Here is a 115,343-nt window from a genome sequence, read left to right as displayed (position 1 = left end):
AATGCTTATTGTGTATTCGCCGACGTTGACCGCCGTATTTTCACCGTTGTATTTAACGGTGTAGTTTGACGGGTCGAAAATTCTGCCGTTTGCCATTGCCGATACGTCAACTGTCTGTGCCGTTCCGTCAAATGTGCGCGTGGTAACCTTTGCGCAGATAACCGTAACAACCGCTTTTTCGATTGTGCCGTCCAGCGTGCCTTTCAAATCGTCTGCATTGTCCGACAAAACGTATTTGTCGGCATTTTTGCCGGAAATATCCGTAATTTCGTAACTTACCGTTCTGCCGCCTGCATTGGGTTGGTCAAATTTCGCAGTGATTTCCGCTTTTACAACGTCTGTCGGGTCAACTTTAAATTCGTCTTTCAAAGTTGCCGTAACGGTTGCATATTTTGAGCCGTCGTAAGACTTTGTTTCAGCTTTTAATTCAAAACTGTCTTTTGCAAGTTCTTTTTTAACGTTAACCGTACAGCTTGCGTAAACGGGAGTTGTGCCCTCCATTGTGCTTGTTGCGGTGATTGTCGCCGTACCGCTCTTTTTAGCGGTGATTTCGCCGTTTTGGTCAATTTCCGCAACGTCCGTGTCGGAGGAATGGAAAGTTACCGTTGACGCGTTTTCGTTTGCAAGCGTGTTTGTGAATTTTTCGCCCGATTTAACGTTTACAATACCCTTTGCAAACGAAATGGGTTTCTGCGAAAAGTCGCTCGACGCTTTGATGTCCATAAAACCAATGTTTGTATAGGTATTCATATCGGGAATATCCGTGCTGTTTACCGTGTATTCGTTTGCAAGGTAGTAGCATTTTGCGCTTTCGCTGTTAAGCGAAACAACATATAAATATCTGCTTGCCGAAACGGTTTTTCTTACGGGTTCTGCAGACGCAAGTTTGCCCGAGTTTTCGTCAACGAGATAGTATTTAACGTCAAAATCGTCGTTTGTAAGCTTTTTTGAGTCGGGTGTAGATACCGTTATTTTTCTTTCAACACCGGGCGAATATCTGTGTTCGGTGTCTGAAACGTTCAAACTGTTAAGCTGTGACTTGGTGATGATGACCGTGTGGCAGGCATCTGATTTATCTTCGTAGTTGACGTTGCCCGAATAATATACTGTAAAATTGTGAGCTGTATTTGCGGTAAGCGTATTCGGCAGATCAAATTCAAAACTTCCGTCATCTTTGAGATCTACGCTTTCGTTGTGTTCAGAGGATATGCCGGATGCAACATATTTTACCGTTATCTGTCCCGTCGGCGCTTTTGCGTTTGCTGCAATGCTGTTTGCGTGCAAAACTCTTCCGGCGATTTTTTTGTCTTCCTCATAGCCGTATGTTTCTTCAAACGGTATTGAATATTCATACTTAACGTCCGCTTTTTCTATTGTAAATTCCGCCGCACAGTCGTTATATGCATTGTAGGTGGGTGTTGAATTGATTATTACATAAACCTTGTATGTTCCGGGTTCTGTCGGCGCTTCTGCCGTGGGAAGGTCAAAACTTCCGTCCGGCAGTTTTTTTGCATATCCTATTTCGCTTGCTTTAAGTCCCACAGCGGAACCGAAAGTTACACTTTTCGGTGTTCCGTCGTAAACAAGCGATGAGGGCAGTGTAACAACAAAATCTCTGCCGGCTGCGGGTGTAGCTTTTACCAAAGTAAAATTAACGGTTCTTTCTCCCGAATAACTGCCGTCGGCTTTTGCTGTAACTGTGACATTGTAAGCCGTGTTGGGGAAGAGTACCGTTTTCGGAACGGTGATGTCAAAAAAGCTTGTAACGTCAACACCGTTGTCAAACACCTGAACATCGCTTTCTTTAACCTGTATGCCCGGAGCGTACGTGAGTTCGTAAGGTGCGTCTTTTCCCTTTATCTTAATCGTTATGTCGTTGTTATTTTCGATAGATTTTTTCCCTACCGTGACGGATACATATTTTCCGATTCTATATCCGTCGTTTCCTACTGCATAAACGATGATATTATCGTATGTTCCTGCCGGAACTTTGCTTAAAGTGAGTTTGGAGTTTTTGCTGCTTTGTTTGCTCTCAGTCCAATCGCACGTCAAATTTCTCGGCAAGTCTACCGTATATGTCGCGTTTCCGCTTTTAACACTTGCGTTGATTATAACGTCGTCGGGATAAACCGCGTTTTTACTCGCCTCGTCAAGCTTGACGGTGAATTTTTGTATAGGCGCCTCCGCTATGACAACGTTATCTATATATTTCTGGTATGTTTCGTTATAAAAGTAATCAAATGCGTACTCATTACGGGAATCAATATAGGAATATCCGCGGTAACCAAGCGTTATATCATCATATTCAAGAAAGTCTGCCAATGTGCAGTCCGGCGCAGTAACGCTCAATTTTTTAATTTTGACCATAGGTTCGCCATAATTGGGGTCTTTCAATCCGCTGATATCGGCGGATTCGTCCGCCAATGTCAGCTTGTCAATGGTAGGACCCGGATGGGATTTGAGATATCCGTTCTTTCCGAGCGTAATGTTTCCTATACTATTATTAAACTGGTAGAGGCACACGTTGTTTTTAGGGTCTATTGTATCTCTTGATATTATCATAGAGTAACCGTTTGTAAATGAAAGCTGGTATTTATAGTTAGAAGCGTGAAGGCTCGTATCGCCCGAAGCAAAGTAGAAAGTTTTGTCCTTCACTTCAAGGTTGTGATCAAGCACAATATCTTCATATATACGCACTTCGTACTGATAGCGCGGACTGCCGTCATCAAGTCTTGCAATATCGTCGAAAGCAGGTATGGCATTTATCGCCTCGTCTATGGTTTCAAAGTATTGGTTAGTCCACGACCAATCTGACAAATCGGTTGCGGAAAGCTTAACCATATTTATACCGCAGATTGTGCATCGGCAGGTTGTTGCATCGCTTTCGTCATCTTCTATTTTGTCCTTGGGGTGACTGCATTTAACAACGGTAAACTCCGTTTTAGCTTGGCGCAATGCGTCACCGACAACGTGAACGTAGAGCGTAAATGTTTCGCCTATGTCGATTTTATCGGGATCTTTCGGCACATAATCTTTTGAAACAGATACTGTAACGGTTTTCTGATCCTCCGAAAGAGTTGCCGTTATATCGTCAAGTCCGTTTTTTTGCACGTAAGCCTCAAGCTTTTCATCACTGTCAAAGGTTATATTAAATGTTCCCTCTTGACCTGTGTAAATTTTTACACCTTCGGGCGAAACGGTCGGCGAAGGCTTTGCAGGCTCGTCGCCCGCCTCTTCGATTTTTATTTGTTTTGCAGGTGTATCGCCCACCATATATGTACCGTAGCCGTATTCATCGGGTGTATATTGCACGTCGGACAGTGTTCCGCCGATTTCGGCTGCACCGACAATTTTGTTGGAACTGTTGCCGCCGAGAAGTGTGATTTCTTCGGCAAGGTCAACTGCCCTTATTGTTCCCGATATGTCAATGTCGGGAGAAGAGGTTTTAAATGTGCCGTTTATGCCGACTCTTGCACCGCTTATTTTTAAGCTTGCCGATTCGTCATCAACATACACCGTTCCGTTAACGGCGAAATCCTCGCCGTCAGGTGCGGTGATTGTTGTGTCGGCGTCGGTAACTGACAAATTGACGTTTAATACGCCGTTTTTAAAGACAACCTTATCTCCGGGAGAAGTCGCAATATCTATTAAGATATCGTCGTTCACTGCGGAAATGGAGTGCCCCTGCATATCTATTGTCAAGGCAGTGTATATATCTACACCGGCTTGCAATACGGCATTGTTGAGCAGTTTGATTGTAACCGCTTCACCAAATGCGGCCTCAAACGCATCTTCGAGGGTTTCGTATTCTGTACTGCCTATTTTTGCGACAGGATTGTCGGCGGCAAATATCGCTTGCGGAAACAGCGAAACAAGCATTATCACCGACAACAGAATACTGATTAGTCTGTTTGGTTTTGTCATTGTGTGTTTTTCCTCCTATAATATTTTTAAATTTATATATAATAATACTACAATATAGAGATATTATATCATACTTTTTTCGGTTTGTCATCATACCAAAGTGTGATATATGCAATTCTTACAAAAATTTTTCATATTTTTTTCTGTATCCGCTAGGCGGTGTGCCGAATTTTTTGCGGAAAAGACGGCTGAAATAAAGCGGGTCGGCAAAACCCGTCATATCACTGATTTCCGAAACGTTGAGATTTGTGTTCGACAACAGATAGCACGCCTTGTCGAGCCGAATTTTTGTCAGATACCCGTGCGGTGTGAGGTTTGTCACCTCCTTGAACAAATGCTCAAACCGCGAACGGCTCAATCCGCAAAGCTTTGCGTACTCCTCAATTTGTATGTTTTGCGCAAAGTCACCGCGCATTTTTTCGATTATGCCGTAAATAAGCTTTTGCGGCGGCTTTTCCGCGTTTGTGCCGGACGTTGCAAACCGCGAAATTTCCGCGATTATTTCAATGAGTTTTGCCTCGCAAATCATTTCGTACCGGCGGTTTTTGAGCGTTTTCTCTTTTATCATTTCGTCAAAAAGCTCGGTTATTCTGTGTCCGCCTGTAAGTGTATACACCGATTTTATCCATAAATCCGCGCGCTTTAAAATTTCCTCCGCGCCTATGCCCGAAAAGTGCACCCAATATGTTTCAATATCGGGCATATCAAAGGTGTAGCACTGCTTTTCGTGCGGTTTGTAAATTATAACGTCGCCTTTTTTTGCGAGTATGTTTTTGCCGTCCGCCTCTGCCTTTAAAACGCCCGAATTAACGTAAATAATCTGAAAATCCACGCGTCCGCGGCTTCTCAGCACGGTGTACGGATTGCCTGTAAGGTGCGACCGCTCACAGCTGTTTATACTCAAAAATTTTGCCGATGAAAAATTTGTTTTATCCTGCCTTTCGGTATAATATTTTTGCATAATTTTATCTCCTTTTACATAATTTTAACACGTTTTTGATAATGTGTCAACAGCATAATTGTCCATATAAAATTTAAAAAAATCCATTGTAAAATTTTTAGGCACATATTAAAATGAAGAAAAAAATACAAGGAGCGGTGAAAAATGAAATTTGCTTTTATCGGCGCCGGAAGCTTGCAGTTTACCACAAGCTGTATGCGCGACCTTTTGACGTTTGAGGCGTTTAAGGACGCGGAATTTGCGCTTATGGACACAAACGCGGAAAATCTTAAAAACATCACGCACGTCTGCGAAAAAATCGCGGAGGTTATGGAGTGCCCGAGGGTTAAAATCACCCCGACAACTGACAGGATTGAGGCGCTCAAAGGCGCGGACGGCGTTTTGTGCACGGTTTTCAACGGCGATGTTGACATTTGGCGCCACGAAATTGAAATTCCCAAAAAATACGGCGTTGACATAAACGTGGGCGACACAAGGAGCGTTTCGGGAATTTTCCGCGCTCTGCGAAACATTCCGCTTATGCTGTATATTTGCGCCGACATTGAAAAATACTGCCCCAATGCGGTGTTTTTAAATTACACAAATCCTATGGCTATGCTTTGCGGAGCTATGCAAAAGCACTCAAACGTTGAAGTTACGGGACTTTGCCACAGCGTACAGGGCACGGTTAAAATGCTTGCCGAGTGGCTGGAAATTCCGAAAGAGGAAATTGTTTATAAATGTATGGGCGTAAACCACCAGGCGTTTTACACAGTGCTGAAGCACAAGGGAAAAGACCTTTATCCTCTTTTGCGCGAAAAACTCAAAGACGAGGAATTTTACAATAAAGAAATTGTACGAAACGAGATGTTTTTAAAGCTTGGATATTACGTCACCGAGTCGAGCGGACACAATTCCGAATATAACCAGTGGTTCAGAAAACGTCCCGATTTGATTGAAAAATACTGCACGCACGGCACAAACTGGAATCCGGGCGAATATGCGTTTTCGTTAAATCTCCGCCTTGACAGAAAGGCAAATACCAAAAAGCAGTATGACGAATTTTTGGAAAAAGGCATAGATAAGGAAAAAAGCATTGAATACGCGGCGAACATTTTCAATGCGCGCCTCGGCGACGGCAAGCCGTTTGTGTTTAACGGAAATGTGCTCAACCACGGTTCAATTCCCAATCTTCCGTACGACGCGTGCGTTGAAGTTCCGGTTGTTGCCGATTTTATGGGATTTAAAACCACGATAGCGGGAAATCTGCCCGAACATCTTGCAATTTTGGTCAACACAACCGCGAGAATAGAAAACCTTGTTGTCGAGGCAGCTATGAAAAAAAGCAAGGAAATGGTTTACGAAGCTGTTTATATGGACCCTCTTTCGTCGGCAGTGCTGAGCCTTGACGAAATACGGAATATGTGTGACGAAATATTTGAAAAGAATGTTGATTATCTCGGCGATTACAAGTAAAAATTAAACATTTTCTGTGACCGTACTTTTTTAAAAAGTACGGTCTTTTTGTCGTTTTAAGGCATATTTATCCCCGTAAACAGGGCGTTTTTTAAAAAATGGCACATAATAAGAAAAAGGGTCACTTGTTTATTTGCACGGCGGTTTGATATAATTAAATCATAAAATATCATATCGCGGAGGAAATGAATATGAAAAAAGCAAAAACAAAAATTTTAAGATGCGTCAGCGGTGCGGCGGCCGGCATAATGCTCATTTCGTCACTTGCAGGGTGCGGAAAAAACAAGCAGACGGGCAAAGAGGGCGGCGGAGAAATTTCGTGCTGGATGCCTCTTACAAGCAATATGGCGCTTTATACATCAAACTACGGCGAAACAGAGCTTGCAAAAGAGCTTGAAAAACGCACGGGGGTAAAGGTTAACTACATTCATCCGCCCCAGGGACAGGAAAGTGAAAAATTCAGCATACTTGTTGCATCGACCGACCTTCCCGATATTATCGAATATAACTGGGTTACATATCCCGGCGGTCCGGCAAAGGCAATAAAAGAGGGAGTTATTACCGACATAGGCAAATACCGTGACAAGGCGGTTAACCTTTTTAAATATCTCGACGCGAACGAAGAAATATATAAAATGGTTACAACCGATAATAAGGAAGTATTTTCTTTCCCGTTTATCCGCGGTGACAAGAGCCTCGGATACTCGACGGGACTTATTTTAAGGGGCGACTGGCTCAAAGAGCTTGGTCTTGAAATTCCCCGAAATATAGACGAGTGGGAAACGGTGCTCACCGCGTTTAAAGACAAAAAAGGCGCAAAATCCCCGTTTTCGGCTTTGACGGTTGATTATTTTGCAAGCGGATTTGACGCGACGAGCGACTATTATGCCGAGGACGGCAAGGTGAAATTCGGTCCGCTCGACCCGCAGTTTAAAGAATTTATAGTAAAAATGCGCGACTGGTATAAAAAAGGTCTTATCGACCAGAGTTTTACCACACTTGACGGAAAAGCGAAAGAAACAAACATTTTGAACGGTTTCAGCGGTGCAACGTCCGGCTCGGTCGGCTCGGGCATAGGCAAATGGATGGCGGCGGCAAAAACGGAGGGCTTTTCGCTTGAGGGTGCGCCTTTCCCGACGTCGGATTTAAGCAAACCGGCAAAATTCGGCGTGTATCAAATTCAGGTTACGCCCACCGCAAGGTCGTTTGACGCGATTTCCACCTCGTGCAAAGATATGGATTCGGCGATTAAATTCCTCGACTACGGCTACAGCGACGAGGGCAGAATGTTATACAATTTCGGCATTGAGGGCGTAAGCTACAAAATGGAGAACGGCTATCCCAAATATACCGACCTTATTTTGAAAAATCCCGAAAACAAGTCTATGACTGTTGCGCTCTCGAATTACGCGCGTTCATACGACGCAGGCCCGTTTATTCAGGACGTAAGATATATGGAACAGTATGCGGCGCTCGACGAGCAGAAAAGCGCGCTGAAAACTTGGTCGAATACCGAGGCGTACGAACACACGCTTCCCAATCTTTATGTAAAAACCGAAGAGCTTAACGAATTTGCACAGCTCAACAACGATATTGACACGTATTTTGATGAAATGATGATGAAATTTATCATCGGCGCAGAACCGCTTGAAAATTACGACAAAATGATTGAACAGCTTCACAAAAGAGGCATAGACAGACTTCTTGAAATGCGCCAGTCTGCCTATGACAGATATTTAAACAAATAAAATAAGGGGTAACGGTATGCAAAGCATTGAAAGAAAAATTTCGGGCACATTGGATAAAGACCGCGGAATTTCGGGAATGAAAAGAGAATTTAAGAAAAACGGAATTTTGTATCTTATCGTTCTGCCCGTGATTGTTTACTATTTTATATTTCACTATATGCCGCTTTACGGTTTGCTTATGGCGTTTCAGGATTTCTCGCCGAGGCGCGGAATTTCGGGAAGCGACTGGGTGGGACTTACACATTTTATAAACTTTTTTAAGTCGCCCGATTTTGCAAGAGTTGTGACAAACACACTTCGCATAAGCCTTTCCTGCCTTGTGTTTGAGTTTCCTGCGCCGATTATTATGGCAATTTTAATAAACGAGCTTAACGGAAAATATTTCAAGCGCACAATTCAGACAATATCCTATCTACCGCACTTTATTTCGCTTGTCGTAATATGCGGTATGATAAAAACGTTTGTCGAGCCGGACGGAATTATCGGCAGTGTTTTTGCGAAAATCACGGGTAACGGCTCGAGTATGCTTTCGCAGAGCAAAATGTTTCTGCCGATTTACGTTGTGTCAAACATCTGGCAGAGCATAGGCTGGGAGAGCATTATATACCTTGCCGCGCTTATGAATATCGACCCCCAGCTTTACGAGGCGGCGGATATCGACGGCGCGGGAAAAATTGCAAAAATTATGAAAATCACTCTGCCCTCCATTGCAATGACTGTTGTAACAATGTTTATTTTGAGAGTCGGAAGAATAATGAGCGTGGGATACGAAAAAATTATTCTTCTTTACAATCCCGCAATTTACGACAGGAGCGACGTTATATCCTCGCTCGTTTACAGAATGGGTTTTTCAAACCAAAACTGGAGCTACAGTGCGGCGGTGGGACTTATCAATTCGGCGGTTAATATGATTTTGCTGATTACGACAAACACCGTCAGCAGAAAAATGACCGACACAGGGTTGTGGTAGAGCCGGAAGAAAGGGGTAAAAAGAATGAACAAAATTAAAAAAAGCGTCGGCGACAGAGCGTTTGACGCATTTAACATAGTTTTGCAGACGCTCGTTGCGGTTGTTATGATTTATCCTATGCTTTACGTGCTGTTCGCGTCGCTGAGCGACCCTGTGGAATTTGTGTCGCACAAGGGCGTTTTGTGGCACAGTATCGGGTTTACATTCGGCTCGTACAAGTCGGCATTTCAAAATCCTATGCTTTTAAAGGGATATTCAAACACGCTTTTTGTGCTGATTTTCGGCGTTGCGGTAAATATAATTATGACAATATGCGGTGCGTATTTTTTATCGCGAAAAAACGTTAAATATCAAAAAATCATTTCTATATACATAATAATCACAATGTTTCTAAACGGCGGTATGATACCGTTTTACTTCGTTGTAAAGTCGGTGGGACTGGAAAACAGTCTGTGGTCGCTGATACTGCCCACGGCGGTTAACACGTTTAACCTGATGATACTGCGCGTCGCGTTTGCGTCTGTTCCCGACAGTTTGGAGGAGTCGGCAAAGCTTGACGGCGCAAACCATCTTACCATTATGCTCAAAATCGTTCTTCCCGTAAGCAAGGCGAGCATTGCGGTTATCATTTTGTACTATGCGGTTGCAAACTGGAACGCGTGGTTTAACGCTATGCTGTTCTTGATAGACCGTCCGAAATATCCGCTCCAGCTGGTTTTGAGGGAAATTCTTATCAACAACGACACCTCTGCAATGACGGGCGGTGCGGACGTGGGCGAGCTTGAATTTGTGGGCGAAACTATAAAATATGCGATTATCATAATTTCGACACTGCCCATTTTGTGCCTGTATCCGTTTATACAGAAATATTTCACAAAAGGTGTTATGATTGGTGCGGTAAAGGGATAAGGGAGGTTTTTAAGTGAAAAAGAGTTTGGCTTTGTGCGTTGGACTTTTGTTTGTCTTTTCGTCATATTCGGCGTCCGCGCAGATAACGGTAAACAAAATTTCGGGCAAAACAGTGTCGGCGGACATAAGCGTATCGCCCGATTACGAGAGGAATTTTGCAGCCGCCGTGATTATGCCGTACGGCGCGGAAAAAGATAATATCAAGATTGAGGACGGCACAATAAAAAACACGTTTTACATATCAAAAGAAACGGACGAGGACGGGAATGCGGCTTTGGAATTTACGCTCCCCGACGGTTTTGAAAACGGGCAGTATATGCTTGTTTCGTATGACAACGGCAAAAAATGCGTCAGCCGTATCGGCATTGCGGACGACAGCTTTGACACCGATTTGGCATTGATAAACAGCGCAAAATCCGCGTCGGAACTAAAAGATGCGGTTGAAAATTTTACGAATTTTAACATTGATAATGAAATTTTTTCAACTCACGGCGAAAAAATATGCGGATATGTTTTCGGCGAAAAAACAAATTACACAAAAGATGAATTTATAAAAGCATATTTCACTGCCGAGGCGCTTTCGCGTTACAACGCAAAAGAAGTTCCGTTTTATGAGTTTTTGACCGAATACACGGCATATCTCGGTGTTGATTATAAAAACACGTTCGGCACTCTTCCCGAGAACGGTTTTGACGCGGCGGATAAGCTTTTTTCGGCAAAATCGCAGAATATCGGTTTGGATTTGAGCGAAACGCTTTTAAATATTTTTGAAATCGCCGAAATAAAGGGGTGCAAAACCGCGGAGGAAATTTCAAAGGTTTATCTTGCAAACGCGGTATCGCGCAAGGTCGATATGACCGATTTCAACAAGCTTGACAGCTACAAAAAAGAAAGTCTTTTTCTTGAAATGATTTCAAAAATATCGGACTCCGACACGCTTTCCGAAATTGACGGTGTATTTTTGAGCCTTGCAAACGGCTTGGCAAATCCGGCCGACGGAAAACCGTCCTCGGGCGGAGGTTCGTCAAACAGGGTATCGTCGGGAGTGAGTGCAAACGTTCAGCCGATTTTGCCCGACAGCACAAAGAGCGATTTTTCGGATATTTCGGAGCACTGGGCGAAAGATTACATCAAAGCTCTTGCCGGCGACGGCATAATAAACGGATTTTCCGACAACACGTTTAAGCCCGACAACAGCATAACGCGTGCGGAATTTACAAAAATCGCGTGCAAGGCGTTCGGCATAAACGGCGGTGCGGACTGCGGATTTTCCGATGTTTCGGCATCTGACTGGTTTTATGAGAGCGTATGCTCGGCAAAGAGCGCCGGCATTATAACGGGTTACGACGGTATATTCAACCCGAACGGATTTATCACGCGCGAGGACGCGTCGGTGATGATTAACAGAATTTTAAACCTTTCCGCGGATAAAAACGCCTTATTTTCCGACGCGGACGAAATTTCGGATTATGCCGTGCAGGCTGTAAATGCACTTTACGAAAACAAAATTTTGAGCGGATATTCCGACAGTACATTTAAGCCCAAAGGAAACATCACAAGGGCAGAGGCCGCGGCGGTAGTCGCGCGGACGAAAAAATAAACATTACGGGGGATATTAAAATGACAAGACCGATAGATTATGCAAAAACGGCGTGCGATACAATTATGCAAAAATACAAGGCGCCCGACCTTCCCACAATGAACACGTTTTTCTACATAGGCGGTGTGTTTTTGTCGGGTATGCAGAGGGTGTATTTTCAAACGGGCGAGAAAAAATATTTTGACTATATTAAAGAATGGGTTGACAGCTATATTTTTCCCGACGGCACAATTCTGGGATACAACCGTCCGTATGACACAGACGAGGTTACGCGCGTTATGACGCTTGTACCCAAAACGTTCGACCACAAACAGCCGGGAATACTTTTGTTTGATTTATATAAGGAAACAGGCGACGAAAGATACAGAAAAGCGATTGATTATATATATGAAAAAGTGCCGGACTGGGGAAGAAATTCCAAAGGCGGTTTTTGGCATATGAGCGTCACGCCGAACCAAATGTGGCTGGACAGTTTGTATATGATCGGGCCGTTTCTTGCGATGTATTCAAAGTTCAAAAATGAAAAATCCGCTCTTTGCGAAGCGGTTAATCAGGCAATTTTGATGTATGAAAATATGCGCGACGAAAGAGGACTTCTGCATCACGGCTGGGACGACAGCGGTGAGGCTGAATGGGCAGGCGAAAACGGACTTTCCCCGACGGTGTGGGGGCGCGCGATGGGCTGGTTTACCGTTGCGGTGCCGGATATTATGGATTATTTAAATCCCGGGTCGGAGGAATATAAAAAGCTTGCCGAAATGGAGGCAAACGCGCTTAAAGCGGTGCTTAAATACAGAAATAACTTGGGTTTGTGGTGTCAGGTGCTCGACCGTCCCGACGCTGAGGACAACTGGTGCGAAACGTCGTGTTCCTGCCTTTTTACATATGCTTTGTTCAAATCGGTGCGCCTCGGCATAATTTCAAAAGATTATCTTGACGACGCAAAAAAAGCGTATGACGCGCTTATAGGCAGATTAAAATACGACGGCGAACAAATGCTTATTGAAAACGTTTCGGTCGGCACGTGCATTGATGAGGGCGACTACAGGCATTATATCGAAAGACGCACCGTGACCAACGATTTGCACGGAACGGGCGCGTTTGTGCTTATGTGCACCGAGGCTGAAAAGATGTTGTAAACTTGAGGAAAGGAATGGCTATGATAATGAATATCAGAAAATACATTTCGCTTATCACCGCCGTATTTTTGATTTGCACGTCGGTATCTTTCACATCCTTTGCGTTTGATGCGGACGACAGCGACGATTTTTATGAGGCAAGCGCGGTGATTAAAAACCTTTCGGGCGAGTATTTTGAAAGCGGTGACGTTACAAGGGCGCAGTTTACAAAAGCGCTTGTAAACGTTATGCGCATAGCACAGGGCGCGGATTTGACCGACAAAAGCGCGTTTCCGTTTAAGGACGTAAGCGAAAACGACGGGTATTACGGCGAAATATATCAGGCATATAAGGCAGGCATTATCGCATCGGGCGAAAATTTTAACCCGAACGAAAACATAACGTTTGCACAGGCGGTTAAAATGTGCATTTGCGCCGTTGGCTATGCCGATGCTGCGGAATATAAGGGCGGTTATCCCGCGGGATATTTAAAATGCGCCTCCGAGTTAAAGCTTATCGGCAGACAAAACGGTGAAACGTTTTCGGACAGGGACGCGGTTGTGCTTTTATACAATCTTCTTTGCTCGTCGTTTATGCTGACGGAATATAAAAACGGTTTTGCGCATTTTGAGGACACCGACGAAACGTATCTTGAAAGGCTGTATTCGGTTTTGTGCGCGGAGGGAATTGTCATCTCGACAAACATTTCGCCGTCGGACAGTGCAGACGCGGAGGAGGACGGATATATCACCGTTGACGGAAAAATGTATAATTACGACGGCGGAACAAGCGGTCTTTTGGGCAAAAACGTGCGCGTGTTTTACAAAAAAGGCACGTCCGACGCGCTCTTTACGGTTGAGAGGGAAAACGCTGTTTTGGAATTTGATGCGGACGGTATAACAGAATTTTCACTCGGCAAAATAACGGTTGAAACGGAAAATTCCGGCAAAGAGAAAAGTTACAAAACCGTCGGCGCAAGATATGTGTATAACGGCAGAACGGTCGGCACGTTTTCGCTTGACGATATAAACGGCGACTATGCGCGCGTTTTGCTCCTCGACAATGATGACGACAACAATTACGAATATGTTTTTGTATACGATTACAAATATCTGACGGTTGACAGCGTGCAGAAAAATCCCGTTGTCATTTCGGACATAAACAACGGTGAGAAAAACATTTTCAGAACTGAAGACAACGGCGCTGTGCTTGAAATATACGGCGCGGACGGTGAACCGGAGGAAATCGACGACTTGGAAAAGGGCGGAATTATCGCCGCCGCGCAGTCGAAGGATTTAAGCTTTGCGCTGATTAAAAAGGTGTCGGGCACACTTGACGGCACGCTTGAGGCAAAGGACGCGGACGGCAAAATTTACATAAACGGCGAAAAATACACCCTTACCGATTACGCAAAAAGAAACTGTTCCGACATTATGAAGTTAAACGAAAATTATTCGTTTGCACTGGGGTTAAATAACGATATTGTCGCGTTAAGCGGTTTTTCGTCACAGATGCAGTACGGGTATTTAACCGAAGTTACCGAGCCGGAAAACAAGGCGGACGACGAGGTGAAGTTTGAGGTTTACACCCTCGGCGGTGTGCTTAAAACGTTAAGCGTCAAAAGGGCAAAGGTAGACGGTGTATCAAGCAGAAAAAAGGCAGACATTCTGCCTGTTTTGAACGCGAACGTGTCAAAGCTTATCAAATTTAAGCTTGGCAAAGACGGCACGGTGAGTGTTATCGACACCGCGGAAACGGTTTATGAATACAAAGAGCCGTCGGACATTGAAAACTGCCTTATGCAGTATAAATTTACGTCGGGCGGAAAAGAAGTGACCGAGTTTACATACCGTTCGGGCGGTCAGTCGTGTATGCCGTATTTCAACGTCAGCTCGTCGGTTATTCTCCGTGTTTCCGAGGACGATGACGAAAAGGATTTTGCGGTTCTTGACAAATCGAGCCTGTATTCGGGTTACAAATATAAATTCGACGTTTACGATTTATCTGAAAACGGCACGGCAGGCGTTGTTGTCGCACAGGATAAGTCGGTGAAAAGCAGAACGAATTATATGATAGAAAAAATACGAAACGGCGCAATGCCGAACGGCGACGACGGCAAGGTTTTGTATGTTTATTCGGCGGGCGAATATAAAAAACTGTATATGCCTGCCGACGCGGAAAATCAGCTTGAAAAAGCGCTCAATCCGGGCGATATTGTTCAGGTGACTTTAGATGCCGACAACACGGTGAAATTTATAGACTTGGTGTTTGACGCAAAAACCCTTTCGCCGTGCACAAAAACCGTTTCGGGCATAAACTACGACGGCTTAAACAATATAAGCTACTGGTACGGCGCACTGTATTATACCGACGGTATTTACGGCTACATATCCAAAACAAAAACGGCAAATTCGTATGACTATTCTTTTGAAAATCTTATAAATATAAGGCTTAACACGGCAAATATCGGCATTATAAACAAAGAAAGAGATGAAATAAGACCGATTACGCCGTCACAGCTTAAAGATTACAAATCGTTCGGCAACGATAACTGTTTTATCGTGGCACGTCTTAACGCTCAGGCCCCGATGGAGGTGTATGCATATGAAATTCAATAAAACTTTTTCAAAATGTATCTGCGCTTTTTTAACGCTTGTTTTGTCTTTGCAGTTTGCGCCGGTATACGCGGTAAGCAAAACGCGCACGGTATACAGCGAAAATTTCGATTCCGCACCGATAAACGGCATACCCGACGGCTTTAAGGCAGAGGGCGAAAAGGCGCGCGTTTTAAATTCGGCATACGGCGGACGCGTTCTGCAAGTGATAAAGGGCGCAAAAACGACCGTTACCGTGCCTGTGAAAACAGAAGAGCAGAAATATTATATCGACTTTAAAATAGGCGCGGAAAACAAGACAAACGCAAATATCTCGGCTGCAAACAACGGCACGGTGTGCAGTATTTTGAAAATCGAGGACAACGAAATAAAAACAAAAGAGGGCAAGGTTATTTCGGGCGTCACCGCAAACGCCGAAGTTGAAAACAACACTTTTTACGGCAAACTCACCGAAATAAGCATTGCCGTAAACTTAAAAACAGGAACGTATTCGGCATATGTCAACAAGCGCCTTTGTGTTGAGGACTGGAAAATATCGGGCGCGGTAAAACCCGACAGTTTTATAATTGAAAAACAGGAGGACAGCGAAAACAACCTTTACATTGACGATATTTCGCTTTATGAGGGCGGTTTCCCGTGGACAGCGCAGAGCGTTAAAAACAGCAGTTATGCGCAGAGCGCCGTATCAAACGACGAAAACGGCGAGGAATTTTTCTCGTTTACCGACGATATAGGCGATTTCACGTTTTTTCACAGCACATGGGCAGGACAGACGAAATATGCTAACAATGTAAAAATGTATCCCAAAACAAACGAGATAACGTCGGAGGAATTTGACTATAAAAACCCTAACAAGGGCGACAAGCTGATTTTCAGAAAGAAAACCGCGGATGACGCGTATATCGACGTTAACCTTAATATTTTTAAGGGCTACAAAAGTAAAAAACAGTATAAATACTTTAAAATCAGCGGTGAATTTTCGGCGGATTTCGACTCCGACCCGACCGCGCAGATTTTTATGCTGAGGGACAATACGTCATCAGCCGCCGTTATTAACGAGTATCCCGTGAAAATTGAAAGCGGACGGAAGGTTACGATTTCGGGAACACAGGGATTTGCAAATGCGGCGGCAAACGGCGCGTGCTTTAAGGTTACAATGTACCTTAACCTAAACGACGGCACAAACACGGTATTTTTCGGAACGGGCAACGGCTGGACATACAACAATTACCGTATGGTCGCAAAGAATGTGCGCCTTACAAACAAAATCAAAAATTTAAACGTTGTGCGCATTGCGTGCGGTTCGGGCGCTTTTTCGGGCGAGTTAAAATGCCGAAACGTTGAAATTACAGGCTTTGACAAGCCGTTTGTAGTAAACGAAAACGACGTTACCGAGGTTAACACCTCAATGTTTGAGTTTGACAAAAACATTGCCGATGATTTGGACGGTAAGATTTTGTTTGACTATCTTTCAAACACGGCATTTTCAAACGGCAAAAAATATAAGCTTGAACAAAAGGGAATATATCAAGACGGTGAGTTTTACATTCCGATTGCCGAGTTTAATAAAGCATACGGCAAAAATGCGGAATTGGATAACGGCGTTGTAAAATCGGACGGCAAAAGCTTTGCGGTAACCTGTATAAAAAATGATAACGGCGCGGACTTAATTCCGCTTAAAGACGCGGCGCAAAAAGTTCTCGGGTTTAACGTTTTCGACGACACAAACGGGCTTATTGTGACGTCAAAGGCGAAAATATACTTTGACAATTCAAAAGAAGTGCCGTATCACAAGCGTTATACGCCCGAAAACACGTGGAACGATACATACAGATATGTTGATTTTCAGAGCAATCTTCAGTATTTGAGCGACTATATGCTTTTCGACCGTCCGAGTGCGCAGAGCCTTCTTGACGGCTACAACAAGATGAATGAGGACGGAAAGCATCATATTTCGGTTCTTGCGTCTGATAAGGATTTTGACAGAATAAGAGAATTATACAAAACCGACGCGTATATGAAAAAGGTTGCCGACGATTTAATCGCGCAGGCGGATATGACGCTTAAGCAGAAAATCCGCACATATGTGTATGACGACAGTATAAGAATGTTAAACACGGCGCGCATACTGGAATCGCGTATGCAGCTTGTGGGATTTGCGTATCAGTTAACGGGCGACGGAAAATATGCGGAATATGCTTTAAAACAGCTTGATGCACTTGAAAATTTCCCTGATTTAAACCCGATACACATTATTGACAGCGGTTCGTTCGGCACTGCCATTGCGGTTGCGTATGACTGGTGCTATGATTATTTCACCGAGGCACAGCGCGAAAAAATAAAGGCAAACGTATACAGACTTTTCCTTTCGGTATTTCCGCAGGCTTTCTATTGCAGAATACCCGCAAAGAGTGTTACAAACAACGACTTGACAATCGTTATGCCGAGCCTTTGCCTTAAATGGTACAGTAACTTCAACACCTGGGTAAATTCGGGCGGTGTGTGTATGGCGGCGGCATTTATGGGTGATTATCCCGAAATCTGCTCCGATTATTTGAGCAACACTATCCGAAGTCTTGAGTATACAATGAAAAACTTATATCCCGACGGCGTGTGGGCAGAGAGCAGTAACTACTGGTATCACGTTTCGCGCTCGCTTATGTATTCGTGTGCAACGCTCGAAAACATTTACGGCACGGAATTTAATCTTCTGTCTTTCCCCGGCGCGTATGAAACGGGCATTGCGAATATGGCAATCCGCAGTATGGTCGCAAACTACAACTATCACGACGCGGCGGACGAAAAGATATATGCAAGTCACCCGATGGGGTATCTCGGCAAGCACTTCAATCAAAAAGAACTTTTGGCGGCGCGCAGGGCAACGGTTGAAAAAACGTTTGACGCGCGTATGGCGGACGTTCAGATTTTTGTTGCGGACGCGCTTTTCTACGACCCCGAGGTAAGCGTTGACGAGATAGAAAAGCTTCCGAAGGTTAAATATTCCGAGGGTGTTGAACTTTTCTCGGTTCACGGTGACTACAAAGACTACGACGCACTGTTTTTTGCGTCGCACGGCGGTCCGACGACGTTTTATCACGCGCACAACGACAACGGCGATTTTGTGTTTGACTTAAACGGCGTAAGATGGGCGCAGGCACTCGGCTCGGAGGATTATAATTCGTCGCTCCCGGAAAACGAGAAATACAGAAAACGTCCCGAGGGACACAACACGGTTGTTATAAACAACAACGCGGAATACAATCAGACCGCAAATGCTTACACTCCCGTGATTGATTACAAAGAGGGTGACGGCGGTGCGTATGCAGTGTACGATATGACCGACACCTACGGCGCGAATGTTAAAGATTACAAACGCGGATTTTATATCGGTGACAATTTCAAAACGCTGACAGTCCGCGACGAAATAGATCTTGCAAAGGATAATTCCGAGATTTACTGGTTTATGCACACCACTGCGGACGCGTACGTTGCGGACGAAAGAACGGTTGCACTGTCAAAGGACGGCAAAACAATGACGCTTCGGTTTGACACCGACGCGCCCGATGCCGAAATCAGCATTATGGACGCTGTTCCGCTCCCGTCGTCACCGCAGGGCGAGGGACAGACAAACAACGTCGGCGTGCGCAAGGTTGCGATAAAATTAAACGCGTCGGGCAAGGTTAACCTCACCGTAAGGCTGGGCGAATTTGCAAAGGACGCGGACACAACGCCGATAAGCGGTTGGAGCGCACCGGCAAAATCAAACAGCGCGTACGATATGAGCGATTACGGATATTCGGGCGTTGTTTACGGCGAAAAAACCGACTCTTTGGCATATATCCCCGTTATGAGCGGTCAGAAACTGCCCGATGTAGAAATTGTTCCGAACGACCCTGAAAAGAGCGCGGAATATATAAAATCGGATAACGTAAATGTGCCCAACCTTATAAAAGTTTACAATGCGGATAAAACCCTCGGCAAAATGTATATTGTGCCGTACGACACGCAGAGAGGCACAAAAGATTTGATGTTTGACGAGCTTGAAATTAAGTCTTCTTACGTCAGCGACGAACCGCAGGCGGAAAACAAGCGCGAAAATATGTTTGACAACGATTTTTCGACAAGGTGGACAACAATGACGCGCGGTGAATATGCGGTGTTCGATCTCGGCAGTGTGCAGAGCGTAGACGCGGTTGCGGCAGGATTTTGGCAGAGTTTGGTGCGAAGTTATTATTTTGATTTGTACTGTTCCGCAGACGGTGTGAATTATGAAAAAATAGATTCGTTCACGTCATCTCCCGGCGCGGAGGAATATCAGGTTTTCGGCATAAACAGGGTTAACGCAAGGTATATAAAGCTTGTCGGAAACGGCTGCAGTGCAAATCCGAATACAAACATTCTGGAACTTAGAATTTTGAAACTAAATGACAAATTTGAAAAAATACGTTACGGAGGGGAGGAGTGAAAGGGCTTATGAAGATTAAAAAAATCATTTCTTTTTTGCTTTGCGTATCGCTTGTGATGTGTTTTTGCGCAAACACGGCATTTGCGGAGGATAACGAAATACTTAAAATATTCGATTTTGAGAAAATTGAAAATATTTCGGAATATCCCGAGTTTTCGGGAACGTCCAACAGTTCAAAGGGCGTTTCGAGCGCGGTTTCCGACGGTGTTTTCACTATAGGCAAGCATGCGTCGGCAACACACAGTATGTATGTTGATTTTACACAGTATATCGGCGAAAAAACGACATATTCGGTAAAGCTTGACATTATGCCGAGCTTTGCGAGCGGAAAAAACTTTATGGTGCGTTTCGGCGCAATTATTCAGCTTGTGAGCAAGGGAAACGGAAAATACGTTATTCAGCGTATGACAGACGGAAAATTCGTCACCGAAAATCAAACGGAATTTACATTTTCCGATTTAACGTCGGGGCTTGCGTTCGCCGTAAAAGACAAAACAACCGTTGACGCGTTTTATGTTAAAAACGGCGAATTGACGCTTATCTACGGCGATATGGAATATGTTGAAAATTCGTCTACAAAGGCAGGAAATTTGGGATTTACGTTCAACAAATCGGCGGACGGTGATATTTCAATGGATAACGTCACACTTTCAGACGGTGCGCTGAAAATTTCCGACCCCGACCCCGACGAGCCTGTAAACGACATCACAAAATTTGAATTTACAAACATCAGCACGGATATTTTTGCAGACGAGGGCGAAACGTTAAATCTTCCCGTCACCGCCGAGGCAACGTCGGGAATAGAAAAAATCGAGGTTTATATTGACGGCGAGATTTACGAAACACTCACCGACACGCCGTATGTCATCACCTTGCAAAACATTGACCGCGGGAGCGTGACGGTTACTGCAAAGGCGGTGAGCAGCGGCAAAAGCGAAAGCGAAATTTCATCGAACGTGAATTTTGCAAGCGTTGACAATGCGTATACCGTTTTTGAGGACAGCGACTTTGCGGACGGCGAGGGAAATGTGTTAAAATCGGGAATTTCAATGTATTCAAGGCGCGGAACGGTTAAAAAAGACACGGCAGACCAAGACCGCGGCACAAGCCTTTTTGTCGGCGCGGACATTCCCGATACAAGTTATTCTTCATCGGATATTCCGTATATCGACATACCGCTCAAAAGCACGTCGGGCAGGGTAAATATCAGCTATGACCTATATATTGACAAAAAAGACTCAAGCGGAAGAAAAACAATGGTTTTAAGGCTTTCCAACGACAAGGATACAAATATTGTGCGTTTTACAAATTCCGAAATGAAGCTTTTGAATAATCTTGTAACGGAATACAGCGAGGGAAAGTGGTATCATTTTTCGGTTAAGGCTGACACGGTGCAGAACACCGTGAGCGTGTTTGTAAACGGCGTGCCGTATTTTTGCAAATCTATGTTAAGTTCGTCAAATTCCGACGGAAATCAGTCGCTTAAGCTTTTGAGGCTTTACGGTCCGGGCGAGGAAAATGCGGGATTTACCGCTATTGACAATATAAAGGTTACGGGCTTTTACGACTTGCCGAGCGTGACCGATTTAACCGAGGAGAACGGCAAAATTTACGCAAAGCTTTCGTCGGGCATTTTTGCCGGAAGTATAGACGAAAGCACCGTTTGCCTTAAAAATTCAAAGGGAAAAGATGTTTTGCTTGAAAATGTTTATTACGACGAGTCTAAAACCTCGGTTGTGATAACTCCTGCGAAAAAGCTTGTTCCGTCGGCAAAATACACGGTTGAAATATCGGAAAATGCAATGATTGCGGACGGCGTTTATTTCGGTGAAAAGGTTTTGTATGAATTTAATGCAAAATCGGACACCGTCGAGGTGAGCGCGTACAACGTAAGCGTTTCGGGCGGAATTTGCAAAGGCGAGGTGAGCGTTAAAAACACGTCGGACAATAAGATTACGGTTTTTGCGGTTATGGCGCTTTTTGACGGCACAAAATGCGAAAAAATGCGCATTGAGCCGATAACGCTTGAAAAAGGCGAAACAAAAACGGCAGTTTTGCAAGGCGAGAGGGGCAGTGCAGACTGCGCGCAAATTTATATTTACAGCGATGTTTTTGCATCCAAGTTGTTGGGTGAGATTTTTAAAAAGAGTTTTTAATATTGTGCAAAGCAAAATAAATATAAATTTATGTTAGGAGAATGAAAAGTATGAGAAAACTAAGCGTGCTTTTGATAATTTGTATGATTGTGTGCACACTACCGCTTACGTCACTTGCCGACGCAGTGAGTGTGTCGGACGAGGGTGTGGTTACGTATTTTAATGATTTTGAAAACTCGGATGCGAGCAGTTACTCAAAATACGGTATAGCCACATATAAAGGCAAGTCTACACCGTACGGAACTTTTTCTGTAACGGGTGACACAACCAATAAGTATTTTAAGGCAACAAATACCAGTAAAAGCGTTTACCCTACGTTTAGGGTAAACTTCCTCAAAACTGACGCTGTGCCTAAAATCAATTCGTTAGCAGGTGCGAAAAAATACAAGGTGCAGTTTAAAATGAAATTAAGTCCTACGATTCAAGGTGCATTATCACTAAATTGCGGAGGACTTTGGAAATTTCAGTTTTATAGCAAGACATACGCTATTTCCTGCAACGACGGTAATGTAACGGCGGTTGAGGGCGCGCAAGAGAACGGTTACAGTGTAAATCTTGAAAATTCGGGTGCAAATCCGTTCCGCGAATACGAAATAGATGTTGACAAAACAAACAATACTTGTATTTTTAAAGTTGAGGGCAATAAAATTTTTGAAAATGTACCGTTGTATAAAACCAATGATTTTAATTCATTACTCATCGGATTTTCATCTTTGACGGGAAGTGTTTTTGTAGACGACATCAAAGTTACGGTAACGGACACGGCGGAGTGCGGTGACGAAAACTATGCGAGTGCAGCAAACATCAATTTTGACGACTTCGGAATTGGAATGATTCCGAACAGTGAAATTACAAACGTCGGCGGATTTGAAAACGACAATGAACCTACAGGTCACGCGTATATCGACTACGCATATAACAGTGAAAACCCTTCAGAGGTTAACAAATTCCTTACAATTACAAAAAACAAAAAAGAAACCAAACCGTTTAGCATAAAACGCGATATAAGCGGTGTTGTGGACGATTATTCGGTATATGACGTATCGTTCAAAATCAAAAACGGCCTCGGCACAAAAAGCACAGAAAGCGCATTTATCCGTCTTGCCGACGGCTCAAATTCCAATAACGGCGCGGTTATAAGTATTCGCGGAACGGACGGAAAAATCGGCTGGTTCGATTACAGCACAGGTGCGGGTGTATCAAACATAAGCGAAAAAACGGCAGCCGCAGGAGAGTGGACTGAGATAAAAGCAAGAATTTACAAAGACGAAAACAAGGCTGATTTGTACGTCGGAGATATGGAAAACCCGATTGCGCAAAACATAAAAACAAACCGCAAAACAGCCGGCGACTACATTGTTTTCGCGCCCCAGAAAAGCGCGGTAAATTCGTCAATAAGCGTTGATGATATTGTAATTACACCTGTAACAAAATCCGACTATGTTCTCACATACACAACAGGTTCGGACGATTTGGCAAAATATACGTCAAGCGGTGTTTCGGCACAGTGCAAAATTGCAATCGCAGGCGCGCAGACACCCGTTATCATCATTGCGGAATACGGCGCAGACGGACGCCTTGTAAATATTGCAAAATCTGAAAGTGCGGAAAACGGAATTGTTTCGGCAAAACTTACGAACGCAAACGCACAGACGGGCGAAAATGTGTCCGTTATGCTTTGGAAAAGCCTCGATAACCCCGTTCCGCTCAAAAAACTCATAAAGCTTTTACCCGACGTAAAGTAATTTTTATACATTGACAATTAAAATTAAATAAGGTAACATTTACATAGCAGGTTTTAAAAATAATCCAAAGGGGCGTCGGATATGAAAAAATACAGTTTGTTTTCGCGTCATACAATACCGTCTGCATGGCTTATATCCTATGTTGTGGTATCTTTGATAACGGTTTTTTTCAATTTCATTGCATATGTAAAAATCGACGGCAGTGTTGAGAGGCAAAACGAGCGCTATGTAAGCGAAATGCTCGAAAACCGCAGGACGGATATTGACAATTTTACAAATCTTGTAAGCAATGTGGCAATAGAAATATCGCAAAGGCAAACTGTACGCAAGCTTGCGTTTACGAGGGACGAATTAAAAGACGAAAAAATGATGATGGTTCACGATGTTTTAAACGACCTCAACGTTTACAAAAAGCTTGAAAATGAGTTTGACGGGATTTATATTTATTTTTACAACACCGATTATTGCATAAGTATGGCGGGCGCAAACGGCGCAGACTTATACTATGAAACCAACATAAAAGAATATGGCATTTCAAAGGCGGAATGGCTTAAGCTTATGCAGGATAAGCAAAGCGGAAAATACGCGGTTCTTTCAAACGGCACGAAAGACACCATTACATATTTTTATTCGGTCTATTCGGTGGAGCGTTTTGTGCCGTTTGCCACAATCGCCGTTGAGGCGGACGTTAAAAAGCTTTTAAATTCGTCGTCAAACCCGTCGTATAACGGCAATTTCTACATCTGCACCGAGGACGGCGACATTATCGGCGGTGATGCGGAAAAGAACGAAAACGCAAGAAAAATTGCCGATGAATACGGCATTGAGCGCGGTGTGAGAAATTTTAAGGGCGGTCTTACTATGATTTGCACCGAGTCGGACGGGAACGGCTGGAAGTATTTCTATCTTGTTGACAACAGCGTGTTCAAAAAGCTAATTCGCTCGGCACGCGCCGACATTGCATTTTTCAATCTTGTCGGCATACTTATAATGCTTCTCGTTGCAAAACTGCTGGTAAAATTCAACTACAATCCGATACGAAAAATCATAGACGCAATCGGCGGAAACCACAACGCGAGGGTATCGGAATATCAGGAGCTGGGCAACAAAATAACGTCGGTTATGCGCGAAAATACCGAGGTTAATCACAGAATAAAAAGCTTTGACAGCGATTTTGTCCGCGAGGCGCTCTTAACGCGTCTTTTGACAGAAACGCCGTCCGAGGCGGAGAAAATAGAAATTCTCGAAACGCTTAAAAACGCCGGGATTGTTTTTCCGTACGCAAAATTTGCCGTTTTGCTTATTTATATCGACATAAACCTTGATATGTTTTTCGACGGCGATGGCGACGCGGAGGGAGATTACCGTCTTGCACGCGTTGCACTTATAAACATTCTCGACGAGGTGTTTGAGGGCAGGTGCAAAATAAATTACTGCGACTTAAACGGCTCGCTTTGCTGTATTGCAAATTTGGATGGCAGTCAGCAGACGGAGGACGTTGTGAAAAAACTAGGCTGGGTGAGAAAGCTTGTTTTGGAGAATTTAAACATCAATTTCACCGTCGGAATGAGCAACATCTATTCGGGTACGGACGACCTCGGGGTGTGCTTTGCCGAGGCGTCGGAGTGTATGAAAGAAAGATTTTACGACCGTGCCGGCGTAATTTGTTACAGTGATTTGGAAAAGAAAAATCACACCGAATACTGCCTTACGGGAATTAAAGAGGGGCAGATTTTGGAATATCTTCGTTCGGGCAACGCAAATTCAGCAATTCACGCGCTAGACAGCCTGTTTGATGAGAAAATTATAAGCAAAATCGGCTCGTTTTACGCGATGAAATCAATTTTGTATAATCTTATCATCATCATAAACCGCGCGTTCGGTCAGATGGGCGACGACATCAACGAAAAAATAAGCGGAATTTTGCAGAAAATCGACAAAATCGAGAACAAATCAGACGTTGAAAATTTGCAGAAAGATATTTATTCGGTGATAGAATACGGCTGTGCGCAGAACGGAAAAGAGATAATGAACAGAATTGATATACTTATGAAAAAGGCGAAAGAATACGTTGACGCAAACTATGCGGACATAAACCTTTCGGTTACCGCGGTTGCGCAGAATATAGACGTAAGCCTGCAGTATCTTTCGACCAATTTCAAGAAAATCTGCAAAATCGGTCTGGCTGAGTATATCACGCTTGTGAGAATTGAGCACGCAAAAGAGCTTTTGACCGAAACAAATATTTCTATATCGGACATTGCCGAAAGGGTGGGCTATGTGAACAGCCGAAGCTTTTTCAGAAGCTTTATGCGCATTGTCGGCACTTCTCCGAAGGGGTACAGAACCTCGGAGGGAAATTAACTTTCGGCAAAATTTTGGGGAGTTAACTATGAAAAAATTTACGGCTTTAATTTTGATTTTATTACTGATTTTAGGGGTAAATCCCGTTTTTGCGGATTCTGCTGAAGGTTACAGCGAAAATTTCGACAACGGCGAAATCGGGGAAATAAGCATAAAAAATACAGGGTTTTATCAAACGGATTTTGTCGGCGGTATCGGTGCAAAAAGCGAAACCGATAAGTCGCTTGCGTTGAAAAGACCCGAAACGAAAGAACAGTCGGGAAGCAGTATTTACACTGAAATGTCGCTTTCTCTTTACAAAAAATATTTTAAGTTTGAATTAAACTTTATGCCGTTGACGGACGATTTTTCGCACGTTATGTTTGCGTCAAATTCGCACACGCCCTCGTCGCCGAAAATTTACTGTTCCGATGACGGATACGGCGCGGAATATGCGTTAAACCGCGGAAAATGGAATAAAATAGTTTTTGTGTGCGAAAATCCGTCGGTTGACAAAACAAGTCAGACGTATTCCGCAAAGGTTGACGTTTTTGTAAACGGAAATCAAATATGTAACGGTCAGACGTTTAAATTTAAGAAAAACAGCGTCGGCGCAACGACTGTATTTTTGCGTTTTGCAATGTTCGGCAAGGACAAAACCGAAAACGGCGCGGCGGTTTATCCCGAATTTACAGTGTATCTGGACGATGTTGATATAAAACGGTATGACGAATATCCTGAAATTCCGCTCCCCGAAAACGAGCCGGAACTGGATATTACGTTTGAGGGCGCAAGTGCAAGAGCAAACCTTAAAAATGCGGTTATGGTGCTTGCCGGATATGGCGCGGACGGCGCGCTTTTGTCTGCCGAAATTGCCGAAAACGACGGAAACGCAAGCCTTGAACTAAAGGGCGAATACGCGTCTGCAAAGGTGTTTTTGTTTAATTCGTTTGAAAGTCTAACCCCCATTGCAATGCTCGGTAAAAAAAGAATGCCGACTGTTGCGTGCTGGGGCGACAGCCTCACCGAGGGGCAGGGAAGCAGTGATTTCAGAAACGGCGGAACAAAGTCGTATCCCGGTGTGCTCAAAACGCTGACGGGCTATGACGTGCGCAATATGGGGTCGGCAGGAGAAACCGCAATGTCTATTGCCGCAAGGCAGGGCGCGGTGAACGCACTTCTTGAAAAAGACGTGACAATCCCGTCCGACTGCACCGAAGTTGAGATTGAATTTAAGGGTTACAACGACGACGGAACATATGCCGGAACGCTTACACCGCGAAATAAAAAAGACTGGAATCCGTGCGTGATAAACGGCGTGGATGGCGAACTGTCTTTTAAAGTTGACACGACAAAAAATCCGCGCGTTCTGATATGGGCGAAGTTTAAAAGAAAAACGCCGGGCGAGGCGGTGTATGCGCCCAAAGGCACGAAGATTTTTATGCCGAATAATATTAAAATAAACGAAAACGCCGATATAAACGTGATTTTCACGGGTACAAACGGCGTGTGGAACGCGGAGGATAAATCGGGCGAGGATTATGCGGACGACCTTGTGATTTTGATTAGGAAAATGCTCGCAAAGACGAAAAATCCCGATAAATATATCATTATCGGTTTGACGACGCGCGCGAGGGACGATTGGAAAATCACCGACGCGAAAATGAGGGAAGCATTCGGAGAGCATATTGTTTTTCCGCGGGACCGCATTGCAACGACCGAGGTTCTGACGGATAACGGCATTACGCCGACCGAACAGGATATTGCGGATATCGCCGTCGGCAGAGTGCCGACGTCACTGCGCCTTGCGGTGAACGACGTGCATTACACAGACGTCGGCTATGCCGAAATCGCCAAACTCGTTTATGCAAAAATGATAGAACTCGGGTATTGTGAATAATAAAAAAAGGACGATTTTAAATCGTCCTTTTTTATTATTCAGCATTTTAATTTTATAATTTTGTTCGTTTATGCGTATACGCACGTGCGTAATAACATAAATAAATAAAACCCATACATTCAGAAATTTTTACAGTTAACGTACAAATTTTTGCGGTAATTCTGTGCGGATATTGAATAAACTTTTTCGGAATGATATAATTTTTGTAACTGTATTTTTGGAGAGAAAATTTATGAAAACCACAAAAAATTCTGAAAAAATAAACTATGCACCGCCTCTTTTGGGAAACGGTTCTTTGTCCGTTATGCTGGACTACTGCGGACGTCAGGGCAAGGTGGGCGCGTTTGACGGCAAAACCTGCTGTGTGCCCGAAATCTGCGTTTGGAAAGCCGGCAGGCGCTACCGTTACGACACAATTCCCGAACGTCCCGAGCACAAGAGATTTACACTCATTCCGTTCGGTATGGTCGGCGAAATCATAAACGGCATTAAAAATCCCGAGCCGTATGACTGGGAGCAAACGCTCGATACCGACAAAGGTTTTATGCAGTCGGAGTGCAAATTTGACGGCTTAAGTATCGGCACGCGCGCGTATGTTCACTTTGATTTCGACTTGCTTTCGGTGAAAAAAACGTTTGACCGCACCGCCGATTATTCGTTTGTTTACAAGCTTAAGGGCGCGGACGGAAAAAAGATTGAACGGCTTTGCTATACCGCGGAAAAAATCGAAAACGGAATTGTTGTTTCGTACGAAATTGACGGCAAGGAAATGTATCACGGCAAGATTTATGTTTTTTGCGATGCAGACGTTTCGGCAGAGTGCAAAAATGACGAAATAATGCTTTCAAAACGTTTTGAAAACGGCGAAAGTGCGAGTATGTTTGTGCTTTACTGCGACGATTTCGACCGTGCGGATTATGCGGATTTTCTGTTGGAAAAACATTCGGAAATTCTTGAAAATCCCGAAAAAGTTTTTGAAGAGAGCGCGCAGAAATGGGCGGATTATATGAGCATATCCCGCGTTTCATTGGGTGATAAAAAGATTTGTGACGTATACAAAACCGCGCAGTATCATTTAAAAACGCTTTCCACAAAGTGGTCGCTTCCGATGGGCATAAACAACGCATTGTGGCACGGCGTGTTTTTCGCGTTTGACGAAATTTTCACGGGTACGGCGCTTATGTCGTCGGGACATTTTCACGAGGCATATAAAATCTGCAAATTTCGTTTTGACACACTGGATAGAGCAATTCAGCGCGTGTCAAATGCGCGGGTGCGCCAGGCGAACTATTTTTGCGAAACTATGGAGGACGGGCGCGGTACGGGCGTTCCGGGATTTTGGACGGAGCACGTTTTTCAGAACGTCAGCATTGTGCTGAATTTCTGGGAATATTATAAATACACGGGTGACACCGAATTTTTGAAGAGTATGGCTTATCCCGTTGCAAAGCACTGCGCGGCATATTTTATGAACAATATGGTCTACACCGAGGAGAGCGGAAAGACCGTAATTACCGCCTGCACCGACCTTGAACGGCTTGGCCCGTCGGTTACCAACGCGTATATGACAACGTGCAGTGCAATAAAGCTTTTTGAGGTGCTTTATTCGGTTTGGCGCATTGTTTCGGAGTATGACACCGATGCGGAATTTGCCGAAAAGTGCCTTAAAACCGCGGACGCACTGCGAAAATATCTTCCGAACGACGGCGAAAAATACATTCCGTATCCGAACTGCAAGGACAAAAGCATAGGCGTTTTGAGCGGTTGTTTTCCGTATAAGGTGCAGAAAAACGACGACGAAATGCAGAAAAAAGCCATTGAGAATTTTGTGTCGGACGAGCTGAAATTCGGCAATATGTACAGCGTAGGACGGCATATCGCGCCGTGGTATGCGTCGTGGAAAGCGACTGTTTATGCCGACATTTCGGACGAAAGAGCGTATTATTCGTTAAAACAGGCAACCGAGTCGGCAGGGTGCTTTGCCGAAATGTTTGAAATCAACGAAAAAGACTGCGTGTTCCGACCGTGGTTCACCACCGCTGCAGGCTCGTTTATTTATGCCGTAAACCGTATGCTCGTTCAGCGTGAGGGCGACGTTTTGTATATCGCGCCGGCGCTCCCCGAAAGCGAGAAAAGCTTTTCATTTAAGCTTTCGGCATACGGAAACATCACGGTTGAGGTTGCGGTTGAAAATCTAAAACTTACCGATTTTAAAATTATCCGCAACGGCGGTGAAAACGGCAAAATCAAGCTGAAATTTCCGAAGCATATCGACGTGTCGGACGCGGTGAAAAAAGGAATTATAAAACAGGACGATTTATACATATAACAAAAAAGCCATAGTCTTTTGACTATGGCTTTAAAAATGTATCAAAGTTTAATTTTAAATGTTTTTATCTCGTACGGCTTAATTTCAAATGTAAATGTGTTTTTGTCAAATTGAACCTTTTCGGTTTCGTTTTCCAAAAGGTCACATTCCGCAGCGTTTAAAATATCCTTAAACATCACCGCGTTAACCTTTCCGCGTCTGTTTTGGCACTCAAACATTCTCACAATAATGTCACCGCTGTCTTCCGCCTTTTTAACGGTTTCGACAACAACATTTTTGCAGTCGGTTTCGATAAACGAAAACTCGCACGGGAGCGTTCCGCTGTTTTTCATAGCGGGCGCGCAGGTGAGGGGGCAGTTTAAGGAATATGCCATATCAACCGTGTCTGCCTCACGCCAGGTATCCTTGTGCGGATAGAGCGAATATGTAAATTCGTGAAGTTCCTTGTCTGCGTCGGGGTTCGGGTAGGTTGCCGATTTTATGAGCGTCAGACGCATAACGCCGTCCTTTATATCGTGACCGTATTTGCAGTCGTTCAAAAGGCTCACGCCGTAGCCGTCCTCCGAAATATCCGCCCATTTCTGCGCGCAAACCTCAAATTTTGCCATATCCCAGCTTGTGTTCCAATGCGTCGGACGTTCAACGTTTCCGAATTGAATTTCATATGTCGCCTTGTTTGTGTGAACGTCAACGGGAAATGCGGTTTTGAGCAGAATATGCTTTTCTTTCCAGTCGATTTTTGTTTTGAAATCTATGCGGTCAAGGTTTTTGTAAATGCAAATATCCTGAACGATTTCGGAATTTACAAATTTTCTCTTTATGCGCAAAACTCCGCGCTCTGTGCCGTTTTCAATAACCTCGGCACCGCAGAAATCGTTAACCTCCCACATTTTTTGCTGATAGTAAACAGAAATTTCCCACGCGTCGTAATCTTTCGGTTTGTCCTCAAACGCCTGAAATACGTTGCCCGTGCCTTTTAACACGTTTCTTTCGGCACGTTTGTCGTAAATTGACGAAATATTGCCGTTTTTGTCTATTTCAATATCGAAAAATCTGTTGCTCATACGGTGTTCCGAAACAAAAATCTCACTTTCCGCCGGTTTGCCCTCGGCTACCGTGTATGTTTTATATCCCTTTGACGGAACGTTTTCGGCATAGAACAAAAGCTTATTTCCGACCTTCTGTGCGTTTGATACAGTACCGTCACTTGCGGTAACAACGGGGTTTTCAAAGTTATCGGCATTGTCAATTTCAACTAACTCACTGCGCGTAAAGCCAAGCTGATTGAACACCGCAAAGCCGTCGGACGGAGCGTTTATATTCTTCGCAATGTTTGACAATGCGTTTTTCTTTATGCTGTCCGCACCCGACAAAACATTTTCGTACTGCTCTTTTGACACTTCGTAAACCTCTTTGATTGACGAGCCGGGGAGGATGTCGTGGAACTGATTTAAAAGCACCGTTCGCCACATATCATTGATTTCAGCCTGACGGTATTCGCCGTTTAAAACGGTTTTGTCCATAACCGAATAAAGCTCCGCGTCCATAAGCGCAAACTCACTTTTGCGGTTGTATTTTTTGTTGCGAGCCATAGATGTGTACGTTCCGCGGTGAAGTTCGAGGTAAAGTTCGCCCACCCATTCGGGCATGCGTTTTGCGTTTTCCACCTTTTTTTCAAGGTCTTTGAAAAAGTCAAGCGACGTTGAAAACTCCACTTTCGGGCAACCCGGAATACCTTTCGACAGTCTTTTTGCGGTTTCAACCATTTCGGGCGTCGTTCCGCCGCCCCCGTCGCCGTAGCCGTAGCATATGAGCACCTCATCCGACACGTCTTTCTGCTGAAAACGTTTCCACGAACCCATAACTTCGCTCGGCGTCATTTTGCCGACATACGTTGTAAAATGCTGACTGTCGGGCACGTCGTAGTCGCGCGTTGTGATGAAATATGTAAGAATTTTTGTGCCGTCAATGCCCTCCCACATAAATGTGTCGTACGGCATTTTGTCGTATTCGCTCCAACTGATTTTTGTGGTCATAAAGTAGTCCACACCGCTTTTTTTGAGAATTTGCGGAAGTGCGGCGCTGTAGCCGAAAACGTCGGGAAGCCACAAAATCTTGTTGTCTTTGTTAAACTCCTCTTTAAAGAACCTTTTGCCGAAAAGTATCTGTCTTACGAGCGACTCGCCGGATGTGAGATTGCAGTCCGCCTCAAGCCACATTGCGCCCTCGGCTTCCCATCTGCCCTCTTTTACGCGCTCTTTAATTTCGCCGTAAAGTGCGGGATTTTCTTCTTTTAAATACTGATAAAGCTGGGGCTGGCTGGACATAAAAACATATTCGGGATACTGTTTCATAAGGTTTAAAACAGTCGAAAAACTGCGCACGGTTTTTTCGCGCGTCTGCGCAAGCGTCCAGAGCCACGCAACGTCAATGTGCGTATGGCCCACGCATTTTGCGGTAACGTCGCTGTTTCCGCAGTATTTGCCGTAGAACTCGGTTTCTATGTAGCAAAGCGCGTCTTTCACCGACTTGTCAAAATCCGCACTCGGAATTTCGCGCGTGTCGAGAATGTTTGCGGTGTTATTAAGATATTCTAAAATATCGACGCGCCTTTTGTCCTCTTTGTCAAGAAGCTTTGCAACCGAAAGCGGAACAAAAATGTCATAGTAAAGCGCGTTTATGTTTTCATCAAAATTTGCGGTGTAACATTTGAAATTCGCGGTGTCTTCGTTCATTCCGCTGTACGCATAAAGAACGATTTCAAACACCTCATTGCGCTTTGCATTTTTGGTTAATACAAACTCGGTGTGGTTAACGTCCATACCCTGAATGATTTTGCCGTTAACATATGCGTAAAACTGCGGATTTTTTGCGTCCCACTGTCCCTCTTTTCCTGTAAAAACCCCGAAAACAACGGTTTTCCCCTCGTTTTCGGGGAGCATTTCAACAGTGGTTTTAAACCACATATGCTTGTCGTATCCGCCCCATATACCGCCCGATTGAAACTTTTTCCAGCCGTCTTTGGGGCATTTTTCAATCTGTCCGCCGTCGGCGTTTTCGTTTAAAAAAATCTCGGTAATGTTTTGTTTGTTTTGATAACGAAGCTCTTTTAAATCTTCCGATATAACTCTTAATTTTTCAGTGAGTAAATACATTTTTTCCTCCTCATAAAATATATTTTATACTTATATTTTACACCCAGAAACGGTATATGTAAATTCAAAAAATATTTGTATTTATTAAGAAAATCAAAGATTTTTTATTTTTTTAAAAATCTGCCGTATTATTAAAACTCTACGGTCGGTAGAATTTTGACCGTCGATTTCGCGCAAAACAAAAGATATTGACGAGGAAACGTGCAATTTTCTTATGTAAAAAAGTAAAAATAAAAGTGGGTTAAATAACCCACCTTGTAACCCGCTTCAAACATTTAAACAAAAATATCCATTCTTTTCCAAGTCTTATTTTTGCCTTAAATAAAGGGAAAAACTAAGCTTTTTGAAGAATGGATATTCTGATAAATTGGTGCGGCAAATGGGACTTGAACCCATACGTCATAGACACACGCCCCTCAAACGTGCCTGTCTGCCGATTCCAGCACTGCCGCATTTATTGTTTTGCAACAACATCAACTATTTTAACTGATTTTACGTAATTTGTCAATACTATTTTTAAAAATTTTTTAAAATATTTCAAATTATTTTCAAATCATTTTCAAAAACTGCTTATTTTACGGCAAAAACGCCGTAAAATAAGCAGAATTGGGCAAGTTTAATTTACATATAAAAACAAACACGCTATTTTCTGTCGGAGAGCGGAATATAATCTTTATTTTCCGCGACGCTGATATACGTCGGGCGGATAATTTTGCCCGCGTTTTGAATTTCCTCTATTCGGTGCGCGCTCCAGCCCGAAATACGCGACATCGCAAAAATAGGCGTGAAAAGCTCGGGCGGAAGTTTAAGCATTTTATAGACCAATCCCGAATAAAAGTCGATATTCGCGCTTACGCCTTTATAAATTTTGCGCTTTTGAGATATTATATCCGACGCGAGGTTTGCCACCGTTTCGTAAAGCTCAAATTCCTCCTCGCACCCTTTTTCCACCGACAAATCGTGCGCGCATTTTTTTAAAATATCCGCTCTCGGGTCGGACTTTGAATAAACCGCGTGACCCATACCGTAAATTAACCCTGTTCTATCAAACGCTTCCTTATTGAGAAGTTTTGCAAGATAATCTTCGATTTCGCCCTTGTTTTTGACGTTTATGCTGTTTTTCATATCGTCGAACATATTCACAACCTTGATGTTTGCACCGCCGTGGCGCGGACCTTTGAGTGAACCGAGCGCAGCCGCAACCGATGAATATGTGTCTGTTCCCGACGAGGTTACAACGTGGGTTGTGAATGCCGAGTTGTTTCCGCCGCCGTGCTCTGCGTGCAGAACAAGCGACAAATCGAGAATTTTCGCCTCAAGGCTTGTATATTTTCCGTTTTTGCGGAGCATATGCAAAATATTTTCCGCCGAGGAAAGGTTTTCGTCGGGACGGTGGATATACAGGCTTTTGCCCTTATGATAGTGTCTGAACGAGTGAAAACCGTAAACCGCAAGCAGGGGAAAAACCGAAATAAGCTGTAAGCTCTGGCGCATAACGTTTGCAACCGAAATATCGTCGGGATTGTCGTCGTAAGCGTAGAGCGCAAGCACACTTCGCGAGAGAATGTTCATCATATCGCGTCCGGGATTTTTCAAAATTGAATTGTTTACAAAATCATCGGGCAGAGTGCGGTATTTTGCAAGCGCGGTTTTAAATTCCGCAAGTTCTGTTTTGCTTGGAAGACGCGAAAACAAAAGCAGATAAATCGTTTCTTCAAAACCGAAACGGTTGTCTGACAAAAATCCCGACACAAGGTCACGTATATTGTATCCTCGGTAGAAAAGTTCGCCGTCACACGGAACGGTGTTTCCGTCCGCACCTGTTTCCTTTGCTTTAATGCGCGAAATTTCGGTAAGTCCCGTCGGGACGCCGTTTCCGTTTAAATCGCGCAGTCCGCGGTAAATGCCGTGTTCAAGATACATCTCGCTTTGTATATGATTACCGTTGTTTGAAATTTCGGCAAGTTTTTTGATGTACTGAGAAATTTCCGAATTAAGTTTGTTCATTGCGTCACCTCTTTCATATATGCTCAATTTTAGCATAATTTTGAAAAATTGGCAAGCAATGCGCCAAAACTTCACATAACGTTCATAGTTTCGACATAAATTTCAGTTATTGTATTTTTGTGAAAATCAGTCTTTTACAAAATACTGTCCGTCGTCGGCAAACTCGATTATTACGGCAAAATATTCATTTTCGCCGTCGGTAAAATGTGTGCAGAGGTTATCCGCGTGGGCGAGGGGATTTCCGCCGTTTTCCGACGCGAACGCTATTGAGATTTTGTCACCATCAACGCCGAAAAGGTAAAAACCGAATTTGTCGAACGAATACATCGCCGAGCGTTCAAACATTGCGAATTTCACCGCGGAAATGCTTAAAATCGGCTTGAAAACAGTGATTTTATACATATCAAAATTTTGAAATTCAATATCTGTTTTTTCAAAATCTTTTAAATTTGCGCTTATTTCGTCCGAAATTTTTTGACGGATTTCGGGAGTAATGCAGTTTCCGCCGTTTTTTATATCGCCGAGAATTTTTTTTGCGTTGTCGATTGCAGGCTCGTCGTCAAGCGTCCATTCATCGCCCGAATACGCGTAGCCGACGTAATCAACCTTATCGGTGATGGTGTTTTTTATGCCGAAAACAACGGTGTCTGTGCAGTCGGAGGTTTGCATAAACACGGCAAGATGACCGAAATTATCCACAATGCCGATCGGCTTTAAATCTTTTGTATCGCGCTCGGCAAAATATGCGCGCACAACGCAGTCGGGAGAAATGTCGCCGTGGATTTTTATGTCTATGCCGATATTCGCGCCGTTTTCGCAGTCGGTTTTTGTAACCGTTCCGCTTATGATTTTTGACTTGATATTGAAATTTTCTTTCATTTGATTATCACCTTTCGATATAAAATAAATTAAAGCCTTTCGATATAAAATTATATGCGGTAAAAAAATACTTTTGACAAACGGTGTGCAATATGATAAAATAAATTATTAAACATATATGGGAGAGATTTTTATGGGGTTGTTTGGACGGGGTTATCAGAAAGAGGGACCGGGAGTATCGAAGGACGACGTTGAAAAACGAAAATTCTTTTTGTTTTTTGAGTTGTATTTCAGAAAATTCTGGAAGCTTATAAAGCTTAATCTTCTTTATTTTGTTGTTAATATTTTAAGCGTGCTCGCAATTTCGGTTATGCTTATGAGCCTTTCCGTACCGCACGAAAAGGGTGTTATCGACGGCGTTGCGCTTATCGCATACGGCGTATTTGTGCTGTCGGGAATTATTTTGGGGCCGAGCAGTGCGGCTATGGTGTATGTATTGAGAAATTACGCAAATCAGCGTCATTCGTTTATGGCGTCCGACTTTTTTGAACAGTTCAGGAAAAATTTCAAACAGGCGGCTCCGGTAGGTATGCTTTGCACCGTTCTGCCCGTTGTTTTCTGGTTTGCGCTTTCCTACTATTCGGCAATCGGCGGAAGTTTCGGAATGATACTTTTGTGCCTCACAACGCTTTGCATAATTGTGCTTTTGTCGGCATTTTTGTATATTTATCCCATTATGGTGACGTTTGACTTAAAACTTAAACAGATTTTCAAAAATTCGCTTATTATGGCTTTTGCAAACTTCCCCGTAAATCTTTTTGTGCTTATTGTAAGCGCGGCGATTTTATACGGTGTGACATTCCTTTCAATTCCGCTTCTTTCGCTTTTGATGCTCCTTATCGTTCCCGTCACAATCGGGTTCGTGTCGGTGTTTTCAATTTGGGGCGTGATTGACAAATATATGATGCCGGAAATGGAAACCGAGGAGGAAGAATCGGTATTTTCGGACGAGAGAATTTTGAAATAATATGAAAATTCTAATTGACGCGGACGCCTGTCCCGTAAAGGAAATTGCGGTTCGGACTGCAAAAAAATACGGTATTGAGGTTTTGATGTTCTGCGACACAAGCCACATTTTAAAAAGCGATTATGCAAAAATTTTCACCGTTGACAAGGCGAGCGACAGTGTGGATATTGCCCTTGCAAACAAGCTTGAAAAGGGCGATATTGCAATTACGCAGGATTACGGCGTGGCGGCGCTTGCGCTGGGACGGGGTGCTATGTGCATAAATCAGAACGGTCTTGTTTACACAAACGAAAATATTGATATGCTTTTGTTTGAGAGGCATATAGGCAAAAAAATGCGCCGTGCCGGCAAATCAACCGGCGGCGCAAAGAAAAGAAACAGTGAAAATGACATAAAATTTGCATATGAATTTGAAAAACTTATTAAAAGTGCAAATATTTGTTAAAAATATCTTGTAAAACGGCGGAAAAAGTATTATAATGTAAATATATGTCTAAATTAGTGTGAGAGGAAGTTTAAAAATGAGCAGTTTTATTGAGAAAATCAAGGAGAGAGCAAAACAGGACAAAAAAACTATTGTACTGCCCGAGTCTATGGACAGACGTACGTTTGAGGCGGCGGCACAGGTTTTGAAAGAGGATATTGCAAACCTTATAATCATCGGCACGGAGGAGGAAATTGCAAAAAACAGCGAGGGTCTTGACATTTCAAAGGCTAAAATCATCAATCCGTTTACATACGAAAAAACCGAGGATTACTTAAATCTTTTTGTTGAACTTCGAAAAAATAAAGGTCTTACATATGAGGACGCGAAGAAAACCGCGCTCGGCGATTATATGTATTATGCCTGCCTTATGGTTAAAGCCGGCGACGCAGACGGCGTTGTTTCGGGTGCGTGCCATTCAACGGCAAACACACTCCGTCCGAGCCTTCAGATTATAAAAACGAAACCGGGCGTTAAGCTTGTTTCGTCCTTCTTTGTTATGGTTGTTCCGAACTGCGAATACGGCGAAAACGGCGTGTTTGTGTTTGCGGACTGCGGTCTTGAACAGAACCCCGATTCCGAAAAGCTTGCGGCAATCGCACAGTGTGCTGCGGAATCGTTTGAACTTTTGGTTGAAAAAGAGCCGAGAGTTGCACTTCTTTCTCACTCGTCAATGGGCAGTGCAAAGCACGCTGACGTTGACAAAGTTGTTGAGGCTGTCAGAATTGCAAAAGAAAACGCTCCCGAATTAAAACTAGACGGCGAACTTCAGCTTGACGCCGCAATCGTTCCGTCGGTCGGCGCATCGAAAGCTCCCAATTCGCCCGTTGCAGGCAAGGCAAACGTTTTGGTATTCCCCGACCTCGATGCGGGAAACATCGGATACAAGCTTGTTCAGCGTCTTGCAAAAGCAGAAGCATACGGCCCGGTTACACAGGGTATTGCAATGCCGATAAACGATTTGTCGCGCGGATGCAGTGCGGAAGATATTGTCGGTGTTGTTGCAATCACTTGCGTTCAGGCGCAGGCGAAATAATTGATTTTAATATTATAAAAAGGAATTATAAAAAGGAATGATTTTGTTGAAAATTTTGGTTATAAACGCAGGAAGTTCCTCGCTTAAATATCAGTTTATAGATATTGAGAAAAAAGAGGTATTGGCAAAAGGTATTTGTGAAAGAATAGGAATTGAAGGCTCGAAAATTTCGCAGAAAGCGGACGGCAAACCCGAATATGAGCTCGTTAAAGATATGAAAGACCATTCCGATGCTATCAAAATGGTTATAGATGCTTTGACATCGAAAGAATACGGCGTTATTTCGTCGATGAACGAAATCGACGCGGTAGGCCACAGAGTGCTCCACGGCGGTAAATATTACAGCGCGTCCACAATAGTGACGGACGACGTTAAAAAGGTTATCAGAGATTGTTTCGACCTCGGACCTTTGCACAATCCGGCAAACCTTACCGGTATTGAGGCTTGCGAAAAAGCAATGCCCGGCACACCGCAGGTTGCGGTATTCGACACCGCTTTCGGTCAGTCGATGGACAAAAAAGTTTATACATACGCTATTCCTTACGAATACTATGAAAAATATGCTATAAGAAGATACGGTTTTCACGGCATAAGCCACAACTTCGTTGCAAACAGAGCGCTTGAGGTTATCGGTCTTGACAAGGAAAAAGGCAAAGTTATCGTTTGCCACCTCGGAAACGGTTCGAGCATTTCGGCGTCAATCGGCGGAAAATGCGTTGACACAAGTATGGGTCTTACTCCTTTGGAGGGTCTTGTAATGGGAACCCGAAGCGGTGACGTTGACCCTGCGGTTGTTCAGTATATCGCAAACAAAGAAAACAAAACGGTTGACGAGGTTTTGAATATTCTCAACAAAAAATCGGGCGTTCTCGGTATTTCAAAGGTAAGCAGCGACTTCAGAGATTTGGAGGACGCGGCGGAAAACGGCAACGAAATGGCAAAACTTGCGCTCGATATGTTCATTTACAGAGTTGTTAAATACATAGGTGCATACGCGGCGGCTATGAACGGCGTTGACGCGATTGTGTTCACGGCAGGTATCGGCGAAAACACCGTTATCATAAGAGATGCGGTTGCAAAATCGCTTACTTATCTCGGCGTTGAGCTTGACGAAAAAATCAATTCCGAAAGAAGAAAAGACGAGAGATGCATAAGCACTCCCAATTCAAAAGTTAAGGTTTGGGTTATTCCCACAAACGAAGAACTTATGATTGCCGAGGATACCGCAAGACTCGTAAAATAAAATACTTAAAAAATATTGATAAAAAAATCTTGACAAATCAGGTATAAAAATGTATAATTGATTTGTTATGTCGAGGTGTGATATGAAAATTGATGTTTCCGATATACTTGTATCGGACGGACAAAGCAAAAAGATAAGTGCGGATATTGCGCTTGAAAATGCGGAGTTTAACGGAAATTTCCTGCGTTTCACAAAGCCTGTTTCGGTGTGCGGAACGGCGGAAAACATAGGCGGCAGCGTTGTGCTTTCGCTCAAAGCCGACACGCGCTTTGAAACCGAATGTGCAAAATGCCTTGAAAATTTCGGCGTTGATTTTTCATATGACATAAACGAAACTTTCGTTAAAAACGGTGCGTCCGATGACGTCTGCACGCTTTGCGGCAGCGAAATCGACTTAAGCGATGTTGTTTTACAGCATTTGTATATGAACCTTCCGATAAGTTTTATTTGCAAAGACGATTGCAAAGGTCTTTGTCAAAAATGTGGACAAAACTTAAACAAAGGCGAATGCACTTGCGGTGACGACGACATTGACCCTCGAATGGCCGCACTTTTGAATTTTAAAAAATAATTACGGAATAGTTTTCCGAGCAGTATTTTTAGGAGGTGGAAACAGATGGCAGTACCTAAAAGAAAAACATCTAAAGCCAGAAAAAATAAAAGAAGAGCAAACTGGAAATTGGCGTTGCCCGGTTTGGTAAAGTGTCCGAAATGTCAGGAGTTTAAATTGCCGCACAGAGCGTGCAAAGCCTGCGGTTTTTACAAAGACAGCGAGGTTATCAAAGCTCAATAATTTTTGTGACGTGAGACGAGCGGTTTAACGTTTGTCGTAAGGTCTGTTTTTTGGCGCATAACGGCAACCTGTCCTTTTCGGACGGGTTGCTTTTGTACTATTTACGGGATAAATTGTCATTGCGCCGAAAAACGTGAAAACCAAGGAGCGTATATATGAAAAAAACAAAATACAAATACATTATTTTTGACTTGGACGGCACCATTACCGATTCTGCCTACGGTGTTCAAAGATGCTTTAACTATGCGCTTTCAAAATTCGGCAAGGAAGTGCCCGACCACACAAAACTGCGCGTTGTAGGTCCGCCTCTTAAAGAGTCGTTTATCGGTCAGTTCGGTATGACGGAGGAGGAGTCGGACAGGGCGCTTGAATATTACCGCGCTCTCTACCGCGAAAAAGGTATGCTTGAATGGGACAGGCTTTTTGGCGGGATAGACACTCTCATTAAAGATATGCACGGCGCCGGATATATTATTTTGCTCGGTTCGTCAAAGCCGACCGATTTCTGCGTTAAAATTTTAAACTATTTCGGCATTTCAAAGTATTTCACCCGTATGGACGCGGCGTCGTTCGACTCGTCGCGCGCAACAAAAGAGGCTGTGCTGGAAAACACCATAAAAATGGCAGGCATTGCCGACAAAAGCGAGGCGGTGCTGATCGGCGACACGAAATTTGACCTTATGGGCGCGGAATATGTGGGCATTGACGCAGTTGCCGTGGAATACGGCTACGGTACATACGAGGAACTGCGCAAGTATAAGACTGTGTATATTGCGAAAACCGTGGACGATTTGCGTGCGTTTTTTCTCGGTGAATGATTAAATTTTAAGAGGAATTTTATGGGAATTGCGAAGGTTAAAAGCGTAATTGAAAATTCAATAGCATACGACGCATATATTGAGCCGGGCGATGTAATAACTATGATTGACGGCAAAGAAATATGCGATTTTATAGATTTTAAGTATCTTACGTCAAACGATTATTACGTTGTCACGGTGGAGAAAAAGGACGGCGAGGTTGAAGAAATCGAGATTTACAACGACGATTTCGAGCCGTTCGGCGTTGAATTTGAAAATCAGCTTATCGACAAGCCGAGGGAGTGCAGAAACAAGTGCATTTTCTGCTTTATGGACCAGCTTCCGCCCAATATGCGCGCGACTATGCACTTTAAAGACGACGACGTGAGGCTGTCGTTTTTGCAGGGAAACTATGTCACGCTTACAAATTTGAACGACAAAGATATTGAAAGAATTGTGCGTCTTAAAATAAGTCCGATAAACGTTTCGGTTCATACCACCGACGGCGAATTGCGGAAAAAGATGTTAAACAACCGCTTTGCCGATAAAATTCTTGATATTATGCACAAATTCAAGGACGGCGGTATTCGTATGAACGCGCAGATTGTGCTCTGCAAGGGCATAAACGACGGTAAATACCTTGAAAAATCAATCTGTGATTTGGAAAAGCTTTTCCCGGCAATTATGAGCGTTTCAATCGTTCCTGTAGGTGTGAGTGCATACAGAAAAGGACTTTTTCCGCTTGAAAGTTTTGATGAAAAAACGGCGGGCGATGTGATTGACCTTGTTACGCCGTATCAGAAAAGATTTAAGAAAAAATACGGCACAAGCCTTGTGTATCTTGCGGACGAATTTTATATTTCGGCAAAACGCGAACTTCCGCCGTATGAGCATTACGAAACGTTTCCGCAGATTGAAAACGGCGTGGGGCTTATGACTTGTTTTGAAGAGGAGTTTTACACCGCGGTTGAATTTTTTTCGCCGAGCGGAAAAAAACCTCAAAAAAAGTCGCTTGCAACGTCGGTTATTGCATATGACTACATTAAAAAATTCAAGGACAGAGCCGACGAAATTCAAAACACAAACTGCGAAACTTTTAAAATCCGCAACGATTTTTTCGGAAACAAAATCACCGTTACGGGGCTTTTGTGCGGACGCGATATTATAAATCAGCTTAAAGGAAAAATTTCGGGCGAAGTGCTTCTTTTGTCCGACTCTATGATAAAACCGGGCAGTGACCTCTTTTTGGACGATTACAGAATTTGCGACGTTGAAAAAGAGCTTAACGTTAAGGTTGTGCTGGTGAAAAACGACGGCGCAGACCTTTTGGACTGCCTGATGATGTAAAAAGGAGGAATGATGATGTCTAAACCCATATTTGCCATTGTGGGCAGACCTAACGTTGGAAAATCGACGCTTTTTAACAAAATTATAGGGCAGAGAATTTCCATTGTCGAGGACACTCCGGGTGTTACGCGCGACAGAATTTTTGCGGACGGCGAGTGGAGCGGTAAAAAATTCACGCTTATCGACACGGGCGGTATCGAGCCGAAAAACGACAGCGAGATTTTGACCGAAATGCGAAATCAGGCAAATCTTGCAATCGAAATGGCGGACGTTGTAATTTTTATGGTTGATATAAAGGATGGTCTTACCGCGGCGGACGCGGACGTTGCGGCTATGCTTCAAAAGTCGAAAAAGCCCGTCGTTTTGGTGTGCAACAAATCCGATTCTCCCGGCGACGTGCCGATGGAATACTATGAATTTTTCAATCTCGGTCTTGACGAGCCTGTTGCGGTGTCGTCAATTCACGGTCTTGGCGTGGGCGACCTTTTGGATAAGGTTTATTCGTACGTTGATTTTTCAAAGACCGACGAAATTGAGGAAGATATTATAAAAGTTGCGGTTATCGGAAAGCCGAACGTCGGAAAATCCTCGCTGATTAACACAATTCTCGGCGAAAAGAGGGTTATTGTCAGCAACGTTGCCGGCACGACGCGCGACGCGATTGACACATATTACGAGCGTGACGGTCAGAAATATTTGTTTGTCGATACCGCCGGAATGAGAAAAAAAGGCAAAATTGAGGAAAACATTGAACGTTACAGCGTTATACGTTCGCTTGCCGCGATTGACCGCTGCGACGTTGTTTTGGTGATGATTGACGCTACAGAGGGCGTGACCGAGCAGGACTCGAAAATTGCAGGTTACGCGCACAATGCAGGCAAGGCGAGCATTGTCGTTGTAAATAAGTGGGATTTGGTTGAAAAAGAAACCAACACGATGAAAAATTTTAAAAACGACGTTTTAAACGGTTTGCCGTTTATGCAGTATGCGCCGTCGGAATTTGTGTCGGCGAAAACGGGACTCCGCTTAAACAAGCTTTTTGAGCTTATCAAATTTGTAAATGCGCAGAATGCTGTGCGTATTCCCACGGGCGTTTTAAACGACGTTTTAAATGACGCTACGAGTATGGTTCAGCCTCCGTCGGACAAGGGCAGACGGCTCAAAATTTACTACATCACACAGGCATCAACCCGTCCGCCCACGTTTATACTTTTTGTAAACGACAAGGAGCTTGCGCATTTTTCATATGTGCGCTATATCGAGAATAAAATCCGCGAGGCGTTTAATTTAAACGGCACTCCCGTGAAGTTTATTATCCGTGAAAGAGGAGAAAAAAATGACTGATTTTTTGATTTATTTCGCATTTTCGGTTATATCTTATCTTTTGGGCAGTATAAACACAGGCATACTTGTGTCGAAAATTCTATATAATGATGATGTGCGCAACTACGGAAGTCATAACGCAGGCGCGACGAATATTCTGCGCACATACGGCAAAAAAGCGGCGGCAATCACGGTTCTGGGCGACGCGCTGAAGGGCGTTATCGCGATACTTTTGGTGCGTCTTGTGTATTTTTGCTTTAAAAATGCACATCTCCCCGATTTAAGGAGCGTTACATATTTTGCGGCATTTTTTGCGGTTTTGGGGCATAATTTCCCTGTTTACTTTAAGTTTAAGGGCGGTAAAGGCGTGCTTACGTCAATCACCGTTATAATTATGCTCGACCCGTTTGTCGGTCTTGCAACGCTTGTTATTTCAATTCTTATTATGGCGGCGACAAAATACGTTTCGCTCGGTTCGGTTATGGGTGCGTTTATCGCGGCGGCGCTTGCGGTATTTTTCCGCACCGACGATTTGGGATTTGTGGTTTTGTGCGTTCTGCTTGCGGGTCTTATCATTTACCGTCACCGCGGAAACATTGTGAGGCTTGCGCACGGAACGGAATCAAAGCTCGGCAGGAGGAAAAGATGAACGGTAAAAAAATTGCGGTTATAGGCTCGGGAGGCTGGGGCTGTGCGGTTGCGGTTATGCTTTGCTCAAACGGCAACGACGTTACGCTTTGGTCGTGGAAAGAAGAAGAACGAAGCGCCATAGAAAAAAACGGCGAAAACAAAGAATTTCTGCCCGGCGTTAAAATAAGCGGAAAAATTCACTTAACGTGCGATATTTCGTGCGTTTGCGATAAAGATTTAATCGTGCTTGCCGTGCCGTCGCGCGCGGTGAGAAGTACGGCAAAGGCTATGGCGGACTATGTGAAAAAAGGCACTCCGCTTGTGATTTTGTCGAAAGGCCTGGAGGACAAAACGCTTAAAACAATGTCTGAAATTGCCGAAGAAGAAATAAAAAACTGCATACCCGTTGCGCTTTCGGGTCCGTCGCACGCCGAAGAAGTTGCGCGCAAGGTCCCCACGGCGATTGTTGCCGCCTGCAAGGTAAGCGATACGGCGAAATTCGTTCAGGAAATTTTTATGTGCGAATATTTCAGAGTTTACACAAACGACGATATTTTAGGCGTTGAACTTGGCGGTGCGCTTAAAAACGTTATTGCGCTTTGCGCCGGCATCACCGACGGAATAGGGTTCGGCGACAACACAAAAGCGGCGCTTATGACGCGCGGAATTAAAGAAATCGCGCGCCTCGGCACAAAAATGGGCGCAAACGAAAGCACGTTTTACGGACTTGCCGGAATAGGCGACCTTATCGTTACCTGTACGAGTATGCATTCGCGCAACAGGCGCGCCGGAATACTTATCGGCGAGGGAAAGACGCTTAAACAGGCGCTGGACGAGGTGCATATGGTGGTTGAGGGCGTTTATTCGTCGCACGCGGCGTACGAACTTTCAAAGAAAATGAATGTCGAAATGCCGATAATTCACAAGGCTTACGAAGTGCTTTTTGAAAATTTACCGCCCAAAGACGCGGTAATCAGCCTTATGAAACGCGATAAAAAAGACGAAATAGTTTAAAATGCAAAAGAGGTGAAATTTTAATGTTTCATCTCTTTTTTGTATAAAAATACCTTTATATTCAAGCTCAAAAATGTGCAAAATATATTAAATATTTATAATATTTGACAAACGCATAAAAAAGGAGTATAATCAAAGCGATTTATATAATGAAGGTGGTTACATTATGATAAAACTCAACTATTCAAAAGCGTCTGAATTTATAAATGACGACGAAATTAAGAATATGAAAACCGCGGTTTTAAGCGCGCAGAACACTCTTGATGAGAAAAACGGCGCAGGATGTGATTATTTGGGCTGGACGACACTTCCTGCAAATTATGACATAAACGAATTTGAAAGAATTAAAAAAGCGGCGGCTAAAATAAGAGAAAACTCCGACGTTTTGGTTGTTATCGGTATCGGCGGTTCATACCTCGGCGCAAAAGCGGCGCTCGATATGCTCACCAATTCGTTTTACAACCTTTTGGACAAAAACGACAGAAAAGCTCCGCAAATTCTTTTTGCCGGCAACAGCATAAGCTCGAATTATCTTCACGATTTGGTAAATCTCGTTAAAGACAAAGACATCAGCGTTAACGTTATTTCGAAATCGGGAACGACAACCGAGCCGGCGCTTGCTTTCAGAATTTTTAAAGAGCTTTTGGAGAAGAAATACGGCAAGGACGGTGCAAGAGAAAGGATTTTTGCGACAACCGACAAGGCTAAAGGAACTCTTAAATCGCTTTCCGACACGGAGGGTTACGAAACTTTTGTTATCCCCGACGACGTTGGCGGAAGATTTTCGGTTTTAACTCCCGTCGGACTTTTGCCGATTGCGGTTGCGGGCATTGACATTGACGCTATGATGCAGGGTGCAAAGGACGCTATGGAGGAATACAAAAAGCCGTACGAAGAAAACGACTGCTTAAAATATGCGGCACTGCGAAACATTCTTCTCCGCAAAGGCAAAACGACCGAAATTATGGTTAACTATGAGCCTTGTATGCAGTATTTTTCGGAGTGGTGGAAACAGCTTTTCGGCGAGAGCGAGGGCAAAGACGGCAAAGGTATTTTCCCGGCGTCGGTTAACTTCTCGACCGACCTCCATTCAATGGGACAGTATATTCAGGACGGCGCAAGAATTATTTTTGAAACCGTTTTGAAGGTTGACGAGCCGACGAACGATATTATTATCGATGAGGTTGACGGCAATATTGACGGACTTAACTTTCTTGCGGGAAAAGGCGTAAACTATGTTAACAGCAAAGCTTTTGAGGGTACTCTCCTTGCGCACACCGACGGAAATGTTCCCAACATTGTTATAAATATCCCCAAAATCGACGCTTATCACTTCGGCAATTTGGTTTACTTCTTTGAAAAAGCGTGCGGTGTTTCGGGATATATTCTCGGTGTAAATCCGTTCAATCAGCCTGGCGTTGAGGCATACAAAAAGAATATGTTTGCACTCCTCGGCAAACCCGGATACGAAGATATGAAAGCCGATTTGGAAAAAAGATTATAATAAACTGCATTAAAATGATAAAAATTTCCGTTGTTTTGACGAAACAACGGATTTTTTATTGACATAGCGCCGATTTTGTATTATCCTATAAGTTAGAGAAAAATTAAGGAGTTAATTTTAATGAGCAAAAGAGAAGATTTGAGAAATATTGCTATTATCGCGCACGTTGACCACGGCAAAACAACGCTGGTTGACGCTATGCTCAAACAGGGCGGCGTGTTCAGAGAAAATCAGCACGTTGACGAGCGCGTTATGGATAACAACGACCTCGAAAAAGAAAGAGGAATTACAATTTTGTCGAAAAACACTTCGCTTATGTATAACGGAGTGAAAATCAACATTGTTGACACACCGGGACACGCGGACTTCGGCGGTGAGGTTGAGCGTGTTCTTAAAATGGTTGACGGCGTTTTGGTGCTTGTAGACGCGTTCGAGGGCTGTATGCCCCAGACGAGGTTTGTGCTTAAAAAAGCGCTTGCGCTCAACTTAAAGCCGATTATCGTTATAAACAAAATCGACCGTCCGAATGCGCGCCCGTATGAAGTTGTGGACGAGGTGCTGGAGCTGTTTTTGGAGCTTGACGCTACCGAGGAGCAGTTTAATTCACCTGTTGTTTTTGCGTCAGCGCGTGACGGATATGCAACGCGCCACCCCGAAAAGCACGACGGCAGTATGAAACCGCTTTTCGATATGATTTTGGAAAATGTAAATCCGCCCGAGGGCGACGAGGACGCACCTTTGCAGTTCCTTATTTCAAACATCGACTACGACGATTATGTCGGCACAATGGCGCTCGGCAGGGTTGAACGCGGTGTTATAAAAGTGGGACAGTCCACAACGCTTTGCTCAAAGGACGGCACAACAAGAAATGTTAAAGTCGGAAAAATTTATCAGTTCCAGGGCTTAAACAGAGTTGAGGTAACCGAGGCGAAGGTCGGCGACATTGTCAACGTTTCGGGACTCGGCAAAATAAACATCGGCGAAACGCTTTGCGACGCAAACTGCATTGAACCGCTTCCGTTCGTTGAAATAGACGAGCCTACGCTTTCGATGACGTTCAGCGTTAACAACAGTCCGTTTGCAGGCCAGGACGGCGAATTTGTAACGTCAAGACATCTGCGCGACAGACTTTTTAAAGAAATGGAAACAAATGTAAGCTTAAAGGTTGAAGAAACCGACTCCGCCGACGCGTTTAAGGTATCGGGAAGGGGAGAACTTCACCTTTCGGTGCTTATCGAAACAATGCGCCGTCAGGGTTATGAATTCCAGGTTTCGCGCCCTGTTGTTATCAACAAAAAAATAGACGGCAAAATGATGGAGCCGATTGAGCTTCTTATGATAGACGTTCCCGAGGACTGCGTCGGAGTGGTTATAGACAAGCTTGCCGAGAGAAAAGCGCAGATGGTTAATATGACGGGCGGGAACGGCGGTTATACAAGGCTGGAGTTTAAAATTCCGTCGAGAGGAATTATCGGCTACCGTTCAATTCTTATGACCGATACGCGCGGAAACGGCGTTATGAACCACGTTCTTTCGGGTTATGAGGAATACAAGGGCGACATTCCGGCACGTCAGCGCGGTTCGCTTGTTGCGTTTGAAACGGGCGAAAGCGTAACCTACGGACTTTTCAACGCGCAGGACAGAGGCACTATGTTTATAGGACCGGGCGAACAGGTTTACTCGGGTATGATTGTGGGCGAAAACTCGCGTGTTGACGACGTTGAGGTTAACGTCTGCAAGAAAAAACACGTTACAAATATGCGTGCGTCGGGTTCGGACGAGGCTTTAAGACTTGTTCCGCACACAGTTTTGTCGCTTGAACAATGCATTGAATTTATCGCGGACGATGAGCTTTTGGAGGTTACTCCCAAGCATTTGAGATTGAGAAAGAAAATTCTTGACAAAACGCTCCGCGCAAAGGCAAGGAGCAAAAACTAATCCGCGGAGGTGATTTGCCGTGGTTAATTTCGGCAATGACTGGGACGAGGTATTAAAAGGCGAATTTGACAAAGAATATTATATAAAACTGCGTTCGTTTCTCAAAAACGAATATGCAACAAAAACGGTTTATCCGTCAATGTACGACATTTTTAACGCGCTCAAATGGACGCCGTACAAAGATACGAAAATCGTCATAATAGGACAGGACCCGTATCACGGCGTAAATCAGGCGCACGGGCTTGCTTTTTCGGTGAAAAAGGGCATTGCAATTCCGCCGTCGCTGGTGAATATTTATAAGGAATTAAACCGCAGTTTGGGGTGCTATATCCCTAACAACGGCTATTTGGAAAAGTGGGCGCGTCAGGGCGTTTTATTGCTCAATGCGTCGCTCACGGTTATAAAAGACAGGGCAAACTCACACTCGGCGATTGGGTGGGAGATTTTCACCGACGACGTTATACGCTGTTTAAACGAGCGCACCGAGCCTGTTATATTTCTTTTGTGGGGTAGTTTTGCGGCAAAAAAGGCGGCGTTTATAGATAAAAAAAGGCACTATGTGCTCACCGCGCCGCACCCGAGTCCGCTCTCGGCTCACCGCGGATTTTTGGGCTGCAATCATTTTAAAACTGCAAATGAAATTCTTGTAAAAAACGGAAAAGAGCCGATTGACTGGCAGATAGAAAATATTTAATTTTTTGGAGGTTATCATTATGAGCGAATGTACTCACGATTGTTCAAACTGCGGCGAAAGCTGTGCATCGCGCGACCCTAAAAGCTTTTTGGAAAAACCGCACGCGCTCAGCAATATTAAAAAAGTTATCGGTGTTGTGTCAGGCAAAGGCGGTGTCGGCAAGTCGCTTATCACGGGACTTATGTCGGTGCTCACAAGCCGTGCCGGATATAAAACCGCAATTTTGGACGCGGACATTACAGGTCCGTCGGTGCCGAAGATGTTTAATCTTACAAAGCGCGCGGAAACCGACGACAGCGGAATTTATCCCGTAAAAACAAAAACGGGAATTGACGTTATGAGCATAAACCTGCTTTTGGAGGAGCCGACCGACCCCGTTGTGTGGAGAGGTCCCGTCATTGCAGGCGCGGTTAAGCAGTTTTGGACTGACGTTATCTGGGGTGACGTTGATTATATGTTTATTGATATGCCTCCCGGAACGGGTGATGTTCCGCTTACGGTGTATCAGTCAATTCCGATTGACGGAATTATTGTTGTGACATCTCCGCAGGATTTGGTGTCTATGATTGTCGGCAAGGCGGTTAAAATGGCGCAGATGCTCGATATTCCGATTTTGGGACTGGTTGAAAATTTCAGCTATGTTCAGTGTCCCGACTGCGGTAAAAAAATCGAGGCGTTCGGCAAAAGCAAGGCTGATAAGGCGGCGGAAGACCTCGGAATTGATACGGTTTGCAAGCTTCCTGTCGACACAAAGCTTGCGTCGGCGTGTGACAAGGGTATGATTGAGCTTTTCGAGGGCGACTGGCTTAATTTGATGCTGAAAAAGATTGTTACAATGAAGTAAAGCAGATTTGCGAAAAAATTTGCATAATACGGCTCTCTTGCAGAGTGCGGGAGAGCCGTATATGTTGTTTTTACAGAAGCAAGCACGGGAGAATTTTCGCAATTTTAATCGGATATTTATAAGAATTGATAAAAAATTTAGAAATATTTGCTTTAAAACACTTGACTATTGATGTGTTTTGTTGTATAATGGCAAGGTAGTGTTCACGCTGCACTGTTTTTAATATTTGGACAGGTATCGAAGAGGTCATAACGGCCCTGACTCGAAATCAGGTAGTCGCGCAAGCGGCTCGTGGGTTCGAATCCCACCCTGTCCGCCAATTATGCGGGTTTGCTTACTTTTGCGAACCCGCATTTACTTTGTGTTTTTTGCCCAATTTTGCCTTAAACCTCTCCATTATTCGTTACCGTACAGTATATTCTTCATCTCTTTTGTTGCGGAAACCTTATCCGCATAATCAAGATGAGAATAAATATTTGCCGTTGTTGCATAATCGCTGTGACCGAGTATCATTTGAATTTGTTTCATACTTACACCGTTTTTCAGCATTATGCTCGCTGCCGTGTGTCTGCAATCGTAAAGCCTTAAATTTCGGATATTGTTTTTCTTGATAATTCTCTTAAAATTATCAGAAAGAGTTCTCGGTCGTATCAACTCCCCGATTTCATTAACGCACACATAATCCGAGTATTTGCTGCAATAACCGCTTTTGAAAAGCTTTTTGCACTCATAAATACTCTTTCTTTTTTCGTCCAAAAGCTCTTTAATCGGTGCTACCAGCGGCAGACTTCTAAAGCTGCTGTTGTTTTTGGTCAGGTCTTTTTGTATCATTTGCAAATGTCCGTCAACTCTTGTTTCGGTTACTGTATGACCGATAAGAATACTGTCATTTTCAAAATCAATGTTAGACCATTTAAGACCGATTGCTTCTTCTCTGCGTAATCCGTAAAACAGCATCATCGTAATCGGAATTTCAAAAATTGTGTCACTCACCAAAGCAAGAATTTTTTGAGATTCTTCAATCGTATAGGCTTGCCCGTGAAAAGGCTGTGCTTTCGGAGGTTCAACGCAATCCATAGGATTGGAATCAATAATTTGAAGCCGCCGTGCATCTTTAAATGCTTTGTGTATATTTGCGTGATACCTTTTAACCGTTTTACCCGATACGCGCTTCATCTGCTCAGTGTAAAAATCCTGAATATGCTGCGCCGTAACATCTCTGAGCTTAAATTCAAGCGGCTTGAAATACGGTATAATTATGCTGCACACATTGTCGCGATAGCCGCTGTATGTAGTAAGCTGAATACTCGGTTTGACGCGTTCAAGCCATTGTTGCATATAATCCGTGAAAAGAATGTCCGTTGCCGAATCGCCGCTTGCGGCGATTTCAGCTTCCTGTTCACGCATAAAGTCGATAAGCATATCGTTTGCTCGTTTTTTATTTCCTCGTTCAGCCAATCCGGTGCTTTTTGATTTGCGGCGGCGTTTTCCGGCATCGTCTATCCACGAAAGCTTCATATGATAAACTCCGCCGATTGCCTCCAAATGTCCCGAAACCTTAACTTCTTTTTTCGTTTTCATCACTACCTTCCTACTACAAGCATTTCAATCAGCTTTGATTTTACTATCTTATATTCCCGACCGACCTTTACGGCGTGAATATCCTTGCTTTTGATTGCTTTATAGATTGTTTTCTTGCTTACATCAAGAATTTCAGCCGCTTGGTCTGCCGACAGAACATCGGGATATTGTTTAAATTTGCGTGTGTCGTTTATAATGCTCATATTTCTGACCTCCTTTCCGATATAGTATATGTACGGATATACAGAACGATTATAAAGTTAAATATACTTATCGTCGTTTATAGTATATCACACGCTTATAAGTTTGTCAAGTATTATTTTTCAAAAATATTTTATAATCGTTTTGTGTATTTGTTGACTTTTAAAAAACGATATGATATAATAGATACAAGTATTATGTATATTCGTTATATAAAGTAGGTGTGTTATGAAAGATAATATAAAGATATTCGGCTTTTCAAAAAACAAGCGGACATACTATAAGTTAAAATTCAGTCAGATAGAGGAAACTGAGATAAGCTCTGTTTCGGGCAAAGCGGTTTTTGATTTTTTGTGGATCGACGGGAGCGATTTTGAAACTATATTCACAAAAATACTTTCGTCATTTGCCGCAGGCGGTGTAAGTGAGGCTATAACGATTGCTGCACCGTTCGTAGATAAAAACAGCTATTTAACGGTCTATATTGCTGCATTTATCGAATACCTTGCCGAGGGAACAGATGATAAAGCTCTTGCGGAATTTACGGCGTTTATGGGCAGTGATTTTGCAGCGCCTCCAAAAGATTCGGCGCATTATATGATGAATTTTATCAATGCTATGACAGCAAGTATTGAGCAGAAAAAAGCTGAAATTAAGTTTTATATAAATGATATTATGAAAGATAAAAACGGCTCCCTTAATCAGCGTTTTGTAAACTACGGAAAAGAGAGCAAACTGTTTGATTTTCAATTTGATTCGCATTTTGATTTTGAAAGCGATGTAATTATCTACCCTCTCGAAACTATGGATGATGTAATTCGCTTTGATATAATGCAGATGCTTGCAAATAAGATTAAATTCAAGCCGTGTAAATGCTGCGGTCATTATTTTGTGCCCGGCGGGCGCACAAGCAGCGAATACTGCGACAGAATTATGCCCGGCGAAACAAGACCTTGCAATGAGTTCGGCGCACTTAAAACATTTGATATCACTCATAAAAACGACGATATTCATAAAGCCTATATCACCGCTTACCGCCGTATGGACTCGCGTCAGCGCGCAAAGCTCATCACTAAAGATGAATTTAAAAAGTTCGGAAAAATCGCCCGTGCCGAGCGTAAAAAATGCTATAACGGCGAAATAACTCTTGAACAGTTCAAAACTTGGCTTGACGATTTTAGATAAATATGTAGCAAAGCAGCAGATTGTGGTCTGCTGCTTTTGTGGATTATACTCTGTTTGAAGTTCTATATGTTTCCTGTGCCAATGTAGCCATAACCGTATCATAAAAGCGTTTATCCTCAAACAATTTTGAAAACGCCTTCATCTGTTCCATATAACAGTCCTGCGCAACCTGTTTGAACACTTCGGGAAATATTGACTTTGTATAAACTTCCTCATCATTTTTCTGTGCCTGACGGTTTAGTTTCTTATTTTCCTTTGCTCTGTTGTAAAGTGTTTCAACAATAACTCTGTCACCCTCCGAAAAAATACCGTCAAACCGTTCATTTATTTTGCTGATAATTTCTTCAAGCAAAGCATCTTCTTCGGACATAAATCCGGCCGTTTTTAATGACTTCGGATTTTCGAGCGTTTTTGTTGCTTCCGTCGGTGCTAAACTAATATCTCCGTGAAAATCCTCTTGAATTTTATAGTATTCAAGTTTCAGCTTATCCTCCAAATCAACATTGCGTGTGTCGCTGACCGGCGGCAGCATTTTTTCAAGGTATTGCGTATATGTGTATTCCTCCTGCAAAGACCTGTCAAACATTCTGCTTATCTGCGTAATATATGAATACCACTTATTAAAATTTTTAACCGTTTTCTTGACCTCAAACCTTTCTTCCTCATTCATTGCCTCATACCTTGCCACAACGGGCTTTAAAAGGCTTGTGAGTGTTCCCAAATCGCTGTCATTTTGGTCCTTTTTTAAGAATATTTTTAAAAATTCCTGTATATCATTTTCATCATATATTCCTTTTTGACGGAGAAGCTGTCTTGTATCATAAATCATATTGACATTGATTTCTTCATCAAGATATGTAGCCTCATAGTACGGCTCAAAGGCTTTTTGTATATCATCTGCAGTGTTTACAAAATCCAGCACAAATGTATCTGTTTTGCCCGGACATATACGGTTAAGCCTTGAAAGTGTCTGCACTGCTTTGACATCTTTCAGCTTTTTATCGACAAACATTGTGTGCAGCAACGGCTCGTCAAATCCCGTCTGGTATTTTTCCGCAACAACAAGCATTGCATATTCGTCTTTGTTAAATTCCGACGGCAGCTGACTTTCTTTTATGGTTGTTCCGTCCTTTCGTTTGTTCAAGCCTTCTTCGGTGTACTCAAATTCGCCGTCTTTCACAACGCCCGAAAAGGCAATAAGAATTTCAACATCATCATATCCGTGACTTTCAATATAGCGTTTCATCTCGTGATAATATCTTATTGCGTGAAGCCGCGACGCCGTTACAACCATTGCTTTTGCTCTGCCGTTTATTTTATTTTTTGTAACGCTTCTGTATGTTTCAATAATAATGGCGGTTTTCTGTGCAATGTTGTGAGGGTGCAGTTCCTTGTACCTCAAAACAGCCTTTACTGCTTTGTTTGCCGGCACTTCGGGGTTGTCCGGCGTTTGTTTTGCAATGCGGTAACAGGTTTTATAGTGCATAAAATTTTTGAGCACGTCTAAAATAAAGCCTTCCTCAATAGCCTGTTTCATAGAATAAATATGAAACGGTCTGAAGCCTTTGCCGTTTTCTCTCGGTGTGCCGAATATTTCAAGCGTTTTTGATTTCGGTGTGGCGGTGAAGGCAAAGAACGAAAGATTTTTGTGTTTTCCGTGCGACAGCATTTCATCAACCAGCTTGTCCTCTTGGTCTTTTACCTCATCTTCCGCAAGACCTTCAAGCTCGGCATATTCTCTTAATGCGTCCTCTGTGTCGGCAAGGGCGGTTTTCAATTTTGCGGCATTTTTTCCTGTCTGTGAATTGTGCGCCTCATCAACAATAATTGCAAACCGCCTGTCGGTGGTATCGTCAATTTCATTGTAGATATACGGAAATTTTTGAATTGTTGTTATAATGATTTTCTTACCGTTGTTTATAGCCGCTTTTAAATCGGCTGAATGTTTGTCATCATCAATTTTTTCGACAACGCCTTTTGTATGGTCGAATCCATAAATTGTGTTCTGTGTTTGGCGGTCAAGCACGGTGCGGTCGTTGACAACTATAACAGATGTGAATATAGGTTTATTGTCCTTGTCGTGCAATTCGGTAAGCTGATATGCAAGCCAAGCGATAGAATTACTCTTGCCTGAGCCGGCGGAGTGCTGAATAAGGTAATTATGCCCCGAACCGTTGTCCTTAACATCTGCGACCAGCTTTGACACAACGTCTAACTGATGAAAACGCGGAAATATCAGTTTAACCGATTTCTTTTTGACTTCTTTTCCGTTTGAATAAACAATCTTTTCTTCCTCAACTCTCTGCAAAAACCTTTGAAGTATATTTAAAAGACTGTCCTTTGTCAAAACCTTTTCCCAAAGGTAGCTTGTGGCGTACCCGTTTTTGTTTTCGGGGTTTCCTTTGCCTCCGACATTGCCGGCGCCGTTTGAGCCTTGATTAAACGGCAGAAAGAATGTTTTTTCTCCGTCGAGCTTTGTTGTCATTGCAACTTCGTACAAATCAACGGCAAAATATACGAGAAAACGGTTGTCAAAACGGAAACAAAACTCTTTCGGGTTTCTGTCCGTCATAAACTGCTTTTTTGCATTGGCAACACTTTGCCCCGTTAATTGGTCTTTCAGCTCCAAAGCAACAACAGGTATTCCGTTTACGGACAGCACCATATCAATAGAATTTTCATTCTCGGTTGAATATTTAAACTGCCTTGTGCAGGTTACAATGTTTGAATTGTAATCGGCAAGCACGGAATCGTTGAGCGTTGTGTTTTCTTTGAAAGATACAATTTTTATTTTTGCACCCCTATCTTCAAAGCCGTGCTTTAAAACATAGGTCAATCCGAACGTGTCAACACATTCCTGAAAACGCTTGTATAATCTCTTTTCAGCGTCTGCACCATAATTTCTTTCGTACTTTTGCCACTCTTTCGGCTGCGTTGCCTTTATGTATTGTATCAGCTTCGGCAGGTCAATGGCGGTCTCGCGGTTATATGTCGATAAATTGCCCTTTGTATATCCGCCGTAGTTTAACATATAGCTTTCTATGTCCTGCTCAAAGCGTTTTTCTTTTATATCCATAGATTAGACCTCCTATTCATCAATTTGAATTTCTTTTTATAAAATCCAAAATAATTGCAGAAAATTCTATACTTGCGTCATTTCTGTATTCTGGTTCTATCTCATCTAAACTATCAAAAAAGTCTTTTAATTTATTTGCACTTTGCTGTACTTTTGCAATTTGTGTAAAGTGCTTTTCTTGTGCCTGTTGCTGAATATATTGATAATTAAACATTTCGTAAATTGGGTTCATTAAAAATCTTCCTTTCTTTTGTCAATTAAACGAAAATTTATAAAACTAAATTTCTCCTTATTTTCTTCATAGTATTTAGCAGCGGCAGCACATATCATATGGCATAAGTAATCAATGCTTATTTCATATCCTCTTTTTACAATTTTCATTTCTTCTATATTATAAGAAACCATACTTGTTCCATTGTCTAAAAGCGGTTCATTTGAAATAGACAGAACAAATTCATTTTTGTCAATTTTACACCGTTCTTCATTGATTTTTGTAGGTTCAATACTTGGTGTACTTTGATGCAAAAACGAACATCTTAACTGATATAATACTTCTTCGCTTAAATATGGCATATCATTGCTACATTTAGAGTATGCAAAATCAGTTATACAGAAATTTTTACACCAATCTCTATAACGTTTACCAATCCCAATTTCTCCATATTCCGCTCTTCCGCAAGCATCGGGTAATGTTAATGCAAGAGCAAGTGCGGAAAAATAGCAACCGTTGCTTAATGCCTTTTTTACATCATCAACTAATTGAAGAATCATTACTCCACCGCCTTTTTTCCTGTCACATATTCATAGATAAGTGACTTTTTGTATTCTTCCAAATTTGTAATAAGTTTTTCTTTTTTCGAAATGAGATTATCTATTTCTGCGTTTTTTGCATCAAGGTAATCAACAATTTTAAATATTTCTAATTTATTTTTGCTTATAGCCAATTTAATATTCCCTAAATTCTCCATTGATAAATTAGGTTGCGCTGATTGAACAGAATATAATGCAATCACAGTAGGTATAATTCTTGATTGTAAAAAATACCATACATATTTTTTGTAATCTAAAAATTCTTTTTCTAAACGAATAAAAGATACTGCTTGATTTGTATTTGCAGGCAAAAATTCTTCTGGTACTATTGCTGTTTTCCCTATGGAAGCACCTGCAATTACAAACAAAATGTCATTTATTTCTAATTGAGATCTTTTTAATTCCTCGTTTATGTCTTTCGTAATTGAAAATTCAGGCTCTAACCTTAAATCATTACTAACGATATTTTCAGATTTTAAATATCTAACACAATATTTGTGGTCTATTTCCGTTCTCATATCTTTTGGGGTAGTTCCTTTTGAGATCATTTTAGAAAAAAATTTTAATTTACATACTTTCCACTCGCACGGAATTTTGCCTATCCACTCAATACCACTATCTTTCATCGGCACATTTTTATCAAGTCCTTTTGTGACGGCTTCTGTTATAACCGACTGCTTATACTCTTTGTAATTTTCAATACTTGCCTTTGTTTCGAAAATGATTTTATCAATTTCTCTAACCTTGCTGTCAAGGAAATCGGCTATTTTTTTCTGTTCTTGAAGCGGTGGAAGTAAAACTTTGATTTGTCTAAAATCAGTCTTGTTAAATTTAGGTTGTGCTGTACTTTGCGAAATTTCTTTTATTGACATAAAGCCTGCATCACTACAAAAATAATAGTAATAGTACTTGTCGCAATAATCGGTTCTAATTATAATTGCATTAGGTGCAAGTGTCATTTTTTCATATAATTTTGGTACAATATATACTTCGCCAACACCACCTATGTTTGGTAGTAGTAGCTCACCGCCATATAAATTTGAGTTTCTCAAAAAATTGTATGCGTGTTCATCAACATATACAGGTTTACTATTATAACCCTTATTTGATACATCAGCAGTCCTTATTAACATTGCATAATTAGGTTCATCAAGATATTTTACATTTTCCGACAAACTTGCAAAACTACCACTTGCGACATAATCAGTAATTGTATTACAAATTCTACTTGTTTTTTCAATTTCCCACTCACTCGGAATATCGCCTATCCATTCAACACCGCTGTTTTTCATTTCTCTTGTCATTTGCTTTCACGCTCCCCAAACAATGCTTTAAGCGAAGCAGTGATGCTTGCCTCCTGCGAGCTTATAATTTCTGCGATTTCATCGGAACTTCTCGGAGCCTGATATTTATAAAAATATCTTGTAAATGGTATTTCATAGCCAACCTTTGTTTTGCTTTTATCTATCCACGCCGCCGCATTATACGGTTTTACCTCCCTTGCAAAATAGCTATCTATATCTTCCACAAGCGGAACGTTTTCATAATCTCGTTTTGAAGTGTCGGGGACAGGCTGATTTTTCTTGCCTTTGGTTACGATTTCTCCGTTTTCATCATACAGCGGGCTTTCAATCTGAATACGGTTAAAGCCGAAATCCTCATTATTGAAAATTTTGCTTTCGCACACTTTTCCGTCAAAATCATATTCCTTTGTCCTGTAATCTCCGTAAACCTTAACGATAGCCTCACGGCATTTGTCGGTTATATCGTATCTTTTATTTCCTATATTTTTTCTGCGCTGTTCCGCCATTTTGGACGCGTCTATAAGCTGAACCTTGCCCTGTCGGTGCAGAGGTTTATTTTTTGAGATTATCCAGATATATGTTGTAATTCCCGTGTTATAGAATACATCTGTTGAAAGCTGAATTATACAGTCGAGCCAGTCATTTTCTATCATATATCGGCGGATTTCGCTTTCACCGCTTTCAGCCGCACCGGTAAAAAGCGACGAGCCGTTATGTATAATAGCCATTTTGCCGTCGTCTTTCAATTTTGCAATTCCATTTAAATCAAAAAGCATTTGTCCGTCGGATATTTTGGGCAAGCCGACGCCGAATCTGCCGTTGTCGCCCATGGCGTGTTCCGCCTCAACCTCTCTTTTTGCGGTTTTCCATTCGATACCAAACGGCGGATTTGAAATGATATAATCAAATTTATAATTCGGGAATTTATCGTCCGAAAGCGTGTTGCCGAGCTTCATATTATCGGCATTGCCGCCGTGAATAAGGGCGGAGGATTTTGCGATAGCAAATGTTTCGGGATTTAACTCTTGCCCGAATGTTCTGACGTCAGCCTCGGAATCAAGAGCTTTTAACCGCTCCGTCATACAGGTAAGCATTTGAGAAGTACCCATTGTCATATCATAAACCGTCTTTGCAACACCTTCTTCAATTAAAAGGTCTTTATCTTCGGAAATAAGAATATCAGTCATAAGATATATAATATCTCTCGATGTGAAATGCGCTCCGGCTTGTTCGTCATAACTTTCCGAAAATCTCTTTATCAAATCCTCAAAAATATATCCCATATCAACGGAAGTAATTTTATCTGCTCCCATATAGGCACTCGGTTTATTAAACGCCTCTATTACGAGGAATAAAAGACCGTTGTTTGCAAGTTTTTTGATTTCGTTGTCAAACTCGTAATTTTCCAAAATGTCCTGCACATTTTCGGAATATCCTATTATATAATTGCGGAAATTATCTTCAATATGCGTTGCGTCTTCGGTCAGCTTCCCGAAATCATATTTGCTTATGTTGTAAAATGAGTAGCCGGCGGCACGCTCCAAAAAGCCGGATTTAACTTCAAGGTGTTTTACATTTTCGTATGTTTCCAAAACCTTATTCTTTGTCGGAATAAGGCAGTCGTTAAATCTTTTCAAGACGCAAAACGGCAAAATTACTTTTCCGTATTCGTGCGGTTTGTAATAATCACGCAGCAGGTCAGCAACGCTCCATATCAAATTTGACTTTTCCTGTATATTTGTTGTGGTTTGTGTAAATAATTCTGACATTGTCAATTTCTCCTTTATTTATAGTTTAACGTATTATATCTCCATACTCGACCAAATTCACATTACCCATTTCATTTGCTTTATCTTCACAACCTTTAGTAAAGCCGGATTTTGAGAACAGATAATAATATTTAGTTTTGTAATTGAACAGTTCGCTTCGTTTAACAAGTGTTTCCAACACGCCGAGATCGACCTTTTCGTTTGTCCACTTACACTCTGCAAAAAGGGCAGTATTTTTGTCTTGCTCGCCCATAATGTCGATTTCTTCCTGACGCTTTTCTTTCGGATTATTGCCCCACCAGCGACCGAGAGCCGTAAACTCAACAGGGCAGTTGCCGGAAAGGAGCTGTTTCCACAGATACTGTTTACAGATTTCCTCAAAAACCTTGCCCATATAGTCCGAAAGCTGCGGCTCGATACGCTTATATGCCAAATCTGCGGCGCCGCGGGCGATAATTGAATTATTTTCAAACACGAACCGATACCAGAAACGGAACATATTATCTTCAATCGAATAAACCGACTTTCGTGATGCCTTTTCACCATACGGTGTTTCTTTCTGCACAATTCCCAAGTTGATCAAATTTTTGAGATACATTGCGCAAACATTGGTATCTTCGCCGACCTTGCCCGAAATCTCCGACATTCTCGACGCTCCCGTTGCAATAGCAGCAATTATCGCCGTATAGATTGCCGGTTCTCTGACTTCCTGTTTCAAGAGGTTTATCGGCTCTTCATACAAGAATGAAACGGGGTTCAAAAATGTATCTTTGATATTATCCTCAACGCTCAATGCGTCATTAATCTGCAATAGATACTGCGGAGTACCGCCGACAACCCCATAGATAAGTGCCTTATCTTCGGCAGCGAAATTTTCGAAGTAGCGGCAGGTTTCCTCGAAGTCGAACGGCAAAAGCTTCATTTGCGCCGTTCTTCTGCCATACAGAGGCGCTTTATAGGCAAGAACGTGATCTTCCATATACGACATCGATGAACCGCAGAGAATCAGCATCAGCTTTGATTTATCCTTGTATTTATCAATCAAAAGCTGGAGGGTAGAAGCAAGGCTTTTTGATGAACGCGCAACATACGGGTATTCGTCGATTGCAAGAATGATGCGTTCTTTTTCGGCAAGTCGGAACACATATTCGAGCGCCGATTGAAACGACGAGAATATGCTGTCAATCTCCGTACCGCTGACATACTCCATAATGCTCTTTGAAAAATTTTCGAGATTCTGCTTTGCATTGCTCTCGACACCCATAAAATAAATAGCATTTTTATCATCAATAAATTTGTTGATAAGTGCGGTTTTACCCACACGGCGTCTGCCATAGATAACCGCAAATTCAAATTTATCCGATTTGTATAATCTTTCAAGAGCTGAAAGCTCTCGCCCTCTGCCTATAAACATAATTCAACCTCCAATTCGAATTGATATTATTATACCACAGATTTCGCAAATAGTCAAGTATATTTGAGTAATTTATAATTTGATAAGTGTGTTTTATTTATAGCTCCGAACGCATCTCCAAACATCATTCATCAAATTCACAGCACTATCAATTCTATCATCTGAAATATGTCTTTCAGCGTTTGCAGTATGGGCGATCTGATTGATATTGTTGCCAATGTGGTTCAGCTCATTATAAATCTTTAAAAGCTCATCCGTCTTGAGTGGGTGAATCTCACACTCCAATATAAGCTTTGTAATAACCGCCGTCATTGTCAAACCGGAATTTTTTGATAGCCTTTCAAGCTTTTTTCGCACCGCATCGGAAACATAAAAATTCAGTTTATTTGTATTTGCTCTCATTGTTTTTCTCTCCTTTCAAAACAGGGGTTTTAGGGGCAAAGCCACAAACAAGCGGGCTTTTGGGAGTACAAATGCCGTGCTTGCTAATACATTTGCGTACCCAAACTCTATGCTTGCCGCATATAAGACGGCTTCGCCCATAAAATCAACCGCAGCCGTATAAATCGTGATTTACTTCCGCTGTGTAGAAGCTTGATATTGTCTGCGGTGCGTTGTAAATGCAGGTCAGCATATAGGCTTTAATGTTCTTGATTTTGGTTGTATTTTTCTTAATGCAGTCAAGCACATATTCGATATGCTCACTGTTGATTTTTAATAACTGCGACTTTACAACCTCCCTTGCAAAATCATTTCCGGCGATGCGTACCGTTTTGGAATTACCGCATATAGTTTCCGCCATAACACTCACAAGTTCATCAAGCATATCGCCGCTGTACCTCTCGCAAAGAATGTCATAATCGATATTTTCTTTTATCCGATTCGTCATCGCATCTATCTCGTTTGCTGTGATTGATAGATTGATGTTGTTAAAAGAATTATTAATATTTTTATTTATATATTGATTGGGTGCACGCTGTTCACTACGTGGTGCAGATATTTCACTACCCGGTAGTGAAGGCTGTTCATCAGGTGGTGAATTATTTTCATTACCCGGTGGTGCAGACGTTTCACCGGGCAGAGAAAAATCAGGGCTCCCGATAAGCACTTCATAGTCGTTAGCCGTATGATCGCCCTTGCTGCTTCTTCGTTCAGTCTTTTTTATGCAGCCCAACGTCACCAGCTCGCTTATAACATCAATAACCTTTCGCCTGCTGATTCCGCTGTCATCAGCAATCGTCTGATAAGACGGGAAGGCAATATTACTGCTGTTTGAATAACTGCAAATTACGCTGAGAACCACCTTGTGCAGCGGCTTTAATGTATGGCTCCTCAAAATATTATTCGGCATTTGTGTAAATCCCGTATCGTATGTAATTTTCATTCTCGCTCAACTCCTTCCGGGTAAACATATTCGGCAAGCACAAGTTCCTCCGCATAATGCCTTGCAAAATTCATACGCCGCACCCATTCCATTTGATCGGTGCAAGTCGAATCAATGCTTTTTCTGAATTTGCTTATGATGTCATCATACATTTGCTGTGCGCTGTTGTCAGTTTCCTGAATGTAATCCATCAACTTGCCGCTGAGCTTCAAACTTGTATAAAAACAACTGCGGTGAGCTTTTATGTACCTTAAACGCATCATTCCGAATCTGCCGATATTGTACTCTTTGTTTGGCACGGTCAAGTCGGGTAAATAATAATCTCCGTATTTTGTATAACTAATTTTCATTGTCAATCATCCTTTCAAATTCTTGTAATTTTGCCTTAAGTTTCTTTGATTTTACGTGCATATTGTAAAATTTGCTGCTGCTCATAAATTCAAGCAGTGATGACTTTGGAATTTTGTTTGATCTGCCTGTCAAAAAGGCTTTTATCAAGCCTCTGTCAATCCATCCCTGAACCGAGGTTTTGCAATAACCCGTAATCGCTTTTATTTCAAGCACGGTTAAAATATCAGGAGAATCTTCTAACCATTGCTCACAAAATTTGCACCATTTTTTGTCCATAACTCTGCCTTTCTCTTAACTTGTTTTAACTCCTTTTATCTGCCTTTTTGTTTTGCCCTCGTTTTGCCCAAAATGAAATTTTTCTGCAAAAACCAAGACTTTGAAAGCTGCAAGTTTTTATGCCGAAAGCAAAAGAAAAGGAGCTGAAAACCCCGAATATATCAAGGTTTTCAGCTCCTTTTGAAGTTTCTTATCAGTATTTATTTTTCCTTTTGAGAATGTATTTATACAACACTCGAAATCAGGTAGTCGCGCAAGCGGCTCGTGGGTTCGAATCCCACCCTGTCCGCCAATATTTGACAACCCATTTTCAGAAAAATGGGTTGTCTTTTTTGTATAAACAAAAACCGCAGACGGCTTGTCTGCGGTTGCGGTTAACTAAAATTTATAATCGAGTTTTGCCATTTCTGCCTTAACAAAGGGCAAATCTTCGCGGTATGTCATACCGAGCCACGTGTCTTTCGATGTCAAAACTTTAACTTTTGCGTTCTCATTTTTTATAAGCTCGTCCACAAAAACGGGGAGGATATACTCACCTTTGAGCGGGTCTTTGAGGTCTTTTAAGAAATTTACAAAACCGTTTTCAAGCTTTGCAAAAATGTCGGGCATAAATCCCCAAATATTCATTGAAACCTTTGTGTCAAGCGGTAAATCGGTGGTTTTGTCGAGGTTATAATGCTCGGTAACGCTCTTTAAATATCCGTTTTCCACCTCGCACACTCCGCGCGTAACCGTTCCGTTGTCGCTCAACGTGTTGCCCAGCTCGTATGCCGCCATACACATTTCGCTTGACGCGTTGAAATGGTCGGTCAAAATTTTGTAAACGTTTCTGCCGTAGTAATCGTCGGAATTTATAACCGCAAACGGCGTATCCGCAACGTCTTTCGCGCACAGCACCGCCTGAACCGTGCCCCAAGGTTTAACCCTGTCTTTAACGGGCGCAAATCCGCCGGGAAGGTCGTCAAGCTCCTGAAACGCATATGCAACGTCAACTTTTTTCTCAATTCTTTTGCCGATTATCTCACGGAAATCTTTTTCCATAGATTTTTTTATGACAAAAACAACTTTTGTAAAGCCTGCATTAACCGCGTCGTAAACCGAATAGTCAAGCAGAACTTCGCCGTTTTTGCCCACCGGCTCAATTTGTTTCAGACCGCCGAAACGGCTGCCTGCCCCTGCCGCCATTACCAACAGAGTTGAATTCATAAACACTACCCCCAAGTGAATAAAATTTGCAACAGAAATATTATATCACAGTTTGTTAAAATTTGCAAGAATAAATTTTATTGGCGAATAAAAACATAATTTGCAGTTTTTTGGGGGATAATTTTAATTGACTTTTGATGAAAAATGTGATAAAATTTATGCATATACGGGGATGCAATGGTTTCGACGGGGATTTTGCACCCGAAGGAGCGAGTAGCGGCGGGAACCGCTTAAAAATCCCAAATTCTAAATATAAACGCTAACGATAATTTAGCTTACGCTGCCTAATTAACGGCAGCCATCCTTTTGCGGAATAACCGCGTTCTGCAAAAAGGGTGTCATCTTCAGCGGTGAACGTGAACGCGTGACGCTCTATAGCGCGCCACGGACAATAGAGCTACCTTGATTTAACGCGTGTTTGTGCGCGTTTTACCGAGGAAATTTTAATCACAAACTGCACTCGGAGAGCCTTTGGCGAATAGATTTTCGGACAGGAGTTCGATTCTCCTCATCTCCACCACGTCACGGCAGGTCTTTTGGCTTGTCGTGTTTTTTATTCAAAAACACAGCTTCCAGCACTTTTCCGCAAAAAGGTACACTCGGTCTATTCGGATTATTCCGATTGATGATTACTGTGCAAATTTTAATCAAAAAAACAACCGCACCAAAAATTTATGTGCGGTTATTTTACTTTCTTTTATACACTGCCTGGATATAATTTATATGTTCAAATGCTTTTATGCTGCCGTTTTTAATAATCTGCGACTGAATATCTTTTGGGGTGAGGTGTTCATATACCAAAAATCCCAAATCGGACATCATCAGCTCGGCGCTCATAAAATCAAACGACGATTTCATTTCTTCACCGCCCGCTTTTGCCATAGCAATCATATTCTGCACACGGCGGACTTTGGACGTAAACAGTTCTGCGCCGGCATAGTCGAAAACGATTGTACTGCCGTCCGCCATAATTTGGCGCAGTGATTTAAGCGTGTTTTCGATTTCGCTGCGGTAGAGATAATAGCTTACGCCGAGCCACGAGAAAAACGTTTTTTTCTGCGGATTAAAGCCGTTTTTAACAAGCTTTGCCGCTATATTGCCGGTGGTGAAATCAATATTGACAAAGGTTAAATTTTGAGGAATTTCCCAATTTGCACGCTTTATGCGCATAAGCTTGTCTGTCTGTGTTTTGGGGTGGTCAAGCTCAAAAATTTTATATTTTTCCGCAAATTCTTTTTCGCGGAACGCAAATGTGTCAAGTCCGGCGCCCAAAATCACATATTGCTCTGTTCCCGTTCTAACTGCGGTTTTAAGCGCGTTTTCGCAGTATGCGCTTCGGCAAAGCGGAGTGGGGGCAAGGTGTGTGTTCACAAGATACCGCAGTGCATCGGTGTCGGACGAAAAACAGCCTTTTTTGTCCGGCTCAAAAAAATCCATACCGCTCAAAACATAATTTTCAATCATTTTGTACTCGTCATCACTCAAAAGCTTGCGCGCAAGAGTGTCGCGTAACACGGGATTTTCTTCATATTCCGCGTGCACCGCCCTTGCAAACGCCGACATAAGCGAGGTGATACCGCTTCTATCTTCCATAAAAACCTCCTTGATGATTACTGAATAGCGTTTAATTATAACACAAGACTTTTACCTTGTCAACAAATATCTGAAAAACAAAAACCAAAGCCGTGCACAATATCGGCTTTGGTTTTTGCAATATATAAGGAAGATAAGGCGAAAATTTTTAATCAGGCGCTTTTCAGCTCAAGACGGAGTTTATCGGAAATCATAGCAATAAATTCGGAATTTGTCGGTTTTCCTTTACTGCTCATAATTGTGTAGCCGAACATTTCGTCCAAGACTTCGGGGTCGCCTCTGTCCCACGCAACCTCTATTGCGTGGCGGATTGCCCTTTCAACGCGCGACGACGTGGTGTTATACTTTTTCGCCACGGTGGGATAGAGAATTTTTGTAACCGAGTTTATAGCGTCCATATCTTTTATAACCATAATTATCGCGTCGCGCATATACTGATAGCCTTTTATATGCGCAGGTACGCCGATTTTCTGGATAATCGCGGTGACGCCCATTTCGAGGTCGAACGAACCGCCCTGCTGTTTTCCGGGCATTTTCACCGATTTGAACATCGACATTGTTTCTTTAAATTCCCTTACCCTGTCTGCGATAACCGAAAGGTCGGCAGGTTTTATTATGTAATATTTTGCGCCGAGGTTCATTGCGCTTCTTATGATTTTATCGTTGCCGATTGCCGAAATTACGATTACGTTCGGTTTTTTTGTCAGTTCCGAGGTGTTGTTCAGCTTGCTCAATACTCCGAGTCCGTCGAGATTTGGCATAACAACGTCGGTCAAAAGCACGTCCGGCTTGGTTTGAAGCACCATTTCATACGCCTCTTTTCCGTCAAATGCTGCACCGATTAACTCAATATCGTCACAACCTGCAAAATAATCCCTCATTGTTCTGCAAAATTCCTTATTATCGTCCGCAACAACTACTCTAACTTTGTTATTCATACGTTTTTCCTCCAATATTTCTTTTTTGTAATTTAATTATATAATTCTCAATCTTTTTTTACAATAAAAACAAGTTAAAAATACCAATTATTTACAAATATTTACATAAATGTCAAAAATTAGCAAAAGTGTTTTCACGAAAAACGCTGTTTTTCCAAAATAAAATTTATTTTTGCCGAAATTTTGAGGCAAAATTGGAGTGAAAATTGAAAAAAGGCAAAAAAACGGCGTTTTTTGAGCAAAAATATTTTTTGACACCGTTGTGGAAAAAATTGTAAATGTAAAATTTGTCGATATTTGCGGTTGATTATATCGAAATTTTGGTATATAATGAATATATCTGATAAAAAAGGGGTAATTTATCGTGAAAAAAGCAAATTCTATTTCAAAAATAGTGTCCGCGGTGATGAATGTTATCGTTTTAATTGCCGTCTGTTCAGGCTGGGTTAACGTTTTGACCAATTCGGGCGCGCAAAGAATGTATACGCTTTTTGAAATTTCGGATTTATTTTCAAGTTTAAGGCTTTTATTTTCCGGTTTGGGAAATTTCGGCTCGTTTGAAATTGCGCTTACATCGCTGATTGTTTCGTTTTTGGCGTTTGTGATGATTGTTCTTGCGGTTGTTTCGATTGTCTGCGCGGTTATTCCCGAAAGGACGACATACAGATTTAACACCGTTGCAGCTGTGATAAATTCCGTAATCGCGTTTTTGCTTGCCGCGGCTATTGTGGTGCTCAATTTTAAATTCCGATACGCTTCATTTTTCGGTCTTAACATTTCGAGCACATTTCTTCCCACAAGAGCACCGTTTGTTGTAATTGTGTTTTCAATTTTGTCGAGAGTGTTTTTAAATTCGCGTACAAAAAAACCGAAAGCACTGCCCGAACCCGAAAAGCCGGCGGAGCAAAGCAACGGCAAAACGTGCAGTGTGTGCGGTGCGGAGTGTGACAGTGACGCGCAGTTCTGCCGTATCTGCGGAAACGGTTTTAATAATGAAGAAAGTTTTTGTCCGCATTGCGGAAAATCTGTTTCGCCGTCGGCGGTGTTCTGCAATTATTGCGGTAAACGTTTGAATGATGAGCCGGATAATGACGAAAATGCCGATAATGAAAGTGCAGATAATTTGCAGAATGAATATAATACGGAAATCGATCCGGAAGATAACACAGAGAATGACACACATAATGAAGAAAATTTTTAAGAACACGGGAAATTTTTGGGTGAGAGAATTTAAACGGGGCGATGCTTGCATCTCCCCCCCTGCAATAAAATTTGTTTAAAACCGTAGGGGACGATGCCCACAAAAGTCCCGTTTGCAAACAGATTTTTATGCAATAAAAAATCGGAATGGATTAAAGTCCATTCCGACGTGGAGCTGTCTAGCAGATTCGAACTGCCGACCTCTTCCTTACCAAGGAAGTGCTCTGCCTGCTGAGCTAAGACAGCGAAACTGTTTTTCACAGTAACAAAAAATATTATACAATTTTTACTTGTAAAAGTCAATAGTTTTTTTGAAAAAAGTGCAAAAACTGTGATTTACACAAAACAAAAACGGAGAGTGCTATGTTTGACAATACAAAGGTTTTGCAGTGCATACATTTTTTCTATTACCGCGATTCCGAAAAGGTTGTCCGCACGGTTAAGGACTACGAAATCGACTACTATTTGAGCGGCAGCCGAACTATGAATATAAACGGAAAAGAATTTCCTGTCGGAAAAGGCTCGGTGGTTATCCGCCGTCCCGGCGAGGTGGTTTTCAGCTACGGCGAAAGTTACGACTGCTATATCCTGTCGCTCGATTTCAGCGGTAAAATCGACATTCCCGAGGGCGAGTATATCCGTCAGCGTACGGGCAGTGTCCAGCAAAAGTTTGATAATCCCGTTATGAATATGCTTCCGAGCATAATCCGCCCGTCGCACGACGTGGATTATATGCGCATTTTTGAAAAGCTTTGCCGAAATTCTTATCCCAACCCAATCTGCAAAGCGGCGCAAAACCGCCTTGTGAGCGAACTTATGTATGTTCTTGCGGCGGACAGTATCCGCCAAAGCGACAATTTAAGCAGTACGGCGAAAAGTGCGGTCGATATTGCAACCGAGTATATTCAGGAGAATTTCAGACGTAAAATCACGCTGAAAAAACTCTCCGATGTGACAAACTTAAGCCCCAACTATTTTGCACGTCTTTTTAAAGCCGAAACGGGCGTTACGCCCACCGAATACCTTATAAGAATACGCTTTGAAAATGCGAGGGTGCTTCTCGGCGAGACCGATTATCCCATAAAAACCGTCGCGTCGCTGTGCGGATTTTCCGACGAGTCGTTTTTTACATATTCGTTCCGCAAAAGGTTTTTGAAAACACCGCTCGAATACCGTAAATTTTATATGTCGAAAATGTGAAAATATGAATTTTACAAGGTTTGATATTGCAAAAATGTGCCGAAAAACTTAATTTTACACGTTTCTTTGTGCCGAAACACAAAAATTTTAAAAAAATCGCGCAAAAAACTTGCAATTTTGAAGATTTTATAGTACAATAATGTTGTTAATTTTATAAGGAGGTTTGCAAATTGAGCTTAAAGAATGAATATTTAAAAGAATTGATGGCGCGAGTTGAAAAAAGAAACCCGGCAGAACCTGAATTTCATCAGGCTGTAAGAGAGGTTTTGGAGTCGCTCGAACCTGTTGTTGAAAAAAGACCGGAATTTGTTACGTCCGGCGTTATAGAAAGCCTTGTTGAGCCTGAAAGAATTATAAAATTCAGAGTTCCCTGGGTTGACGATAACGGCAAAGTACAGGTTAACAGAGGTTTCAGAGTGCAGTTTAACAGCGCTATCGGACCTTACAAGGGCGGTTTGAGATTTCACCCGTCTGTTTATGAAGGCATTATCAAATTCCTCGGTTTTGAACAGGTTTTCAAAAACTCGCTCACAGGTCTTCCCATCGGCGGCGGCAAGGGCGGAAGTGATTTCGACCCCAAAGGCAAATCGGATATGGAAGTTATGCGTTTCTGCCAGAGCTTTATGACAGAGCTTTCCAAACACATCGGCGCAGATACAGACGTTCCCGCAGGTGACATCGGCGTAGGCGCAAGAGAAATCGGCTACCTCTTCGGTCAGTACAAAAGACTCCGCAACGAGTTTACAGGCGTTCTTACCGGCAAAGGCCTTACATACGGCGGTTCGCTCGCAAGAAAAGAGGCTACAGGCTACGGTCTTTGCTACTTCACAGAGGAAATGCTCAACGAAAAAGGCAAGTCGCTTAAAGGCGCTACCGTTGTTGTTTCCGGTTCGGGCAACGTTGCTATTTACGCTGCCGAAAAAGCAACAGAGCTTGGTGCAAAGGTTGTTGCGCTTTCCGACTCGAACGGCTACATTTACGATAAAAACGGCATTGATTTAGACGCTGTTAAACAGATTAAAGAAGTTGAGAGAAAGAGAATTAAAGAGTATCTTAACTACCATAAAGACGCTGAATATCACGAGGGCTGCAAAGGCGTCTGGACAATCAAATGCGACGTTGCACTTCCCTGCGCAACACAGAATGAAATTGACGAAGAAAGCGCAAAAATCCTCGTTGCAAACGGCGTTACGGCTGTCGGCGAGGGTGCAAATATGCCTTCTACTCCCGAAGCTATCGAAACATTCATTTCGAGCAAAGTCCTTTTCGGACCTGCAAAAGCCGCAAACGCAGGCGGTGTAGCAACATCTGCGCTTGAAATGAGCCAGAACTCTATGAGATATTCGTGGACTTTTGAAGAAGTTGACGCTAAACTCAAAGATATTATGGTTAACATCTACAAAAATGCGTCGTCTGCCGCTAAAGAATACGGTCACGCAGACAACCTCGTTTACGGTGCTAACATTGCAGGCTTCCTCAAAGTTGCGGAATCTATGCTTGCACACGGCGTGGTTTGATAAATTTCATAAAACAGTAACGCAAGCCGTCCCGAATTATCTGTTCGGGGCGGTTTTATGTTACATTTTGTTTAATATTTCCATATTTCTTTGACTTTGCGCATTTGGTATAGTAAAATATAATAAATTGAACAGCGGGGGGATTTGATTGAAAAAACAGGCAAAACGCGCTTTAATCGGTTTTCTTTGCGCGTCGCTCCTTTTGACGGGGTGCGGAAAGAAAGCGGAAGAAAAAACCGAAACGAATGATGAAAAATCTCAAATTACCGAGGTTGACAATACAAGCGAATTTTACAAAAACATCACCGAGGGTAACGAACGTCCCATTGCGGTGATGATTGACAACGACAACAGTTCCGCGTGGCCGCAAAGCGGTCTTGACAAGGCATATAAGGTTTACGAGATAGTTGTTGAGGGCGGTGCAACGCGATTTATGGCGCTTTTCAAAAATTCCGACTGCGAGAAAATCGGACCCGTGCGCTCGTCGCGTCACTATTTTCTCGATTACGTTCTTGAAAACGACGCGGTTTATGTTCACTACGGCTGGAGTCCCAAAGCGGCAAACGACATCAGTGCGCTTGGCATAAACAAGATAAACGGTGTTCTGGGCGGTGACGGAAACATTTTCTGGCGCGAAAGAAAATATTCGGGCGACTGGCACAGCGCGTACACGAACATTGAAAAAATTAAGGCTATGGCAAAAGAAAAGGGTTACCGCAGCACGACCGATGAAAAAATCACGGGAATAAACAAGGAATTTACCGAAATTACGGGTGATAACGCAGTGAATATTACCTTGCCTTATTCGGGAATGTATAAGGTTTATTACACCTATGACGAGAAGATAAAGGCATATAAGCGAAAAATGAATTCCACTGAGCATAAATCGGCGGACGGCACGGACTACACCGCGACGAATATTATCATTCAGTATGCCAAAAACTTTCCGCTCGGCGACGGCTCGCCCAGACAGGACGTTTCGACCGTCGGAAACGGCGAGGGATATTTTATAACGGGCGGAAAATGCGTTCCGATTACCTGGCAGAAAACGTCAAGACAGGCAAAAACGGTTTACAAAACACAGGACGGAAACGAGATTTCGCTAAATCCCGGTACAACCTGGATTAACATTATAAGCCCGACGACAAAGGCAGTTATAAAATAAAAAAATTAACCGCTTCTTCAAAAACGAAGAAGCGGTTTTTGTTTTAATTTCAGCAGTTTTTTGCGATGTCTGCAATGATGTCGGCGCACATATCCGCACCGAGCGAACCGCTGTTGAGCACAATGTCATAATTGCTGGGCGAACCCCAATCAAGTCCCGTATAATAGTAATAATGGCTGGAACGCGCTTTGTTTCGGCGCTTGATTTCCTTTTCAATATTCTTTTCGGGCATATTGTAAATTTTGGTTGCGCGCTCTGCTTTCTGCTCGTCGGGGCAGTGGATAAACACGTTAAGGCAGTCGCCGCGCTCTTTCAAACTGTAGTCCGCGCATCTGCCGACTATAACGCAGGGACCTTCCTCCGCAATGCGTTTTATAATGTTGCTCTGCACCACGAAAAGCTTGTCGGACAACGGCATAAGCGTGTTGTTATAGCCGGGGTTCAAATAAACTCCGCCCATAGCGACGTTGAAAAGCATACTGTTTGTAATCTTTTCGCCCGCTTCCTCAATAAATTCGTCCGAAAGTCCGCTTTCCTTTGACATAAGCATAATAAGCTCTTTATCATAAAATTTATATCCGAGTTTTTCAGCCGCAAGTTTGCCGATATAACGTCCGCCGCTGCCGAATTCTCGTGCAATGGTAACAATTTTTTTCATATATATGCGCCTCCTTTTGTAACTTTATTATATTCCATATATCGGAAAAAGTCAATATTTTTTAAGACGCAATTAAAAATTTTACACTCCGCTGTATGCCGAAAATCCGCCGTCAACAGGAACAACAACGCCGTTTACAAACGTTGCGCCGTTCGACAAAAGCCACAGCAGCGTTCCCGTGAGTTCTTCCGTTTCGCCGAATCTGCCCATCGGCGTGCTGTTTAAAATTTTCTGCGAACGCGGTGTGAAGTTTCCGTTTTCGTCAATTAAAAGCGCGCGGTTCTGATCGGTTACGAAAAATCCCGGTGCAATCGCGTTTACACGTATTCCTGTTTTTGAAAAATGCACCGCGAGCCATTTTGTGAAGTTTGACACCGCCGCTTTTGCACCGCTGTATGCCGGAATTTTGGTGAGCGGACAAAAAGCGTTCATCGACGAAACGTTCAAAATTACCGCGTCTTTTTTATCGAGCAAATCGGGCGCGAAAACCTGCGTCGGAATAAGTGTTCCCAAAAAGTTTAGGTTAAATACAAATTCAACACCGCTTTTGTCGAGGTCGAAAAAGCTTACAACGTCGGCATTTTCCTCGTCGCCTTTTTCGTAATATTCCTTTGTTGTGGTGCCTTTCGGGTGGTTTCCGCCGGCACCGTTGATTAAAACATCAACCGTGCCGAATTTTTCGTTGATGATTTTTTTCGCCGCCGTAAGGCTGTCTTTTTCAAGCACGTTTGCCGAAATTCCCAATGCCTTTCCGCCGTCAGCGTTTATCTCATCGGCAACTTTTTTTGCGTTTTCTTCGCGCAAATCGAGAATTGCAACGCGCGCACCGCACTGTGCAATAGCCTTTGCAAAGCCCGAGCAAAGCACACCGCCGCCGCCTGTTACAACTGCAACCTTGTCTGTCAAATCAATTTTAAACGGTAATTTCATTTTAATTTTTCCTTTCTTATTTTGTTTTTTCAAGCGCTTCCCAAATGCCGTTAATGTATACCGCACCAAGCGCTCTGTCGTAAAGCCCGTAGCCGGGACGTCCCGTTTCGCCCCAAATCATTCTGCCGTGGTCGGGACGGATATAGCCGTCAAAACCGCAGTCGCGGTAAGCTTTTACGATTTCAAAAATGTCGAGCGAGCCTGCCTCTGTTTTGTGTGCCGACTCCTCAAAGCATCTTTCGCCTGTGATTTTGATGTTGCGGATATGCGCAAAATGTATGCGGCCGCAGAACGAGCGCACCATATCGGGAATATCGTTGTTCGGGTCTGCGCCGAGCGAACCGCTGCAAAGCGTAAGACCGTTGTATTTGCTGTCGTAAAGCTTTAAAAATCGTTCAATGTTTCTCTTGCTTGTGATAATCCTCGGCAAACCGAAAATGCTCCAGGGGGGATCGTCGGGGTGGATAGCCATTTTGACTTTAACCTCCTCCGCAACTTTTATAACGCGGTCGAGGAAGTATTTTAAATTGTTCCACAAATCCTCTTCGGTGATTTTGCTGTATGCCTCCAAAAGTGAGCGCATACCGTCTTTTGTGTAGCTCGAATCCCAGCCGGGAAGGGATAAATCACCGCTTAACGGGTTCATTTTAAGCACCGTTTCGTTGTCGTAAATCAGCGCATTTGAACCGTCGGGAAGCTCATATGCCAAATCGGAGCGCGTCCAGTCGAAGACAGGCATAAAGTTGTAGCAAACGCAGTCTATACCTGCCTTTGCTAGATTTCTTAATGTTGTGCAGTAGTTTTCTATGTACCTGTCGCGGTCGCCGCAGCCCATTTTGATGTCCTCGTGAACGGGGACGCTTTCGATAACGCTTAATGTAAGTCCTTTGTCCTCAATTTCTTTTTTGAGCTCCAAAATTTTCTCAAGGCTCAAAGCCTCACCCACGGGAACGTCGTAGATTGCCGAAACAATGCCCGTCACCCCGGGAATTTGCCGGATTTTTTCGAGTGTTACGGGATCATCTTTGCCGTACCATCTGAATGTCATTTGCATTTCATTTTTCTCCTAATTTTATATATTTTCCGCCCTCTGACGCACTTTTGTAAATTGCGTAGACCAAAGCGTGCGCATTATATGCGTCAAAAATCGTTTCATATACTTTGCTTTCACTGTAAAATCTCTCCAAGACCTCTTTGTGAGCACTGCCCCAAATATATTTTCCTATTTCGGCGGGCGTGTCGGCGGCTATAACTTTCGGGATTTCGTCCTTCTTGATTTCATATAAACAGTTATCGGAGTATCGGTATGCCGCGTCAGGATAGTCAACCTCGAGGCGGTAGGGATAAGTTCCCGAATATGCGTTTGTCGCATAAAACGCGCCTTTACAGCCGTTTTTAAACGAAATAAGCGCCTCGCAGGTGTCCTCTGCCTCAATTACATTTTTGAGCGAGTGATTGCACACGTTTCCCTCCGCGCCGTCAGGTTCGCCTGCGATATACTGCATCATATCCAAAAGGTGAATTGCCTGATTTATAAGCAGTGCACCGCCCTCGGTCGCAAGTTTTCCGCGCCAGTCGGCACTGTTGTAATAGTCCGCCGTTCTCTGCCACGTCAAAAATCCGCAAACGCCGACGGGAGTGCCTTTTTGCCCGGCTATTTCTTTAAGGCGCACAATCGAATTGTTGTATCTGTTCTGCAAAACAACGCAAACTCTGTTTTTTGCGGTTTTAATAATCTTTTCAAGCTTTTCAAATTCGGTTATATTCATAGCCGCAGGCTTTTCCAGTACGACGTCCTTGCCGTGAGAAAGCGCCTTTTCGGTAAGCGGTGCGTGCAGATAATGCGGTGTGCAGATGTGAACAACGTCAATGTTTTTGTCGTTTAAAACCTCGTCAAAATTTGAAAAGGTTTTGATGTTTTTATATTTTTCGCGTGCGCGGTCAAGCTTTTTTCTGTCTGCGTCGCAGACTGCGTAAAGCGCACCCAAATCGTTTAATATTGACGTGTGAACGGGACCTATATTTCCGTATCCTATAACGCAGGCGTTTTTCATAATTTAACAAAATCCTTTCGTTTTTAGAAATTCGTAGCTTCGTTTCATACAGCCGAACGGGTCCTCGCCGTAGCATTTATCCTGTTCAACCTGTGCCCATTTTGCTCCCGATTCGTCCGACGCGGAGATGATTTCGTCCCAGTCGAGGTTGCCCTCCGAAACGGGGCGCATAACTATCGGATTTACCATTTTGCCCTCGTTCGTGTCAACGCCGAGGTCTTTAAAATGAATACATTCGATTTTGTTTTTGTATTTTTCAAGACATTTAACGGGGTTCATACCGCTGAATGCAACCCAGTAAACGTCCAGTGTAAGCTTAAAGTTCGGGTGAGTATTCTCCGCGATAATATCCAGAATGTGCTTTCCCTTGATTTTGCCGAATTCAACCGTGTGGTTGTGATATGCAAAGGTTATGCCGTGTTTTTCAAGCTTTTCTGCAATTGCGTTGTATTTTTTCAAAAATGTGTTAAGGACGTCCTCGGAAACTGCGCCGTCAAGCGGAATTGCGCCGAGTCCTGCGGCTTTGCAGCCGATTGTTTTGTGATAGTCTATAAGTTCGTCGAGTTTTTCCTCAAACTCCGCGGACGGTCTGTGTGTAAGGACTGGGAGTAACGAATATTTGTCTGTAACCTCTTTAACGTCACTTGCCGAAATATCGCCCAAGCCCGAAAGCTGAACGGTTTTGTAGCCGATTTCGCTCACATTTTTGCAGGTTTCGTCAAAATTTTCTTTTGTATTGCAAAATTCGCGCAGGGTGTAATACTGTGCTCCTATTCTTCTGTCCAGCATTTTTATCTCTCCTTAAATTTTAATAGCTTCCCGATGTGTCGGCAACCTGTTTTTTAACTACCTTTTTGTCAGCGTTTGAATTTGCGATTTTTTCTTTCAAAAGCTCGTAAAATCTTTCGTGAGGGAAGTTTTTAACGTCAACCGTTTCACCAGTCCACGAGCTTAAATGTATAGCGTTTGAAATTGTAAGTCCGTTTATGCCCTCATATCCCGGTGCAATGAGCGGTGTGCCGTTTAAAAGGCTTTCTGCGAAGTTTTGCATAATGAGTGCGTGCGGTGTTCTGCTTGCCGGTTTTGTGGGGATTTCGCACTTCCAGCATTCGGGAAGTCCGAAAATTTTGGTGTTTGTTTTGTTAAATTCGCGCTCCGATACCGTGTTGCGCCAGAAAATCATTTTGTCGTTTTCCACAACGATTTTACCCATATCGCACGCTATCTCGAGCCTGTTCGTTCCCGGTGCCTCGCCCGTTGAGGTGATGTAAACGCCCGTTGTGCCGTTGTCGTATTCCATATATGCGGTAACGTCGTCCTCAACCTCTATGTTGTAATATTTGCCGTACGAAACGTGCGACGAAATGCGGTCGGGCATACCGAACATCCACTGCCATAAATCGAGCTGATGCGGATTTTGGTTGATAAGCGTACCGCCTCCCTCTTTCGCCCACGACGAACGCCACGATGCACTGTCGTGATATGCCTGCGGACGGTACCAGTCGGTGATTGTCCACTGTATGCGTTTGATGTGGCCGAGCGTGCCGTCCTCAACCATTTTTTTGATTTTTTTGTATGTATCGGTGGTGCGCTGATTATACATAATTCCGAAAAGCTTGCCTGATTTTTTTGCCGCCTCGTTCATTTCTATAACCTGTTTTGTGTAAACCCCGGCAGGTTTTTCGGTGATAACGTTAAGACCGTATGAAAATGCCATTTCAACATATTTTGGGTGGTCATAATGCGGAATCGCAACGATTACAACATCGCAGCCGCCGTTTTTATAAAGCTCCTCGGCGTTGTCAAAACGCGGAACGTCGGGATAAAGCTCTTTTGCGGCTTCAAGGCGCGCGGGGTCAATATCGCAGATTGCGCCCAGTTCCATATCTTTAACGCGTCCTTTTGTAAGGTTGTTTGCGTGAGTTGTACCCATATTGCCGAAGCCGATAATTCCCATTTTCAGTTTGCTCATTTTTATAATCCTCCGAATTTTATTTTTCGTTAACAATTTTCATAAGTGCCTCATAAGCGATTGTGAATTTTTCCGGCCCGCTTTTTTCGAGCGACATCATTTTGTCATCGGTTTCGAGCGCCTCAAGCCCCAAAAACGTGCCGAGATGCGGTTCAAGGCTCAAAAAGCCGTTATATCCGTCTTTTTTAAGCTCGCTTATGATTTTTGCAATGTTTCCGCCGCCGTATCCTGCCGGAACGACGTCGCCGTTTTCCGCTTTCGCGTCCTTGATGTGCATATACACAATGTGCTCTTTCAAAAGGTTCCACGCATCGGGATATGTTGTGCAGCCGCACTGCACAAAGTTTGCGGGGTCGAAAACGCCTTTGAATGCGTCGGATTTTATATTGTCAAACAAATCTTTGCACCTTTCGGGTGTGTCGCCGTAAATATCCTTTTCGTTTTCGTGGAGCAGAATAACGCCCTCTTTTTCGGCGTATTTTGCCATCTTTTTAAGATTTTCTATAATTTTGCCGCGGTAATTTTCAATGTTTTCACCGTCGGGCGGATAAAAACTGAAAATTCTTATATATTTTGAATTAAGCTTTTTTGCAATTTCAACAACGCGCATAAATTTGTTAAAATGCGCGTCCAAATCGTCCGACATTTTAACTTTTCCTATCGGCGAGCCGATTGACGAAACGCTGATGTTATGCGATTTCATTGCGTCTTTCAGGCTTTCAACTTCGCTGTCCGTGAGTTTTGAAATGTTTTTTCCGTTAACTCCGCGGACTTCAAAGTATTTTATGCCGAGCTTATTTAAATGTTCAAATTGCTTGTTTATATCGGGATCGATTTCGTCTGCAAAACCCGAAAGTTTAAAGCAGCAGTCCACCTTTTTTCACTCTCCTTTTTGAAAGAAAAGAAGTTTTGACGCCTGTTTTTGGCGAAGACCTCCCACTTTCGTTATAAGGATATTTTAATACAAATTTTTTAAATTTTCAATAAAAATATTGCTCTAAACATTGCAAATGTTGCTATGTTATGTTATAATGTTCAAAAAAAGAGGGTGATAAAGTGAAAAAAGATATAGATTTTAAGGACGGATATTTCTATTACAGACACTCCGAAACCGTCCCGTCGGAGGACGAAGAATTTCATTTGCATATGCACGGATACATTGAAGTTTTGGTGTTTTTAAAGGGCGATGCGGATTTTATAGTTGAGAGTAATACATATCCCTTAAAACCGTATGATATTATGATTATGAAAAGCAACGAAATGCATCAGATAAAGCATCGTTCCAACACGGTTTACGAACGTGTCGTAATGTCGCTGACCGATTCGCTTTTCGAGAAATTTGCGTGCGGAAAATACAAGGAATTTTTCATATCGCACCCGATAGGCGAGAACAACTGCATACGTCTCGGCGAAGAGGACAGAAAGGAATTAACCGCTTTTTTTGAACGTATGGAGCGTTATATTCCGCAGGCAGGCGACTTAAAATGCGCGTCGGTAATACACAGCGCGGCGGTGGAATTTGTGCATTTTATAAACTTTGCGCGTAAAAAAATGCGCGTTGAATATACACAGAATTTAAACGTAAACAAAATTTTAAACTACATAAACAACGAGATTTCACAGGAATTAAAGCTTGACGATATTGCTAAATTTATGTATATGAGCAAATATCATCTTTGCAGAATTTTTAAACAGCACACGGGACTTACCATAAACAACTATATTGCAAACAAAAGAATACTTCTCACACGCGAGTATCATATGAAAGGAATGAATTTGAGCGAAGCGTGCATCTGCGCCGGATTTCCGAGCTATTGCAGTTTTTACAAAACGTATCATAACTTAACCGGCAAGGCACCGAAAAATGATATTGCCGATTACAGAAACAACACGATTTTTTAGCGTTTTTAAAATATTTGTTGACATTGTGCAATATAATATATTATAATGTAGCATAAGGGTAATACGAAAACGGAGGAGGGAAGATTTTTTCTGCATAATTTAAGCGCCTGAACCGATTTATTCGGCTGACGAGGACGGGGCTAATCGAAAATTCGGCGGATACCCCGCGCTTTGCACGAGCGTGAGCAACTTTTTAAAACCGCGGAGCAATCGGCGGCACAAAGAATTTTGCAGTGTGAAAACCTTTCATCGCCCTTGTGAAATGTTATTATTTTTATGCAATGAAAGGAAAATTTAATATGTGCGGAATAGTTGGCTATATTGGCAAAGGCAATGCTAAAGAGGTTTTGCTTGACGGACTTTCCAAGCTTGAATACCGCGGATACGATTCTGCCGGTATTTCTGTGCTGGACGGAAAAATTACCACGGTAAAGGCGAAAGGTCAGCTCAAAAACCTTGCGGAAAAGTGCAGGGGAGTAAAACTTGACGGAAGTGTGGGTATAGGTCATACGCGCTGGGCAACGCACGGTGCGCCGTCCGACATTAACTCGCATCCGCATCTTTCGTATGACGGCAAAATCAGCATTGTTCACAACGGTATTATTGAAAATTATGCGCCCCTTAAAGCAGAACTTATAAAAGAGGGCGTGGAGTTTGTGTCGGAAACCGATACAGAGGTTTTGGCACAGCTTATAAGAAAAAACTATCACGGAAACCTTCTTGACGCGGTTATTGAAACCGTTAAAATTGTTGAAGGAAGCTACGGACTCGGCGTTATCTGCGAGGACGAACCCGACAAAATCGTTGCGGTGAGAAAAGACAGTCCGCTTATCGTGGGTCTCGGCGAGGGCGAAAACTTTATCGCGTCGGACATTCCTGCGGTTTTGAAGCATACAAGAAAATTCTATCTTTTAAACGACAACGAATTTGTTGTTCTTAAAAAAGACAGTGTTAAAATTTACGACTTTGACAAAAAAGAGATAAAACACGGCGTTTACACCGTGACGTTTGACGAAACAGCGGCGCAGAAAGGCGGTTTTGACCACTTTATGCTCAAAGAAATTTACGAGCAGCCGCAGGCTATAAAAAACACCCTCAACGGCAGAGTTGCAAAGGGGGAAAAAATTGTCCTCGACAAGATTGCGGACGGCGATTTGAAAGACATTTCGCGCGTGTTTATCGTTGCGTGCGGAACGGCTTATCACGCAGGACTTGTGGGAAAAACGGCTATTGAACGTCTTTCGGGTGTTCCCGTTGACGTTGACATTGCGTCGGAATTCCGTTACAGAAATCCCATTCTTGACAAAAACACGCTTGTTATGGTAATCAGCCAGTCGGGCGAAACGGCGGACACTCTCGCGGCGCTCCGTCTTGCAAAACAGCACGGCTGCAAAACCTTTGCAATCACAAACGTTGTCGGAAGTTCGGTATCGCGCGAGGCGGATTTTGTATTCTATACGTATGCAGGTCCCGAAATTGCGGTTGCGTCCACAAAGGCGTATATCACCCAGCTTATCGCGCTCTACATTTTCGCGCTTTATATGGCGCAGGACAGAAATTATACCGATAAAGAAACGCTTGAAAACATAAAATCGGAGCTTTTGCTCCTCCCCGAAAAGGTGAAAAAAGCGCTTGAAACCGACGCTTTAACAAAAGAAATCGCCGAGAAAATATGCGTTGAAACCGACATTTTCTATCTCGGCAGAGGTCTTGATTACGCGGTTGCTATGGAGGGTTCGCTGAAACTTAAAGAGATTTCGTATATCCATTCCGAACCGTACGCAGGCGGTGAGCTTAAGCACGGCCCGATTGCGCTTATCGAAAAAGGCACGGTTGTTATCGCGCTCAACACAAACGCGGAACTCCGCGGAAAAATGGACAGCAACATAAAAGAGGTTGTGACGCGCGGTGCGCGCATTGTGGAAATTTTGCCCGATAATTTTGAAAATGCCGGCGAGGGCTGTGACGAACTTATCACGGTTCCTGCAACCGAGGCGATTTTGGCGCCCGTTACGGCGGTTGTTCCGCTTCAGCTTTTGTCGTATCACGTTGCCATTGCGAAAGGATGTAACGTTGACAAACCGCGAAATCTTGCAAAATCGGTTACCGTTGAATAATTTTTAAGGGACGTGAAAACGTCCCTTTTTTACGGAGGAATTTTGGTGAACGATAAAAATTTTGCCGAAAAATCACTTTTTGATATGCTTGATGAAAATAAAAAAATTCCGTTTCATATGCCGGGACACAAGCGTAACGGCGCGGTTTTTCCGACCCTTGCAAAACTCGGCGCGTACTGCGACATCACCGAGATTGACGGCTTTGATAATCTGCACAATGCCGTGGGGATTTTGAAGGATTCTATGCGCCTTGCTTCAAAAGTGTGGGGGAGTTTGCAGTCGTTTTATCTAGTAAACGGCTCGACGTGCGGAATTATTTCGGCGATTTTTTCGTGTGTGCCGTTCGGCGGACGGGTAATCTGCGCGCGCAACTGCCACAAGTCAGTGTATAACGCGCTTAAAATGCGCGGTGCAAAAGCAGAATTTATCAATCCGAAATACGACTCAAAAACGGGAATTTGCGGTGAAATTTCGACTGAAGATGTAAAAAAAGCGTGCGAAAATTTTGACGGTGCAAGCCTTGTTATAATCACCTCGCCAACGTACGAGGGAGTTATAAGCGACGTCGGCGCGATATGTGAAACGGCGCATAAATTCAATGTTCCCGTGCTTGTTGACGAGGCGCACGGTGCGCATTTGTCGTTCGGAAATTTTGCAAAAAGCGCGGTGCACTGCGGTGCGGACATTGTTGTGCAAAGTTTGCACAAAACGCTCGCAAGCCTCACGCAGACGGCAATTCTGCACGTTTGTTCACCGCGCGTCGATACCGAAAAACTGCACGAAAATCTTGCAGTTTTTCAAACATCCAGTCCGTCGTATCTTTTTATGGCGTCGATAGATTTGCTTGTGCGCACGCTCTGCGAGAAAAAAGACGAAATTTTTTACGAGTGGCAGAAAAGGCTTGATGATTTTTACAAAAAAACCGCAAACTTAAAAAATCTTGAAATTTTGACTGAAAAATACAACTTTTGCTTTGAGTTTGACAAGTCTAAAATCGTAATCTTAACGCATAAAACGAATATTTCGGGCGCAAAGCTTATGAAAATTCTGCGTGATGAATACAACATAGAATGTGAAATGTGCTCGGCAAAATACGTCGTTGCAATGACGGGGATGGGTGACAGCGATGAAAATATGCAAAAGTTTGCCGATGCGATTTTGGAGATTGACAAAACGTTAAAACCGCATAACAACAGCGAAATTTCAATATATCCTCAAAAGTTTGAAAGTGTTATGACTGCGTTTGACGCGGAAAAATATGACGAACGCGAAACCGATTTTAAAACTGCGGAAAATGAAATTAGTGCGGAATATGTTTTTGCGTATCCGCCGGGAATACCGATAATCATTCCGGGCGAAAAAATCAGCGCGGAAATTATAAAAATTACCGAAATATACAACGAAAACGGCATTGAACTTTTTGGTACAAAGGGCGGAAACGGCGAAAAAATTCACATTATATGCTAAAATTCTTGACAATGTGTTCAAAAAAAGGTATAATGTATCAGTAACATTATGATTAAAGGAGAAAATTTTATGAATAGAATTATCACGCTTAACACAAGAAATCTTACAAACTGCGAGGGCGGCTGCGGTGAGTGCCAGACATCTTGCCAGTCCGCTTGCAAAACTTCGTGCGGTGTTGCAAACCAGCCCTGCGAAAGCACAAGAATTTTTACACTCAACACAAGAAATCTTGCAAACTGCGAGGGCGGCTGCGGTGAGTGCCAGACATCTTGCCAGTCCGCTTGCAAAACTTCGTGCGGTGTTGCAAATCAGCCCTGCGAAAACAGATAATTGTGTTTGCATCTTTAATGCGAAACAAAATTTGCCGGCTGCGAAAAATGCAGTCGGCTTTTAAAATTTTATTGTGAGGTTTGTTATGATACACCAGTACAAATTGAACGGTCACAACATCGTCATTGATACGTACAGCGGTTCGGTTCACGCGGTGGACGACGTTGCGTATGATGTAATTTCGATGTTTGAAACCGCGGACAAAGACGAAATTATAAAGAAAATAAGCGAAAAACACCAAAACATTACTGACGGCGACATTTTAAAATGTATTGACGACGTTGCAGAGTTAAAGGCGAGCGGTCAGCTTTTTTCGGAGGATATTTATGCCGATAAGGCGGACGTTCTCAAAAACAAAAACAGCGGCATCAAGGCGCTTTGTCTGCACGTTGCGCACACCTGCAACCTAAATTGCAGTTACTGTTTTGCCGCACAGGGAAAATACCAGGGCGAGCGCGCGCTGATGAGTTTTGAGGTCGGCAAACGTGCGCTTGATTTTCTTATCGAAAATTCGGGAAATCGCAAAAATCTTGAAGTCGATTTCTTCGGCGGTGAACCGCTTATGAATTTTGACGTTGTGAAAAAGTTGGTTGAGTACGCACGGAGCATTGAAAAAGAGCACAGCAAAAATTTCCGCTTCACGCTTACCACAAACGGCGTTTTGATTGATGATGACGTGATTGATTTCTGCAACCGCGAGATGAACAACGTTGTTTTGAGCCTTGACGGCAGAAAAGAGGTTCACGACCGTCTGCGCAAGGATTACAAGGGCAACGGAAGCTACGATTTGATTGTGCCGAAATTTCAGAAATTTGTGGAAAAACGCGGTGACAAAAGCTATTATATCCGCGGTACATACACACATAAAAACACTGATTTTACCAACGATATTTTCCATATGGCAGACCTTGGATTTAAGGAATTGAGTATGGAACCGGTGGTTTGCGCACCTGGCGAGGAATATGCGCTCACCGAGGACGACTTGCCCGTTCTTTTTAAGCAGTATGAAATTCTTGCAAAGGAAATGCTTAAACGCGACAGCGAAAACCGCGGATTTACATTCTATCATTATATGATTGATTTGTCGAACGGTCCGTGTATTTACAAGCGTATTTCGGGCTGCGGTTCGGGCACGGAGTATCTTGCGGTTACGCCGTGGGGCGAACTTTTCCCGTGCCATCAGTTTGTCGGCGACGAAAAATACAGTATGGGAAACATTTATGACGGTGTGACGAATACAAAAATGCGTGACAGATTTAAAAAATGCAATGTTTACTCGCGCCCCGAATGTGCGGATTGCTGGGCAAAACTCTATTGCTCGGGCGGTTGTGCGGCGAATGCGTACCACGCGACGGGCGATATTCTGGGTGTTTACGATTACGGGTGCAAGCTTTTCAAAAAGCGTATGGAATGTGCAATTATGATGCAGGTTGATAAGGCGCTGAAAGGCTGAAAAAATATGTATTACTAAATTTTAGCCGTCTGTCTTTTGTGAAAGACTGACGGCCAACAAAAAAAGTCCCTTTTATCAAAAAGGGACTTTTTTTATGATGTTTCTTATTTATTCATAGCTTCTGCAACTGCAACGGCAACCGCAACGGTAGCACCAACCATCGGGTTGTTACCCATACCGAGGAAGCCCATCATCTCAACGTGAGCCGGAACGGAGGACGAACCTGCGAACTGCGCGTCGGAGTGCATTCTTCCCATTGTATCTGTCATACCGTAAGAAGCGGGGCCTGCCGCCATATTGTCGGGGTGGAGAGTTCTTCCCGTACCGCCGCCCGATGCAACAGAGAAATATTTTTTGCCGAGCTGGTTACATTCTTTTTTGTATGTTCCTGCAACGGGGTGCTGGAATCTTGTCGGGTTTGTCGAGTTACCTGTGATAGAAACGTCAACGCCCTCGTGATGCATAATTGCAACGCCCTCGCGAACGTCGTCTGCGCCGTAGCACTTAACCGCCGCTCTTTCGCCGTTTGAATATGCTTTTTCCCTTACAATATTAACTTTGCCTGTAGCATAGTCAAATTTTGTCTGAACATATGTAAAGCCGTTAATTCTCGAGATAATCTGTGCGGCGTCTTTTCCGAGACCGTTAAGAATAACGCGGAGAGGCTCTTTTCTTACTTTGTTTGCACTTCTTGCAATACCGATAGCGCCTTCAGCGGCAGCAAACGACTCGTGACCTGCAAGGAAAGCAAAGCATTTTGTTTCTTCTCTCAAAAGCATTGCGCCGAGGTTTCCGTGGCCGATACCAACTTTTCTGTCGTCGGCAACCGAACCTGCGATACAGAATGCCTGCAAGCCTTCGCCGATAACTTCTGCAGCGTCGGCAGCGGTTTTCACGCCTCTTTTGATTGCAAGCGCCGCGCCCATAACATAAGCCCAGCAAGCGTTTTCAAAGCAGATAGGCTGAATACCTTTTGTGATTTCATAAGGGTCAATGCCCTTTTCGTCACAGATAGCTTTAGCTTCTTCCAAAGAAGCAATGCCGTTTTCTTTAAGAACTTTATTTATATTGTCAATTCTTCTTTCGTAGCTTTCAAATAATGCCATTGTCTTTATTCCTCCTTATCAAATTATTCTTCTCTGGGGTCGATAACTTTAGCCGCGTCGGCAATTCTGCCGTATGTACCGGTAGCTTTTTTAAGAGCCTCGTTCGCGTCCATACCTTTTTTAACCATTTCCATCATTTTGCCCATATGAACAAATTCGTAGCCGATGGTTTCGTTATCTTCGTCCAAAGCAAGCTTTGTAACATAGCCTTCAGCCATTTCGAGGTATCTTGTACCTTTTGCTTTTGTGCCGTACATTGTACCTACCTGGCTTCTAAGTCCCTTGCCGAGGTCCTCAAGACCTGCGCCGATGGGAAGTCCGCCTTCGGAGAAAGCAGTCTGTGTTCTTCCGTATACAATCTGGAGGAAAAGCTCACGCATAGCGGTGTTGATAGCGTCGCACACAAGGTCGGTGTTGAGCGCTTCCAAAAGTGTTTTGCCGGGGAGAATTTCGGACGCCATAGCAGCCGAATGTGTCATACCCGAGCAGCCGATTGTTTCAACAAGCGCCTCTTCGATGATACCGTCTTTAACGTTTAAAGTGAGCTTACAGGCACCCTGCTGCGGAGCGCACCAGCCCACACCGTGTGTTAAACCTTTAATGTCCTTAATTTCTTTTGCGGCAACCCATGCGCCCTCTTCGGGGATAGGTGCGGGACCGTGATTTGCGCCCTTTGCCACAACACACATTCTTTCAACTTCTGAAGAATAAATCATTGTAAAACTCCTTTCTTTATATAAAAAAACAAAATAAATTAAGTAAATTTTTTCTCACTTAACCTACATTTTATCACAAATTTCGCCAATTCTCAATATTTATTTTAAAAATTAAACGATTTGTATAATCCGCACAATAAATTTGTGCAAAATGAAAAACTTTGTTGTGATTATATACAAAAAGTGATTTTACTGCTTTACTTTGATAAAACGATAAAGTATAATAGCATCATAAGATAAATCGAAAGGACGTTTTACAATGAAAAAAATACTCGCTTTGGTTTTGGCGCTCGCTATGGTTTTATCGTTTGCGGCGTGCGGCGGCAAAACAGAAAACACCGGCACAAATGATGAAAAAACTTCGGGCGGAAACTATTCCGACCTTATGACGATTGACGGTCTTGACCTTGCGGTTGAAGAATACGGCATAGGTTTTAGATCGGGCAGTGACGTTGTTGACGAAGTTAACAAAATTATGAAAGAACTCTACAACGACGGAACGCTTAAAACGATTGCGGAAAAATATGACCTTGCAGACAACCTTTTGGAGCCTAAAGACGTTCCCTCAAAGGCAAGCGGTGAGTCTGACCTTGACTACATTAAAAAGAACGGCAAAATGATTATCGGCTACACTGTTTACGACCCGATGAACTACACAAATGACAAGGGCGAATTCGTCGGTTTTGACACCGAATTTGCCGAGGCGGTTTGCGCAAAGATGGGCGTAACTCCTGAATTTGTTGAAATCAACTGGGATACAAAAGAAATTGAGCTTAACGCAAAGAGCATTGACTGTATTTGGAACGGATTTACAATCAGCGACGAAAGAGAAGAAAACATTGATTTCTCCGCTCCGTATATCCTCAACAAACAGGTTGTTGTCATAAGAAAAGCTGACAAAGACAAATACACCGACACAGCGTCGCTCTCAAACGCAAAACTTGCGGCTGAAACATCTTCGGCAGGCGAGGGCGCAATTAAAGATGACGAAAATCTTTCCAAAGCAAGCTACACGGCTGTTCCCAAGCAGACCGACGCGCTTTTGGAGGTTAAGGCAAGCACCGTTGACGCGGCGGTTCTCGACTACACGCTCGCAAATTCAATGGTGGGAAAATAAACAATACGACGTTTGTTTTTGCCAAAAAGAACCAATCTTCGCGGTTGGTTCTTTTTCGGCGTTTTAATAACCGATATTTTATAGAAAACAGGACGGAAAAATTATGTTTTTAACTGTAACACAAGCACTTTTAAAAGGCTTCGGAACAAACTTTTACATATTCATACTCACGCTTTTGATGGCAATTCCGCTCGGATTTGTAATCACGCTCGGCTCAATGTGCCGTTTTAAGCCGGTGAGCGCGGTGACGAAAATTTTTGTGTGGATAATCCGCGGAACACCGCTTATGCTCCAGCTTATTATCGTTATGTTCGGACCTAGCCTTATGTTTGAATACAAGGGTATGACGCGTATGAATGCGACTCTTATCGCGTTTGTGATAAACTATGCCGCGTATTTTTCGGAAATTTTCCGCGGAGGTATCGAGGCAATTCCCAACGGGCAGTATGAGGCAGGTTACGTTTTGGGTATGAGCAAGGTGCAGGTTTTCTTTAAAATCGTGCTTATGCAGGTGGTGAAACGCATTGTTCCGCCTATGGGAAACGAAATCATCACGCTTGTAAAAGATACCTCGCTTGCAAGAATTATTTCGGTTATCGAAATCACCCAGACCGCGCAGAACTATATCGCGTCCAAAGCGCTTATATGGCCGCTTTTCTATTCGGGCGTGTTCTATCTCGTTTTCTGCGGTGTGCTGACCGTTTTGTTCGGATATATTGAGAAAAAATTTGATTATTACAGAGGTTGATTATGGCTATTTTAAAAGCGGAAAATATTAAAAAAAGTTTTGGTGCAAACGAGGTTTTGAAAGGCATAGATTTGAGCGTTGAAAAGGGCGAAACCGTGGCGGTTATCGGACCGTCGGGTTCGGGAAAAAGCACTTTTCTGCGCTGTCTTAACAAACTTGAAACCATAGACGGCGGAAGTATTGAATTTGACGGCGAAATCATAGCCGAAAACGGAAAATACAAAAAAGACAAGGAACTGCGCCCGATTATCAGCAAAATGGGAATGGTTTTTCAGCAGTTTAACCTGTTTCCGCACAAAAGCGTTATAGAAAACATCACCGAGGCGCCGGTTATCGTTAACAAAATTGCGCAAAAGGACGCCGAAGCGGAGGCGGAAAGGCTTCTCGCCGACGTGGGGCTGTCGGAGAAAATAAACGAATATCCGTGCAACCTGTCAGGCGGTCAGCAACAGAGGGTTGCCATTGCGCGCGCACTTGCAATGAACCCCAAGCTTATGCTGTTCGACGAGCCGACGAGCGCGCTCGACCCCGAGCTTACGGGCGAGGTTTTGAATGTTATGAAGAAGCTTGCGGACAAGAAAATGACTATGCTCGTCGTAACCCACGAAATTGCCTTTGCAAAAGAGGTTGCGTCGCACGTCATATTTATGGACGGCGGTTACATAATCGAGCAGGGAAGCCCGAATGACGTATTGGAAAACCCGAAGAACGAGCGTACCGTAAAGTTTTTGGAAAGGGTTTTGAGATAATTTTCCAAAAAAGTTATTGCTTTTTTCGACAAAATATTGTATAATATACATTGTGGAAACCATACAGCGTGCAGTTTGCTTGTTGCGGCAAATTGCACGTTTTTTAAAATTTACAACATCGAAAGGAATCAGATACAATGTATAAAACGGGCGATACCGTACTTCACCCCACTGCGGGCGTATGCACGGTAAAAGAGATTAAAAGCGAAAATTTTGCGGGTTTGGGTAAAAAGGATTTTTATGTTCTTGCGCCAGTGTACGACTCGCGTCAGGTCATTCATTCACCGGTTGACAGTGAGAAAATCACGCTTAAAAAGGTGCTTGAAAAAGACGAAATAATTTCGCTTATCCGCTCGGTAGATGTTAATAAAAGCCTCTGGGTAGACGGTGACGCGGCGCGCAAGGACGCGTTTAAAAAAGTGCTCAAGGGCGGTGACAGGCACGAAATAATAAATCTTATAATCACAATCTGCGAAAAGCAGAAAAGCCTTGAAAAAATAGGCAAAAAGCTTCATCTTGCAGACGAGCGCGTGCTCGGCGAGGCGCAGAAAATCATACATCAGGAGTTTGCATATGCGCTCAATATCGAAACTTCAAAAATTTCACAATTTATAATGAAAGAACTCGAATTATGTTGACAAAACCAAAGCGCACAATTATAATAAAATCAAAAGCGCAAAGGGAGATAGGTGTATGAAAAAGTTTTTTGACGAATTCAAAAATTTCGCTATGAAGGGCAATGTTATCGACCTTGCGGTCGGCGTTATCATCGGTGCGGCGTTTCAGAGTATTGTAAATTCGCTGGTTAACGATATTGTGTCGCCCGTTTTGGGACTTTTCACAAAAATGGATTTTTCGTCGCTGGTGCTTACAGTGCGCGGTGTTCCGATAAAATACGGCTCGTTCATCACCGCGGTGATAAACTTTATCGTTATGGCATTTGTGGTGTTTTTGTTTGTGCGCCTTATCGGCAAAATCAAACAAATCGGACACACTCCGAAAACGGCTGACGAAAAGCCTCTTACAAAAAAATGCCCGTACTGTATGAGCGAAATTCCGTATGAAGCAACGCGCTGTCCGCATTGCACATCTGTTTTTTAATCTGCGGTTTTAAACGGAAAATTTAATCGGTGATAAATTATGAAAAGAGAATTTACGGCGCATATTTTTGTTTTAATAACGGCGCTGATACTTGTTTTGTCCGTCGCTCTGCCGTCGGGAATTTTGCCCGACAAATGCGGAAATTCGCTTTTGTTGCAGGCGGCACGGTTTGAAAGAGGCGAAATCACCGCACCGCCGGCGGACACATCGGAAAAAAACGAACAATTTTATAAAATCTACACGGCAGGCTATATGCTCGGCGCGGTTGAAAAGCTTTTCAGCGACGGCACTGCGTGGAAGATTACCGCGCTTTTGTGCGTGCTTTTTTCGGCGCATCTCATATTTTTGACGCTTTCATCGTTTTCGCCCAAGAAAAAAGCATTTTTTGTGCTGTGCGTGTTTTTTGCGTTTCCGAGCCTTGCACTGGCATACTTTTCCGCGTCGGGATACATCGGAACAATGCTTTTTATGTCGCTTTTTATGTTCGTGATGTTTATAAAAACCGACTACTTTTTAAAATGGTATCTCGCGTCGCTCATATCGGCGTTTATGTTTGTGGATTTGCCGTTTTTGTGCATAGTTTTTTATGCCGTGCCGATTGCTGCATATCTTGACGCGCGCAAATATCAGTCGTCGGCAAAGGCGTTTGCGCTCGCGTCGGGGGTGCTTGTGTTCGGCATTGCAATGCATATTTTCTGCTCTTTTATGTATAAAGACGCACTCGGCGCGTTCGACAATTTTGCACCGCAGAATATTTTAAATGCGTTAAAAAGCGAAACAACATTCTTTTTCGCGTTGAGCTTTATAGGAATTTTCAAATGTCCGAAATATGTGAAAAGGTACATTGTTCCGTCACTCTGCGCATATCCCGTGTTCCTGCTTGCGTCGGCGTTCTCGCAGAATATCCCTGCGCTTGAACTTTGTTTTCTTCCGCTTATTTTTACGGGATTTTCGGCAAGCATTATACATCAGAAGTTTTATCGAAAATATTCGCGCATAACGCTGTTTATATTCGTTATCGCTGTTGTTGTAATGTCGGTGCAGAATATATCGGCAGTGATTGCGCTTGCAAAAACGTTATCTTAAAATAAATGCAAAAACCGCACCAAAAGTGCGGTTTTATTGTTTTTATTGAATTACTTCGTACATATCGGCGGCGTCCTGCTTTAAAACGTGCTCGGCAACCGACACAACCTTTACGTTTATCACCTTTTCGCCGAACGTAAGCGACAAAAGGTCGCCCTCCTTAACGTTTGCCGACGGTTTCGCAACTTTGCCGTTAACCGTGATTTTTCCGTTTTCGCAAGCCTCCTGCGCCAGTGTGCGGCGCTTTATAAGACGCGAAACTTTTAAATATTTGTCAAGCCGCATTTTTATCATCCTTTGTTATATAATGTGTTGTTTTTGCAAAAATATAAGGCACAGGAGTATAAAATCCTATGCCTTTTAATTCGGACGGAAAAATCCGCCGTACCTTTTAACGGTAAAATTATTTTACAGCGTCTTTCAAAGCGCTGCCTGCTTTGAATGCAGGAACTTTTGTAGCAGGGATTTTGATTTCTGCTTTTGTGAGCGGGTTGATACCGTTTCTTGCAGCTCTTTCTCTGATTTCAAATGTACCGAAACCAACGAGCTGAACTTTGTCGCCGCCCTTTAAAGCCTCTGTGATGCTGTCGATAACAGCGCTCAAAGCTTTGTCTGCATCTTTCTTTGTAAGACCGCTTTTTTCAGCGATATTTGCGATTAAATCTGACTTATTCATTTTAAATTTCCACCTCTCTGATAGTAGTTAAGTAAACAAATTTTACCCTTTAACTATATTTTAATTAAATTCAGGAATTTTGCAAGTCTTTTTTTTAAAAAACGCCCGATTTTTTGATTTTTTATACAAAATCCACTAATTTAGCGCCTAATTAAGCGGAATTTCAGCATATAATTGGCTATTTTTTCACCTTTTGGAAGCATTAAAACGTCGTCATAGGTGACAAGACGCGTTACAAACAGCATTATGCCGTAAACAAGCGCGCCTGCGGCAATGCAGATAAGCGTTAACGCAAGGTAGAAAACACGTCCCGGCGATGCGGCAAAAGCGTTCATAACCGACATCACCGCTATGACCGACGCGCCCATTGCCGCAACGCAGATTACTGGTTTAACCACAAATTCCGCAAGCGAAAATTTCACTTTCATAAGCTTTACAATCCAGAAAACGTTGAGCGTGAGAATTAGAATATAACACGCGTTTGTGCCTATCGGCGCACCGCTTATGTTGATTTGCGGATTTGCAACGAGAATGTAGTTTATCACAATTTTGAGCACACCGCCCAAAAGCATATTCACAACGGGAATGTTAACTCTGCCGATTGACTGCAAAATTGCGTTGGTAAGCATAACCAGCGATACGAAAACTATCGCGATTGCAAGTATCGAAAGCGTCTGCGCCGCGTTTGCGTTGGTGTATACCGCCCTTAAAATCGGCTCTGCGAGCGTTGACATTCCGACTGCGCACGGAAGCGCGAAAAGAAGCGTTATTTTAACCGATTTTTTTGTAAGGTCGGAAACAAAGCCGTGTTCCTTTTTGACATATGCGCCTGCGATTGCCGGCACAACGCTTATGCTGATTGACGAAATAAGCGTCGGGGGCATATTAAAGAGCGGCACCGCGTAGCCTGTGTACGAGCCGTAGAGCGCAAGCGCGGTGGTTTCGGGGTCAAACCCTGCCGCCTCAAGACGGCGCATTATCATTGCCATATCTATTATGCTTGTGAGTGAGAAAACCGACGCTCCGATTGTTATTGGCACGGCGATTGATATAAGCTTGCGTGCTATTTCTCCGCCGTTTCTGTGCGCTTTTATGCTTTCGCCCGTGTAGAGCGTTTTGCGCTTGGAAAGATAAATTATCAAAAGCACCGCAAATCCCAAAAGCGCGCCCAGTGAAACGCCTGCAACCGCACCTGCCGCGCCGAAATTTATTCTTTCAATATCGTTTGTGATTGTTGATGTAAAGTAAAACGCCAGTCCGTAGCCGAAAATCAGCTTGCCGAGCGCCTCGAAAACCTCGCTCGCTGCGGTGGGAAACATATTCTGATGCCCTTGGAAAAATCCGCGGAACGCGGACATAAGCGCCACAAAAAGCATTGCCGGCGCGATTGCCTTAATTCCGAGCGCCGCGCGCGGATTGTTGAGCATAACCGAAAATTTTTCTGCGAATGTGAACAGTATGAAAAATCCTGCTATGCCGATGACTGAAAGTATCGCAAAGCTTACTTTTAAAATAAGCTTAACCTCGCTTAATTTGCCGAGCGTTCGGCTTTCGGACACCATTTTTGACACCGCTACCGGCAGTCCTGCCGTCGCTATGATGAAAAGGAGGCTGTATATGGTGTATGATGTTGAAAAAAGTCCCATTCCCTCCTCGCCGAGGATATACGTCAGCGGAATTTTAAAGCCGGCGCCGATGACTTTTACCAGTATGTTTGCCGCAACCAGTATCAGCGCGCCTTTTACAAACGTTTGATTTTTGTTTTCACTCAAATTTTTTCACGTCCCTTTTTTGTGTGCTTGTCTTATTATAACAATGTATATGCGGTTATGTCAAATAAAAATGTTATTTTTACAAAAAAACGGCCTGATTTTTCAAGCCGTTTTGATGAAGTTATGCGTTTTTTATGATGTTTATAAGCGTCCGTGTTTTTTCTTCGATGAGTAAAAAGTTGTTTTCGTTAAGTGCCGAAACGGGTATCACCGATGCTCCCGCCGCAAGTGCAACTGCGCCCGTTTTCATCAGCTCGTCCGCGGTGTCCTCGTTCACACCGCCCGTTGTGATAAACGGAATGTGCGAAACAGGTGAGAGAATGTTTTTAAGGTACGGTATATTGTGCGGTTCTATAGGGAAAATTTTCACAATATCCGCGCCGAGTTTGTGCGCCGTGACGATTTCGCTCGGCGTAAACGCTCCGGGAATTGAAAGCATACCGTTTTCCTTTGTCAGCGATATAACTTCTTGGTCGGTATTGGGAGCGACGATAAATTCCGCACCCATTTTTTTTGCATCGGCAACATATTCTTTCTTTACAACCGTTCCCGCGCCGACGCTTATGCCGTTTCCGCACGCGTTTTTAATTATCTCAAAAGCCCTTGCCGTCTTTTTAACCGTGTCGGGGTCGGACGGATTGAAGGTTATTTCAAAAAGCCTTGCACCGCCGTTATAAAGCGCTTTTGCGGTGTTTTCAAGCTTATCTTCGGGAATGTTACGCAAAATCGCGATAAACTTGTGTTTTTTTATCATTTCATATGTACTATTCATTTTTTTTCACCGCCTATGCCCTCAAAATAGAAAAATGCGTCGCCTTTTTTGCGTATTGACGTGAGATTTCCCGTGTAATGGCGCAGATTTCGCGGAACATACGGGTGTTTTGCGATTTCTTCTTCGTTAACCTCAATGCCGATGCCCGGCTTGTCGGGAATTAAAATATATCCGTCCTCAAACACAATTTTTTCGTTTGTGATGTCCCTTCTGAACGCGCCGTCGGTGAGCATAATTTCGTGAATAATAAAGTTCGGCACCGTTGCCGCAAGGTTCAAAATCGCGGCGTTTGAAATCGGTCCGCTCGGATTGTGGAACGACACGGGAATGTGCTTCGCCTCCGCCATTGCCGCAACTTTTTTGCTTTCATAAATACCGCCTGTGTGGAAAATGTCGGGCTGTGCAATATCCACCGCGCCTTTTGCGAACAAATCCTCAAAACCGTATATCGAATAAACCCTTTCACCGCCCGAAATCGGTATGTTCGACTTGCTTCTTACATATGCGAGCGCCTCGAAATTGTCGGGCGGACACGGCTCCTCCATAAGGAAAATGTTAAATTTTTCGAGCGCTTTTGAAATTTTAACCGCGGTGTACGGATTAAATCTGCCGTGGCACTCGATGAGAAGGTCGACGCCGTTTCCGACCGCCTCGCGGACCGCCCCCACAATGTCAACCGCCTTTGAAAGAACGTCGTTTTCAATGGTCATATGCGATTTTCCGAACGGGTCCCACTTGAGCGCCTTAACGCCGAGGTCAACCGTCTTTTTCGCGCATTTTGCAAAATCCTCCGGCTCTTTTGCGTCGATAAACCAAGCGTTTGCGTACATTTTAACCTTATCGCGCACCTTTCCGCCCAAAAGCGCGTGAACGGGTGCATTGTAAAATTTGCCCGAAATATCCCACATTGCCATTTCAATACCGCTTATCGCGGACATCAGAACAGGACCGCCTTTCCAGTAAATATCGCGGTAAACTTCAAAGCGCATTTTCTCGATTTCAAGCGGATTTCTGCCGGTGATAAGTCTTTTTAAATCCTCAACGCATCCGCAGAGCGCGCCCTCCTGCGTTCCGAGCGATGCCTCGCCCCAGCCGTACAAACCCTCGTCGGTTTCAACCTTTATGAACGTCCAGTTTGTGCGGTATGCGTCCATTGTATATGTTTTAATATCGGTAATTTTCATAACTTTTCTCCTTATAAATTATTATTTTCCGCCGTTGTACGGCAAAATCGGTACAAGCACGCCCGAGTCGACCGTGAGCGACGTTCCCGTTATGCTCCCCGACAAATCGCTTGATAAAAAGTAAACCGCGTTTGCGATTTCTTCCATATCTGCCTCGCGTCCCGTGAGATAGTTTGCGTGGCGTTTTTCAAGCTCGGCGGGTGCGACGTTTTCCCAGCGGTCTGTATGAATTGCGCCTGCGATAAGGCAGTTTGCGCGTATTTTGTACGGTGCAAGGTCTAACGAAAGATATTTGCTCAATGCGTTTATCGCCGCTTTCGACACACCGTAAACCGCGCGTCCGCGCACTGCTCCGCACCCTTGCACAGAGCCGAGAAGAACGATACTTCCGCCGTTTTTAAGCATCATTTTCGACGCGTACTGCGACGTGAAAAAAGTTCCTTTGAGGTTTACGTTCATAACAGAGTCATATCCCTCCTCGTCGGCTGTAAGCGTGTCAAGACCTATGCCGAGGTTTGCGGCATTTCCGACAAACACATCAAGCGTTTCGGTGTTTTGCTTGATTTCATCAAAAGCGCGCTCAATATCCGCAACGCTCGAAAGCTCAAGCGAATAGCCGTAAGCGTCAATGTTCGGAAATTCTTCTTTAATGCGTTTTGACGCATTTTCCGCGTCGGTCTTGCTCCTGCTTGTGAGGTGAACGTTATAACCGTTTTTTGCAAAAGTACGGCACATTTCGAAGCCCGTATTTTTGCTTCCGGCGGTTATAAGCACATTTTTGTTCATAGTTTTCGCCTTCTTTTTATAATATTTTAAATTTTTTTGTAAAAATAAAAATGTTATCTCATACGCTTATTTTATAACAAATACTTGCCAAAATGAATATATTATTTTATAATATAAGATATAATATTTTATCATTTTGAAAAAGAGGGCGCAAACTATGGTTCAGCTTATGCGATACGTTATGACGGTGAGAAATAATTTTATCCACTGCGACTACACCGCCGAGGCGGATATATTCGCACTGCTTGAAAACGGAAGTTTTGACTTAGAATGTGACAGGGAAAAATTTTGCGTAAATGCGGGTGAGGGCGCGTATTTTGAAAAAGGAAAACATTATTTCCGAAACGTAAATTCACAGCTTAAACTTCATCTCTTCAGGTTTAAATCAGAGGAAAAATCGTTTTTTGACGGCAAAGTGACATTTATAAATAAAGAAAGAATTTTTTCGGACATAGACGTTTTAAACAAGCTTTCGGGCGATATTTACAGCGATAATTTTGAATATAAGGCGCACATTTTCAGCGACATTGTGAATTTGTATAAATTCGAAAACACCAATTTGAGCGGTGAAAAAATTATAAAAGACAAGTTGATTGCCGACGCGTTGAAAACGCTTAACGAGGATTTTTTCAGAAACCAACCGCTCAATATTCTTGCGGAAAACGGCAATATTTCGTACGTTCAGTTTTTGCGCCGTTTTAAGGCACAGACAGGTATGACGCCGTTTGAATATACCGCGCGCCTTAAAATGAAAAGAGCGGAGGAACTGCTTATTAACACAAATCTTGCGATTAAGGATATATCGGGTGTTTGCGGATTTGAAAACGAATATTATTTCAGCAATTTTTTCAAAAAACGCAAAGGCGTTTCGCCGTCCAAATTCCGCGCCGACACCGCTGTTATGTAGAAAAAACCGTCTTAATTTTTAAGACGGTTTTAAACTAAATGTATTTTTTCATATGGTCGATTGCGCTTTTTTCAAGACGCGACACCTGCGCCTGTGATATGCCGATTTCGTTTGCCACCTCAATTTGCGTTCTTCCCTTGAAAAAGCGCAGATTTAAAATGTGCCGTTCGCGCTCGTTCAGCTTTCGCATAGCCTCTTTGAGCGAAATTTCTTCAATCCAGTTTTCGTCGGTGTTTTTCTCGTCCGACACCTGGTCCATAACAAAAATCGCGTCACCGCTTTCGTTGTAAACAGGCTCGAAAAGCGACACCGGCGCGAGAATTGAATCGAGCGCAAACGAAACGTCCTCTTTTTTCATTTCAAGCGCTTTTGCAATTTCTTCAATGTTCGGTTCGCGCTCGTTTTCGCGCACGAATTTTTCCTTAAACTGAAGCGCCTTGTAGGCAGTGTCGCGGAGCGAACGCGATACGCGCACGGGCTGATAGTCGCGCAGATACCGCCGAAGTTCGCCTATAATCATAGGTACGGCATAGGTTGAAAACTTCACATTCAGCGTTGTGTCAAAGTTATCCAGCGCCTTGATAAGCCCTATGCACCCCACCTGAAACAAATCGTCCACGTTTTCACCGCGGTTGTTAAATCTTTGTATCACCGATAAAACCAGCCTTAAATTGCCTTTTACAAATTCCTCACGCGCGGTCATATCGCCGTTTTTAATTCTGTCGAGCAGTTTTGTTTTTTCGTCGTTTGAAAGTATCGGAAGCTTTGATGTGTTCACGCCGCAGATTTCAACCTTGTTAATCAGCAAAACAAAAGCCCTCCCAAATTTTTCTTCGGTACACAAGTTTTATTATGCCCGCACGCGGTTTTGATATACAGACACTTGACAAATTACGGCAATTTAACTATACTTTAAAATGTAGAAAAATTTAATTTTCAGCATTATACAAGAACATTTCGGAGGATAATATGAACTGGATAAAAAGCATAATTCATACAACGAGCGCCGGCATAGAAAGCGTTGTCGGCGGACTTTTGAATATCGGAATAAACGGCACGCAGATTGAGGATGAGGCAGATTTTAACGATTTTCTCGAGCATAACAAAGAGTTCTGGGACTTGGTGGACGACGAGCTTATAGAGCAGAAAAAAGGCGGTACAAAGGTTATTTTTTATCTTGCGGATAACGAATATCTCTCGGAAAATATTGCGAACGTCAAAGGTATGCTCGCGTTTTTGAAATCGTTTGACACGGACGGAAAATTCGGCGAGCTGACGCTTGAAACCGAGTCGGTTTGCGAGGAGGACTGGGCGAACAACTGGAAAAAATATTTTAAAGTCCTTGAAATCGGCGAAAAAATAACCATTTGCCCGATTTGGGAAAACGCGCCCGAAACCGACAGAATTGTGTTTAAAATCAATCCCGGAATGAGTTTCGGAACGGGTACGCACCACAGCACCAAAATGTGCATTGAGGAGCTTGAAAAAATCATTAAACCGGGCGACGAGGTGCTTGACATAGGATGCGGCAGCGGAATTTTGTCAATCGTTTCACTTCTTCTCGGCGCAAAGGACGCAGCCGCGCTTGACATTGACCCGAACTGCATTTATATTGCATACGAAAACGCAGGTTTAAACGGAATTTACGAGGATAAATACACCGTTTTGTCGGGCAATGTTTTGTCTGATGACGCACTTTTTGCGAAAATTTCGCACAAAAAATACGACGTCGTTGAAGCAAATATCATTGCCGACGTCATAATCGCTCTCGCGCCGAAAGCAAAACAGCTTGTCAAAAACGGCGGAACGTTCGTTACGTCGGGAATAATAATAAACCGCGCCGACGAGGTGGAAGAAACGCTTGGAAAATATTTTAAGATAGAAAAAATCAAGCAGAGCGGAGAGTGGATTTCGATAGTGTGCAGAAATTATTAAAAAGTTACAAAAAAACATAAAAATTTTTTGAAAATACCGTCAATATTTTAAATAAAAATTTCAAGATGTGCAGCGTTTTGTGAAATTGGATATTTTTTTATTTAAAATATGTGCGAAATTTACAAATATGAAAAAAATACCGCTCGGCGGTTGACTTTTAAAGGAAGTTATATTATAATGGTAACGTAAATATTTATAGTCGGGTGGCTTATGCCCGGTAAGTATTTTACAAATCGGAGGTGCTTTTAAACCGTGAAAGTTAAGGACGGATTTATCGTTAAAAAGGTTGTTGACGACTATGTGGTTGTTCCCGTCGGCGATAATTTTGTGGATTTTTCTTCCATTATAAACCTTAACGAAACGGGTGCGTTTTTGTGGAAGTGCCTTGAAAATGACGTGACAGAAGATGAACTTGCAGATATGCTCGCAAAAGAGTATGAGGCGGACATTTCCGAAGTGAAAGGCGATACGTCTGCGTTTGTTGAAAGCCTTAAGAACGCAGGTCTTATTGAAGATTAAACTATGGCGGATAACGAGATAAAAAACGGTATATCACCGCTTAGATGGCTGATAAAATGCGCGTCGCCGAGGTTTTTGAGCCTTGCTGTTTTAACGCTCGTTTCAGTCGCGGTTTCGGTCATCTCGGTGTATTTTGCACTGTGCTCGAAAGATGTTATCGACGCGGCAACAAATGTTAGCATGCGCGCTCGGCTCTATCCCGAAATGCTCCGTTTGTCGGCGCTTTTGATACTTCAAATCGCACTCGATTCGTGCGCGTCGTTTTTACATATCAGAGTTTTAAGTAAAATAAAAATAGATTTAAAGGAAAATTTGTTTTCCTCGATACTCGGAAAAGATTATCTTTCCGTTTCAAAGTATCACACGGGCGATTTGCTCAACCGAATAAACAACGACACAAACGTTATCGCAAACTCGATTACAACAGTCGTTCCGGGTTCGGTGTCGCTCATATCAAGGCTTTGTTTAAGCCTCTATGTGCTTTTTGTGCTTGATAAATTTCTTGCGGTTGTGTGCATTGTTTTAGGCCCGGTTATCGTAATAGCGGCCCGGCTTTACAAAAAGAAATTTAAAGCATTGCACAAGCTTTACCAGGAAAGCGACGGAAAAACCTCGTCGTTTATGCAGGACACTCTGCTGAACATTTTGGTGATAAAATCGTTCGGCAACGAAAACAAAATTTTGTCCTATTTAAAAAAATTGCAGGACAAAAATTTCAGAATTGCTTTAAAGCGCAACAATATCAGCATTGTTGCTAACATATTGTTTTATTTGGTGGTAACGGCAGGTTACTATTTCGCGCTGGGCTACGGCGCGTACAAGATTTCAATCGGCGTTATGACGTTCGGCACATTGACGGCACTGCTTCAGCTTGTCGGCGACTCAATCGCACCGTTCAGAACGGTTTCGTCGCTTTTACCGCAGTATTATCAGGCGCTCGCGTCGGCGGAAAGAATTATAGAAATTCTTGAAATCGACAACGAATTTAAGCTTGAAAAGCGCAAAACAAGCGCACAAATTGCAAAGCTTTATGCCGATATGAAAGAAATTTGCTTTGAAGATGTGAGCTTTTCGTACGACGGAAAGAAAAAAATTCTCGACAAGCTTAATTTAAATATCAAAAAAGGCGAGTTTGTCGCGATAAGCGGTAGGTCGGGAATAGGCAAAAGCACATTTTTAAAATTGATTTTGGGTATAATTTCGCCGACAGAAGGCGGAATTTACATAAACTGCACAAACGGCAGGATTTCGTTTGACAAAACAATGCGGAAAATGTTTTCGTACGTTCCGCAGGGAAATATGCTTATTTCGGGAACAATCCGCGATAATATTGCATTTTCCGAAGAAGATGTGTGTGACGAAAGAATAACCGAATGTGCAAAAACCGCACAGATTTATGATGTGATTTCAAAGCTTGAAAACGGATTTGACACCATGCTCGGCGAGGGCGGAGCAGGGCTGTCGGAGGGGCAAATTCAGCGTCTTGCCGTTGCAAGAGCTCTTTATCACGACGCGGATATACTACTTTTGGACGAGGCAACCAGCGCGCTGGATAAAGATACGGAATTGAGCCTTTTAAAAAGCCTTAAAGCTATGAACGAAAAAACACTCATAATTGTGACTCACCGTAAAGAGGTTATGGACTTCTGCGACCGTATTATCAGCGTAAAATAAATCTTGCGCTTTTAATAAATATTGATGTATTCATCATAAAAATGCCGTAAGCCGAGGCATAACACGGCTTGTATGACCGGAAACGGTCGGTAAAAAAGAGGGAGGAAGAATTTAATGAGAAAGAAAAGTTTGCTAACAAAAGTTGTTGCACTCGGTGCAACGGCAATGTTGCTCGCTTCAACGACTGCATTTGCGGCAACAGCACCTACAGTTTCTACGAAAACGATTTATTTGAAAGGTGATCCTAATTATGTGTATGTAACCACTACGGTTAGTGGAGTAAGTGCTAATGATGAGGTTACATATTTGGCAGGTGATAGCACCAACCCTATCTACATAAATCAGTATACTATTCCTGCTGACACTGTAGGTACATATTCGTTTAGCTACAAAACCACAAAAGCAAATGTTGCCGGAAGCGCGGTAAAGGTTGCTAAAGCTGACAGTACTTTTACAGACACCGCGAAAGCCGAAGATGGCAAACTTCCTGCAACAGATAAATTTACACTTACACTTAAAATTGATGATGTAGAAAAAGGTGCTTTTACATATGAGGCATATGAGGCTGTTTCAAATGGTATTTTCACTTTAAATAACATTGATTTAGGTACTAATAAGACGATAAACGGTGCAACATATGATAATGGTGAATTAGCTTCTACTTACTATAATGCGGATAATAAAACAATCACGGTTGCTTTTAAAAATGGTCTTACTACAGTAACCAATAATGCTATGGAAAAGACATCGGGTACTCTTAGTATTACTACCGGGGATTCTGTTTCACCTACAGTTACTCGTACTGCTGCTTTGAAATCTAATAAGGCTACATTAACTATTAAAGATAAAGATGACAACGACGTAAAAATCGAGAATGCACGTATGTATGTTGTGTATGGTTCTGCAACCGGAAACGCAACAGAATATGGTATAGCAGTTTGCGAGAGTGGTGACCCTGCTACATTAGGCAATGATTATGTTTGTTATCCTGCTACTTCGGTTGATCAAGCCGGTAATTTTGGTGTTGCTATTGTTGACAATGAAACAAAAGATGCATTTACTGCGTATGTTAGACCGTATTATAAGACAAACAATGGAACCTATATGTCAAATGAAGACACTGCATTAACTGTGGTTACTTTTGAGGCAGTTACAGAGTAATAAAGGAGGTTATTTCAATGAAAAAATATACAAAACCCTCAATGGAAATTGTAAACTTGAAAGTTGAGGAAAATATCACTGCTCCTACAACATTTTATAAAAGGGGCGCGGCAACTATAAGCCTTTTAGGAAAAACCAGCGCGGAGATTAAAGCTGGTGAAAATGGTTTTAATGCAGTTTCCTAAAACTTAAAAATCTAAAACTTACGAATGGGCGGGTTATACAACCCGCCTATTGTTAGTTAACGGAGAAGAAGATGAATTTAAAAATTGCAAATTATTATGTGCGTATTTCGGGTGCTGATTTTAAAGAATTTGACGAGCTGTTTGCATCTTACATCACAAATGACAAAATCACAGATTTCGATTTTGAAGTTGAATTTTCGGTAAAAGACGAAATCCAAATTCCCGAGGAAAAGCTCACCGCACCGCTCAGAAATTGGCAGCATTGTCAAACCAAAGACGGCGGTGTGTGCACAATGCGCATTGACGAACAGGGAGCTTTTTTGAGAAATGACATCTCGCCCGACGGCAAAAAGGCGAAAGTTTCCATTGCCAACCGTGACAAAATTTACGGCGTTGACATTTGGTACATCTCGTTTTTCGCTATAGGCGAGGCGTTTTCATACGCAATGCTCAAAAACAAAAGCGGTGTTCTGCACTCGTCGTCAATAGTTTTAAACGGCAGTGCAATAGCATTTTCGGCGCAGTCCGGCACGGGTAAATCCACCCATACGTCAATTTGGCAGGAGGTTTACCCCGACACTGTTATTGCCAACGACGATACGCCGGTCATAAAATTCCAAGACAGTGTTCCGTATCTTTTCGGCTCGCCGTTCGCAGGCACAAGCGGAGTTAACCAAAATGTTTCCGCTCCCCTTAAAGCTGTGGTTTTTCTGCACAGGGGCACTGAAAATAAAATTGAAAAACTCTCGGGTGCAAGAGCGGTTTCGTACTTTGTAAACGAAATCAGAAAACCGCTTGTTCCCGATTATCTCGATTTATGTATGGATTTCACGGACAAAATTTTGAAATCCACACCTGTGTATCTTTTAACCTGCACACCCGACGAAAGAGCGGTTGAAACGGTTATGAACGCGGTGCAAATTTAAAAAACGGAGGTTTTGCAAATGAAAAAAACGGTCAGCATTATTTTGACGTTCGCTCTCATTTTTTCGTCCTTTGCGGTGATGAACGCTTTCGCGGTTTCGTTTTCCGATTTGGACGGTCACTGGGGCAAATCTTACATTGATGTACTTGTAAACGACGGCACTATCAACGGCTATGACGACGGCACTTTCCGTCCCGACGGCACCGTCACGCGCGCCGAATTTGTTAAAATGATAGGCAAGGGCAGTGAAAAAACGGACGTTGTTTATACCGACGTTCCTGCCGACCACTGGGGTTACGACTACATTATGTATTCGGGACTTGACGTTTCGGGCACGCAGTTTATGCCCGACAAGGCGATTACGCGCGGAGAGGTTTTAAACCTTATCTGGAAACGCAACGGCAGTAAAACAGGCATATCCGCGCCGAGTGTCATCACAAGCCAGTCGGACAACAAAGACGCGGCTGCGTGGGGCTACACTTACGGCATTATGACGGGCGACGACGGACTTAATCTCCGTCTTGGCGACACGCTCACCCGTGCAGAGGGTGCGGCGCTTATCGTCCGCGCAAGAGAAATTAACGAAAATTCGCCTGCGAAAGATTTTGCGGATATTGTTTCGCCCGACGTTTTGAAAGCAGTATTTGGAAGTCAGACGCTTTTTGACAGAGAATACAATCCCAATGCGACGTTCACCAACGGCGAAATGGCAAGAGCTGTTTTAAGATTTGGTTCAAGACAGTATAATCTTACTTTTAAAAATATTTCCGCGGTTAACGAGCTTGACTGCGAATACGGCAAGGAATTTTACGTTACGAGAGGCGAAACGCTCGGCGGAGTGCCCAACACGGCGGAATTTGTGAGCAAAAACGCAAACGTCGGCGACACGCTTTCCGAAATGTGCTATAACCTTATCAAGCTTGTTACGAAGTCGGCAAAATTTGACACAAGTGCGTCGTATCCCGACGTGACGGGCGCGGACGGCACGCAGAAAAAGTATCTTGATTACGCGGCGTCAAACGGAATTTGCCTTTTTGCGGACGGCAAAATCCACCCCGATAAGGAAATTACTATGAAAGAATTTGCCGCAATTTTGCTTCAGCTTGACGCGGTTATCGGAACGCAGGTTTCGTATGCGTCGGACGGCAGCGGAACCAATGAAAATTTGAGCACCGACGTTGCGAAATATCCCGAAAATTACGGCGATTACACCGCGATTATAAAGAGTATCCCGAATTACGTTTATTCAAACAAAATCAGCAGTGCAAAGGCGAGCGAGAGCTATTCTTTTGCAAGCGCGATGAAACAGATGTTTGTAAATCCGCTTTCCGAAATGGAAAAAACGCTTGAAAAGGGCGGTATTAAGGCAAATATCACATATTATCCCACGCTTGTGACAAATCCCGAGTCGTATTTTATTTACCGCGTTAAGGTTAGCGTTTCCGAGGCGGACAACGCAAGTCTTGCGTCGGTGCTCGGCGACAAGTACAAATGCACGGATGTTACCGCAAACAGCGGAAATACCGTTTGGGTTGATCTTAAATTTAAGCTTCCTATGGGCGACTTGCTCCTTTTCTATACCGACGCTGAAATTGTAAACGCGTTTATCGGTTAAAATTTAACAACAGAATTAGGTCGAATTACATAAAAAATTCCCCTTGCAAACAAGCGAGGGGTAATTTTTTTGCAAAAAATTACATTTTCTTAACTTTGATTTAACCTTGGAAAACTATAATTTCATTAAACATTAGGGAGGGTGAACGGCTATGGCAATAGAAGTTTTTAACCGATACGAGCATAAATATATGCTGGATAAACAGGCATATGAAAGCGTTATAAACGTTTTGCAAAAGCATATGGAGCTTGATTTTTAAAACAAAGACTATACGCCTTACACCATTGCAAACATATATTTCGACACCGACGGCGATTATAAAGCGGTATTTATCACATCTCCGCTTTTGAAAAGTGGAAAAACCTATACCGTTTCGGCATGCTCGGAGGTTAAAACGGCGGAGCTTTCGGAGCAGGTTAAAATTTTTATTTGGATAAATAATTTAGTTTTTTGCCTCATTTTCGAGCAACGTTCCTATTTTGCTGAAGATAAGCGCGGTGTCCGCACGTGTGGGAGCGATTTTCGCGCCGATAAGAATTTCGTATCCGTTCGACCTGTCAACAACATCAAACATTACGTAGTTTGCAAAGCACCATTCCATAGGAACACGCGCATAGTCGGATATATTGTCTTTGTCGCTGCAGCCGACTTTGAAAAATCAAAGCTGCCGCCGATTGCAACAACCGTTTTTGGCAACGGTTTATCTCACCATTTCGTCCTGTCTTCCCGTTGCCTTGTGCGACTTTATAACACTTAAAATTTCGTCGATACTGCTTGCCGACATATCGCCAACAACGGTGTTTTTAACCGCCGATGTGGCATTGCCTATTTCGAGCGCGCTTGTAATATCGCCCGTTTTGATAAGACCGTACAAAACGCCTGCAAGATACGCGTCACCGCTTCCTATACGGTCGATAACCTCAATGTTGTTATACGGTTTTTCTTCGTAGAATTTGCCGCCGTAAAAGATTTTTGAATTAAAATTGTGGCGCATCGGCGAAATAACTTCACGGCGCGTGGTTGCCACAAGTTTGCATCCGTAATCTTTAACGTATCCCTGCATAATTTCTTCAAGCGTGCCCTCTCTTTGGAGCATACGGCGCGACGTTTCCTCCGAAACAAAAAGAAAATCGACGTATTTTAAAATGCTTTGTATAACCTCTCGCGCCTCTTCCTCGCTCCACAGCGCGGAACGGTAGTTTACGTCAAACGAAATAAGCGCACCGGCTTTGTGAAAACGCTTAATCATTTCGAGCGCGGTTTCACGAAGGTTTTTGTCTATCGCAAGCGTGATACTGCTGATGTGGAAAACCTTTGTTTTTTCGTAAATATCGCTCGGAAGTTCGTCTAAACTCAATGTGCACATAGACGAACGAGCACGGTCGTAAATGACGGTCGATTTTCTCGGGTAAGCACCGCTCTCGTAATAATAGACACCCAGACGCGCGTCAGCAGATTGGTCGTAGACAATGTAATCGTCGCTCACGTTTCCGTAGCGGATTTTGTTGCGCACAAAATGCCCGATTTTGTTTTGCGGAATTTTTGTGATTATTGCCGAGCGCACGCCGAGCATAGACGCGCCCGACACAACGTTAAGCTCACTTCCGCCGATTGTTTTTTCAAACGTTTCGCACTGCGAAATTTTCTCTTTTGCCGGCGGTGACAGGCGTAACATAACTTCACCCATACCGATAATGTCAAATTCCGTGTTTGCTTTAAACATATATCATCTCTCCTTTGACATCATTATATCACAAAGTGACGGATTTTCAAGTTTTTTACATCAAATTGTGCCGTAAAATTTTTGTGTAAATTTTTGCAAAAATATCAAAAAGCTGTTGCAAAATGAGAAAAAATTTTGTATAATTATAACGTTGTGAAGAAACATATATTTTTTATAAAAAAGGGAAGTGCAGTGATGAAGAAATTTTTGGCTTGTGCCTGTGCGGCGGCGCTTATGCTCGGCGCAGTGCAGACACCGCATACAACTGCGTACGCCATAACGGTGATTGACGACGCGCAGACTGCGTGCGAGAAAAATATGGAACGTTTTCTCGATTTGCTCGAAAAAGCGGATGTGGATGTAAACTTTACTAAAGAAGATATGGAAAACCTTTTGTTCGGTGCGTGCGAATACTCGACAAACTCGTTTGTCGGCACGGGATTTTTGGTTGAACGTTTTAAGGTTGTAAGTCCCACGGCAACAAAGGCAGGATATGTGAGCGCAGATGTGAGCATTTTTATAGACGACGGCGAGGAGGCACTCACGGTTAAAAAAGAAATTCCGGCAGGCACCGACAGCAGGGCGTTCGGCGGTTTGACTACCGACGACGGCGACAGCGAACCTGTGAAGGAAGACGTTTCCGACGGCAAAATAGACGAGGCAACGGCTAAAAAATACATAAATGCGGCAAAAAAAGCGATAAGCGACGCTATGTGGACTTTTGAGGTTTCAAACGACACAACTTCAACAGACATTTTGAAAATGGCTATGGACGCGACGGATAACAACGATGTTATAATCACGCTTGACAAGGCGAATTTTAAAATTGTCAAATCGTCGAGCACGGTAAACGGCACCGTTTCCGCAACTCTCACGCTCAAGTGCGGTACCGTTGAGGACGCGGTTCCCGCGGCAAAAACACTTCCTTTGATTGTGAACGAAACAACAAAGGCGATTGACGAGGACAGACATCTTATCGGCGTTGCAATGGACGAAATTGCGTACGACAACAGAACCACAAAGGAAGAAATGCTTGAAGTTGCCGAAAAAGCTGTTAAAAACGGCACAAAAGTGTCCTGGAAATCGTTTAACAAAATAAACGCGACATTCAAAGAGGACGGCAACATCACCGCTTATCTTACAATGACTCTCGGCGATGAAGAACGCGAAACGCGTTTCAGCGAAACACTTCCCAAGCTTGTAAGAAAACTGCCGGTTGACAAAACCTTGATTAACAAAGAAGAATGGGAAATTTTAAGACTTACAAACATTGAGAGAAACAAAGTCGGCTCGGTGCTCCTCACAATGCCCGAGGTTTTGCAGAATGCGTGCAGTATCCGTGAGGTTGAACTTGTGGAAAGCTTTTCGCATACAAGACCGAACGGACAAAAACCCTTCACTGCAATTACAGGGTTGAGCTATTCGACCGCGGGCGAAAACATCTATAAATGTGACGCAAAGGCGCGCGCAGTTTCGGGCGAAAATGCGATGAATTCCTGGATGAACAGTGACGGACACCGCGCAAACCTCCTCAAAAGCGGTTATAACTATATGGGCGTCGGCGTATATGACGCTGAAGAAACAGGCACGGCTGTTCAGCTTTTTGCAGGTGTTCCGACTTGGATTACTTCGGTTGTTACCGCATCGGGCAAGACGAACTACATAGATACGGACGAAATGCAGAAAGATTATCTTATCTGCACAGCGAGCGACGGAATGGTTTCATATGTTCCGATTGACCTTGAGTATATGACAAAAACCGAAAGCGGTTACACGCTTAATCTCCGTATGAGCGACTCGGCGGACAGAATTTATCTTACAACGGGCGGCAGCGCAAACTGGTCCAAACCTGTGAAGAACACCGAGGAAGAAACAAAAACCGAAGATAACAAAACGGAAAATACAAATACATCAAACGTCACTGCATTTGCAGACGTAAAATCCGCCGATTATTTTGCCGATGCGGTAAAATGGGCGGTTGAAAGAAACATCACACAGGGCACGGGCGCATCGACGTTCTCGCCGAATGACACCTGCACAAGAGCGCAGATTCTGACATTCCTCTGGCGTGCGGTAGGTTCGCCCAAGGCTGAAATCGAAAATCCGTTTGCAGATGTATCGTCAAGCGACTATTACTATGACGCGGCGCTTTGGGCGTACGGCAAAGGTATGGTTTCGGGCAGTAAATTTGACGGAAATACACCTTGCACAAGGTCGTCCACCGTTGAATATCTGTGGAAAAATGCAAACTCGCCGAGAACCGAAATTTCGGGCACGTTCAGCGACGTTTCAAACGGCGCGGGCTTTGCCGAGGCGGTTGCGTGGGCGGTTAAAAACAACGTTACCGCAGGTACAAGCGCAACAACATTCTCACCCGACGATACTTGCACAAGGGGACAGATTGTTACATTCTTAAACAGGGCAATACAATAATTTAAATAAAAAGGAGAAAGAAAAATGGTTAAGAGAGTATTAGGTTTACTGATGGCATTATGCGTAATGTTTCCGGTTTTGCCGACGGCGGTTTTCGCTATTGATGAAGAGGGCGAAATTAAAACCGCAATGAAAGCAATCAAAGACGGTATCGGCACAATGGGTATCTATAACGATATGACAGCAGATGAGTTTTTGAGCGCGGCTAAGAAAATTCTTCCCGACGGAAGCACGGTTGAACTTGGTTTCTCGAAAGAAACAGACTTCCGCATTTACAACGCTACAAGCGAAAAAGACGGTTCGATTTTCGTAAACATTATGTTTAAGTGCGGACCTTACACACGTCACGAAATGTATGACGCAAAAATCCCGAAACTTACGGGCGACGCGGCAACGGCAAACGCTGACAAAGAAAATCTTGCAAAAGATATAGCGGCGGCAAAAGCAATCTTCCAGAACGTTTCGCTCGACCCCGACGTTACGGCAGAGGACATTTTGGAGTCGGTTAAAAAAGTTATCACAAACGGAAGCACTGTTGAGCTTACAGGCGAATTTGAAAAAGTAGATTCTACCGCAACAAAAAAAGGTTCGGCAAAATGCTTTATTAAATTCACACTCGGAAATGAAACAGACACTATGAGAGTTTACAACACACTCCGCCTGCTTGAAACAACCGACGAAACAAACAAAGACGCTGACAAAGAGGACAGCAAAACAACAGACGAAAATACAGAAACAAAGACAGAAATCAATTTTGCGGACGTTGCAGACGATGCGTATTATGCTTCTGCTGTAAAATGGGCAGTAGGCAAAAACATCACACAGGGCACAAGCGAAACAACTTTCTCGCCCGATTTGACCTGCACAAGAGCGCAGATTTTGACATTCCTCTGGCGTGCGGTAGGTTCGCCCAAGGCTGAAATCGAAAATCCGTTCACAGACATCTCGGCAAGCGACTACTTCTATGACGCGGCAATCTGGGCATACGGCAAAGATATGGTTACGGGTGACAAATTTGAGGGCAACACTCCCTGCACAAGGTCGTCCACCGTTGAATATTTGTGGAAAAACGCAAACTCGCCGAGAACCGAAATTTCGGGCACGTTCAGCGACGTTTCAAACGGCGCGGGCTTTGCCGAGGCGGTTGCGTGGGCGGTTAAAAACAACGTTACCGCAGGTACAAGCGCAACAACATTCTCACCCGACGATACTTGCACAAGGGGACAGATTGTTACATTCTTGAGCAGAGCTTTGGAAGACTAATTTAAAGTTAAAAAACACATCGGCAATGAAAATTGCCGATGTGTTTTTTTGTGTTTAAAAATTTTTAATCAATATTCAAAAATAATTGACAACACCGCAAAAACAAAGTATAATCATTATTAAGAGTACAAAACGAGGTGCCGAAATTATGGAATATATAAAAGTTACAAAAGAAAATATTGAAAAAGAGCATATCTGCTGTGCTATTTCAAACAACAAAGATATTCAGGTGTCGTCGAAAAAAGCGTGGCTGAACAAAAGATTTTTGAAACTCATACAGAAAGGAAACTGAAATGGATGCTGAATTTATCAATCTGACGCCGGAAAATCTTTGTGACGAGCACGTTTGCTGTATTATCCGCAAAAACGCGCACAGCGGTATTGACGCAAAGAAAAAGTGGCTTTCTGAGAGGCTCAAAGAGGGGCATATTTTCCGCAAACTTAACGTAAACGCGTGCGTATTTATTGAGTATGCACCGCTCGAAACGGCAAAAAATCTGCCGTGTGTGTTTAATAATTTTGCGGTGTTTTTCAATGGTGAGTTTGTAACCGTTAATCAAATTGACGGTGCAACGGCAGAAAAAATCATAAAAAAACATAGCACATCAAAGCATCAAATATCAGGAAAATAATGCAAAGTTGCCGTATAATGTGTTTATGGAGATGAGAAAAATGGATTGGATTTCGGGACTTCAGCGTGCGCTGGATTATGTAGAGGAGCATATAACGGAGCCGATTGATTTTGAGAAAGTTGCAAAGTCGGCATATTCGTCAAGCTTTCATTTTCAGCGCGTGTTCAGCGCGGTTTGCGGTTACAGTTTGGGCGATTACATTCGTTTGCGCAGACTGTCGCTCGCCGGCAGCGAACTTGCGTCAACAAACGAAAAAGTAATTGACATCGCGCTGAAATACGGCTACGATTCGCCCGAAAGTTTTTCGCGCGCATTATAACGGCGGAAAGATTGATGAGGACTATTTCACGGTTGAAACTATCCCGGCGCATACGTATGCCGTGTTTAAAAGTGTCGGCAAAATGCCCGAGGCTTTTCAGAAGGTGTATAAGTATATCTGCACCGAGTTTTTTCCGGCGAGCGAATATCAGCCCTGCGGTATCGAGATTGAAAGCTACCCGTCGGCAGATACGCATAATGCAGATTATACCTGCGAAATCTGGATTGCGGTGGAAAAGAAACTGACAAATTAAGTTTTATATGCAAACTCCAAGGCAATCTGTAAAGGTTGCCTTTTTTATATTATTTAATAGAAATCTCTGCACGTGTAAGAATTATAATAATTTTTTCAAATGGTGAAACTTTTTTCGCTTTTTAGGGATATATAAAGTTGTAAAGACTAAAAGCTTTTAACTTTGCACAAAAGAAAGCGGGTTTGAAATGGCATATGAAACAAAGCTGTTGGAACGGCTCAAAAAACGCGAACCAAATTCAATAGACGAGGCGGTTGAGGTATACACACCGTATTTAAGCACGGTTTTGTATAATATGGCAGGAAACAGTCTGCCGAAAGAAGACATTGAAGAAATTGTGTCCGACGTGTTTGTTGCACTATGGAAAAATGCGGATTACATAGATTTGCAAAAAGGCACAATACGGTCGTATATCGCCGCCGCGGCACGCAATTTTGCGTTGAAAAGGCTTAACAAAAAGACGGACTCCGTTTGCATAGACGATATTGAACTTGCAGACCAATCCGCGCCGATTGAACAAAATACCGAGAGCAATGCGCTATGGGACGCGGTTATGAGTTTGGGCGAGCCTGACAGCGAAATATTTGTCCGTTATTACAAATTTAACGAAAAAATTAAGGAAATTTCAAAAGCAACGGGAATTAACGTATCAACCGTGAAAACCAAGCTTTCGCGCGGAAAACGCAAACTGAAAATAATTTTATCAAATGCGAGGGAAATGTTATGAACAGAAAAAACAATTTGTTTGAAGATTTGAACATCAAAAAAGCGAACGAAAAATTTTGCGCTCCGCTTGACATTGATATTCAGGCGGTCAAGCGAAATGTAAACGCAAAACTTGACTTCGCATATAAAGAAAGGAAGTCTGTCACTATGAAATCAAAAAGGAAAATAGCGCTTATTGCAATCGCGGCAACGTTTGTTTTGGGTATATCGGTTTTCGCCGCAAGCGGAATTGTATCAAATTGGTTCAGCTCGTCGTCGTCCGCACCCGACTACAATTCACTTCCGACGGCACAGCAGGTTACAAAGGACATAGGCTATAAGCCCGTTCTTATTGACACTTTTGAAAACGGTTATGCTTTTAAAAACGGCAGTATTGTAAACAATAACCTTACAGATGAAAACGGCGGTTCGGTTGAAAAATTCAAGTCTGTATCGTTTGACTACGAAAAAAACGGCGACATTGTAATTTTTGCGCAGGACAAATTTAATTCCGAGGCGGAATTGCAGGGCAATGTTGCCGAAACCGTAAACGGTGTTGATATTTACTATTACAGTTTTGCAAATAAGACTGTTCCCGGCGATTACAAGCTTACCGATGCAGACAAAAAAGCCGAGGAAAACGGCGAGCTTGTGTTCAGCTACGGTTCGCCCGAGGTTAAAATTCAAAATGTGCAGAGCGTTACCTGGGTAAAAGACGGAATACAGTATCAGTTGCTGCAGCTTGACGGCAAGCTTTCGGCTGATGAACTTACAAAAATGGCAGAAGAAGTTTTGAATAAATAATTTTTGAGTGAACATCAAAACCGCCGCAGGGATGATTTTGCGTATTTCCTGCGGCAAATTTGATGTATGAAGCAACGCTTTGCCTCTTTGGCTGCGGTAATCGGCAATGTATCTTATGAAAAAGTTTTTAACGCTATATAATGAAGAAAAAAGTCAAAAGGTAAAAAAATGAAAAAAATTCAAAAAAAGTGTTGACAACTTGTCCGCGATGTGGTATATTTATAAGGCAGTTTCGTGAGGGGCAACACACCGAACATTACAGATTTTTGAAAATTGAATTTTTTTAAAAAATTTGTAAAAAAGTGTTGACAAACCGACGAAGATGTGGTATTCTATAAAAGTTGCTGATAGTAAAGCAACAAAACAGAATTTGGTCTTTGAAAATTGAACAGCAAAGAGAGGTTCTCGTTAAAGAGAATTGAGTTAAAATTTAAAGCTAACACAAGCTTTAAGCCAAGTTTAGTAATGAGCTAAACAAACTGAAATAAAACGTTGATGCAAATGAGATTTGCATTAAAATACTTTTATTGA

General features: G+C 43.0%; 97 protein-coding genes, 3 tRNA genes, 1 other RNA gene and 2 pseudogenes (1 of these 103 running past the window's edge). 63 read left to right on the top strand and 40 right to left on the bottom strand.

Translation table 11 applies throughout. The features are described from left to right. Positions 1-3,924: the beginning of a stalk domain-containing protein gene (locus tag H8706_RS06025; protein ID WP_262431892.1), read on the bottom strand. 3,951 nt of this gene lie to the left of the window's left edge; only the first 3,924 of its 7,875 coding nucleotides appear in the window; it begins with the start codon at positions 3,922-3,924; the stop codon falls past the left edge of the window. A 118-nt stretch (positions 3,925-4,042) separates the two neighbouring features. Next, positions 4,043-4,885, bottom strand: a complete 843-nt coding sequence (locus H8706_RS06020) for an AraC family transcriptional regulator (protein WP_262431891.1) — start codon at positions 4,883-4,885, stop codon at positions 4,043-4,045. A gap of 144 nt (positions 4,886-5,029) precedes the next feature. Here H8706_RS06020 and H8706_RS06015 point away from each other — a divergent pair, with 144 nt between their 5' ends. The 13 genes from H8706_RS06015 (at position 5,030) to H8706_RS05955 (ending at position 30,238) form a co-directional block, all read left to right on the top strand. Then, positions 5,030-6,340 (top strand): family 4 glycosyl hydrolase, encoded by a 1,311-nt coding sequence (locus tag H8706_RS06015; RefSeq protein ID WP_262431890.1) that lies wholly within the window; start codon positions 5,030-5,032, stop codon positions 6,338-6,340. A 191-nt stretch (positions 6,341-6,531) separates the two neighbouring features. Continuing rightward, complete coding sequence (locus tag H8706_RS06010; protein WP_262431889.1) at positions 6,532-8,088, top strand: extracellular solute-binding protein; 1,557 nt, start codon at positions 6,532-6,534, stop codon at positions 8,086-8,088. Between the two features lie 16 nt (positions 8,089-8,104). Continuing rightward, positions 8,105-9,058 (top strand): ABC transporter permease, encoded by a 954-nt coding sequence (locus H8706_RS06005; RefSeq protein WP_178347668.1) that lies wholly within the window; start codon positions 8,105-8,107, stop codon positions 9,056-9,058. A 24-nt stretch (positions 9,059-9,082) separates the two neighbouring features. Next, complete coding sequence (locus H8706_RS06000) at positions 9,083-9,967, top strand: carbohydrate ABC transporter permease (protein ID WP_262431888.1); 885 nt, start codon at positions 9,083-9,085, stop codon at positions 9,965-9,967. A 13-nt stretch (positions 9,968-9,980) separates the two neighbouring features. After that, the gene (locus tag H8706_RS05995) at positions 9,981-11,567 is read left to right on the top strand and encodes an S-layer homology domain-containing protein (RefSeq protein WP_262431887.1); all 1,587 of its coding nucleotides are present in this window, start codon (positions 9,981-9,983) and stop codon (positions 11,565-11,567) included. A gap of 20 nt (positions 11,568-11,587) precedes the next feature. Next, the gene (locus H8706_RS05990) at positions 11,588-12,706 is read left to right on the top strand and encodes a glycoside hydrolase family 88/105 protein (RefSeq protein ID WP_262431886.1); all 1,119 of its coding nucleotides are present in this window, start codon (positions 11,588-11,590) and stop codon (positions 12,704-12,706) included. Between the two features lie 26 nt (positions 12,707-12,732). After that, positions 12,733-15,303: an S-layer homology domain-containing protein gene (locus tag H8706_RS05985; RefSeq protein WP_262431885.1), complete on the top strand. Its 2,571-nt coding sequence runs from the start codon at positions 12,733-12,735 to the stop codon at positions 15,301-15,303. Then, positions 15,290-19,765 carry a heparinase II/III domain-containing protein gene (locus H8706_RS05980; RefSeq protein ID WP_262431884.1) on the top strand — a complete coding sequence of 1,492 codons (4,476 nt, stop codon included), beginning with the start codon at positions 15,290-15,292 and terminating at the stop codon, positions 19,763-19,765. Before H8706_RS05985 ends, H8706_RS05980 begins: the two co-directional genes overlap by 14 nt. Before the next feature lie 8 nt (positions 19,766-19,773). Further along, complete coding sequence (locus H8706_RS05975; protein ID WP_262431883.1) at positions 19,774-21,921, top strand: Ig-like domain-containing protein; 2,148 nt, start codon at positions 19,774-19,776, stop codon at positions 21,919-21,921. 50 nt (positions 21,922-21,971) lie between these two features. Continuing rightward, positions 21,972-23,666, top strand: a complete 1,695-nt coding sequence (locus H8706_RS05970; RefSeq protein ID WP_262431882.1) for a hypothetical protein — start codon at positions 21,972-21,974, stop codon at positions 23,664-23,666. A gap of 81 nt (positions 23,667-23,747) precedes the next feature. Beyond that, the gene (locus tag H8706_RS05965; RefSeq protein WP_262431881.1) at positions 23,748-26,030 is read left to right on the top strand and encodes a helix-turn-helix transcriptional regulator; all 2,283 of its coding nucleotides are present in this window, start codon (positions 23,748-23,750) and stop codon (positions 26,028-26,030) included. A gap of 28 nt (positions 26,031-26,058) precedes the next feature. Further along, entirely contained in the window at positions 26,059-27,909 is a 1,851-nt protein-coding gene (locus H8706_RS05960; protein WP_262431880.1) for an SGNH/GDSL hydrolase family protein, read from the top strand. Between the two features lie 232 nt (positions 27,910-28,141). Continuing rightward, entirely contained in the window at positions 28,142-30,238 is a 2,097-nt protein-coding gene (locus H8706_RS05955; protein WP_262431879.1) for a glycosyl hydrolase family 95 catalytic domain-containing protein, read from the top strand. Between the two features lie 41 nt (positions 30,239-30,279). Here H8706_RS05955 and H8706_RS05950 read toward each other — a convergent pair whose 3' ends face one another. The 4 genes from H8706_RS05950 to H8706_RS05935 form a co-directional block, all read right to left on the bottom strand. After that, a complete protein-coding gene (locus H8706_RS05950) occupies positions 30,280-33,393 on the bottom strand; it encodes an alpha-mannosidase (protein ID WP_262431878.1) in 3,114 nt (1,037 codons plus the stop codon). Positions 33,394-33,761: 368 nt separating this feature from the next. Next, positions 33,762-33,845, bottom strand: a tRNA-Leu gene (locus tag H8706_RS05945). 190 nt (positions 33,846-34,035) lie between these two features. Further along, positions 34,036-35,400 (bottom strand): citrate/2-methylcitrate synthase, encoded by a 1,365-nt coding sequence (locus H8706_RS05940; RefSeq protein WP_262431877.1) that lies wholly within the window; start codon positions 35,398-35,400, stop codon positions 34,036-34,038. Between the two features lie 126 nt (positions 35,401-35,526). Beyond that, a complete protein-coding gene (locus tag H8706_RS05935) occupies positions 35,527-36,279 on the bottom strand; it encodes a hypothetical protein (protein ID WP_178348547.1) in 753 nt (250 codons plus the stop codon). A 133-nt stretch (positions 36,280-36,412) separates the two neighbouring features. Between H8706_RS05935 and H8706_RS05930 the strand changes: the two genes are divergently transcribed. The 16 genes from H8706_RS05930 to H8706_RS05855 all read left to right on the top strand — a co-directional run bounded on the left by H8706_RS05930 (position 36,413) and on the right by H8706_RS05855 (position 51,212). After that, complete coding sequence (locus tag H8706_RS05930) at positions 36,413-37,246, top strand: YesL family protein (protein ID WP_262431876.1); 834 nt, start codon at positions 36,413-36,415, stop codon at positions 37,244-37,246. 1 nt (position 37,247) lies between these two features. Beyond that, positions 37,248-37,691 (top strand): YaiI/YqxD family protein, encoded by a 444-nt coding sequence (locus tag H8706_RS05925; RefSeq protein ID WP_262431875.1) that lies wholly within the window; start codon positions 37,248-37,250, stop codon positions 37,689-37,691. Between the two features lie 76 nt (positions 37,692-37,767). Further along, positions 37,768-38,766: a phosphate acetyltransferase gene (gene pta / locus H8706_RS05920; RefSeq protein WP_178347767.1), complete on the top strand. Its 999-nt coding sequence runs from the start codon at positions 37,768-37,770 to the stop codon at positions 38,764-38,766. A gap of 46 nt (positions 38,767-38,812) precedes the next feature. Then, positions 38,813-40,009, top strand: a complete 1,197-nt coding sequence (locus H8706_RS05915; RefSeq protein ID WP_262431948.1) for an acetate/propionate family kinase — start codon at positions 38,813-38,815, stop codon at positions 40,007-40,009. Between the two features lie 82 nt (positions 40,010-40,091). After that, complete coding sequence (locus H8706_RS05910) at positions 40,092-40,580, top strand: YceD family protein (protein WP_178347769.1); 489 nt, start codon at positions 40,092-40,094, stop codon at positions 40,578-40,580. 45 nt (positions 40,581-40,625) lie between these two features. Continuing rightward, a complete protein-coding gene (gene rpmF, locus H8706_RS05905) occupies positions 40,626-40,802 on the top strand; it encodes a 50S ribosomal protein L32 (protein WP_178347770.1) in 177 nt (58 codons plus the stop codon). 155 nt (positions 40,803-40,957) lie between these two features. Then, positions 40,958-41,620: an HAD hydrolase-like protein gene (locus H8706_RS05900; RefSeq protein ID WP_262431874.1), complete on the top strand. Its 663-nt coding sequence runs from the start codon at positions 40,958-40,960 to the stop codon at positions 41,618-41,620. A 21-nt stretch (positions 41,621-41,641) separates the two neighbouring features. Further along, a complete protein-coding gene (locus tag H8706_RS05895) occupies positions 41,642-42,946 on the top strand; it encodes a DUF512 domain-containing protein (RefSeq protein ID WP_178347772.1) in 1,305 nt (434 codons plus the stop codon). Between the two features lie 15 nt (positions 42,947-42,961). Continuing rightward, a complete protein-coding gene (gene der, locus H8706_RS05890; protein ID WP_178347773.1) occupies positions 42,962-44,290 on the top strand; it encodes a ribosome biogenesis GTPase Der in 1,329 nt (442 codons plus the stop codon). Then, complete coding sequence (gene plsY, locus H8706_RS05885) at positions 44,283-44,918, top strand: glycerol-3-phosphate 1-O-acyltransferase PlsY (RefSeq protein WP_262431873.1); 636 nt, start codon at positions 44,283-44,285, stop codon at positions 44,916-44,918. The genes der and plsY overlap by 8 nt, the downstream gene beginning before the upstream one ends. Then, the gene (locus tag H8706_RS05880; protein ID WP_178347775.1) at positions 44,915-45,913 is read left to right on the top strand and encodes an NAD(P)H-dependent glycerol-3-phosphate dehydrogenase; all 999 of its coding nucleotides are present in this window, start codon (positions 44,915-44,917) and stop codon (positions 45,911-45,913) included. Before plsY ends, H8706_RS05880 begins: the two co-directional genes overlap by 4 nt. Positions 45,914-46,079: 166 nt before the next feature. Further along, on the top strand, positions 46,080-47,417 hold the full coding sequence (locus H8706_RS05875) for a glucose-6-phosphate isomerase (protein WP_262431872.1): 1,338 nt from the start codon (positions 46,080-46,082) through the stop codon (positions 47,415-47,417). Between the two features lie 120 nt (positions 47,418-47,537). Then, positions 47,538-49,355, top strand: a complete 1,818-nt coding sequence (gene typA / locus H8706_RS05870) for a translational GTPase TypA (RefSeq protein WP_178347777.1) — start codon at positions 47,538-47,540, stop codon at positions 49,353-49,355. A 19-nt stretch (positions 49,356-49,374) separates the two neighbouring features. After that, on the top strand, positions 49,375-50,049 hold the full coding sequence (gene ung / locus H8706_RS05865; RefSeq protein ID WP_262431871.1) for a uracil-DNA glycosylase: 675 nt from the start codon (positions 49,375-49,377) through the stop codon (positions 50,047-50,049). 19 nt (positions 50,050-50,068) lie between these two features. Beyond that, positions 50,069-50,893, top strand: a complete 825-nt coding sequence (locus H8706_RS05860) for an Mrp/NBP35 family ATP-binding protein (protein WP_262431870.1) — start codon at positions 50,069-50,071, stop codon at positions 50,891-50,893. A 228-nt stretch (positions 50,894-51,121) separates the two neighbouring features. Beyond that, positions 51,122-51,212 (top strand) — tRNA-Ser (locus H8706_RS05855). A 77-nt stretch (positions 51,213-51,289) separates the two neighbouring features. Here the strand turns inward: H8706_RS05855 and H8706_RS05850 are convergent. Next, positions 51,290-52,474, bottom strand: coding sequence for a tyrosine-type recombinase/integrase (locus tag H8706_RS05850; protein ID WP_262431869.1), 1,185 nt, complete (start codon positions 52,472-52,474; stop codon positions 51,290-51,292). 2 nt (positions 52,475-52,476) lie between these two features. Beyond that, positions 52,477-52,677: a helix-turn-helix domain-containing protein gene (locus H8706_RS05845; protein ID WP_178347781.1), complete on the bottom strand. Its 201-nt coding sequence runs from the start codon at positions 52,675-52,677 to the stop codon at positions 52,477-52,479. A gap of 226 nt (positions 52,678-52,903) precedes the next feature. Here H8706_RS05845 and H8706_RS05840 point away from each other — a divergent pair, with 226 nt between their 5' ends. Then, the gene (locus H8706_RS05840; protein ID WP_262431868.1) at positions 52,904-53,860 is read left to right on the top strand and encodes a DUF6076 domain-containing protein; all 957 of its coding nucleotides are present in this window, start codon (positions 52,904-52,906) and stop codon (positions 53,858-53,860) included. A 43-nt stretch (positions 53,861-53,903) separates the two neighbouring features. On the opposite strand, the gene H8706_RS05835 is transcribed toward H8706_RS05840, so the two are convergent. From H8706_RS05835 to H8706_RS05785, 11 genes are all read right to left on the bottom strand, one after another. Continuing rightward, complete coding sequence (locus tag H8706_RS05835; RefSeq protein ID WP_262431867.1) at positions 53,904-56,936, bottom strand: type I restriction endonuclease subunit R; 3,033 nt, start codon at positions 56,934-56,936, stop codon at positions 53,904-53,906. Between the two features lie 19 nt (positions 56,937-56,955). Next, on the bottom strand, positions 56,956-57,168 hold the full coding sequence (locus tag H8706_RS05830) for a hypothetical protein (protein ID WP_262431866.1): 213 nt from the start codon (positions 57,166-57,168) through the stop codon (positions 56,956-56,958). Further along, the gene (locus H8706_RS05825) at positions 57,168-57,707 is read right to left on the bottom strand and encodes a hypothetical protein (RefSeq protein WP_262431865.1); all 540 of its coding nucleotides are present in this window, start codon (positions 57,705-57,707) and stop codon (positions 57,168-57,170) included. The genes H8706_RS05830 and H8706_RS05825 overlap by 1 nt, the downstream gene beginning before the upstream one ends. Continuing rightward, a complete protein-coding gene (locus tag H8706_RS05820) occupies positions 57,707-59,050 on the bottom strand; it encodes a restriction endonuclease subunit S (protein WP_262431864.1) in 1,344 nt (447 codons plus the stop codon). Before H8706_RS05820 ends, H8706_RS05825 begins: the two co-directional genes overlap by 1 nt. Continuing rightward, complete coding sequence (locus H8706_RS05815; protein ID WP_262431863.1) at positions 59,047-60,819, bottom strand: type I restriction-modification system subunit M; 1,773 nt, start codon at positions 60,817-60,819, stop codon at positions 59,047-59,049. The genes H8706_RS05820 and H8706_RS05815 overlap by 4 nt, the downstream gene beginning before the upstream one ends. A 25-nt stretch (positions 60,820-60,844) precedes the next feature. Further along, positions 60,845-62,233 carry an ATP-binding protein gene (locus tag H8706_RS05810; protein ID WP_262431862.1) on the bottom strand — a complete coding sequence of 463 codons (1,389 nt, stop codon included), beginning with the start codon at positions 62,231-62,233 and terminating at the stop codon, positions 60,845-60,847. A gap of 93 nt (positions 62,234-62,326) precedes the next feature. Further along, positions 62,327-62,635, bottom strand: coding sequence for a MobC family plasmid mobilization relaxosome protein (locus H8706_RS05805; RefSeq protein ID WP_262431861.1), 309 nt, complete (start codon positions 62,633-62,635; stop codon positions 62,327-62,329). Between the two features lie 145 nt (positions 62,636-62,780). Then, on the bottom strand, positions 62,781-63,617 hold the full coding sequence (locus tag H8706_RS05800; protein ID WP_262431860.1) for a helix-turn-helix domain-containing protein: 837 nt from the start codon (positions 63,615-63,617) through the stop codon (positions 62,781-62,783). Beyond that, positions 63,614-63,967, bottom strand: coding sequence for a TnpV protein (locus tag H8706_RS05795; RefSeq protein WP_262431859.1), 354 nt, complete (start codon positions 63,965-63,967; stop codon positions 63,614-63,616). Before H8706_RS05795 ends, H8706_RS05800 begins: the two co-directional genes overlap by 4 nt. Then, the gene (locus tag H8706_RS05790) at positions 63,957-64,244 is read right to left on the bottom strand and encodes a helix-turn-helix domain-containing protein (protein WP_262431858.1); all 288 of its coding nucleotides are present in this window, start codon (positions 64,242-64,244) and stop codon (positions 63,957-63,959) included. Before H8706_RS05790 ends, H8706_RS05795 begins: the two co-directional genes overlap by 11 nt. Positions 64,245-64,622: 378 nt before the next feature. After that, positions 64,623-65,450, bottom strand: a complete 828-nt coding sequence (locus H8706_RS05785) for a nucleotidyltransferase family protein (RefSeq protein ID WP_178347796.1) — start codon at positions 65,448-65,450, stop codon at positions 64,623-64,625. Between the two features lie 168 nt (positions 65,451-65,618). On the opposite strand from H8706_RS05785, the gene ssrA reads away from it, so the two are divergent. After that, positions 65,619-65,970: a transfer-messenger RNA gene (gene ssrA / locus H8706_RS05780) on the top strand. A 167-nt stretch (positions 65,971-66,137) separates the two neighbouring features. Here the strand turns inward: ssrA and H8706_RS05775 are convergent. Together H8706_RS05775 and spo0A are read right to left on the bottom strand one after the other, a co-directional pair. After that, on the bottom strand, positions 66,138-67,043 hold the full coding sequence (locus H8706_RS05775; RefSeq protein WP_262431857.1) for a class I SAM-dependent methyltransferase: 906 nt from the start codon (positions 67,041-67,043) through the stop codon (positions 66,138-66,140). Positions 67,044-67,195: 152 nt separating this feature from the next. Then, positions 67,196-67,981, bottom strand: a complete 786-nt coding sequence (gene spo0A, locus H8706_RS05770; RefSeq protein WP_178347798.1) for a sporulation transcription factor Spo0A — start codon at positions 67,979-67,981, stop codon at positions 67,196-67,198. A 364-nt stretch (positions 67,982-68,345) separates the two neighbouring features. Here spo0A and H8706_RS05765 point away from each other — a divergent pair, with 364 nt between their 5' ends. Continuing rightward, positions 68,346-69,182: a zinc ribbon domain-containing protein gene (locus tag H8706_RS05765; RefSeq protein ID WP_262431856.1), complete on the top strand. Its 837-nt coding sequence runs from the start codon at positions 68,346-68,348 to the stop codon at positions 69,180-69,182. Between the two features lie 169 nt (positions 69,183-69,351). On the opposite strand, the gene H8706_RS05760 is transcribed toward H8706_RS05765, so the two are convergent. Continuing rightward, positions 69,352-69,427: transfer RNA gene (locus H8706_RS05760), tRNA-Thr, on the bottom strand. A 117-nt stretch (positions 69,428-69,544) separates the two neighbouring features. On the opposite strand from H8706_RS05760, the gene H8706_RS05755 reads away from it, so the two are divergent. From H8706_RS05755 to H8706_RS05745, 3 genes are all read left to right on the top strand, one after another. Continuing rightward, positions 69,545-70,381, top strand: coding sequence for a helix-turn-helix domain-containing protein (locus tag H8706_RS05755; protein ID WP_178347800.1), 837 nt, complete (start codon positions 69,545-69,547; stop codon positions 70,379-70,381). A 170-nt stretch (positions 70,382-70,551) separates the two neighbouring features. Beyond that, positions 70,552-71,898: an NADP-specific glutamate dehydrogenase gene (gene gdhA, locus H8706_RS05750; protein ID WP_262431855.1), complete on the top strand. Its 1,347-nt coding sequence runs from the start codon at positions 70,552-70,554 to the stop codon at positions 71,896-71,898. 148 nt (positions 71,899-72,046) lie between these two features. After that, entirely contained in the window at positions 72,047-73,063 is a 1,017-nt protein-coding gene (locus H8706_RS05745; RefSeq protein WP_262431854.1) for a DUF3048 domain-containing protein, read from the top strand. A gap of 49 nt (positions 73,064-73,112) precedes the next feature. On the opposite strand, the gene H8706_RS05740 is transcribed toward H8706_RS05745, so the two are convergent. From H8706_RS05740 to H8706_RS05710, 7 genes are all read right to left on the bottom strand, one after another. Further along, on the bottom strand, positions 73,113-73,721 hold the full coding sequence (locus H8706_RS05740; RefSeq protein WP_262431853.1) for a cytidylate kinase-like family protein: 609 nt from the start codon (positions 73,719-73,721) through the stop codon (positions 73,113-73,115). Between the two features lie 81 nt (positions 73,722-73,802). Further along, complete coding sequence (locus H8706_RS05735; RefSeq protein WP_262431852.1) at positions 73,803-74,651, bottom strand: SDR family oxidoreductase; 849 nt, start codon at positions 74,649-74,651, stop codon at positions 73,803-73,805. A 16-nt stretch (positions 74,652-74,667) separates the two neighbouring features. After that, entirely contained in the window at positions 74,668-75,705 is a 1,038-nt protein-coding gene (gene uxuA, locus H8706_RS05730) for a mannonate dehydratase (RefSeq protein ID WP_262431851.1), read from the bottom strand. 1 nt (position 75,706) lies between these two features. Continuing rightward, the gene (locus tag H8706_RS05725; RefSeq protein WP_262431850.1) at positions 75,707-76,705 is read right to left on the bottom strand and encodes a Gfo/Idh/MocA family protein; all 999 of its coding nucleotides are present in this window, start codon (positions 76,703-76,705) and stop codon (positions 75,707-75,709) included. Between the two features lie 3 nt (positions 76,706-76,708). Then, the gene (locus H8706_RS05720) at positions 76,709-77,494 is read right to left on the bottom strand and encodes a sugar phosphate isomerase/epimerase family protein (RefSeq protein ID WP_262431849.1); all 786 of its coding nucleotides are present in this window, start codon (positions 77,492-77,494) and stop codon (positions 76,709-76,711) included. A 19-nt stretch (positions 77,495-77,513) separates the two neighbouring features. Continuing rightward, positions 77,514-78,677: a Gfo/Idh/MocA family protein gene (locus H8706_RS05715; protein WP_262431848.1), complete on the bottom strand. Its 1,164-nt coding sequence runs from the start codon at positions 78,675-78,677 to the stop codon at positions 77,514-77,516. A 19-nt stretch (positions 78,678-78,696) separates the two neighbouring features. Further along, positions 78,697-79,551: a sugar phosphate isomerase/epimerase family protein gene (locus tag H8706_RS05710; protein ID WP_262431847.1), complete on the bottom strand. Its 855-nt coding sequence runs from the start codon at positions 79,549-79,551 to the stop codon at positions 78,697-78,699. A 182-nt stretch (positions 79,552-79,733) separates the two neighbouring features. Here H8706_RS05710 and H8706_RS05705 point away from each other — a divergent pair, with 182 nt between their 5' ends. The 6 genes and pseudogenes from H8706_RS05705 (at position 79,734) to scfB (ending at position 85,946) form a co-directional block, all read left to right on the top strand. Then, entirely contained in the window at positions 79,734-80,579 is an 846-nt protein-coding gene (locus tag H8706_RS05705) for an AraC family transcriptional regulator (protein ID WP_178347810.1), read from the top strand. A 299-nt stretch (positions 80,580-80,878) separates the two neighbouring features. Then, positions 80,879-82,696 carry a glutamine--fructose-6-phosphate transaminase (isomerizing) gene (gene glmS / locus H8706_RS05700; protein ID WP_178347811.1) on the top strand — a complete coding sequence of 606 codons (1,818 nt, stop codon included), beginning with the start codon at positions 80,879-80,881 and terminating at the stop codon, positions 82,694-82,696. Between the two features lie 45 nt (positions 82,697-82,741). Further along, a complete protein-coding gene (locus H8706_RS05695; RefSeq protein WP_262431846.1) occupies positions 82,742-84,163 on the top strand; it encodes an aminotransferase class I/II-fold pyridoxal phosphate-dependent enzyme in 1,422 nt (473 codons plus the stop codon). A 69-nt stretch (positions 84,164-84,232) separates the two neighbouring features. Continuing rightward, positions 84,233-84,364 (top strand): annotated as a pseudogene (gene scfA, locus H8706_RS05690) (six-cysteine ranthipeptide SCIFF); the annotation flags it as partial. 3 nt (positions 84,365-84,367) lie between these two features. After that, the gene (scfA, locus tag H8706_RS05685) at positions 84,368-84,493 is read left to right on the top strand and encodes a six-cysteine ranthipeptide SCIFF (protein ID WP_262431947.1); all 126 of its coding nucleotides are present in this window, start codon (positions 84,368-84,370) and stop codon (positions 84,491-84,493) included. Positions 84,494-84,578: 85 nt separating this feature from the next. Beyond that, positions 84,579-85,946, top strand: a complete 1,368-nt coding sequence (scfB, locus tag H8706_RS05680; protein ID WP_262431845.1) for a thioether cross-link-forming SCIFF peptide maturase — start codon at positions 84,579-84,581, stop codon at positions 85,944-85,946. Between the two features lie 104 nt (positions 85,947-86,050). Here scfB and H8706_RS05675 read toward each other — a convergent pair whose 3' ends face one another. Further along, complete coding sequence (locus H8706_RS05675; RefSeq protein ID WP_262431844.1) at positions 86,051-87,052, bottom strand: GGGtGRT protein; 1,002 nt, start codon at positions 87,050-87,052, stop codon at positions 86,051-86,053. A gap of 23 nt (positions 87,053-87,075) precedes the next feature. Then, positions 87,076-87,768: an iron-sulfur cluster assembly scaffold protein gene (locus tag H8706_RS05670; RefSeq protein WP_178347816.1), complete on the bottom strand. Its 693-nt coding sequence runs from the start codon at positions 87,766-87,768 to the stop codon at positions 87,076-87,078. A 259-nt stretch (positions 87,769-88,027) separates the two neighbouring features. Between H8706_RS05670 and H8706_RS05665 the strand changes: the two genes are divergently transcribed. The 6 genes from H8706_RS05665 to H8706_RS05640 all read left to right on the top strand — a co-directional run bounded on the left by H8706_RS05665 (position 88,028) and on the right by H8706_RS05640 (position 92,569). Further along, positions 88,028-88,885: a transporter substrate-binding domain-containing protein gene (locus H8706_RS05665; protein WP_262431843.1), complete on the top strand. Its 858-nt coding sequence runs from the start codon at positions 88,028-88,030 to the stop codon at positions 88,883-88,885. A gap of 103 nt (positions 88,886-88,988) precedes the next feature. Then, the gene (locus H8706_RS05660; protein WP_178347817.1) at positions 88,989-89,633 is read left to right on the top strand and encodes an amino acid ABC transporter permease; all 645 of its coding nucleotides are present in this window, start codon (positions 88,989-88,991) and stop codon (positions 89,631-89,633) included. A 2-nt stretch (positions 89,634-89,635) separates the two neighbouring features. After that, on the top strand, positions 89,636-90,382 hold the full coding sequence (locus H8706_RS05655) for an amino acid ABC transporter ATP-binding protein (RefSeq protein WP_316636548.1): 747 nt from the start codon (positions 89,636-89,638) through the stop codon (positions 90,380-90,382). 137 nt (positions 90,383-90,519) lie between these two features. After that, positions 90,520-91,020 (top strand): CarD family transcriptional regulator, encoded by a 501-nt coding sequence (locus H8706_RS05650; protein WP_178347818.1) that lies wholly within the window; start codon positions 90,520-90,522, stop codon positions 91,018-91,020. 55 nt (positions 91,021-91,075) lie between these two features. Next, on the top strand, positions 91,076-91,483 hold the full coding sequence (mscL, locus tag H8706_RS05645) for a large conductance mechanosensitive channel protein MscL (RefSeq protein ID WP_262431842.1): 408 nt from the start codon (positions 91,076-91,078) through the stop codon (positions 91,481-91,483). 39 nt (positions 91,484-91,522) lie between these two features. Further along, a complete protein-coding gene (locus tag H8706_RS05640; RefSeq protein ID WP_262431841.1) occupies positions 91,523-92,569 on the top strand; it encodes a hypothetical protein in 1,047 nt (348 codons plus the stop codon). Positions 92,570-92,611: 42 nt separating this feature from the next. Here the strand turns inward: H8706_RS05640 and H8706_RS05635 are convergent, their stop codons facing one another. The 6 genes from H8706_RS05635 to H8706_RS05610 all read right to left on the bottom strand — a co-directional run bounded on the left by H8706_RS05635 (position 92,612) and on the right by H8706_RS05610 (position 97,759). Continuing rightward, positions 92,612-92,854: an RNA-binding S4 domain-containing protein gene (locus H8706_RS05635; protein WP_178347821.1), complete on the bottom strand. Its 243-nt coding sequence runs from the start codon at positions 92,852-92,854 to the stop codon at positions 92,612-92,614. Positions 92,855-92,972: 118 nt separating this feature from the next. Next, entirely contained in the window at positions 92,973-93,245 is a 273-nt protein-coding gene (locus tag H8706_RS05630) for an HU family DNA-binding protein (RefSeq protein ID WP_262431840.1), read from the bottom strand. Positions 93,246-93,385: 140 nt separating this feature from the next. Beyond that, the gene (locus tag H8706_RS05625) at positions 93,386-95,017 is read right to left on the bottom strand and encodes a putative polysaccharide biosynthesis protein (protein WP_262431839.1); all 1,632 of its coding nucleotides are present in this window, start codon (positions 95,015-95,017) and stop codon (positions 93,386-93,388) included. Between the two features lie 121 nt (positions 95,018-95,138). After that, a complete protein-coding gene (locus H8706_RS05620) occupies positions 95,139-95,789 on the bottom strand; it encodes a bifunctional 4-hydroxy-2-oxoglutarate aldolase/2-dehydro-3-deoxy-phosphogluconate aldolase (protein WP_262431838.1) in 651 nt (216 codons plus the stop codon). Beyond that, positions 95,786-96,973, bottom strand: coding sequence for a galactonate dehydratase (gene dgoD, locus H8706_RS05615; protein ID WP_262431837.1), 1,188 nt, complete (start codon positions 96,971-96,973; stop codon positions 95,786-95,788). The genes H8706_RS05620 and dgoD overlap by 4 nt, the downstream gene beginning before the upstream one ends. A 21-nt stretch (positions 96,974-96,994) precedes the next feature. Next, a complete protein-coding gene (locus H8706_RS05610) occupies positions 96,995-97,759 on the bottom strand; it encodes an SDR family NAD(P)-dependent oxidoreductase (protein WP_178347826.1) in 765 nt (254 codons plus the stop codon). Between the two features lie 157 nt (positions 97,760-97,916). Between H8706_RS05610 and H8706_RS05605 the strand changes: the two genes are divergently transcribed. Further along, positions 97,917-98,666, top strand: a complete 750-nt coding sequence (locus H8706_RS05605) for a helix-turn-helix domain-containing protein (RefSeq protein WP_262431836.1) — start codon at positions 97,917-97,919, stop codon at positions 98,664-98,666. A 34-nt stretch (positions 98,667-98,700) separates the two neighbouring features. Here H8706_RS05605 and sigG read toward each other — a convergent pair whose 3' ends face one another. After that, a complete protein-coding gene (sigG, locus tag H8706_RS05600; protein WP_178348092.1) occupies positions 98,701-99,474 on the bottom strand; it encodes an RNA polymerase sporulation sigma factor SigG in 774 nt (257 codons plus the stop codon). A gap of 161 nt (positions 99,475-99,635) precedes the next feature. Between sigG and prmA the strand changes: the two genes are divergently transcribed. The 7 genes from prmA (at position 99,636) to H8706_RS05565 (ending at position 106,680) form a co-directional block, all read left to right on the top strand. Continuing rightward, a complete protein-coding gene (prmA, locus tag H8706_RS05595; protein ID WP_262431835.1) occupies positions 99,636-100,601 on the top strand; it encodes a 50S ribosomal protein L11 methyltransferase in 966 nt (321 codons plus the stop codon). 252 nt (positions 100,602-100,853) lie between these two features. Further along, complete coding sequence (locus tag H8706_RS05590; RefSeq protein WP_262431834.1) at positions 100,854-101,120, top strand: PqqD family protein; 267 nt, start codon at positions 100,854-100,856, stop codon at positions 101,118-101,120. A gap of 3 nt (positions 101,121-101,123) precedes the next feature. Next, positions 101,124-102,794 (top strand): ABC transporter ATP-binding protein, encoded by a 1,671-nt coding sequence (locus H8706_RS05585; RefSeq protein ID WP_262431833.1) that lies wholly within the window; start codon positions 101,124-101,126, stop codon positions 102,792-102,794. A 114-nt stretch (positions 102,795-102,908) separates the two neighbouring features. After that, on the top strand, positions 102,909-103,955 hold the full coding sequence (locus tag H8706_RS05580; RefSeq protein ID WP_262431832.1) for a hypothetical protein: 1,047 nt from the start codon (positions 102,909-102,911) through the stop codon (positions 103,953-103,955). A 17-nt stretch (positions 103,956-103,972) separates the two neighbouring features. Continuing rightward, positions 103,973-104,140 carry a hypothetical protein gene (locus H8706_RS05575; RefSeq protein WP_262431831.1) on the top strand — a complete coding sequence of 56 codons (168 nt, stop codon included), beginning with the start codon at positions 103,973-103,975 and terminating at the stop codon, positions 104,138-104,140. 71 nt (positions 104,141-104,211) lie between these two features. Beyond that, positions 104,212-105,066 (top strand): hypothetical protein, encoded by an 855-nt coding sequence (locus H8706_RS05570; protein ID WP_262431830.1) that lies wholly within the window; start codon positions 104,212-104,214, stop codon positions 105,064-105,066. Positions 105,067-105,084: 18 nt separating this feature from the next. Continuing rightward, the gene (locus tag H8706_RS05565; RefSeq protein WP_262431829.1) at positions 105,085-106,680 is read left to right on the top strand and encodes an S-layer homology domain-containing protein; all 1,596 of its coding nucleotides are present in this window, start codon (positions 105,085-105,087) and stop codon (positions 106,678-106,680) included. Between the two features lie 442 nt (positions 106,681-107,122). Here the strand turns inward: H8706_RS05565 and H8706_RS05560 are convergent, their stop codons facing one another. After that, positions 107,123-107,281: a hypothetical protein gene (locus H8706_RS05560; protein ID WP_262431828.1), complete on the bottom strand. Its 159-nt coding sequence runs from the start codon at positions 107,279-107,281 to the stop codon at positions 107,123-107,125. Positions 107,282-107,380: 99 nt separating this feature from the next. Further along, complete coding sequence (locus H8706_RS05555) at positions 107,381-108,403, bottom strand: sugar kinase (RefSeq protein WP_262431827.1); 1,023 nt, start codon at positions 108,401-108,403, stop codon at positions 107,381-107,383. A 195-nt stretch (positions 108,404-108,598) separates the two neighbouring features. On the opposite strand from H8706_RS05555, the gene H8706_RS05550 reads away from it, so the two are divergent. The 8 genes and pseudogenes from H8706_RS05550 (at position 108,599) to H8706_RS05520 (ending at position 114,812) form a co-directional block, all read left to right on the top strand. Then, on the top strand, positions 108,599-110,836 hold the full coding sequence (locus tag H8706_RS05550) for a CAP and S-layer homology domain-containing protein (protein WP_262431826.1): 2,238 nt from the start codon (positions 108,599-108,601) through the stop codon (positions 110,834-110,836). A gap of 24 nt (positions 110,837-110,860) precedes the next feature. Next, positions 110,861-112,099, top strand: a complete 1,239-nt coding sequence (locus H8706_RS05545; protein ID WP_262431825.1) for an S-layer homology domain-containing protein — start codon at positions 110,861-110,863, stop codon at positions 112,097-112,099. Between the two features lie 148 nt (positions 112,100-112,247). Further along, positions 112,248-112,364, top strand: a pseudogene (locus H8706_RS05540) (GNAT family N-acetyltransferase); the annotation flags it as partial. Positions 112,365-112,392: 28 nt separating this feature from the next. Further along, positions 112,393-112,731, top strand: a complete 339-nt coding sequence (locus H8706_RS05535; RefSeq protein WP_262431824.1) for a YoaP domain-containing protein — start codon at positions 112,393-112,395, stop codon at positions 112,729-112,731. A 40-nt stretch (positions 112,732-112,771) separates the two neighbouring features. Further along, the gene (locus tag H8706_RS12425) at positions 112,772-113,050 is read left to right on the top strand and encodes a helix-turn-helix domain-containing protein (protein ID WP_394354533.1); all 279 of its coding nucleotides are present in this window, start codon (positions 112,772-112,774) and stop codon (positions 113,048-113,050) included. Between the two features lie 61 nt (positions 113,051-113,111). Next, positions 113,112-113,303, top strand: a complete 192-nt coding sequence (locus H8706_RS12420; protein WP_394354531.1) for a GyrI-like domain-containing protein — start codon at positions 113,112-113,114, stop codon at positions 113,301-113,303. A gap of 187 nt (positions 113,304-113,490) precedes the next feature. Next, positions 113,491-114,030, top strand: coding sequence for an RNA polymerase sigma factor (locus H8706_RS05525; protein ID WP_262431823.1), 540 nt, complete (start codon positions 113,491-113,493; stop codon positions 114,028-114,030). Then, positions 114,027-114,812: a hypothetical protein gene (locus tag H8706_RS05520; protein ID WP_262431822.1), complete on the top strand. Its 786-nt coding sequence runs from the start codon at positions 114,027-114,029 to the stop codon at positions 114,810-114,812. The genes H8706_RS05525 and H8706_RS05520 overlap by 4 nt, the downstream gene beginning before the upstream one ends. Positions 114,813-115,343: the final 531 nt, after the last annotated feature.

Source organism: Qingrenia yutianensis (genome assembly GCF_014385105.1).
GTDB classification, from domain to species: domain Bacteria; phylum Bacillota; class Clostridia; order UMGS1810; family UMGS1810; genus Qingrenia; species Qingrenia yutianensis.
This window is presented reverse-complemented; position numbering and strand designations above follow the sequence as displayed.

Excerpts from the sequence above, each read along its gene's own strand:
- H8706_RS05975 (WP_262431883.1), top strand. The coding sequence starts at position 19,774 with ATGAAGATTAAAAAAATCATTTCTTTTTTGCTTTGCGTATCGCTTGTG.
- uxuA (WP_262431851.1), bottom strand. The coding sequence starts at position 75,705 with ATGCAAATGACATTCAGATGGTACGGCAAAGATGATCCCGTAACACTC.
- H8706_RS05670 (WP_178347816.1), bottom strand. The coding sequence starts at position 87,768 with ATGATTTATTCTTCAGAAGTTGAAAGAATGTGTGTTGTGGCAAAGGGC.
- plsY (WP_262431873.1), top strand. The coding sequence starts at position 44,283 with ATGACTGATTTTTTGATTTATTTCGCATTTTCGGTTATATCTTATCTT.
- H8706_RS05585 (WP_262431833.1), top strand. The coding sequence starts at position 101,124 with ATGGCGGATAACGAGATAAAAAACGGTATATCACCGCTTAGATGGCTG.
- dgoD (WP_262431837.1), bottom strand. The coding sequence starts at position 96,973 with ATGAAAATTACCGATATTAAAACATATACAATGGACGCATACCGCACA.
- H8706_RS12425 (WP_394354533.1), top strand. The coding sequence starts at position 112,772 with ATGGATTGGATTTCGGGACTTCAGCGTGCGCTGGATTATGTAGAGGAG.
- H8706_RS05725 (WP_262431850.1), bottom strand. The coding sequence starts at position 76,705 with ATGAAAAACGCCTGCGTTATAGGATACGGAAATATAGGTCCCGTTCAC.
- H8706_RS05575 (WP_262431831.1), top strand. The coding sequence starts at position 103,973 with ATGAAAAAATATACAAAACCCTCAATGGAAATTGTAAACTTGAAAGTT.
- H8706_RS05800 (WP_262431860.1), bottom strand. The coding sequence starts at position 63,617 with ATGAAAATTACATACGATACGGGATTTACACAAATGCCGAATAATATT.
- H8706_RS06020 (WP_262431891.1), bottom strand. The coding sequence starts at position 4,885 with ATGCAAAAATATTATACCGAAAGGCAGGATAAAACAAATTTTTCATCG.
- H8706_RS05850 (WP_262431869.1), bottom strand. The coding sequence starts at position 52,474 with ATGAAAACGAAAAAAGAAGTTAAGGTTTCGGGACATTTGGAGGCAATC.
- H8706_RS05845 (WP_178347781.1), bottom strand. The coding sequence starts at position 52,677 with ATGAGCATTATAAACGACACACGCAAATTTAAACAATATCCCGATGTT.
- H8706_RS05735 (WP_262431852.1), bottom strand. The coding sequence starts at position 74,651 with ATGAAATTACCGTTTAAAATTGATTTGACAGACAAGGTTGCAGTTGTA.
- H8706_RS05620 (WP_262431838.1), bottom strand. The coding sequence starts at position 95,789 with ATGAATAGTACATATGAAATGATAAAAAAACACAAGTTTATCGCGATT.
- H8706_RS05525 (WP_262431823.1), top strand. The coding sequence starts at position 113,491 with ATGGCATATGAAACAAAGCTGTTGGAACGGCTCAAAAAACGCGAACCA.
- H8706_RS05840 (WP_262431868.1), top strand. The coding sequence starts at position 52,904 with ATGAAAGATAATATAAAGATATTCGGCTTTTCAAAAAACAAGCGGACA.
- H8706_RS05790 (WP_262431858.1), bottom strand. The coding sequence starts at position 64,244 with ATGGACAAAAAATGGTGCAAATTTTGTGAGCAATGGTTAGAAGATTCT.
- H8706_RS05650 (WP_178347818.1), top strand. The coding sequence starts at position 90,520 with ATGTATAAAACGGGCGATACCGTACTTCACCCCACTGCGGGCGTATGC.
- H8706_RS05835 (WP_262431867.1), bottom strand. The coding sequence starts at position 56,936 with ATGGATATAAAAGAAAAACGCTTTGAGCAGGACATAGAAAGCTATATG.
- H8706_RS05930 (WP_262431876.1), top strand. The coding sequence starts at position 36,413 with ATGGGGTTGTTTGGACGGGGTTATCAGAAAGAGGGACCGGGAGTATCG.
- H8706_RS05785 (WP_178347796.1), bottom strand. The coding sequence starts at position 65,450 with ATGAATTCAACTCTGTTGGTAATGGCGGCAGGGGCAGGCAGCCGTTTC.
- H8706_RS05810 (WP_262431862.1), bottom strand. The coding sequence starts at position 62,233 with ATGTTTATAGGCAGAGGGCGAGAGCTTTCAGCTCTTGAAAGATTATAC.
- H8706_RS05950 (WP_262431878.1), bottom strand. The coding sequence starts at position 33,393 with ATGTATTTACTCACTGAAAAATTAAGAGTTATATCGGAAGATTTAAAA.
- H8706_RS05605 (WP_262431836.1), top strand. The coding sequence starts at position 97,917 with ATGGTTCAGCTTATGCGATACGTTATGACGGTGAGAAATAATTTTATC.
- H8706_RS05965 (WP_262431881.1), top strand. The coding sequence starts at position 23,748 with ATGAAAAAATACAGTTTGTTTTCGCGTCATACAATACCGTCTGCATGG.
- H8706_RS05980 (WP_262431884.1), top strand. The coding sequence starts at position 15,290 with ATGAAATTCAATAAAACTTTTTCAAAATGTATCTGCGCTTTTTTAACG.
- scfB (WP_262431845.1), top strand. The coding sequence starts at position 84,579 with ATGATACACCAGTACAAATTGAACGGTCACAACATCGTCATTGATACG.
- H8706_RS05580 (WP_262431832.1), top strand. The coding sequence starts at position 102,909 with ATGAGAAAGAAAAGTTTGCTAACAAAAGTTGTTGCACTCGGTGCAACG.
- H8706_RS05520 (WP_262431822.1), top strand. The coding sequence starts at position 114,027 with ATGAACAGAAAAAACAATTTGTTTGAAGATTTGAACATCAAAAAAGCG.
- H8706_RS05545 (WP_262431825.1), top strand. The coding sequence starts at position 110,861 with ATGGTTAAGAGAGTATTAGGTTTACTGATGGCATTATGCGTAATGTTT.
- H8706_RS05660 (WP_178347817.1), top strand. The coding sequence starts at position 88,989 with ATGTTTTTAACTGTAACACAAGCACTTTTAAAAGGCTTCGGAACAAAC.
- H8706_RS05655 (WP_316636548.1), top strand. The coding sequence starts at position 89,636 with ATGGCTATTTTAAAAGCGGAAAATATTAAAAAAAGTTTTGGTGCAAAC.
- H8706_RS05960 (WP_262431880.1), top strand. The coding sequence starts at position 26,059 with ATGAAAAAATTTACGGCTTTAATTTTGATTTTATTACTGATTTTAGGG.
- typA (WP_178347777.1), top strand. The coding sequence starts at position 47,538 with ATGAGCAAAAGAGAAGATTTGAGAAATATTGCTATTATCGCGCACGTT.
- H8706_RS05535 (WP_262431824.1), top strand. The coding sequence starts at position 112,393 with ATGGATGCTGAATTTATCAATCTGACGCCGGAAAATCTTTGTGACGAG.
- H8706_RS05880 (WP_178347775.1), top strand. The coding sequence starts at position 44,915 with ATGAACGGTAAAAAAATTGCGGTTATAGGCTCGGGAGGCTGGGGCTGT.
- der (WP_178347773.1), top strand. The coding sequence starts at position 42,962 with ATGTCTAAACCCATATTTGCCATTGTGGGCAGACCTAACGTTGGAAAA.
- H8706_RS05740 (WP_262431853.1), bottom strand. The coding sequence starts at position 73,721 with ATGAAAAAAATTGTTACCATTGCACGAGAATTCGGCAGCGGCGGACGT.
- H8706_RS05925 (WP_262431875.1), top strand. The coding sequence starts at position 37,248 with ATGAAAATTCTAATTGACGCGGACGCCTGTCCCGTAAAGGAAATTGCG.
- H8706_RS05970 (WP_262431882.1), top strand. The coding sequence starts at position 21,972 with ATGAGAAAACTAAGCGTGCTTTTGATAATTTGTATGATTGTGTGCACA.
- H8706_RS06000 (WP_262431888.1), top strand. The coding sequence starts at position 9,083 with ATGAACAAAATTAAAAAAAGCGTCGGCGACAGAGCGTTTGACGCATTT.
- H8706_RS06010 (WP_262431889.1), top strand. The coding sequence starts at position 6,532 with ATGAAAAAAGCAAAAACAAAAATTTTAAGATGCGTCAGCGGTGCGGCG.
- H8706_RS06015 (WP_262431890.1), top strand. The coding sequence starts at position 5,030 with ATGAAATTTGCTTTTATCGGCGCCGGAAGCTTGCAGTTTACCACAAGC.
- mscL (WP_262431842.1), top strand. The coding sequence starts at position 91,076 with ATGAAAAAGTTTTTTGACGAATTCAAAAATTTCGCTATGAAGGGCAAT.
- H8706_RS05830 (WP_262431866.1), bottom strand. The coding sequence starts at position 57,168 with ATGAACCCAATTTACGAAATGTTTAATTATCAATATATTCAGCAACAG.
- H8706_RS05560 (WP_262431828.1), bottom strand. The coding sequence starts at position 107,281 with ATGGAATGGTGCTTTGCAAACTACGTAATGTTTGATGTTGTTGACAGG.
- H8706_RS05875 (WP_262431872.1), top strand. The coding sequence starts at position 46,080 with ATGATAAAACTCAACTATTCAAAAGCGTCTGAATTTATAAATGACGAC.
- H8706_RS05720 (WP_262431849.1), bottom strand. The coding sequence starts at position 77,494 with ATGCTGGACAGAAGAATAGGAGCACAGTATTACACCCTGCGCGAATTT.
- H8706_RS05630 (WP_262431840.1), bottom strand. The coding sequence starts at position 93,245 with ATGAATAAGTCAGATTTAATCGCAAATATCGCTGAAAAAAGCGGTCTT.
- H8706_RS05715 (WP_262431848.1), bottom strand. The coding sequence starts at position 78,677 with ATGAGCAAACTGAAAATGGGAATTATCGGCTTCGGCAATATGGGTACA.
- H8706_RS05820 (WP_262431864.1), bottom strand. The coding sequence starts at position 59,050 with ATGACAAGAGAAATGAAAAACAGCGGTGTTGAATGGATAGGCGATATT.
- prmA (WP_262431835.1), top strand. The coding sequence starts at position 99,636 with ATGAACTGGATAAAAAGCATAATTCATACAACGAGCGCCGGCATAGAA.
- rpmF (WP_178347770.1), top strand. The coding sequence starts at position 40,626 with ATGGCAGTACCTAAAAGAAAAACATCTAAAGCCAGAAAAAATAAAAGA.
- H8706_RS05675 (WP_262431844.1), bottom strand. The coding sequence starts at position 87,052 with ATGGCATTATTTGAAAGCTACGAAAGAAGAATTGACAATATAAATAAA.
- H8706_RS05565 (WP_262431829.1), top strand. The coding sequence starts at position 105,085 with ATGAAAAAAACGGTCAGCATTATTTTGACGTTCGCTCTCATTTTTTCG.
- H8706_RS05860 (WP_262431870.1), top strand. The coding sequence starts at position 50,069 with ATGAGCGAATGTACTCACGATTGTTCAAACTGCGGCGAAAGCTGTGCA.
- H8706_RS05900 (WP_262431874.1), top strand. The coding sequence starts at position 40,958 with ATGAAAAAAACAAAATACAAATACATTATTTTTGACTTGGACGGCACC.
- H8706_RS05815 (WP_262431863.1), bottom strand. The coding sequence starts at position 60,819 with ATGTCAGAATTATTTACACAAACCACAACAAATATACAGGAAAAGTCA.
- glmS (WP_178347811.1), top strand. The coding sequence starts at position 80,879 with ATGTGCGGAATAGTTGGCTATATTGGCAAAGGCAATGCTAAAGAGGTT.
- H8706_RS05635 (WP_178347821.1), bottom strand. The coding sequence starts at position 92,854 with ATGCGGCTTGACAAATATTTAAAAGTTTCGCGTCTTATAAAGCGCCGC.
- H8706_RS05825 (WP_262431865.1), bottom strand. The coding sequence starts at position 57,707 with ATGATTCTTCAATTAGTTGATGATGTAAAAAAGGCATTAAGCAACGGT.
- H8706_RS05805 (WP_262431861.1), bottom strand. The coding sequence starts at position 62,635 with ATGAGAGCAAATACAAATAAACTGAATTTTTATGTTTCCGATGCGGTG.
- H8706_RS05755 (WP_178347800.1), top strand. The coding sequence starts at position 69,545 with ATGTTTGACAATACAAAGGTTTTGCAGTGCATACATTTTTTCTATTAC.
- H8706_RS05955 (WP_262431879.1), top strand. The coding sequence starts at position 28,142 with ATGAAAACCACAAAAAATTCTGAAAAAATAAACTATGCACCGCCTCTT.
- H8706_RS05665 (WP_262431843.1), top strand. The coding sequence starts at position 88,028 with ATGAAAAAAATACTCGCTTTGGTTTTGGCGCTCGCTATGGTTTTATCG.
- H8706_RS06005 (WP_178347668.1), top strand. The coding sequence starts at position 8,105 with ATGCAAAGCATTGAAAGAAAAATTTCGGGCACATTGGATAAAGACCGC.
- H8706_RS05570 (WP_262431830.1), top strand. The coding sequence starts at position 104,212 with ATGAATTTAAAAATTGCAAATTATTATGTGCGTATTTCGGGTGCTGAT.
- H8706_RS05640 (WP_262431841.1), top strand. The coding sequence starts at position 91,523 with ATGAAAAGAGAATTTACGGCGCATATTTTTGTTTTAATAACGGCGCTG.
- H8706_RS05550 (WP_262431826.1), top strand. The coding sequence starts at position 108,599 with ATGAAGAAATTTTTGGCTTGTGCCTGTGCGGCGGCGCTTATGCTCGGC.
- H8706_RS05910 (WP_178347769.1), top strand. The coding sequence starts at position 40,092 with ATGAAAATTGATGTTTCCGATATACTTGTATCGGACGGACAAAGCAAA.
- H8706_RS05610 (WP_178347826.1), bottom strand. The coding sequence starts at position 97,759 with ATGAACAAAAATGTGCTTATAACCGCCGGAAGCAAAAATACGGGCTTC.
- H8706_RS05985 (WP_262431885.1), top strand. The coding sequence starts at position 12,733 with ATGAATATCAGAAAATACATTTCGCTTATCACCGCCGTATTTTTGATT.
- spo0A (WP_178347798.1), bottom strand. The coding sequence starts at position 67,981 with ATGAATAACAAAGTTAGAGTAGTTGTTGCGGACGATAATAAGGAATTT.
- H8706_RS05795 (WP_262431859.1), bottom strand. The coding sequence starts at position 63,967 with ATGAAAATTAGTTATACAAAATACGGAGATTATTATTTACCCGACTTG.
- H8706_RS05990 (WP_262431886.1), top strand. The coding sequence starts at position 11,588 with ATGACAAGACCGATAGATTATGCAAAAACGGCGTGCGATACAATTATG.
- H8706_RS05895 (WP_178347772.1), top strand. The coding sequence starts at position 41,642 with ATGGGAATTGCGAAGGTTAAAAGCGTAATTGAAAATTCAATAGCATAC.
- H8706_RS05940 (WP_262431877.1), bottom strand. The coding sequence starts at position 35,400 with ATGAACAAACTTAATTCGGAAATTTCTCAGTACATCAAAAAACTTGCC.
- H8706_RS05775 (WP_262431857.1), bottom strand. The coding sequence starts at position 67,043 with ATGGAAGATAGAAGCGGTATCACCTCGCTTATGTCGGCGTTTGCAAGG.
- H8706_RS05935 (WP_178348547.1), bottom strand. The coding sequence starts at position 36,279 with ATGAAAGAAAATTTCAATATCAAGTCAAAAATCATAAGCGGAACGGTT.
- pta (WP_178347767.1), top strand. The coding sequence starts at position 37,768 with ATGAGCAGTTTTATTGAGAAAATCAAGGAGAGAGCAAAACAGGACAAA.
- H8706_RS05555 (WP_262431827.1), bottom strand. The coding sequence starts at position 108,403 with ATGTTTAAAGCAAACACGGAATTTGACATTATCGGTATGGGTGAAGTT.